We start from the raw sequence: 93290 nt of genomic DNA, 5'->3' as shown, positions 1-93290 counted from the left end.
AGTACTAAAAAGGCACTGTTGAACACATCGTTACGTGTTTCTGCGTCCATCGGACTTCCCATGACCATAAAGTCACGCGTCTGAAGCACCGGAGTGGTTACATCAACATTGATCGTACCGTTGTTACTGACGATGGCACTAGATTCTGATTGCACTACAGAGCCTGTATGTGCCACGTTTAGTGTTCCGTCGATATTGATATTATACTGAATATTCAAATAGTCATTCGGTCCCACAGTAAGCGTGTTTCCTGCTTCTACATCGCAGTCACAAGCATCAAGATTACCTTGTGCCGCAGTATCAAAATCATCTGAAATGATGGCACGAGTGGTACTGGTAGGCACCCCATTATTCCAGGCACCTCCTACGAATTGCGAAACGCTGTTTCCTAATACATTCACATCGAAAGAGCAACTTACGCTGCTTCCGGTACTACTATCAGTCGTTTCAAAGGTATTTGTAGTGAGCCCTAATGGGTAGGTTTCTCCGGTGGTGATTCCCGTGGTCTGTACCGTGGTTAAGAAATCACTTTCGGTTCCTTGTACAGCGATTAATACAGAGTTCGCTCCGAGGTCAAAATCAGACAGATCACTGTAGGGTAATCCGCTAATACAACTCGTATAACCGATGGATGTATCATTAGGGTTATTCAACACCCCGGAATCATTATAAGCAATCATAAAATTTTGCGATGCGGGAGAAATTACTTCGACCGTAAACGCAGTTCCTGCAGGCAAAAAGACATCAAACGGAACCGTTTGGGTAAATGCACTTCCCGCTGGTACAGCTGATGTTGCTGTTGCATAAGGAGTCACTGTGGATGAGATAGGTACGGTATACGTTGTAATCGCATTATCTAACGTATTGTTCAAATAGATATTCACGGTAATGTTTGCTCCCGTCGTATTGTTGATACCAACATCAATACCGGTAATAAGATAATCTCTAACGACTCCTTCGGTCGTTAAATTGAATTGGCGCAAGTGTCCCGAAAGTTCTCCGGTACAATCAATTCCTCCATTGTTGGTCTCCACCGTATTTTGCGTCACCCGATTGCTTGATCTTCCGAAGCAACCATCCGCTGGGCGAGGAAATTCAAAACTAATATCCGGATCACAAGTGGTAATATCTGCGGGACATACCAAGGCTAACGAACTATCTCCAACCGAAATCGTATCGGTATCATTTTCTACGGAACCAGAACACAAGTTGGTGATGGTATAGGTTACCGTTGTAGTTCCAACACCTGCTACGGCAGGATCAAAACTAAACGTTTGACCGTTGCCATCGTCGGTTACACCCGTACCACTGTACACACCGCCTTCCGGCAATCCGCCGCTCAATCCTGTTTGAACACCACTCGTAATACAAAGAGATTGTAACGATGAATTTAGATCTGGTGTTCCTAATCCCGGAGGCAAGTCGAAGGCCTCAGTATTATCATTTTTATTATTGGTAGAACCCTGATTCGCACTAAATCCTAATCCACGACGTGCAAATGCTTCCCAAATAATACAGTTGTAAGCACCGCCGTAAATTGCCTGATCTGCCGCAATGATAGCGTCCCGTCCGTCGATAAAGCCTGGACTACAGGCTTGTAATTTCATACCTTCTGTTACGAGGTTTAGGGCAATATTGTTTCCTCCCGTTCCATTGTAGATATCGGCATCAAATCCGTATTCATCGATCAAATCCCAGGTCATTTCCCACAACATGGCACACCACACCGAGCCAACTCCGTGAGGCGCTACTTCCGCAGCAGTATCGGCATAGGTATGAGGATTGACAGCAAAGTTAGTACTGTATGGATAGGTACGAATCCCAGGTCCGGTAGGTGCTTGTCCTACCAACCAGGTACCGATACCGCGACTATCATCTCTGGCATCACTGGCATCCATGGTAAGCATCAAGCCATAGTAATCACTCCATCCTTCACCCATTTGTTCCTGGTTTCCGAGACAACCCGCAGCAGCAGGCCCTCCGGTAAGTCGGTTTGAAATTCCGTGACCGTATTCATGAACAATCACGCCATTATCGAAGTCGCCATCACGAGTACCACATACATACATTTGCATCCGCGGACGGTTTCCATCTGAAGGCGTTGCAAAGTTGGCATTACAAGTACCGGAACCATCTTGTGCTTCGGCGCGAACAGAGTCGTTTCCTGAACCACCATTTCCGTAATTGTTTACTTGGAAATTTCCAGAAGCTTCGTCGAATCCATATTGATATACTACATCATGAATGATGTTTGTCCAATAAAACAAGTTGGTCACCGCAGCATCGATACTTCCGTCTCCTACCGTCACATTAGTATTAAACGGAAAGTTAAAGGTAAGTCCGGCACCTCCAAAGGCACGTTCATCATTGGTTCCAGAACCCGTTCCGGTAACCGTGCTCGAACTATCGTCATAGGCGTCACAGTTGTTTCCGATGGTATAATTTGATTCTGCTCCTGGAGACCCGTTGGTATCGTGCCATCCATATGGAGAGGCTACAGCATTGTCAGGATCAGAAACAGAAACACGAGATCCATGCCCAGGAGATTCAACAGGCATTGGAATTACATTATACGTACCTACCATCATAGATGCTTCTTCCGGTACGGTATAAAACAACGGTGTTTCGTAAGCGATTTCGCTCTTTTCATCTCCGTGCGCATGATCGTGCATCTCATCTAAACAGGATACGGTAAAGTTGTTTTTATCGATAATGTTTCCGGTAGTAGCATCAACGCGGAAATTCCACCAGTCGGCACTGTTGATTTCCTCTACGGAAAGTTCCCACACAAGTTGAACGCCAATACCTTCACGGTAGTAATACATTAATTTTACTGGAATATTGGAAGCGGAGATCCCTGCTCCATTATAAACCGCTTCTTGCGTTAAGGGATTCTTGGTTTCTAAAAGCTGTAGGTTTGAGAGATTGTAGCCCATTTGATTTGCTACCGAAGAAATTGCCGTGGCTGCATTAATACTAGCACGGTTACTTAGTACTTGCTCTTGAATATTAGAAACAAAGCGATTGTTGGTTCTAAATACAGAGCCAGCCGGTGTTTTATGAATGCTCGATTCGGTTCCATAGACCTCTATTCCATCGATGGCTTGTCGTAAATAAATATGGTGTACGCCACTTACCCGACTTACATGTTGGGCCGTAATTACAAAATCAGTTGTTTGGCCTTTTTCAACGAGGGTAGCTAATTCAATTTTTTTCGAGGGTTCATTGTCGTTCTTGTCCTGCTGCAATTGTGATTGCGAAAAAGAGGTGGACAAGACAGATACAAACAATGCCGTAGACAGTAATGCATGTCGTACAGCGTTCCGGTTTTTAAGGGTGTACATTTGATTCATAGTTAATTAGATGGATTAGTTCTCTCTATAGGCTACTAATTTAACATATTATTAAGACAATGCAACTACAAGTCTCATTTTCAATTTGTTAAAATTATATGGGTGTTAAGAGTGGATTTCCAACACCAACACATAGCTAAAATATTTCGAGTTTGTTATTTAATTAACCCAGGTGGGGACTGGTATAAGAGGTATTTGGATTTTGGTTACACAAAGATTTAGGGGCTAGTAAGTAGCTATTAACAGGTCAAAAATAACACTTAATCGATTTTATGCAACTATTTATCGGCATTTTTCTTAATTAAATCATAATATTTTTAAGCCTTACCATAAAAAAACGCTCCCAAGGGAGCGTTTATGATCGTTGTACGGTTTAGTGATTAGCCACCAAAATCATCAAATCGGATATTTTCATCTGGAATACCGAAGTCTTCTCCCATCTTCTGAACCGCCTGGTTCATCAAAGGAGGACCACAGAAATACAATTCTATATCTTCTGGAGCCTCGTGGTGGTTTAAATAGTTATCGATCACCACCTGGTGGATAAACCCAACAAAGCCATCCCCTTCCGCATCAATATCCTCTTTCACTTTCCAATTGTCTTCTTCCAACGGTTCTGAAAGTGCTAGATAAAACTTGAAATTCGGGAAATCACGTTCTAGCGCACGGAAATGCTCGATGTAGAATAGTTCACGTTTTGAACGCCCTCCGTACCAATAGGTTACTTTTCTTCCAGTTTTTAATGTTTTGAACAAATGATATAAATGCGATCGCATGGGCGCCATACCGGCACCACCCCCTACGTATAACATTTCGGCTTCACTTTCGTTAATGAAGAATTCTCCGTAGGGCCCGGAAATGGTTACTTTATCACCCTCTTTACAATTGAAGATATAAGAGGAAGCAATCCCAGGGTTTACACTCATCCATTGGTTTTTATCGCGATCCCATGGTGGTGTTGCAATACGAACATTTAGCATGATTTCGCGCCCTTCGGCAGGATACGAAGCCATAGAATAGGCGCGTTCTACCACTTCGGTATTCTTCATTACCAAAGGCCAAAGATTGAACTTATCCCACTCGGCTTGAAATTTATCCGGAGTATCATGCTCTTCGGGGTGCGCCGTGATGTCTATATCTTCGTATTTGATTTCGCAAGGCGGAATTTCAATTTGAATATATCCACCTGCCTTATAATTCATATCTTCTGGTATCTCTACTACGAATTCCTTAATAAAGGAAGCAACGTTATAATTACGAACCACGGTGGCTTCCCACTTTTTAATTCCGAAGACTTCTTCAGGAATATGAATATTCATATCCTGTTTCACCTTCACCTGACAGGAAAGTCGGGCTCCTTCTTTTAATTCTTTACGAGTGAAGTGAGGCGTCTCTGTAGGAAGGGCTTCTCCCCCTCCTTCGAGTACGTGACATTCACATTGAATACAAGTACCACCACCTCCACAAGCTGAGGGCAAAAAGATTTTTTTACTTCCCAAGGTAGAAAGCAGAGTTCCTCCTGAAGGAACTTCGATTTTCTTTTCTTCGTTAATGGTGATCGTAACGGGCCCAGACGGAGATAACTTTTGTTTGGTGAACAACAACAGTGATACCAATAAAAGGATAAGAACCAAAAAGGCCACTACAGTTGCTACGACGACCCCTAATGTGCTAGCTGCTAAGAACATACTATTGTGCTGTTATAGTTGATGAAACGGTTGCGGTTTCGGTTGTTTCTTCTGTATTTTCTTTCGGAAGCTCCATCCCGATATTTTCAGGCTGACTGTCTAAGGAGGGGGTTTCTTCGTCACCTCCGGTTAGCATTCCTCCGAAGCTCATAAACCCAATGGCCATGAGTCCGGTAATGATAAATGTAATTCCCAAACCACGTAGGGGTGCAGGAACATTGCTGTATCGTATTTTTTCACGAATGGCCGCAATGGCTAATATCGCTAAGAACCAACCAATACCACTACTAAACCCGTAGTTTAAGGCCAAACCAAAACTGGCGATCTCACGCGACTGCATGAAAAGCGATCCTCCCAAAATAGCACAGTTTACCGCGATAAGTGGCAAAAAAATACCGAGACTATTATATAAGGAAGGCGAAAATTTCTCTACAATGATCTCTACTAATTGTACCATGGTAGCGATAGTAGCAATGAAAAGAATAAACGACAAAAAGCTAAGGTCGTAAGTGGCGTATTCTGGCCCTAACCAAGTTAGCGCCCCTTCCTGCAATATATATTGATCTAACAACCAGTTAATAGGCACCGTTACTGTTAATACAAAGATTACAGCCGCCCCTAATCCTACGGCAGTGCTCACTTTCTTCGAAACGGCCAAATACGAGCACATTCCCAAGAAATAGGCGAATACCATGTTGTCTACAAAAACCGACTTAAAAAATAATTCTAAATGCTCCATGTCTTAGTTTTCTTCAATGAGGTCTTTATTCTTGCTACGCTGCACCCAGATGATAATTCCCACCACAATCAAGGCCATGGGAGGCAATACCATAAATCCGTTGTTCTCGTATCCAATGGCGTATAAGCCTGTTTTGGCTACAGGATCGCCCAGTACTTTGAATCCGAAAAGCGTTCCGCTTCCCAATAACTCGCGGAAAAACCCAACGATTATCAAGATGACACCGTATCCGGCGGCATTTCCGATACCATCCAGGAACGAGCGCCAAACACCGTTTCCTAAAGCGAAGGCTTCAAAACGCCCCATGATGATACAGTTTGTAATGATAAGTCCAATGAACACCGAAAGTTCCTTACTCAATTCATAGGCAAAGGCTTTCAGTACTTGATCCACAATAATTACCAGGGTCGCAACCACGACCAACTGAACAATGATTCGAATTTTTGACGGAATGATATTCCGCATCAAGGAGATCACAATATTCCCTACTCCCATTACGAACAATACTGAGATGGCCATCACAATGGAAGGCTTCAGCTGTGCCGTAATCGCCAGTGCAGAACAAATTCCCAATACCTGAATAGTAATCGGGTTGTTATCCGCTAAGGGATCTAATATGAGTTTGCTGTCTTTTTTTGAAAGTAATCCCATTTCTTATTGATTTAAGGATTGAAAATAGGGTACGTACATCTTGATATCTTTCCGAAGCATAGCCGTTACACCATCACCGGTAATCGTAGCACCTGCGAGGGCGTCTACTTCGTTATCGGAAGTATCTGTATTGTTTGGGTCGTTATTTCCTTTGGCAACATCAATTCCTTTAAAAGCGCCTCCATTTAAGAAACTTTCTCCTGTGAAGTCGTCCATAAAATAACGCTGTTTGATTTCTGCACCCAGTCCCGGCGTTTCTCCCTTGTGATCGAAATACACCCCAGTAATTGTCATGCTCTTGTCCACGGCAACAAAACCCCAGATCGCGTCCCAGAGTCCTTTTCCACGCACGGGCATTACATAGACCTCTTTTCCGTCTTTTTCACCCACCATCAGCGGTAGGCGGCGTTTGTATTCGGGATCTTTTGCTTTGGTTTCTTCTTTCTTAATATCGATCAGATAGGCCTGGTCATCTTCTGTGACTTCTCCATCTTGAATCACCAATTGTTTGGTGATATACTCTTTGAAGGTAGCCTCCACATCTTCCTGAATAAACGCCACACTGCTGTCGTCAGGATCATTATTGTTCACGCCCATGGCGTAGAGAATGTTCTGCTGTTTCTCGCGCTGTTCATTTTCTTTAATGGTAGGTTTTAGTCCGCTTGCAAAACCTGCCAAGAGCGATCCTACCACAACCACCATGATCACGGCGAAAATGATGGTATAACTATTTTTGTCCGTATCAATTGCCATGCTTACGCTGTTTTAACTTTTAGACGTTTCATTCTTTTTTTGATGTTTCCTTGCAGCACGTAGTGATCGATGGTTGGCGCAAATACATTCATCAACAAAATTGCCAAGAACACACCTTCAGGATAGGCTGGGTTGAACACCCTAATTAATATGGAAATCAATCCGATTAAGAACCCATAAATCCATTTTCCCTTGTTAGTTTGAGAAGCTGTTACGGGATCGGTTGCCATATAGACGGCACCAAACAAAATGCTACCAATAATTAAATGTTGCCAGAACGGTACGTTCATCAAGCCCCAAAATTTAGACGATTCTCCAATCCATCCGGCTTCTACCACTCCATTGAAGATCAAGCCCATGGTCAAGGCTCCTACAAGCGTACTAAAAATGATGCGCCAACTCCCGATCTTTGTAAAGATCAAGATAGCTGCTCCCAAGATGATTAATATTTTTGATGTTTCTCCTACCGAACCAGGAATAAACCCGTAGAACATGTCGCTTAGGCTGTACACCACATCCTGATTTTGTGCGTAACTTCCTAAAATCGTCTCTCCGGAAATGGCGTCTGGTGTCCCGGCACGCTCAACAGCTTGATGCACCCACACCTTATCACCACTCATCCAGGTTGGATATGCAAAGAACAGGAAGGCACGGATGGTCAGCGCCGGATTGAGAATATTCATTCCGGTACCTCCAAAAACTTCTTTTCCGATAACGACACCAAAAGCAACCGCCACGGCGAGCATCCAAAGCGGAAGGTCTACCGGCACGATCAAGGGAACTAACATGCCCGTAACCAAATACCCTTCTTCTACTTCATGCCCTTTGATCACGGCAAATAAGAATTCGATCGCCAATCCTACTCCGTAGGAAACGATGACCAGTGGAAGCACGGTCCAGCATCCCATGATGAAGTTGTCCCACGTAATGAAATTCGCCCAAGGATTAGCGCGAAGTGTTTCATCGATGGCTGCGTAATGCTGATATCCGGCATTGAATATTCCGAAGATCAAACAAGGCACTAACGCCAAGATCACCGTATTCATGGTTCGCTTTAGATCGTCTGCTACTTTAATATGAGTTCCCCCATGGGTAGTTTCATTGGGCAGGTATAAAAACGTGTGTAAGGCATTGAAAGCCGGAGCCATCTTTTTGCCTTTGTATTTTTCTTTAAGCGTATGTAATTTCTGTTTCAATCCCATAGCATTATCCTATTTCTTTGTACATAAGGTCCAAGCCGTTACGAATTATTTTCTGATGCGGTTGTTTGGAAATACAGATAAATTCTGTTAACGCGAAATCTTCCGGGGCTACTTCGTACATCCCCAAGGCTTCCATTTGATCCAAATCTTGTACCATACAAGCCTTGAGCAATTGTAGTGGATAGATGTCCAGCGGAAATACTTCTTCGTAATTTCCCGTCACCACAAAGGCGCGATGCTCTCCGTTGGTATTGGTATCTAATTCGTATTTCTTATTTGGATTCATCCAGGAGAACGTAAGGGCTCTCGTGGTAGATACTTTGTTGAATACCGGTTTGTTCCATCCAAAGAACTCATAATCGTCACCCTCCGGAATCACCGATACGGTATTGTGATAGAATCCTAAATGCCCCTTTGGAGAAATTTCATCTCCCGTAAGCACATCGCCACTGATGACGCGTACATTCTCTTCGGAAAGTCCCGAATCGTACATAAAGGTTGACACTTCCGATCCGATGCGCGTGGTGTAGTATTTTGGAGTCTTTACAGAAGATCCTACGAGCGCCACGACGCGTTCTGCATTGAATTTACCAGTGAGTAGCAACTCCCCAATAATCACTAAATCTTGCGCAGCAACCGTCCAAACCGTTTCTCCTTTATTCACCGGAGCGATCTTAGCGATTTGCGTTCCTACGTTTCCGGCGGGATGCGGCCCTGTAGCCTTGTGCAGTTCAATATCTTTTAATCCTTCAAAAGGAGAGGTTCCACTTTTTGCGATGGTTACATGTACGTTTCCATCTGTTAGTTTGCGAAGTGCCGTAACCGCTGCTTGCAACTCCATTTCCTTTCCGCGAAGCGAAAAATCTACATCGGCTGCCAAGGGCGCGGTGGTATAGGCTGAAATAAAAATATCTCGTGGACTGGTTTCCGGGTCGGCGATCACATCGTAGGGCCGTTGCTTGATAAAAGGCCAGCAACCGCTCTCTAACAAGCGCTCTTTGATCGCATCAGCAGTAGCCGAAGCGACATCTGTAGTTCCAAATTCCTTAAATGAATCTTGGGTGTCTGCCTCGATTTCCACAGCGGTAATGACTCGTTTTGCGCCACGTTCTATCTTGGCTAACGTGCCACTCACGGGAGAAGCGAATTTGATCGCTTCGTCATTTTTGGAATAAAAAAGCGTGTCTCCAGCTTGAATGCTAGTTCCTTCTTTAATGACCATTTTTGGAGTGACCAGATGAAAGTCGGAAGGTCGAATAACAAAAGTACGGGAGCGTGGTGCTTTGGAAAGTGTTTTATCCGCTTCGCCTTTTAATTTGATGTTAAGACCTTTTTTAATCTTAATGTCTTTGGACATAGGATACATGTGTTACTACTCAATAACTTTTTTCCCGAAGGGTCTACGCCCAATTTTCGGGTGTGCAAATTTATGAATTTTAGACAGCAACCCACAATAATTGTTTCATAAATTTTCTCAGTTGCGAGAAACATTTCACATCCTTGTACGGCACGAAAATTGTTTATCTTTAGCCCACAAACAAAATTACCATGCTTCGAACCTTTTTGGCATTTCTTGCGATATTCTTTTGCTTTCAACTACATGCGCAACTTATTGATAAGGTAGAACCCGAATATATAAGAACCATTCAGTTTCAAGGAGGTACCAATCAAAGTCAGTTGCCCATCATCAATCTTGGAGAGCGACTGCAATTGAGTTTTGATGATATCAATGGAGATGAAGCTGATTATTTTTACACCATTACCCACCACAATTTTGATTGGTCGCCAAGCGACTTGAGTAAAGGTGAATATTTACTGGGCTTTGATGATGTTCGGATAGAGACCTATGAGAACTCTTTGAACGCCCTTCAAATTTATTCGCATTACACCTTAACGATTCCCAACCGGGAAACGCGAGGTTTGACCAAAAGCGGTAATTACTTATTAAGCGTGTTCGATGATGATGGTGTATTAATGTTTACCCGGAAGTTCATGATCATGGAAAACTTGGTCGGCGTGGGCGTAGAGATCAAACGATCACGAAAATTAGAGTTTATAGAATCGAAGCAGGTGGTGCAGTTCACTATCAACTCTCCTAACCTGCTGTTGATTAATCCGAAGCAAACAGTAAAGACCCTGGTGCTGCAAAACAGCAACCTCAAAACGGCCATCACCGATTTAGTTCCGCAGTACACTCTAGGGAGCGAACTAATCTATCGCTACGATCAGGAAGCGGCTTTCTGGGGCGGGAATGAGTTTTTGAGTTATGACAACAAGGATGTTCGATCAGCCAGCAATGGCGTACGCCGAATAGAACTCACCGATGTTTATGAAAACTATCTCTATACCGATCGCACCCGAAGGGACCGAATATATACTTACAATCCTGATATCAACGGAAATTTTGTGGTGCGGAATATAGACGTCGCAAACCCAGCCATCGAAGCCGAATACGTACGCATGCACTTTAAACTTCAAAATTTTGATGATATTGGCGACAAGGAAATTCATCTCTACGGAAACTTCAACAATTGGAGTATCGACGCGTCTACCTGGATGCGCTATGATGAAGCCACCGATACCTACACAAATTTCCGTCTGTTTAAACAAGGCTTTTACAACTACAAGTATGTGCTAGTAGATCGCGATGGCACAATTGACGAAGGTTTTATCAGCGGAAACCACTGGCAAACTGAAAATGATTACACCGTACTCGTGTACTTCAGAGATTTGGGAGCCCGCTTTGACCGTATTGTTGGGATGGGCCGCGCGAATTCAGAAAACATTACGAATAATTAAAAAACTCCTTCCGAAGCAAGACTGATTAACAAAACGAAGTTTTCACTACTTTTACGAAGTGAGCGATGACAAACCAGTTGTAAGTAACAGTCGGAAGGCGAGTAAGTATCGGGGCACCGAATGCCTTAATTGCGGGCAGCCCTTAGAACTTACCAATCGCTACTGCCCGTATTGTTCTCAAATGAACACCACGAAGAACCTCTCGTTAAAAGACTTCTTCGGTGAGTTTCTGGGGAGCATCATTACCTACGATTCTCGCTTTCGATATACCTTAAAGGACTTGCTATTTCGTCCCGGAGTCATCACCCGAAACTATGTACACGGACAGCGCTTAAAGTACGCCAATCCGTTTCGGTTCTTTCTAAGCGTCTCGATCATTTATTTTATTCTACAAAGTCTCATCGCAACTTTTACCGGAAGCAATAATTTGATGGGAGATTTTAACGATCCCGATTCTGATGGCATTGTCAAGTTCACCGACCCTTCCAAGGCGTTGGACAATCTCTCGGAACGCGATTCAATCACGATCGATTCGGTGTTTCGAGCCAATAATATTCCCGCCGATTCGCTCTGGAATCAAAAAGCGAAATACTCGAATGAGGAAGCCGATTCTATACTTAAATCATATATCCCTTTTCTTCCGAAAGATAAAGAGAAAGATGAGGCCCACACCTACGAACGAATTTCGGAGGAACAACTTGATTCCATGCAGCGTGGGGATCGGGTTTTTTCGCGATTTGAGCTCTATTGGGATTTTTATAAAACCACGCAGATCAAAAGTTCAGAACGCGCATTAGACAGCTTACAACACAACAACTCTACCTATAATCGATGGGCGTATAATAAGGTTCAGGCGCTTGAACGAATCCAGGAAAATCCTTCGGCCTTTGTGTATTACCTCATCGAGAAGACACCTTTCTTTGTGTTCTTCTTCACCCCGGTCTATGCCCTGTTCTTTTGGTTGATCTATTCTAAAAAGAAGTATACCTATATGGAACATATGATCTTTATCTTCCATATTTTCAGTTTCGTTTTTCTGGCATCGATGATCTGCTTGATACCCGACACCATTCTTGACATGAATTTGTTCAGCGGGATCGTGTTTTCCATCATCGGGCCCTTCTATTTTTACAAAGCACTTCGGAATTTTTATCAGCAAAACCGCATCATAACAATTTTAAAATTTATATTTTTAAACATTGTATTCTGGATTAGTTCCACGCTGTTTGCCACCTTGTTTTTCCTGATAACAGCGGCCATGTATTAGAAAAATGACTCAAAAAATAACGAAAGGCATACGTATTTCAGTTACCAGTAACTTCGAAGGAGTTCTTCAGAAGCACTTATTGGAAAACTATGCGTTTTCGTACACCATCACCATTGAAAACACGGGTAAAAGCACGGTACAATTGATCTCGCGCCATTGGATCATTCAAGATGCGTTGAATCAAATGGAAGAAGTTACCGGTGATGGCGTGATTGGCCAACAACCGGTGATCGAACCTGGAGAACAGCACACCTACAGCAGCGGCTGTTTGTTGAGAGCGCCTGTAGGCAGTATGCGCGGATGGTATCACATGGTCAATTTGGAAAACAAAACCCTTTTTAAAGTTCGGATTCCTCCCTTCCAATTGAGCGCCCAATTCTGTTTGAATTAAGACAGCTTAGGCCGAAGAGCTTGCTAATTGCATTTCAAATCGCTCAAACGGCATCAATCCATGTAATTTAATACGTTTTTCTTGCTGAATCACATGACAGAAAGCGCAGTGTGAGTCGTAGGTAAACTGGAACGGCAATCCGGGATCAAAGTTTTCTGAAACATATACTCCATCGTAGTCTATCAATCCGTCTTCATTGTATTTCCGAATGCGATAGTGATGTGTTGGAAGCTGTTCCTCTTCCACCCATTCAAACACCGCTGAGCTGCCAATCCCTTCTAATCGACAACTATTTTCCGGAAATTGGGGCTCGCGAATTCGGGATACCTTCGTTCTGGTTCGGCTAAAATAGTTTGTCAGGTTTTCACGGAGGGCACTGCCTTTATAGCGCCGAACGGTTCCGGCCACGACTTCAAAAACACCTAGTGAAGACGCTGCTTTTTCGACATTCCCAACCGTACTTGGGGTAAATTTTTTGTTGAATCGAAGCGCCTTCTGAATCTCCTCATCGTGTGTAGCGGCCAAGATAGTATCTGCCACGAAGCGTGCGCAATTACTCCCCTTTTTATGAAATGCTCCGTAGGGAATACTACCCTTATACTGCATGTTTTGAACGTACTCCAGTGCCTTTTCGTACGATATTGAATTACAAACGGAAGCGACCAAGCGGCCTTCCCCATGGGTCTTATCGGGATGTGCTGATAACCATCTCAGGATATCGGAAAGATTTTCGATGATCCCGTCGTTGCAAATGTGCGCTTTCATCGGGATGGCGAGCTCAAAATCGGTCTGCGCTCCCCGTACGCGCCCCATTCCCGAAGGTGTAATGTAACGTCCAAAGTCGAAATACGCACAATTCCCGGTTTTATTTTCAATGAGCACCATGGCGGCATGGCCCGCTTTTATCGCGTTACGAGTACCTAGTCCGAACCACGGCAGCAAGGAACACAACCATTCATCACTGTGCGTGACAAAGGTATCGGGCCAAGCCAAGACGAGTATGTTACCGGTTGCCTTCAAAAAATAATTTCATTTTCGTTGCCTTTTGGTAGCGATTGATACCACATACTTACAACCTCCTCCCTTTTAATTTGTGTAATGCTCTTGGTGCGTACGAAGCCGCGATCCATGACAAGAGAATATTCTGGACACTCCTTTCCCGCTGTTTGGTGAAATCTACGTAATTCTTCACTCGATGGATTGGGATGTGTATTCAGAAAGGAAGCAAACCATGTTTCCCGTGCCATTTTCATTTCTGGAGTGTACAATAAAGAAGATGACCAGATGGCAGGATGCCAGGGCTTTGCTTCTACATGTGCCGTACGCCCATCCCAAACTACCTCCAATAATTCGGAATCGTGTTTCCACGAGACAGCAATCAACGTAAAGGGTTCAATTCCGTTAAAATCATAGGCACTAATCGTTTCCTTCAAGTGTTGTGTTTTCAGCAATTCCTTTACAATAAGTCCGCGACTCATACGGTAGGCCTCTTTGCGTTTGTGGGCGGTAAACCCTCCATTCAGCAAACAAATCATTCGCTTCTGATCACTAAGGCCAATCCAAGTACCTCCAGCCTGCTTATCCTTCGGAAACAAGACACGGGTGTCGTCGATCATCGAAACGGTAGGCGCCTCAGTTTCTCGTTGAGGCGCTTCATCCCGATTGGATGTTATTAGAAACCGACCATTGTTTTTCGGCACAAAAGTGAGCGTACACATAGCGCCAAATATAGCCTAATTTAACGAAACATTTAAAATCAGGGCATTGGCGCATTGGTAGTTAAATTCGTACCTTTGCACCCTACAAATCAATCTAAATAACAACAATCATGGGAAAAGGATTTTTTGACGTGCCACTAGCCGTAAACGAGCCTATTTTATCATACGCTCCGGGGAGTCCGGAACGCGAAGAAGTGTTGAATACCTATAAAAAAATGTATCAACAAACAGTAGATGTTCCTTTGTTCATAAACGGCAAAGAGATTGAAACTGGAAACACGGCAACCATGTCGCCTCCCCATGATCACAAACACGCCCTGGGAGTTTTTCACAAAGCTGAGAAAAAACATGTGAAACAAGCGATTGAAACGGCCTTGGAAGCTCGAAAAAAATGGGCAGCCATGCCGTGGGAACACCGTGCCGGTATTTTCTTAAAAGCAGCCGAATTGATTGCCGGACCCTACCGCGCTAAAATCAATGCGGCAACCATGTTGGCGCAATCCAAAACCATTCATCAGGCAGAAATTGATTCGGCTTGTGAGCTCATTGACTTTTTGCGGTTCAATGTACAGTTTATGACAGAGATCTATTCGGAACAGCCGGAATCGACCTCTGATGCCTGGAACCGATTGGAATACCGACCGCTAGAAGGTTTTGTGTATGCGATAACGCCTTTCAACTTTACGGCAATTGCCGGAAACCTCCCAGCCAGTGCCGCGCTAATGGGCAATGTGGTACTTTGGAAGCCAAGTGATAGTCAGGTGTACTCCGCTAAAGTCGTCTTGGACGTATTCCGTGAAGCAGGCGTTCCTGATGGTGTGATTAATATGGTAATGGGCGACCCGGTGATGATTACAGATACCGTGTTGGAGAGTCCGGATTTCAGCGGACTTCACTTTACCGGTTCCACCGACGTATTCAAGGATCTTTGGAAAAAGATTGGCAATAACATTCACACGTACAAAACCTATCCTCGTATTGTCGGGGAAACGGGTGGAAAGGACTTCATCGTAGCGCATAAATCATCGAATCCGGCACACGTGGCCACCGCTATCTCGAGAGGAGCCTTTGAATTTCAAGGACAAAAATGTAGTGCCGCGAGTCGCTGTTACATTTCCGAAAGCATTTGGGAAGACGTACGTGATCACGTTATTGGCGATGTCAATTCCTTCAAAATAGGTTCTCCTGAAAACATGGAAAACTTCGTTACCGCAGTGATCCATGAAGGCAGTTTCGATAAACTTGCAAGCTATATCGATCAAGCTCAAATCGACCAGAATGCAGAAATTGTAGTGGGTGGTACCTACGATAAATCGGAAGGATACTTTGTGCACCCAACGATCATCAAAACAGACGATCCTAAATATGCTACTATGTGTACCGAATTGTTTGGACCGGTAGTAACCATCTATGTGTTCAAAGACGATGCCTGGGAAGAAACGCTGGATCTGGTAGATAACACTAGCGAATACGCGCTTACCGGAGCGGTATTTAGTGGCGACCGATACGCATTGAATCAGGCGACCCAGCGACTGGAAAATGCGGCCGGTAATTTTTACCTAAATGATAAGCCTACCGGAGCTGTGGTTGGGCAACAACCCTTTGGAGGGGCCCGCGCCAGCGGAACCAATGACAAAGCCGGAAGCAAGCTAAACCTGTACCGTTGGGTATCGCCGCGAATGATTAAAGAGACCTTTGTATCGCCTAGTGATTACAAATATCCCTTCTTAGGATAGGGAAACGATTACCATAAAAAATCCCGCTCGAGAGCGGGATTTTTTATGGTATGATGATATGAATATTACTCATATCCAACAGTCGAGTCTACCGTTGCTTCCTGACCGTTGACAGCGGTATTATCGGGGCCGACCACCATCGCTACCAAGCGAAGTTTTTCAGGATTAAAGGCGCTATTCAATTCTATAGAATAATTGGCTGTGACATCAGTGAGCGCGGGGGTGGCTGAAATGGCATCCCCAAATATATCCGTCAAAGAGGCACGCAACACGTCTTTGTGCTCGTAATTGGGGATTGGGTTTCCGAGTCCAAAGAATGGACTCCCCTCGTCCTCGTTATAATAATTTACCTGATCGGCAATGATCCCATCTTCTACAAGATAGAGCACCAGCTTTTTATCACTAATGGCTACTTCTGAAGCTACCGTTACCTGTACCGCCAATGTGCTCCCATCGAGTTGGGAGGTAATCCCAATGGCCAAATCGGTATCTTAACCGGCGATATCTGTCACCTCTTCAACAGGATGTGGATTTCTCCAATTGATCGTTCTATTCAACCTTCCGGAAGGAAATCCAAACACTCCAAACTCTTCTCGAATATCGCCTTCATAAGGGAGTGCCATTTCATCATCATTGTGAATGGCTACCACAACGATATCTTCGGTGAGTGCATGCACCGCGTCAATCGCCGCCGTAATTCTTGGGCAGAAGCCACACTAAGTACCCGTATAATCCTCAATGACAATTTTTGCTTCGGAATGATAATAGAAAGGGGTTCGATTTCCGTTTCTACGGTCGTTCGTACTTCTTTTGGTACCGCCATCGCCAACCAATCGAATTTAGCAGGGTATCCAGCAGGAACCGTAAACTGACACGTTTTCCCGGGACAAGGTCAAAATGCTGGGAGTACGGCCATGAGCCGAAATCAATGGGTAAGCGCTTCCAATGAAATACTAGGAGAAGCTTCCTATGTAAATCTAGCGACAGAAGCCGAAATTGATGTACAAACCAAGGAAATAACCGTGCATGTTGAAGCTTATTACACGGGCGACAGCCCCTTAGGAACCAATAAATTGAATGTGGCGCTGCTTCAGAATAATACACTAGGGCCACAAGTTGGAGGTGGCAGTGGTAATGAATATGTACACCAACATCGTTTGGTTCATATGCTTACCGGACAGTGGGGAGAAGATATTACGACCACTACTAGTGGCTCTTTCGTCGATCGAACCTACACTTACACCATTCCTGATGATTACAACGGAATTCCAACCGAATTAATCGATATGGAAGTGGTTGTGTTCATGACTGAAACGACTCAGGAATTGATTAGTGGAAATGGTGCATTCCCAACTTTTACTAATTTTGAATTTCAAGATGATGTTTCTCTTCGTTTTGCAAAAGACATCCTAGATCAGTGTGCTTCTGAAATCGCACCGGTGGTTAGCACACAAAATTTAGGTGAGAACGTGGTCACTTCCCTGGATTTCGAATATTCTGTGAATGGGGGTGCTACCGAAACCTATACATGGACCGGCACCTTAGGACAAATGGAATATATAGATATTGAGTTACCGGCAATTCCATACACCATGCAGGCGACCAATAATGTGGAAATCTCCATTGTTTCAGACGATAATAATTCAAATAACGATGTTAGTGTTTCTTTTGATGAAGCCATTGAAGGTACAGGAACGTTCTATCTTACACTCAATACTGATAACTGGGGTTCTGAGTGTACCAGGAGGCTTGAGGACAGCAACGGAACTATTGTTGATGAAGGTGGACCTTACGGAAACAATATCACCATTGAAGAAACTTTCCAACTAGACGAGGGCTGCTATAGTTTCTATCTTATCGACTCTTACGGAGACGGTGGAGGAGCCGTGAGCTTACTCGATTCGGACGGCACGACCATCTTTGCTACGAGTGGAAATTACGGAACGGGAATCCAAACCAATTTTGGGTCCCAAGGAAACTTCGGAATCGAAGATAACACCCTTGCCAACATCGTGATGTACCCGAACCCGGCAAATGATCGCGTAACCATCACGAATTTAGAGAATGCTTCCGTAGCGATATTCGACATTGTTGGAAAATCTGTCATTACTACCACAGGAATTTCTGGAGACACTTCGCTGAACGTCTCTCAGTTGAGCGCCGGAACCTATTTTGTTCGCATTGAGAGTCAAGGCGACACGCAGGTTAAAAAACTAGTGATCAACAACTAACCAACCAATTTATATTTCAAAAACCCCGGCCTAGGTCGGGGTTTTTATTTTTATCTTTAGAGACTATGGAAAAAAACATGAGCTATAAGGTCAGCAAACAACAAGAAGTGTTTCATGATCATTACACCATGCTGAAGGCTACTATAACCCATGACACTTTTAGTGGAGCTCCTATTACGGTCGACCGATTGGCATTTCACCGCGGGGATTCTGTGGCCATTCTTCTCTACGAAAAAGATACCGATCAATTAATACTAACCCGTCAATTTCGCTATCCGACCACCCTTCATAAAATAGGCTGGATGTTTGAAATTCCAGCTGGATCTATGGAAGAAGAAGAACCTCCGGTTGCCTGTGTGATTCGCGAAACAAAAGAAGAAGTAGGCTATGTTATTGAGCACCCACAAAAGATCGCCCACTTCTACCCTTCTCCAGGAGCCTGCACCGAATTATGTCATTTGTTCTATGCTGAAGTGACACAAGCAGATCGTACGTTTGAAGGGGGCGGTGTGGCTTCCGAAGATGAAGATATTGAGATTCATAAGATTCCGGCCCAGAGCGTTTCTTCTTTTATTAAAGACACCGTTATAGATGGAAAAACCTTGATTGCCTTGCAGTGGTTCCTGCAGCGCCATGGGTAGCCTCCGCTAACCCTTATATTTCAGCGGAAGGTAGACCACACTTTTCGTCTCGAAAAAAGATTCCTCGAAATACTCAGTTAAGGGAATTACTTGCGCATTTTTGTACAACGCCAACTCTTCCGAAAGATCTCCTCCTTTTAGATACAAAATGCCGTTTTTTCGCTCATGCGTGCTGTTCTTCGCGATACGACCGCGCACCCAATGCACAAAGGTTTCCATTTTAGCTACTGCCCTACTCACGATGAAGTCGTATTGATCGGTGATGGTTTCCACACGATCATTGGTAAGTTGAACATTTTGGAGGCCCAATCCGGTGGCCACTTCCTGTACCACATTCATCTTTTTACCAATACTATCAACCAAATGAAAATGTGTTCCCGGAAAAAGGATGGCCAGGGGAATTCCGGGAAATCCTCCGCCTGTTCCTACGTCTAGTACCCGAGAACCCGAATGGAATGCCTGTACTTTGGCGATTCCCAACGAATGCAGCACATGACGCAAATACAATTCGTCTATATCCTTACGAGAAACCACATTGATCTTTAGATTCCAATCCTTATAAAGTCCTTCAAGGAGTAGGAATTGACGCTGTTGGGTATCGCTGAGATCGGGAAAATATTTTTGAATGAGTTCCATAGGCTGAATTCTCGACAAAGGTAGCGGATTCTTTATAAATTTTCAGGGCTGAAACCAAAGGTTTCAATTACAATGTGTACCTTAGCGACTTCCCCATAAAATGGGATTATTTATCAGCATACATCATGATTCGTACTCCTCAAGTCAAATTTTCAAGAGTCGATTCGGCTCAATTTTTTAGAACCCTCAACAAACGGGTTAATCAATACTTCAAAGAAAACAATATTCGGCGCACCGGTAACTGGAAATTACACCTAAAGACGGTGGTCATGTTATCGCTTTACATTGTACCCTTTATTCTAATCTTAACCTTACCCCTTCCGGGATGGACCTTGATCCTCTTTAGCGTTCTGATGGGCGTAGGCATGGCAGGTGTGGGTATGAACGTAATGCACGATGGCAATCACGGCTCCTATTCCTCTAAAAAATGGGTCAATAAACTCATGGGAGGAAGTATGTATTTACTTTCTGGGAATGTATATAATTGGCAAGTACAACACAATGTGCTTCACCACACCTACACAAACATCCACGGCCATGATGAAGATCTTGAAGCCGGACGTATTATTCGTTTTTCACAACATTCAAAATGGCGTAGATTTCATCGCTTCCAACATATTTACAGTGTGTTCTTATACGGATTATTAACCGTAAATTGGTTGATCACTGCTGATTTTATGCAGACGAAACGATACCTAAATAGAAAATTGTCATACGGAAAGTTACCCAATCCGGTGTGGCAATGGAGCACGCTAATTGCTACCAAACTACTTTATTTTGCCATTTGGATCTTACTGCCCATGCTTATCTTAGACGTTGCCTGGTGGCAAGTATTGATTGGCTTTTTTATTATGCATTACACCGCCGGACTTATCTTAAGCCTCGTGTTTCAATTGGCACATGTAGTAGAGGCCACCGATATGCCCCTTCCGGATGATTCAGGCTCTATGAAAAATACCTGGGCGATTCATCAGCTGTTTACGACGGTTAATTTCTCAACGAAGAACAAAGTAATGAATTGGTTTACGGGTGGTCTTAATCATCAGGTGGAACATCATATTTTTCCGCACATAAGCCATGTTCACTATACCAAAATTTCGGACATTGTTAAAAAGACAGCAGAAGAATTTAATCTTCCGTATCTCGAATATAAATCCACTCGCAGCGCTCTGATCGCACATTTTAGACACTTAAAACAAATGGGCGCTATGCCGCAACTAACCTCTTAGCGTTATGAACCAACATCTTTCAGATCGTGTCAACAACATGGCAACCTCTGCCACGCTTGCCATGGCCGCCAAAGCACGCGAATTACGTGAGGCCGGCAAAGACATCATCGGTCTTAGCCTTGGGGAACCCGATTTTACCGTTCCCGATTTTGTTAAGGCTGCAGCCATTAAAGCGATAGAAGATGATTATCACTCGTATACACCCGTGGATGGATACGGAGCGCTAAAACAAGCTATCATCACAAAATTCAAGCGAGACAACGGCCTCACCTATTCACCCAGGCAAATTGTAGTATCCACCGGTGCCAAGCAAACTTTGGCAAATCTAGCACAGGTGTTACTGAACGAAGGAGACGAAGTGCTGTTACCGGCACCCTACTGGGTTAGCTATAGCGATATCAGCAAAGTAGCGGGAGGAGTGCCTGTTGAAATTGAGACCGGCATTGAAAGCGATTTTAAAGTAACCCCTCAAGCGCTCGAGGCTGCCATTACGCCCAAAACAAAAATGATGATCTATAGTTCCCCCTGTAACCCGAGTGGATCGGTTTATAGTGAGGAAGAGCTAAGAGCCTTGGCCGATGTCTTGGTAAAGTATCCTAACATCATCGTAATTAGTGATGAGATCTATGAACATATTAACTTCACAGGGCAAGGTCATGCGAGCATGGCGGCTTTTGACGATATGTACGACAGAACGGTGACGGTAAACGGTATCTCGAAAGCCTATGCAATGACCGGTTGGCGTATCGGATATATGGGCGGCCCCGAATGGATCGCTAAAGCCTGTACTAAAATGCAAGGTCAGGTTACCAGTGGCGCCAATTGTATTGCGCAGCAAGCAACTATTACGGCCTTAGAAGCCTCTCCTAGCAAGATACACTATATGGTAGACGCGTTTCGTTCAAGACGCGCACTGATTCTTGATCTCTTACAGGAAATTCCGGGAATGAAAACCAACGAACCGGAAGGTGCTTTTTATGTATTTCCAGATGTGTCGTATTACTTCGGAAAAACGCTCAAAGGAATGATGATCAATAACGCTTCTGACTTTAGTCTGTTCTTGTTAGAACATGCGGCTGTAGCTACGGTTACAGGCGAAGCTTTTGGTGACCCAAATTGTATTCGTATTTCCTATGCAGCTTCCGAAGCAGACATCAAAGAAGCACTAAAACGAATGAAAAACGCCTTAACGACATAATCCATGGCGACAATCTTATTACTGGGAAGCGGCGAATTAGGAAAAGAATTCACGATCGCTGCGCAACGCGTTGGCCAAACCATCATAGCGGTTGATAGCTATGCCGGTGCACCGGCCATGCAGGTAGCCGATGGCAATGAAGTCATCAATATGTTAGACGGCGCTTCTCTGGATGCACTTGTAGAAAAATATCAACCCGATTATATTGTTCCAGAGATCGAAGCCATTAGAACCGAACGCTTCTACACCTACGAGGAGCAAGGTTATACCGTAGTACCATCGGCCAAAGCTGCCAATTATACCATGAACCGCAAAGCCATTCGCGATTTGGCTGCCAAGGAATTAGGACTCAAAACCGCAGCCTATGAGTATGCGAATTCGGTGGAAACGCTTCGAGCCGCGGTACAGCGTATTGGGACCCCATGTGTGGTGAAGCCTTTGATGTCTTCGAGCGGAAAAGGTCAAAGTACGATTCATTCGGAAGCCGATATTGAAACTGCCTGGACCTATTCTCAATCGGGTTCGCGAGGCGATGTGGCTGAAGTAATCGTGGAAGCTTTCATCAGCTTTGAATACGAAATTACCTTACTAACGGTCACTCAAAAAAACGGCCCCACCTTGTTCTGCCCTCCTATCGGACATCGACAAGAAGACGGCGACTATCGGGAAAGCTGGCAACCGGCACCCATGGAATCACATCATTTAAAAACCGCACAAGAGATGGCGGCAGCCGTAACCAAAGCCTTAGGCGGCGCCGGAATTTGGGGCGTAGAGTTTTTTGTAGGCGAAAATGGCGTGTATTTTTCAGAGCTTTCGCCGCGTCCGCACGACACCGGCATGGTCACTTTGGCTGGCACGCAAAACCTCAACGAATTCGAATTGCATCTACGGGCTATTTTAGGATGGCCCATACCTGCCATTACTCAAGAACGCATCGGGGCTTCAGCAGTAGTGTTGGCTTCCGAACATTCAGACCAACCCAAGGTAACCGGCATAGAAACGATTGCTTCCGAAGCAAAAAGTGATTTCAGGATTTTTGGAAAACCAAGCGCACAACCCCAGCGTAGAATGGGCGTAGTGGTTACATACGATTCGCTTTCCGAAGACCTGGTTTCTGTCACCGAACGCGCGAAAGAATTAGCCTCTAAACTGAAGGTTGAATCTTAACGGTTTCGCCAAAAGAACGGCGTGAAGATAATGAGTACGGTAAATAACTCGAGCCTTCCGATAAGCATCAGAAAGCTAGCCCACCACTTTGCAGCAACGGGCAGTTTGGCATAGGTTTCTACCGGACCAAGGTCTCCCAAGGCAGGCCCTACATTACCCAGCGTTGACGCCGCACCCCCCAAGGCCGTTTTATAGTCCAGCCCCAACCATGAGAACACCAGTACGCCCATGATAAAGGCAAGCATATAGAGTATAAAAAAGCCCAGAATATTATATACAATGGGCTGTTGTACGGCTTTATTGTTATAGCGTACCGGAAGAATCGCATTGGGATGAAGCGCTCGCTTAAACTCCAGAATTCCGTTTTTAATCATGATCAAGTGCCGTACAATTTTGATCCCCCCGGAAGTAGACCCAGAAGACCCACCCAAAAACATCATTCCGAAGAAAAATATCGTCAAAAAGGCGGTCCATTGTGTGAAATCGGCAGTTACAAAACCAGTAGTGGTAACCACCGCCAATACCTGGAAAACTGCATGGCGAAAGGAAGCCTCCAACCGTCCAAACGGCATGACATAGCCAGATACTTCAGCTCCTATATCGGTTTTAAAATAGATGATGAGTCCGGCCGCCAGACTCAACCCCAGAATACTTAGCGCATAAAATTTAAACTCGGTATCCAGTAGAATCCGTCGAAATTTCGTCTTGAACGCAAAATAACTCAAGACAAAGTTGGTTCCTGCCAGAAACATAAAGACGATGATAATATATTGTATGATGGGTTGACCGTTCCAGTGTGCGACACTGGCATTTTTGGTAGAGAACCCACCCGTACTTAAGGTACTAAGAGAATGGTTCAAGGCATCGAAAAAAGACATTCCGGCGACCTTTAATAATATGGTTTCAATAATGGTATATCCCACATAGATCAGCCATAATCTCTTAGCCGTATCGGTGATACGTGGATGCAGTTTATCGCCTCCAGGACCGGGTGCTTCCGCGGCAAATAACTGCATACCTCCAATCCCCAACAGTGGTAAAATAGCGATGGCAAGGACGATAATTCCCATGCCACCGATCCAATGGGTTATGCTTCTCCAAAATAAGACTCCCTTCGGAATGATCTCAACATCATTTAAAATGGTGGCCCCCGTAGTAGTATAGCCACTCATCGTCTCAAAAAAAGCATCCGCAAAGGTGGGAATGGCTTGCGTAAAAAGATAGGGTAAGGTTCCCGCCAGCGACATGACTACCCAACCGAAACTTACGATGATATACCCATCTCGCTTTTGAAGTTCTTTTTTATGGCGTTTGGTGCTTAGCATCAAAGCCCCACCTAGCGTTAGGGTGGTGAGACCAGCATACAACATCTCTAGTGCAACGCCGTCATGATACAGAACACTCACCAGGGCCGATAGCAGCATAAAGCCTCCGTTTACCAGCAACAGCAGGCCCATAAGGTGAAAAATAATTTTGTAGTTAAGCTTGGAAAAGGAACCCATTACATGAAGAGTTTTTCCACTTTCTTAATGGACTGTGGCAAGCAACACACCACAATTCGGTCTCCCGTTTTAATTTCAAAATCACCAAGAGCGATAATGCCTTCGCCGTTGCGAATGATCCCACCAATAATAGCTGATCTAGGAAAATCGATGTCTTTAATGAGTTTGTTAGCGACCTCTGCGGAAGGAGTGACCATAAATTCTAACAGCTCTGCGTTCATATTATTGAGCATGGTCATCGCCACTACCTCGCCTTTTCGTACGTGGCGAAAAATATTATTGGCCGCCAATAGTTTCTTGTTTATTAAGGTATCAATACCGATGGATTGCGATAGCTGAAAATAGTCCATATTCTCCACCAAAGCGATCGCCTTTTTCACACCTTTGCTTTTTGCCACCAGGCACGACATGATATTGGTTTCACTATTTCCGGTGACCGAAATAAACGCATCCATTTCGTTAATGGATTCTTCTTCAAGCAATTCTACATTGCGTCCGTCGCCATTGATTACCAAACAACTTGGGATGTCATCGGCAATCTCAAAAGCCTTCTCTTTGCTGTTCTCGATCAACTTCACGTTAAACCTGCTTTTGCATAGATCGGAAGCAGCCTTATAACCGATTTTACTTCCGCCCAAAATCATGACATTTTTGATCTCTTCTCGAACTTTTCCCGTGAGGGTGTAGATATGTTTTACTTCATCGGGACTGGTAATAAGGTAAATTTGATCGCCCTCCTTAAATAGGGTGTCTCCTCGAGGGATCAAGGTATATTGGGTTCCATAGCGCTGTATGGCTATCGGAATGTATGACAGCTCGGGATGATCTTCCGCCAGTTGTCGCACCGATTTCCCTACGAAAGCCGCCGTTCGTGAGAGGGTGAGCCCGATCATCATCAAGGCACCTTCATCAAACTCATAGGTATCGTTAAACCCACTTTGATTTAGCAGCAATTCAATTTCACGTGCCGCCAGCGATTCGGGAGAGATCAATTCGTCTATTCCGAATTTGGTAAACCCTACTTCGTCTTTATTCTCGATGAATTCGGTATTAGAAATTCGCGCAATGGTGCGCTCTGCCCCTAATTGTTTTGCCAATACGCATACGGTGATATTGGTTGTTTCGCTAGACGTTACCGCGATTACCAACTGTGTATTGGCTACTTGCGCGTCCTTCAAAACCGAAATCGAAGTAGCATCCCCTCGCACCACACGAATATCCAAATGGGTATCTGCATACGAAAGGGATTCACGATCCGTATCAATTAAAGTAATGTCTTGGGACTCGAAAGAAAGGAGTTTTGCTAAATGAAATCCTACTTCACCGGCTCCGGCAATGATAATTTTCATAAAAATCAGCTACACAATGCGATTGCAAATGTAGGCAAAATTCAAAAACACAAACGTTAAGAAGCAGTATTATTACAAGCCGCCTAGGGAGTGATATTCTAGTTTCCCTGCACAAAATCTATTCAAAATTTGGTATGTTTGCACCTTTCAGAATGCTATGGAAAAAAAGCCGGTCACCCCGTATAAAGATTCAGAAAAGAATAAGAAGGCGCAGGTTGAACAGATGTTCGATACCATCTCGGGCAATTACGATGGTTTGAATCGGGTGATCTCACTAGGAATAGATGTAAAATGGCGGAATAAGGTCATTCAAAAAGTCACGGCCACCCAGCCTGAATCTATTTTAGACATCGCTACCGGAACCGGAGATCTTGCCATACAGTTTGCGCAAGAATCGGAGGCCTCCAAGATTGTTGGATTGGATCTGTCGGAAGGAATGTTGGCCGTGGCTCGAAAAAAAGTGGCTGAATCTACCTGGGCTCAACGCATTGAATTTGTAAAAGGTGATTCGGAAGCCCTGCCTTTTGAAGCTAATTTGTTCGAAGCGATCACGGTTTCCTTCGGAATTCGAAATTTTGAACATCTGGAAGCGGGACTTTCAGAAATTCTTCGGGTGCTGAAGCCCGGCGGTATCTTTGTCATTTTAGAAACCTCGGTGCCCACGAGATTTCCCTGGAAACAAGGGTACTATCTCTATTCCAAAGGGGTGCTTCCCATTGTGGGAAGACTCTTTTCAAAGGATAAAGTGGCGTATCGCTATTTGAGCGAAAGCGCTTCGGTTTTTCCCTATGGCGAACAGCTCAACAATATTTTACGAAAAATAGGGTTTAAAGAGGTAGAAGACCTCCCCCAAACACTAGGGGTTGCAACCATTTATACGGCGACAAAATAACTATGAAGAAACTACTTGTTGTGTTGGCGATATTGCTGGGCGCGCAAAGCGCACAGGCACAGCTATTCAGTAAAGAACGATTGGCAAACCTCGAAACCTTCGATAAGCGATTTCTTACGTGGGGCTACTTTTTAGGCTTTAACAGCTACGATTTTGAATTTGATTACAACCAGGAAGACTTTGGTGAAAACACCGATATTCTGGTGAGCGCCGACGTAGGATTCAATGTAGGTTTGATTGGCGATATGCGCATCAACAACTACATCAATCTGCGGTTGGAACCGGGCTTATATTTTACGCAGCGAAATTTAATGTTTCCGGGCTTTACCGAAGATCGGGATGCCTTACGAGAGGTGAAATCAACCTACATCCATGTGCCGCTTCTGGTGAAGTTTTCTACCAAACGCCTCAATAATATAAAGCCTTTCGTAGTCGCCGGACTTTCCACTTCCTTAAACCTTTCCAGTAATGAAAGCAATCCGGAAGACAACAATGAAGGACAATTTAGAATGACCAATACCACCAACTATTACGAGTTAGGCTTCGGAATAGATATCTATTTGTATTTCTTCAAATTCACCCCCTCGATTCGAGGTGTCTTTGCGTTGTCTGATGAGTTGGTACCGGATGACGATCCTAATAGTCCGTGGACCGGAAACATCGCAAGCATGAAGACCCGCGGTATTTTTATCAACTTTACCTTTCAGTAGTACGCCTGAACTCGCTGAGCAAAATTGCGGTGGCAGTCGCTACATTGAGACTTTCCGTTTCTTGGTTGGCACCATATTGTGGAATGGAGATACGATGGGAAACAAGGCTAGAGAGCTGTTCTGAAATCCCATTGGCCTCATTTCCCATGACAAGCACCGCCCGATCGGGCAACTGACTTTTATACACTGTTTCTCCGTCCATGAAGGCCCCATACACGGGAAGGTCTATGGTTTCTATAAACGAAGCAACATCAGTATAAATAATGGGAATCCTAGCCAAAGACCCCATGGTAGCCTGTACCACCTTCGGATTGTAACAATCTACTGTGTCGACAGAGCACACCAACTGATGGACCCCAAACCAATCACAGAGTCGGATGATGGTCCCTAAATTCCCAGGGTCTCGTATCGAATCGAGCACCACGGTTAGGGAAGCATCGTTCTGTACCCTGTATTTTGGGATGCGAAAAGCAGCCAGCGCCGTGTGAGGCGTTTTCAAGGCGCTTATTTTTTTTAACTCGGAAGCAGAAACCTGTTGAAACACCGACTCAGGCACGCCTTCTGCGCGGTCTTCAGTAGTGAAATAATAGGCAGGAACCCAACCACTGGCCATTAGGTCTGCAATCAATTTTGGCCCTTCGGCTATAAAAAGTTGGTGCTGCTGACGGTACTTTTTTTGATGCAGTGCCGTTATGTATTTTATTTCACTCTTACTTATCAAAATAATGTATTTTTGAACGTGTAATTACATAGGATTGACCCAATACCTCACAAAAATATCACTATTTTTTGCAGTTGGCCTGCTTATCGTTTCCTGTAACGCTGTAAAAAATCTGGAAGAAGACGAATTACTGCTCACCGACAACTCCATAATTGTTGACAGCACTGAAATTAATGACAGCCGCGTTTACAGTCAGTTATACCAACGTCCAAACCCCCGAATCCTTGGTGTTCCGGTGGGATTACATATCTATAATTTAGCCGATCCCCAACCCGATTCGACCTTTCAACGCTGGTTGCATCGAAAGCCCCAACGAGAAGATCGACTGGTTCGTTTTTTATCGAAGAAGCAAGTCTATGGTTTAGGTCGCAGTTATGTAAGCTTCAATGAATGGATTCAAAATTCCGGATCGGCGCCGGTGATCATTCAAGAAACACGGGCCGAGAAATCGGTAGAACGCCTAAAACGCTATTATTTTACGAAAGGGTGGTTCAATGTAAAGGCATCCTATTCGGTTCAGAAGGACACCACCAAGGAAAAGCGAGGAGCCATTGTCTACGAGGTTGAACGCTACCGGCCGTATGTTGTTGACAGTATTTCTGAACGCATTAGTTCACCCATCGTAGATTCTCTTTTTCAATCCTCAAAAAACAAAACCTTTATCAAAGCGGGCGAACAGTACGATGTGGACAATTTTATCAACGAACGCGACCGACTGACCATTCAGTTTCGAAACTCTGGCTTGTATTACTTCGACCAGGACTACATCAATTTTGATGCAGACACAGTCAATACCGGACACAAAGTGAATGTGGACTATGTGATTCCCGATCGTTCTATAAAAGTAGGAGATACTTCTTACACCAAACCTTTTAAAGTGCACACCGTTAATGAAGTGCGTATTGTAACCGATTACACCTTCGAGAACCGAAATAAGACCTTTACCGATAGTATTAGCTACGCCGGTTATACGCTGTACGGTTATGATGAAATCGCGTACCGCCCAAAGGCCATTACTGATGCTATTTCCATTGCGCCCAATACTATTTTTAAAGATATCGACCGCACCCTTACCTACAATCAGTTGAGCAATCTACGGATCTTCAAATATCCCAACATCACCTATGAAGAAGACCCCGCAGACAGCACCGGGACCGGTCTGGTTACAACCATCTTGCTTTCGCCTCGGAAGAAATATAACTTCGGAATCGATCTAGATACCTACACCTCTACCATCCAACAATTCGGGATCGGGTTTAGCACCTCGTTTTTAACGCGGAATGTGTTCCGTGGGGCAGAAACCTTAGAATTATCGGCATCCGGAAGTGTGGGTTCTTCCAAGGATGCCTCCGACGGAGACAGCAGATTTTTTAATATTTGGGACCTGGGAGGAAATGTAAAGCTCTCCTTTCCAAGGATACTCTTTCCGCTGAATACCGAAAAGATCATCCCCAAATACATGTCGCCCTTCACCAATATCAGCGTAGGTTTTAACGCGCAAAATAATATTGGACTCGATCGACAAAACATTAATACCATCTTCAATTACAATTGGGAACCGTCTACCATTAAGACCTATAACCTGGGGTTGATCGACATTCAGTATGTTCGCAACCTCAATCCTCAAAATTATTTCAACGTTTACCAAAGCTCCTACGACCTTTTAAATCAAATAGCAAATGATATCGAAACGATAAACCCCGGTACTATCGATGTCGCAGATTACACGGTAAATGAACAGGGAGATGTGGTGCTTACAATTCCAAATGGAGCCAATAACTTCATCAATGATGTTGTCAATGACAGCATACCAAGCTCGGCGGTCACAGACCTGGGAAACATCCGAAGTATCAAACAACGAAAAGATCGATTGTCGGAAAACAACCTGATCTTCGCTACCAATTTTCAATGGCTACGAGACACGCGCTTGAATTTGAACGATCGGAATTTCAGCCGACTCCGTTGGAAGCTGGAAACAGCAGGAAATTTATTGTCATTAATTGGGAGCGCGGCAGGACTGGAAACCAACGCCAATGGAAAGCAAAAGATCCTGGGCGTGGCCTTCTCGCAATACGCCAAGGCCGAAATTGAATATATTAAACACTGGGAACTCTCTAATAATACCATTGTGGCCATCCGAACCTTCGGTGGGTTAGCCGCGCCTTACGGAAACAGTGATAACATTCCGTTTACCCGAAGTTACTTTGCTGGAGGCGCCAATGACAACCGAGGTTGGCGCGCCTATGAATTAGGTCCGGGTAGCAGCGGAAGCGTACTCGACTTTAACGAAGCCAATATGAAGCTGGCTTTTAATGCAGAATATCGCTACACCTTATTAGGGGCCTTCAAAGGAGCCTTTTTTGTTGATGTTGGAAACATCTGGAATATTTGGGACGATGTGGAAGACGAGGCGTTTACTTTCGATGGATTGGCCGATTTACAGGAGTTGGCCATTGCTTCGGGGCTCGGACTTAGATATGACTTTGGGTTCTTTGTGCTGCGATTCGATATTGGATTTAAAACTTATGACCCGGCAAGAAGTGAAGGAAATCGCTGGTTCAAAGACTATAATTTCAAAAATGCCGTCTATAATATCGGAGTGAACTACCCTTTTTAAACGCTTTATTTTTCTTATTTTTGTTGCTTAAACCTTTCCAACTATGAGTCATTCGATCACTCCCGGAGTTGCTACCGGAAAAGAAGTACAACACATCCATCAATACGCAAAAGAAAAAGGCTTTGCCATGCCCGCAGTAAACGTGGTGGGTTCAAATACTATGAATGCCGTAATGGAAACTGCAGCCGAGCTGAACGCTCCAGTGATCATTCAGTTTTCCAATGGCGGGGCCCACTTTAATGCGGGAAAAGGATTGTCGAATGATGGCCAACGCGCTGCGATTGCAGGAGCTGTGGCCGGCGCCAAGCACGTACACCAGATGGCCACGCTATATGGCGCCACGGTGATCATGCATACCGATCATTGCGCCAAGAAATTACTGCCTTGGGTCGATGGCATGCTCACTGCCGGAGAAGAACACTTCAAGAAAACAGGGAAGTCACTCTATAGTTCTCACATGCTGGATCTTTCGGAAGAACCAATAGAAGAGAATATCGAGATTTGCAAACGATACCTCGAGCGCATGAGCAAGATGGGCATGACCCTGGAAATTGAATTGGGAATTACCGGCGGGGAAGAAGACGGTGTTGACAATACCGATGTAGACAGTTCAAAACTCTACACACAGCCGGAAGAAGTAGCCTACGCCTATGAAGAATTAAGTAAGGTAAGTGATCAATTTACCGTGGCAGCGGCCTTCGGAAACGTACACGGCGTGTATAAGCCGGGGAACGTAAAGTTGACTCCAAAGATCTTGAAGAATTCGCAAGAATTTATTCAGAAAAAATACAACACAGATCACAATCCTATTGACTTTGTATTCCACGGCGGAAGCGGTTCTACGGTGGAAGAAATTCGAGAAGCAATTGGGTATGGCGTAATCAAGATGAACATTGATACCGACCTTCAGTTTGCGTTCAACGAAGGAATTCGCGATTATATGACCGGAAATATTGATTTCCTGAGAACACAAATCGGTAACCCCGATGGGGATGATGTTCCCAACAAAAAATATTATGATCCTAGAAAATGGCTTCGGGAAGGAGAACTCACCTTCAAAGCTCGCTTGAAAAAAGCATTCGAAGACCTTAACAACATTAACACGCTTTAATTAAAACCCCCCTTTTATGGCTTGGTTTAAACGAACTAAAAAAGGAATTCAAACCCCTACGGAAGAGAAAAAAGATGTGCCAAAAGGACTTTGGTACAAATCTCCTACCGGAAAGATTGTAGATGCCGAAGAACTGGAAAACAACTATTATGTGAGCCCGGAAGACGGCTATCACGTGCGTATTGGTAGTACCGAATATTTCCAGATCCTGTTTGACGACAACAAGTTTAAAGAACTGGATAAAAACCTGACGTCAAAAGATCCTTTGAAATTTGAAGACAAGAAGAAATATACAGACCGTCTTAAAACCGCGCAGGACAAAACCGGATTAAAAGATGCCGTGCGTACCGCCGTTGGAAAATCGATGGGGGAAGACCTTGTGGTTGCCTGTATGGACTTTAGTTTTATCGGCGGCTCTATGGGTAGTGTGGTAGGAGAAAAGATTGCCCGCGCAGCAGATCATTCCTTAAAGAACAACATTCCGTTTTTGATGATCTCTAAAAGTGGCGGCGCGCGTATGATGGAAGCCGCTTTATCACTCATGCAATTGGCAAAAACCAGTTCGAAGTTAGCGCAACTGGCCGAGGCAAAGATCCCTTATATTTCACTTTGTACCGATCCCACAACGGGTGGAACCACCGCATCGTTTGCGATGTTAGGTGACATCAACATCAGCGAACCTGGCGCCTTAATTGGGTTTGCAGGACCTCGTGTAGTGCGCGATACTACCGGAAAAGAATTGCCGGAAGGTTTTCAAACGGCTGAATTTGTACTGGATCACGGCTTCTTAGATTTTATCACACATCGAAAAGATCTCAAACGAAAAATAAATCTCTATTTGGATTTGGTATTGAACCGTCCCTTACGAGAAAAATCAGCTTAATTAAAAAAGCCGCTTCAAAAGCGGCTTTTTTTTTGGAATCAACTCAATTTCGTGAGTGGCCATCATTGAAGGATAATGGTGTAATCCACCCCATTAAAGGTAAATATGGCGATGTTATCGCACTCACCCGCTCCAAAATTAAGAGCTCCAGTAAGCGATTGCTGTGTAATGCTCAATTCTCCGCTTACTAAAAACGGACAATCCAATTCGCGCACTAAGGTTTCGGTCACTTCTCCCGTACGTTCAAAACCGTTTGACAAAGTGGTCGTCCAATTGCCTTCAATGTGATACACATTATCTTCCCAAGTACCACTGCCAACTCCTTCGACCCATTCGGCAATACGAAGGCCATTTCGTGTAGCGGTTACCTCGGTGTCGGGGAACGTCACAACTATAGAACCGTTCCAGGTAGATTGCGGATTTCCATCGGTATTGGCAATTTCACGCAAGATGGTTCCGCCACCAGTGACACCGTTACCATTGTAGGTGAAATTTTCGTAGGTGTACGTCAGGTTACGTTCTCCTTCAATAATGGGAGAAAACTCGATGAGGATTTGTCCGGAAACTTCTGCTCCATTGTTTAAGGTACAGCCCTCACCAAAATCAACTGTGATGGTTCCTCCATTTCCGTCGGTTACCAGAGTTACAATCGCACAGTTGGTAAATAAAGAGTTTTCTGCGGAACGCCCTTCGGCTTCTTCCGCGTAAGCGTTTTCAACAATATTGAAGCTTCCTTCTACTGCAATATCAGTTCGGGCAGCAATCGTAGCATTATCTGCGGAAAAATCTACTTGAGGATCATTGTCATTCACAACAGTGTCATCATCAGTATTACATGCTGTAAATGCAAACATGCTAATTACTAAAGACAAAGCGATGGTTTTTTGAATACGTTTCATACTATTAGTGTTTTGGGTTTGTTGTTATGACTTTAAAAACGGAAAAAAGTTTAACCTAGTACCTCATCCTCAAATAATAAAGCTTTTAAAGCACCTGTATTAAGTTATTTTTGTACTTTTGCCGCTCGAATCACACGAAGTGAGTCGGTACATAAAAATCATTTTAATAATATTGGCATGTATTTAGCACCAGAAAAGAAACAAGAAATTTTTGCAAAGCACGGGAAGTCGAAGACCGATACCGGTTCTACTGAAGGACAAATCGCGTTGTTCACCTACCGTATCGAGCACCTTACAAAACACCTAAAAAACAACCAAAAGGACTTCAACACAGAGCGTTCTTTGGTACGTTTGGTAGGGAAGCGCCGTTCGCTTCTTGATTATTTAATGAAGAAGGACATTATGCGTTACCGCGCCATCGTAAAAGAATTAGGATTGCGTAAGTAAGAATGTAAAGGGGCGTTATGCCCCTTTTTTGTATTGTTTCCGAAAGGAAAAAACAAAAAAGCTGCCTGTTAGTTTTTCATTGGTCTCCACAACAACACAACTTTTGTCTGAAATACAGACAACGACCAGTTAACAAACGTTTGCGTCTGCAAACAAAATTGAAAAACAAACATGATACCTAAAACATTTACAGAGGTCATTGATCTGGGAGATGGAAGAGAGATTTCCATTGAAACCGGAAAATTGGCCAAACAAGCCCACGGTTCGGTAGTGGTACGTATGGGAGACGCCATGCTGCTGTGTACCATCGTGAGCAACCGTGAAGCAAGCCCAGTTGACTTTTTGCCCCTTACCGTAGATTATCGCGAAAAATTCGCCGCTGCCGGTCGTTACCCTGGTGGTTTCTTTAAAAGAGAAGCACGCCCTAGCACCGAAGAGATCTTGGTGATGCGTCTGGTTGATCGCTGCTTACGTCCTTTATTCCCAAAAGATTATCACAACGAAGTACAGGTGATGATCCAGTTAATGTCGCACGACGAAAACGTAATGCCCGATGCCCTAGCCGGATTGGCTGCTTCAACGGCCATTCAACTAAGTGATATTCCTTTTGAATATCCTATTTCTGAAGTACGTGTCGCTCGTGTTGACGGAGAATTCATTATCAATCCTAGCTACGAACAATTAGCTGAGGCCGATATGGACCTCATGGTGGGTGCTTCCGAAGACAGCGTTGCCATGGTAGAAGGAGAAATGGACGAATGTAGCGAAGAAGACATGGCAGAAGCCATCAAATTTGCGCACGAAGCTATTAAAGAACAATGTCGCGCTCAGGTTCGTTTGGTAGAACAAACAGGCGGTAAAAAGGAAACACGCACCTATGAAGGAGAGCGTGAAGATGACGCCTTGGCCGCTAAAATAAAAGATGCCGTCTATCAAAAATGCTACGATGTAGCCAAACAAGGTCTTGGCAAAGGAGAGCGTAGCGAAGCATTTTCTGCAATTAAAGAAGAATTAGTAGCTACTTTTTCAGAAGAAGAAATTGAAGAACACGGAGACTTGATCTCTAAATACTTCAAAGCGGCGCATAAAGAAGCGGTACGTGATGTCGTGCTCAAAGAAGGGATGCGCCTAGACGGTCGAAAAAGCACCGACATTCGCCCCATTTGGTGTGAAGTAGATTACTTACCATCTACCCATGGTTCGTCTATCTTTACCCGTGGAGAAACACAAGCTCTGGCCACGGCTACCTTGGGAACTTCAAGAGAAGCCAACATCATTGATCTTCCTACCCAACAAGGGGAAGAGACGTTCTACCTACATTACAACTTCCCTCCTTTCTCAACGGGAGAGGCACGTCCTATTCGCGGAACGTCTCGTCGAGAGATCGGTCACGGAAACTTAGCACAACGCGCCTTGAAAGGAATGATCCCAGAGGATTGCCCCTACACGGTACGAGTGGTAAGTGAAGTATTGGAAAGTAACGGATCTTCTTCCATGGCAACCGTATGTAGCGGAACCATGGCGTTGATGGATGCCGGTATTCAATTGAAACGTCCCGTTAGTGGTATTGCCATGGGATTAATTACCGATGGTGAAAATTACGCGGTATTAAGCGATATCCTTGGTGACGAAGATCACTTAGGTGACATGGACTTCAAAGTAACCGGGACCGAAGAAGGAATCACAGCCTGCCAAATGGATATCAAGATCAAAGGATTGCCTTACGAGATCTTGATCAAAGCACTAAAGCAAGCTCGTGACGGTCGTTTGCATATTTTGAAAAAAATCACCGATACGATTGCGGCGCCGAATACAACCGTTAAAGCGCATGCGCCGAAAATCGTTACCACAACGATTCCGGAAGATTATATTGGAGCGTTAATAGGACCCGGTGGAAAGAACATTCAGGAGCTTCAGAAACGTACGGAAACAACTATCGTTATTAACGAAGAGGATGGAAAAGGGATTGTCGAAATTCTTGGAACCAACCAAGAGGGAATTGATGCGGTCATTAAAGCCGTTGAAGCCCTCACCTTCAAACCTGAAAAAGACAGCGTTTACGAAGTAAAAGTAATTAAGCTATTAGACTTTGGTGCGGTAGTAGAATACCTCGAGGCACCGGGGAATGAAACCTTGTTACACATTTCTGAACTCGACTGGAAACGTACCGACAATGTTACCGACGTGGTAAACCTTGGTGATGTCTTAGATGTGAAATACCTCGGAATCGATCCGCGTACGAAGAAAGATCGTGTATCCAGAAAGGTATTGATCCCAAAACCGGAAGGATACAAGGAACGCAGCGGAGGCGGCGGTGGAAACCGAAACCGCAAACGCGATGGAAACAGAGATGGAAATCGCAACCGCAATCGGGATAATAAAAGAGACTAATTTGTTTCTTAACACAAGAAAAAGCACCTCGTTTGAGGTGCTTTTTTTGTTTTGCCTATTTTTAAATCCGCTACGCTACCTGTTGGTGTGTCTTTTTTTACGAGCGTAATATGTTGATCAATACGGTAGGAATTTAATGGCTTTAGATGTTCTATTCACAAAAGATTCAACCGAATTCAATTAAGAAATCGAATGGATACAAGCAACCTTTTGTGCGATGAAAAGACTATTGAAAAAGAAACGAGAAACTCATTCTGTGGAATTGAACGAACTCATTGATAAATGCAAGAAAAAGGAGCGAACCGCTCAAAAAGAACTTTTTCTGCGCTATAAGGATGATTTGTATTTTTTGTCCCTAAAGTATTGCCGAAATCAAGAGCAGGCAGAAGATAACGTACACGACACCTTCATCGAGGTATTTCAAAAGATTCATACCTACAAAGGCACAGGCTCTTTTGAAGGTTGGATGAAACGCATGGCGATCTTCAAGGCAATCGATAAATTCAAAAAAGGCCTAAAGGATAATATAACGTATAATCCCGAATTGGGCAGCGATGCAGAAGTAGCAGAAGAAACGATTGAATGCTTATCATTATCTCGCATTCTATCGTGTATACAAAAATTACCCGATCAATACCGACTGGTCTTTAACCTATATCAATTGGACGGTTTTACGCACAAGGAGATCGCCAGGGAATTAGGCATATCGGAAGGCACCTCTAACTCCAATTACCATCGTGCTAAAAAACTACTAAAGAAAGAAATTAATCACCTACGCCAACAGGCGTCATAACCTGAAGCTTATGAAAGATTTTAAAGACATTGGATCCCTTTTTGAAGAACGCTTGCAGGGTGCACGGGTTACAGCTGACGCTCAAATTTGGAATCGTATTGAGGCCAGCATGGAACGAAAAAAGCGTTTATTTTGGCTTTGGACCGCCGGATTAGGGGTCATCATTCTTGGTGTGGGGATATGGTTGAGTGCTGAAAAAAGTACTTCAGGAGTACAGGCGCTCATCGCTGCGAACACGCTACATTCGGAAGGAATCACATCCATCTCTACTGAGTCTACTGCGGCTCCTTACCGTACGCCACGTGCTCGTGCCATCGCGCTAATTTTTCAACAGAAAAGCAAAACAACCGCCCAATCTTCTAACATTGCCCAAACGGTCACTGAAAAAAAGGGTACAGAAAAAGTTTCCGAAGCAAGTACCACCATACGCAAGAATCTAGCAGATGAGGAGACAGCGGCCATTAAAAACCCTGAGGACAACGTGCGGTCGGTTTCCAACATGACCCGTGGTTCTGAAGTAGACGACACCAAAGACACCCGCGATCTGGAAGGGTTTAAGAAGAAAACCATCTATCATTATTACAACAGTGCTACTGACAGTTTTTACAGCACAACAAACAGGAGAGAACTCGATAGTATTACGAAAGCGAATACACCCGGAACCATAATGCTCAAAGATTCGATAGCGCCATAAAGCAGCTACTTAACCGCTACTTTTTAAAAAAAGATAAAAGTTGTGTAACTTTTCGAAACCTTTTTACGTATAACCCTATGCACAGGATTATTTAACTTACTTTAGAAAGGATTATCGTTCATGAGACAACTTAAAATCACCAAGCAGGTTACCAACCGGGAAACTGCCTCCTTAGACAAGTACCTTCAGGAAATTGGAAAAGTTGACTTAATTACCGCAGATGAAGAAGTAGAGTTGGCACAACGCATAAAAGCGGGGGACCAACGCGCTTTGGAAAAATTGACTAAAGCGAATCTACGTTTTGTTGTTTCGGTAGCTAAGCAATACCAAAATCAAGGGCTAACGCTGCCCGACCTGATCAATGAAGGGAACCTGGGGCTTATTAAAGCTGCGCAGCGATTTGATGAAACCCGAGGGTTCAAATTCATCTCGTATGCCGTTTGGTGGATTCGCCAATCCATTCTTCAGGCATTGGCAGAGCAATCTCGTATTGTTCGCCTTCCGCTGAATAAGATTGGAAGTATTAACAAAATTAACAAGACCTTTGCACATCTAGAGCAAGCGCATGAGCGCCCACCGTCTGCGGAAGAAATCGCCAAAGAGTTGGACATGACCATCAACGATGTGAAAGAGTCGATGAAAAACTCAGGACGCCATGTCTCCATGGACGCTCCGTTGGTAGAAGGGGAAGATTCCAACTTGTATGATGTATTGCGAAGTGGTGAGTCTCCCAATCCAGACCGAACCTTATTACACGAATCGCTTAAAACGGAGATCGAACGTGCGCTAGAAACCTTAACGCCTCGTGAAGCGGATGTGATTCGGTTGTATTTTGGCCTTGGAGACCAACACCCAATGACCTTAGAAGAAATTGGAGAGACCTTTGACCTAACACGCGAGCGTGTTCGACAAATCAAGGAAAAGGCAATTCGCCGACTCAAACACACCTCGAGAAGTAAAATCTTGAAAACCTATTTGGGCTAGCCCCTTACAGCAACAACAGTTACTCCCAAATTCGATTTGGATTAAGATAACTGTTCGTTTTTTGATTGATGAATGACCTCCGGCTGATTACCGGAGGTTTTTTCTTTGAATACCAATCATTTTTGTAGGAATTGCAGCATCCAAACTAGGGTCATTTTCGTATCTTTCCAAGATACCTAACTATGAATTTATGTCTTATACCATTTGCTACGTAAGCAAAGCGCAAGAGCACTGTACCGAAGAAGATATTCAGAATATCTTTGACGAAACCCAGCAGCACAATCTTGCTAACAATATCCATGGAATTTTACTGTACGGATTTGGTAACTTCTTTCAGGTGTTGGAAGGAAATAAAGAAATTGTTGAACGCTTGTTTCAAAAAATCTGTGAGGATGAACGACATCAACGCGTGGAGGTTCTTATTCGTCATTACATAACAATTCCTATCTTTGCAACCTACAGTTCGAAATTCAATATTGTTAAAACCAATCGCGAACTGGAAGCGGTTCGAACGTATTTAGACACACATAAAGAGTCTAATCCGTTCTCCGATAAGGTTCATCGATTAATTCACCCATTTATCATACCATGACAACACCACGCATCGCCCCATCCCTACTAGCAGCCGATTTTGCCAACCTTCAACGCGACTGTGAATTAGTGAATGAGAGCGACGCAGACTGGTTTCATTTAGACGTGATGGATGGCGTCTTCGTTCCAAATATTTCCTTCGGAATGCCGGTTATCAAGGCTATCGCGCAGCACGCTACCAAAACCTTGGACGTCCATCTAATGATCGTGGACCCAGATCGGTATATTCAACATTTTGCCGATTTAGGCGCACACAATCTAACGGTGCACTACGAAGCCTGTACCCACCTTCACAGAACATTACAAGCCATTAAAGCAGCCGGAATGAAGGCTGGCGTAGCCCTCAATCCGCACACGCCTATTGCACAGCTTTCGGATATCATTAAGGACGTAGATCTGGTTTGTCTTATGAGTGTCAATCCAGGGTTTGGCGGACAAAGTTTTATAGAAAACACCTACGAAAAGGTCAAAGCGCTAAAAACGCTTATCAACGAAAACAAGGCCTCCACCTTGATCGAAATTGACGGTGGGGTTACTAGTAAAAATGCCGAAGCCCTCGTGGCTGCCGGTGCCGATGTTCTAGTAGCAGGAAGTTTTGTCTTTAAATCGAAGGACCCGAAGCATACCATCGCACAGTTGAAAGAACTAGTGCAATCCTAAAGATGTAGCATGGTGCAGCCGGGATTCGATACATGGATAATAGGATTTCTAGTGGTATCGCTCTTCGGAATCTACTTGAGCATCAAACTCATCCAATCTCGTAGCGGTAATCGTCTGAACCTTCCCATGATTTTCGTGTTATTGGGATTCTCCATCATATTGGTGCAGTACGTAGCCTTCTGGACCGGTTATAAGCAAAAATATCCTTGGTTGTACGGATACGACAGTACCTGGTACCTGCTCTTTGGCCCCTTACTCTATCAGTATGTCGTTCAATTTTATCATGCCGAATATCGCATTCGCTGGATGCACTATCTCCCGGCAGGAGTTTTAGCCGTACTTACCACAATCTACTTTGTAAAAACCGGAGGCCGCTTTTTCGACCCTGCTGTGACAGGCGAAACGCTACACTACTTTTTTCGTTCCTTACGTTCTCCTTGGGTGGGAGGTATTTCCCTGGGTATCTATATTTTTACGATTCAGAATTTTATCGCCTTTCATCGCACTGATGGGAACCAACAATACACGAAGCTTCGAGATCAATGGGCTCGGTGGTTGCTTCGGTGGTTTTCGGTATTTACGCTGGCATATCTCAGTTATTTTACGTTGGTTCGTTTTGAATTTTTCAATACTGCCTGGGATTATGCGATTTCTTTCACCATGACAATAGGCATCTATGGCTTGAGTTATTTTGTGATCAAAGAACCTTCGATCTTTAACGGGATGCTTTGGAAGCAGCTCTTTTTACCGGCTGAATCTAAAAATGGATCGGGCCTTACGGCGGAAACCGAAACGGAATTCTACCAATTACTACTCACCCATATGCAGACTAAGCAACCGTATTTAGACAATCAATTGCGGTTGGTGACCTTGGCCGATCAGATCGGGTTATCGGCACACACCGTATCGCACCTAATCAACCTTCGATCGGGCATGAATTTTAATCAATTTGTTAATAATTACCGATTGTCGCATGCAGAGACCTTACTGAAAGACAATTCCAATACGCCCATTAAACAAGTGTATTTCAATTCAGGATTTAACAACAAAGCGACCTTTTACAAGGTATTCCGAAGCAAACACAAATGCACGCCCTCTGAGTATCAAAACCGAAAAGGTAAAGGGTAAGAATACTTCAGAAAATCGTATCCATTTATAATTGTAAACACCTTTTTCATAGGTAAGTAGGACTTTAGGATCTATAAATTCTAAACAAAATACCCATGAAAAAACAACTAACACTCTTTTTATGGCTCTTGGCAGGTGCCATTATTACTGTATCTGCGCAGGGCTTAGAAATCTACGTAAGCGATGCCGGCAACTTTAACAACCCACCCTGGCAAATCCTTAAGTTTGATGCAGACGGTAGCAATGGTGAAGTATTCATCACCGAAGAACTGGGTTGGCCACAAGACATCCTTTTTCTGCCCGATCGCAATGAAGTGCTTATTTCCAATTTAACAACCGGACTCATTAACAGGCACGTAGGTCGCTCAGGGGACTATCAAAATGTATTTGCGGAAGTTGACGGAGGTCCTACCCGAATGAAAATTGGAAGTGATGGTCTTATTTATGTATTGCAGTGGCAAGGAAATGGTCGCGTGTTACGCTATCAACAAGACGGAACCTTTGTTGATGAATTTACGACCGTAGGCGTCCCCAATAGTATCGGTCTCGATTGGGATGCCGCGGGAAATCTCTACGTTTCCTCCTTTAACGGAGGCACTGTTCGGCAGTTTGATAGTAGTGGTAACGACCTCGGGTTGTTCATAGAAAATGACCTTACCGGACCGACAAATATTTGGTTCGAGGACAATGGTGATTTACTGGTGCTCGATTGGAGCGGTGGGAGTGTTGATAGATTTGATAGTAATGGCGACTTTCTTGAATCGTTCACGACTGATATTAGTCAGCCTGAAGGCATCGATCAGCTGCCTAATGGCGATTATATTGTAGGTAATGGTCAGGCTGGTGGCAATGGTAGTGTACGCGTTTTTGATGCGAGTGGTACCACAGTAGAAGATGTGGTGCCGGCGGGTGCGCTCGATTTATTGCAACCCAATGCCGTTGTTCTGTTTGATAGCAGCACCCTTCAAGTTAGTGACGTAACTCCAACCACACCGTGGATTCATCCAACCATCGGAGATACATTCCGATTGACACATTCCGTTGCCACCAGTTTTGACGAATGGATTGTATTTGACCTACGGGGTACCGTGGTGTCTCAACAGTCTACAGATCAGCTCACTTGGGATGCCTCAGCTATTGCTTCGGGCGTTTATTTTGTTCAATTGCGAAATAGCACATCATCGATAACTCAGAAGCTTGTGGTAAGGCATTGATGGTTGCCTACCCACCAAGACCACCCGCATTCCCTTGAATACGGGTGGTGGTTTAACATTTCGTATAGACTTAGAGAATGTTAAATTCACTATTTTAAGTAGGGTAATTATACATAAAACTGTTATACTCAAAACAACCTTATGATAGCAAGACTACTTCCCTTCATTGTTTGCATGCTGTTTACCGGCCTTTCCAGTTGGGCCCAGGACGATCCCAATTGGACCTATATCAAGAAAGATAATACAGGAATTGGAGGCCTTCTTCATTTTATGATACAAGGCGATCCCTTCGGAAATATTTGGACGGGAGGCTACACTTCCACCACCGAAGAGGGCAGTCTCGTTCGCATTAGTCCACAAGACACTGTATACACCAACTGGAGTACCTATGACGAGGATTACTTAACCAACGGACTTATTTACGATGTTGATTTTGACAGCACCGGAATTATTTGGGTGGCCACTGCATCGGGAGTAACCACTTCGGAAGATGGCTTTGAATGGACACATTACGATACTTCAAATTCCACATTGTTAGCTGATAACACCAAGGGGGTTGCTATCGATAGTGCCGATAAAGTATGGATGGTCGCCAATGATGATACTCCGTCATTATCGGGTGTGGGTACTTTTGATGACACGGTTTGGGTCTTTTCAACCTTTGTGGAAATGGGACTCACAAGTCCGGTTGAACTGAATGACATCGCGATAGACTCACAGGACAACAAATGGGTTGCCACCGATGGTGGATTGCTGCAGTACGATGGTAGTACCTGGAATCAGTTCACAACGACCAATAGTGCCCTGTCATCGAACGACGTACTGGAAGTTTCTGTTGATGATCAAGATAGAATCTTGGTGTTATCTTCGGGTGCCCTGGACATTTACGATGGAAGCGACTGGACACACGTAACGGCAGCCGATCTACCGGTAAGTACCCTCAATGCGAATTCGTTGGACGTACGCGGCGATCAAATTCTTATGACCGACGCCAGCAATTTTAGATTGATTTATTTTGATGGAACCGAGTGGTTTGCTGAATTCGTGAACTACCACATGTTTGATAGTTTCATTGACGAAGAAGGAAATTATTGGGCGTCTTGTTCCGAAGCCGTAATCCGTTACGATGGTTCCGAATGGACACGATTTACACAATACAATACAGGATTGCCCAGCGATTTCAATGAAGATATCTTTATTGATAGTCAGGGCCGAAGATGGTTTGCCAACGGAAACGGAGGTATTCAAGTTTTTGATTGCCCCGCCTGGGAAGTGTATGGCCCCGATAACGAGGGATTATTTCCGAATCCTCAGACTATTTTTGAAACGACGATTGGTACCTCCATAACGGAAGATGGAGACGGAGATATTTGGTTTACCTACGACGGAACCTCGGGATATGCCATTCAAATTCCTGATGGCAACTACAACGATTATAATTCATGGATCATCTGGGATAATACGAATTCGGTGCCCGAACTGCAATTCGTTGAACAAGTAGAAGCTACCGATGATGGCTTGGTTTTCCTGAGACAATTCTCAGCGAATACTCCAATGTACGATAAAAACACCGGTACCTGGACGGTTTGGAATATGTCTAACGGACTTACAAGTCCGCCAGACTGCCTAGCAGCGCGTCCCGGAGGCGGCATGTATGTGGGTAGATTTCAAGGAATCGATGTCTATGAAAATGGAAGTTGGAGCACCATAGACCTGAGCCCTCAAGGCATTGGCGGCATTCGTGATATTCTTTTCGACGGACTCGATAATATGTGGATTGCTGCTGAAAACGGTCTCTGGAAGTTTGATGGTACTACCTGGACAAACTGGAATATAGACAACAGCAATATAGCCGCAAATTATGTGACAGGCATTGCTACCGATGCCGATCACAATATCTACATTAGCGCGCATAACACACAAATTTTTCCCTATTACGGCGGATTCTCCTATTTTGATGGCGACAGCTCCAACACCACATTTACTACCTTTTTAGCAGAAGACAGTCCGCTTGGCCATAAACAGGTAGAAGACATAGAGGTTGATGAATTTGGAAATATCTGGGCACTTGCACAGAGCGAAGGGTTTAGTATATATAATCCGAATGGAATTTCCGGGTTTGAATGTATCGATCGATCGTTAGAGCGTACCACCTTTAGCATTACAGATGTTGATGGGAATAGCGAGACATCCTTCTGGGGCTACCCGAACCCATTCGACAATAGTGCCACTCTTGTGTTTACTACCAACAATACTGAAGATCATAGTTTGCGCGTTGTTAATATTCTTGGGCAGCAAATTTTTCAGAAAGACTTGAACAACGTACAACCTGGGCGAAATGAAATTCAATTGGAGCTTACCGATCAACCGGCCGGCGTGTATTTTTGTACCTTGGCTACCAATCGAACCGTCGCCACAGTAAAGCTTATTAAGAGATAAATTCTTTGTTCCGTTTTATTGATTTATTCGATACTTGCCCATTCTGTTTTCAGCATGGGCTTTGTACCTTTGTGCTATGACAAAAACGGATGTACTGATTATTGGAGCGGGTCCCATTGGCATCGCTTGTGGATTAGCGTGCCAAAAACGTGACATATCATACGTCGTGCTGGAACGCGGAACCCTCACGAACTCCCTCTACAATTATCCACTAAACATGCAGTTCTTTTCTACTTCGGAAAAATTGGAAATTGGTGGCATTCCGTTTATCAGCAACAGTCCAAAGCCTAACCGAGACGAGGCTTTAGAGTACTACCGAAGAGTAGCCACTTCAAATGCCCTGAACATACATCTCTATGAAGCTGTGACAGCGGTAATCAAGGAGGGAGACCAGTTTACAGTCCAATCATCGAAAAACACCTATCACGCTAGAAAAATAATTGTTGGAACCGGTTTTTACGATATTCCTAAACTCTTAGGAGTACCCGGGGAAGACCTTCCAAAAGTAAGTCACTATTTCAAGGAAGCCCACCCCTATGTCATGCAGAAAACCATTGTCGTGGGCGCCAGCAATTCTGCGGTAGACGCTGCTTTGGAAATTTGGCAGAAAGGAGGAGAGGTCACCATGGTGGTGCGCGGACCGCACATTGGAGAGCGCGTAAAGTATTGGGTGAAACCCAATATTGAAAATCGTATAAAAGAAGGCAGTATAAAGGCGTATTTTAGTGCCGAGATTTCAGAAATAACAGAAGATTCGGTAGAGATCACTACACCAGAGGGTCCTAAAACCTTACCCAATGATTTTGTGGTAGCCCTTACTGGATACCGACCCGACTTTAGTTTCTTGCAAACACTAGGCGTAACCCTTTCCGAAGACGACAAACATTTCCCCACCTACGATCCGGAGACGATGGAATCAAATGTGGAAGGACTTTACCTGGCCGGAGTCATCTGCGGCGGTATGGAAACGCACAAATGGTTTATTGAGAACAGCCGGGTACATGCCGATATTATCACCGACCATATTGCGGAGACGCTTAGTATCCCGCAAAGGTAAAATTGAGTAGTTTTTGAGTGTGTTGGTATAACTTCGGAAAATTGCCCTTGAAGTCACTGGGAGATTCTATAAAGTATTCGGCCAGTACTGCCATAAATTCAAACTGATTGGTAAAGGCATACGACCGAAAATATTGTGTCTGATCTAACTTTTCCCGCGTTTCGTCTTCAATTAACGTTTTTAGGATATTCTGAAATTGCTTTGCGAATCGGGTTGAATCTAGGTCTCGAGCATTCGTAGCCTCCAACTGCATGGCATGCATGAACTCATGAATTCCGAGATTCAAATTGTCATTATCGATCTGAAAACCTTCTTCAAAGTGGTGCCAGGATAACACCAACGCACGATCTCGGGGGTTGAATTCTCCACGATGCAACGAATCGTTCCGGGAGCTGTAGAACTCATTGGGAAAGATGAGAATATGTTCAATGAGCGCGTATTCGTAATTTCTTCTTCCGAAGCTAAGCATACAACCCACCGCAGCGATGAGAATTCGCATGCGCTCGGTGACCTCGAGACCTTCCCTACCTAGAAACTTCTTATCAACCAAAAAGGTAGCCACCCGGTGTCGAAATTGACGTTGTAATTGCGGTGTTAAGGCACGATAAAAAGAAAATTCTTCCTCTAAGATCTGAACTTGCGGAGGAGTTAATGTTTTATACACCCAATAGTGTCGAAAGAGGGGTTTGTCAAAACGAGCCGCGTACCAATTCTCGAAAATTCTGAATACAATGAATCCGAATCCCAACAATACAATGGCGTAGGCATAAGGTGCCATCCAGCTGATATCGTCATGGGGTTGAATCGTAACCATACCCTAAATTTGGGGAGTGAAATATAACGATTTATTCTGATTTTCAATTTTATAGCTAGCGGTAAAACGTTTGAACGGTAGTATTTCGTATCGATGCCGACCTAATTCTTACCCCCCTCTCCTTTAAAGTGTTGTGATTTATTTTTGAAAAGTACATTGAAGCTCGTTAAACTACCGTAACAACGCGTAATGTATTGCTGAAGATCTACTTTGTCTTGGTCGTCCAGATTTGAATTTGAGTTGATTTTTTGTTCCATGACACGAAGTCGGTCGCGAAGCATTACAATTTTATGAAAAAAGGTATCGATTGGAATTTCTTTCGAAGATAAATTGGTGTCGGAAGGATTCAGCACTAAAGTTCCGCCTTTATATTTATCGGCGATGGGTACAATTTCGCTGGCGTCGCTCCATTTTTTTAGGATACTACGCAAACTGCGTTCTACTTCATAAAAGCTCACGGTATCTAGATCGTCATCGGAAGCTTCGATCACTTCAAAATCATCTGAAAGATCAATCGTTTCGAGGCCGCTATCAATAAATGTCACCCAATACATTTTCGAATCTACATTGGTGACAACTCCTTTTCCGTATTCGGGGTGATTTATACGAGACCCGATTCCTAATATGCTGGTCATAGGTTTAATGTTATAGTTCGATTTGAAAATACATATATTTTTTAAGGCGGAAAAAGAAGAGGCACTATTTGATTCGCGATAGATTAATAGTTATCTTCGCAACCTATTACGATATGAGTCTACAGAACCAAATAATGGATGCCATGAAAGTGGCGATGAAAGCGAAAGACAGCACTTCGTTAGAAGCGTTGCGCGCTGTAAAATCTGCTTTATTACTAGCGCAGACAGAAGCTGGCGGGAAGGATGGAATGTCTGAAACGGAAGAAGTTAAGTTGTTGCAAAAGCTCGTCAAGCAACGCAAGGATAGTGCTGCTATTTATGAAGAGCAAGGTCGCAACGATTTGGCAGCGCCCGAACTAGCACAGGCAGAAGTTATTTCACGTTTCTTACCGGCGCAAGCTTCCGAAGCAGAGATTACCAAGGTTGTAGATGACGTAATCGCCAAAACCGGTGCTTCGTCCATGCAAGACATGGGGAAAGTCATGGGAATGGCAAATCAGGAATTGGCTGGAAAAGCCGATGGAAAAACGATTTCCACGATTGTCAAGCAGCGCTTGATGTCATAAGATACATATTGGCCGCGTAGTTCAACTGGATAGAATATCAGATTTCGGCTCTGAGGGTTGGGGGTTCGAATCCTCCCGCGGTCACAAAAACATCTAGTGCTATTTGAGAAGTAGCATATAACCGCTCATTGTGAGCAGTTTAACTAAAAGCTACTTCTCTATGATATCACCAATCACTGCCCAGGAGCAGATTTTTGACACAAGAGTTGACACAAACAAATGGCTTGTGTCAATACGTACTAAAATCACAATGCGATCGGAAGTTTCTAAAGATGGAACTTCCTTACTCTACTTATATGCTACGGGCGACTCTCAGAAGGTTCGAATTAACTTAGATATTCGTGTACCACCCAAGCTGTGGAACCCTAAGAAACAGCGCCTAGATAGCGCTGAATCACATCACAAGGACATCAACCTTATTCTCGATAACGTTGATTCAAAAATTACCGCCATTAAAACTACCTACAGACTCTCATCAAAGCATTTGACCCTCGAGACTTTCAAAGATGAGTTTATCAATGGCATTCCCAGAGTAGACTTTATCCCATTCGCCAAATATGAAATTAACTCCCGCTACAAGAGCAAAATCATTACCAAGTCCACTCGAGATAGATACCTGGCCGTTATACGCAAACTTGCAAAATTCCGTTCACGAATTTTATTCAGTGATATCAACCATGAATTATTTAGCAAAATTCGTGGCTGGATGAGCGACCAGGAAAATAAAAGCACAACAATAGAGGCTAATATTTCAGTCATAAAGAGCATTCTAATGTCGGCGGCCAAGTCAAACATTCCCTTACCAATTAATCCGGAAGATATCTCAGTAGGCGATACCAACGGCGACCGAACAGATCTCAAACCGAAAGAAGTAAAGCGTCTGATGAAATTCTATCAATCTGATTTCATAAATGACTCCTATCGCATCATTACGGGCTACTTTCTATTCGTTTGCTTTAACAACCTGCGAATTTCAGAGCTTCAGAATATTGATCGTGATCAATTTCATGACGACTATTATGAATACTACAACAAGAAATCAAAAAGAACCGAACGGAAAAAAATCAATCAAACCACTCGTGAAATTTTAGAGAGATCACCTGAACTATTTATTGAAAAGTATTCGGACAAGCACTTAAATAAAACACTCAAGAAGATCGTTGCGCTTTGCGGCATCACTAAAAAAGTCAGCTTTCACACCGGCAGGCACACCTTTGCCACCAATTTTTTGAGAATGGGTGGAGACGTTATTTCATTAATGCACTTAATGGGGCACAAGGACCTAAAAACCACAATGATATACGTACATATCGTTAACAGTGAAGCAAACGAAAAAATGGCATTAATGGACAAATTACTCGATTGAGTCCGTTTCTATCTCGGTCTCCATGGTGAACCTTCCTACCTTTGTAATCGAAAGCTTCTTAACAACATGATATTTCCCATAAGCGAAGAAATTTGATTCAGTAGTGAGATTCTTTATTTGCTCAGAATCACTTCTAAAGATCCATTTATAAGTGTTCGCATCGATCTGAAATAATAGCCACGTACTATAATTGTCATCGAATATCTTCTGTATTTCATACTCCATTGGCTCAAAAGTCAAATTCTTACCACCTATCAGTCCTGAGTACAAAACCACTTGGATCCTTGATTTATCATTTACGATATCAAGAGCTGTTCTATCTCCGGACCTCGTTTCATTTGGAAGATAAACACCAGGGATGCGAATCTGTTTTGTGTCCCTGTTTGTTACATAAGGCTTTGTGGCCACACCCGTATTATCAATTAGCAACCCTCCATAATCAAAATCCTCATTGCTTGGGTTATCATACACCAACTCAAAGCTTTTCCCTTTATTCAATGTTATTTCCGGAAATTCTTCTTCCGAAAATCTTCCATCGAATATTTCGCCCTGACCTACCTTGTCGGATATTTTATTTAGATAGACATCTGTCCCATCAACTGTTCCTCTATAATTGCTTAGTGTCCGGACGAACTCAACAAGATCACCAAATGTTACATCCGGGACACACTTAGTCAAATCAATCACATTTGGCGCAATTAACCGCGGTATTGCATCGCCATTAATATCAAATGCAACCAGCTGCGAAACTGTAATATCTAAGATTGTCGCATCCTCAATAACAGCACCTCCTTGGATTCCATAATTTAAATTTATTGAATTGAATGTTAATTCCATATTACTTTCCCCCACAGGCACTTCAAAGGTTCCATCCACAAAATAGTACTTCTCAGATTCCCATGAGCGCCATAACCACAATCGAACTCCGTTTAATCTTATTTCAGCATATGCAAATGGGGCAAACGGAGTTCCTAGCGCCCGTAAAAACAGATTTCCATTTACCAAATACCTTCCTGGATCCTCAATGATAATTGTTTCCTGATACCTTTTAAATGGACCGTCATAAGGCGCTATAAATTCATCAGTCTTTACTACCATTTCCTGACTCCCACTGTCTGTTATGCTGCCATAATACTCTGAGAATCTATACAAAAAAGCATTTTGAAACCTACTATCCTCCAATACATCACCTTTCAACTCAAATCCGCCCATCTCAAAACCTTTCTTGAGGACATACAATAGATGCGGTAAAGGTTGCATTATGTTATAATTCTTTTGAGTATCCGTAGCCAGATCATATTCGTTTACAACAAAAGAACCTCCCTGGTATAAATTCATTGAGCCTTCGAAAAACGCCCATTGTTCGTCTTCCGTATTTATCTCGTCGTTAAATATCCTTGGAAAATTATAGTCAACAACCGGGTAAGTAAGGTCTACCCGATCCTCTGCATGCTCATAGATACTTTCTCCTACCAACTCTTCTTTCAACAGCGGTAATTGTGAAAGCTTTAAATTAAAATTTGGAAATTCCTCGAAGCCATAGCGCAGCTCAAAATCAATAGTTCTACCTTTTACTTTTTTGATCTCCATAACGGCTTCATGCTCCCTGTCTCCCAAAATAAATATCACATCGAAGATTGTAAGATATCCAGTCGCGCCTCTCTGCCCAATATGCTTAAGTTTCACCAAAAGATCATCAGGCAATTCCATAACAATCGGATAAGTATACTTTGAAAGAAGATCCTCCTTATACCAATTGTTTTCCTCAATACGCGTGAATGAAGTATCAATCAAACTAATCTCAAAACTAGAATGTACTACTCGTATATTCATTTTCTAGATACACCTCAAATTTTATCTCATATTCGTAAAGTCCCCGTCGCGAATCAATATTCGAGACGTCTTGTGCTACCGCACGGCACATTATTGGAACACCTCCAGGGGCAAATATCCAACAAACATTAGATGCGCACAAAGCATCAATTCTTTCATCGTTTTCTTTCAAAACCCAACCAGTATTTGCCTGAAAAGCTACTCCCTTTTTATGCTCTAGCTTCCTGGTTATCTCAGTGAATCGTTCAAAACTTTTAGCAATCACATTATCATGAGCAGTTTTAAACACATAATCCCCCGTAAACTCAAAGCTTTCCAATAACTCATGCTCATTTACCCATACCAGATGATATGATTGTTGTCCCTCCGGAAACATTACATATTTCTGACCGTAGTATTTCCGATTGTCGCCTTCCAGAGTTACTCTAGGTGAATCGTAAATTCTTGCCTCTATAACATCACCAGGACTATAGGATGGGAAAGTCATAGCCCTTGCAAATATTTGAAATGATCCAGGCGTATTCACCAAGCTTTTTTCATAAATACCATTGCGATATACTTCGATCGTTTTATAGCTTCTTCTACTAAAAACATTGAGGTATACTTGTGATTTCTTGGTTACTCTAATCGCCGAATTTTTAACGTCCAATATTCCTAAATGATCATCAAACCTTACCGGTCTTCGTCCCTTTATAAAATATAGATCCTCAAATACTGCATCACTAATTACAACATCTCCAGTAATTCGATCGTTTATATTGAGCGTTAAATCTACTCTTGCGGGGTTGTAGTATTTCAAAAATGATGCAATCCCTAAATTTGAAAACACGTTGTAGAACGCAGCGTCTTCTAAGGTCAGAGTTTTATTCATCAGCATATGCATGGTTCGACCAATAAAAATCGAAACCATTGTGTCAAAAAAACTCTCTTTAAAATTGCTGTTAACCAAATCATATTCCAAGAATCCATGTCTATACACCTGACACTGTAAATTCCATGATAACTGATGGCTGTCTTCCCCGTAGACGTCACTAATAGTTGACTTGTCATACGTAAAATGATACCTACCTTCCTCTAAATTCATATCAAATCGGTCCACCACAGTGTGTAGCACTTCAATAATTATATCATCTTCAGGATTCTCAATACGAATTATCCCCTGATATTTACCAGCGGCTAAATTCCCTGATGCTATCGGCACTACATGAATGCTTGAATTACCGTTTCCCCCGGACGCCGACAATGACAACCAAGATGGACCACTAATTGTAAAATCTCCGGCTCCAATTAAATTTATGCTTTTGCTAGCTGCCTCATAAAATCCCTTCACGGCTTTAAAAGATAAAGCCAATGGATCAACAGTAAATCCTTCGGAATCATACTGAAAAACTCTTAAGGCCGAACTATCAATGTAATCTCCATCTTGAGCTGACATTGAAATATTTATTGCATGCATAGGCTCTGTCACCCCAAGATCCTCCACACTAACCAATAAAGCAGCTTGAATGGTTTGCTTACCACTCCCGGTATAAGTTTTGAAACCGCCTAACTCATATTGGAACTCTAAATTTCCTCCACTAAGCGCTGCGTGTTGGCCAATTGAAATCGTAAAATCCGTATTGCAATAAATATCAAGATCTACTGCTGCAGGTAAATCATTTCCAATTACATGTGTTATCTCATGATAAGACGGCTCTATTTGAACATCAAAATAACCAAGCCGGTATAAGGCAATCGTATAAACTTCCTGATCCACTTGTACTAGCTCACCCGTACTCAGTTTTCCAAAAACCTTATGGTGTACCAGAGCAAACCCGTTTCCTTCCGGAAGCAAACTCAAATTTTGAAAAGTAACAGTTGTTTCAACTGACAAATTTTCTTCAGTTAGAAGATAACCATTACCACTAGCGTCAGGCAATGGCCCTGAAAGAACAAACCACTGAGTACTAATACCTGGCCAATACCAACCAATAGATATTTGCACATAAAACTCATCATATATGTCTGTTCCCAGCGCATCAATGTAATTTTTGATACTAATAGGAATCACGATTGGATCAATTGACTCTCCAACAAAGCTTACAACGTTCAGTGGGCTTTCCGGAGAGAAAGACCAATTCTGTGCCGGAAGCTCCGCTCCATCAATAGATGAAAAATCCCTATTCTCTTTAACAATTAAGTTATACATCTCACTTTATATTTGCAGGAATGTCCGCTGGATCCTGAACCGCTATTCCCGTTACCACATTAACTGTTCCTATATCGTCTGTCTTCCAAACCTCGATCAACACATTTGGCAGGTTAATTTGTACTCGATCCTTAAAGCGAACTGCGCGCGCTTTATATAACAAAACAGGAAGTTTCTCATACGAATAGCTAAAAATGTTCTCGTTGTCTGTAATGAAAGGAACTACTTCAATTTCTTGCGCAGGATCTCCCTGGATTATTTTCGCTAATGTACCCGTTATACAGAGTTCATCATTCAAGGTAAGACCTGGAAAACTTTCTTCAAGTTCCTCATAAATACGATTCAATACAATGTTCACTCCCTCATCCAAAAACAATCGCTCATCGGAAAAATTACTATACGCCATTACTGCTTCGCTTTATTTTCAATTTCATTTAGACGATCAAATTCATCCCGAAACTTTTTGATATTTCTCATATCTCGAGACATCGTTGCTGTCACCCCTTCTGAGTACAATAGCTCGAGCAACATATTCTGTTTTGCCAGGAGCGCTTTCATCTCCTCATCACTTTGACGTGGAGTCGCATCCTGACTCATTGCGTTCGGACTTATATATCCACGCTCAAAACCTTTCACTCTGCGCAATTCGTTGGCAATACTATCTTTAAGGTTCGGGCTGAACTGCTTATAATCCGGTCCGCTGACAATAAGCTCCGGAAAATTTCTTCCGCTCTCTCCTGCTAGGAAAACCGTAGGTCTATCTACCATTCCGCTTCTAGATTCCCCTCCATATTCAGCATCAAAAACCTTCCCGTCCTGCTCTCTTCTTACTGGAATTCTATCGTAATATCCCTCTTCGAATCCTTTCGCGGGCAACGGCTGTCTAGCGATCGTCGCTAAATTAAGCGCACCCAGGGTACCAATAAGCACAGCTGCAATGGTCCCTCCAATCGGCCCTAATTGAGCATACGCCTGCATGATAGCGACAGAAGTATTGACTATAGTTTCTACAATAGCCATATCTTTCTGACGCTTTGCTTGTTTGTATTCAATCTCGGCTTTCATGCGAGCTACTTCCTTTTCACTCGCCTTTACAGCAGCGTCATGTTGCCGCTGATTGATCAAACCATTATCAAGTCGATTGTCTAATACTTCCCGTTTTCTGGCTTCGTTTTTTTCAAACTCAGCTAACCTTCTGTTTTCACCTGCAGATACATACTGATGATATTTAGCCCACGCATTTTGAAATGCATTGACGGCCATAACAGCTAGGTTGATTTTGTTTTTCGTAACATCAAGGTTCTCAAAAACCTGAGACCACTGCTCTGCAGAATAACCTAAAATATCAACATCCTCTTCAAGAATATTCAGACCTTCCTCCTCATCAGATCCTGATCCGGAACCCGATAATCCGCCTTTCTCCTTTGCAACTTCAGCCAACTTAAGTCTTAGATCCTCGAGCAGCTTTTTCATTTTTTCCGCCTCTTCCTCATCTAGCAGAGAAAGATCAAAACCACCAAAGTCACCCTGCTCGATGATTTGTTTCATCTCCCGAATAAGTTCCTTTAAGTGCTTTTCTTCACGATCTAACTCTTCCTTATCAAATTGCTTCTGAAGATCTGCTCTCGCCTTTTCATTGCCGGCCAGGGCAGCCATTTGATTATTATGCTCAGTAAGGCGGAGCGTTTTTTCTCGCTCATATTTTTCCTGGAGCTCAGATAATTGAGAATTATACCCTTCCTCAACCATCTTCCCGATCTCTAACTGATAAATTTCTTCTTCAAGGGTTAACTGCTCCTTCAAATTTTTGACAAGCTCTGCTTGATCATTTAGACGTTTTGGATCTGTCTCAGTTTTGAACATTTCATCTAGCACCTTTTGCTCTTCTTCAATGTTCGCCCGTAAAGAATCCATCTTTAAACGATGAGTAATCTCCATGTCGGCAAGCTCCTTGAGATAACTATCTTTGATCAACTGATTTCGCATCAACAGGGTTTCCTTCAATTGTGTATTTATCTCAGGATCCTGTTTCTGTGCTTTCTTTGTTCCTTCCGGTACAACTTTAGTCCACCTTCCATTTTTGAAAGTATAAAGCTCCCCTGCTATGAACCTAGTATCACCTTCTTTTGGCTTATCTCCTCCTGGTTCCCCATCAGGTTCAACTACGCCACCCGTGTCAATCAATCCCAAACGCTTCTTAAGGGCCTCTCTCTCCTCTAAAAGTTTATTTCCTTCAGACACGGCACCATTATAGAAACTCTCGGTTGCCTGAAGGTTTGTGATGGCCACACTCAACGCTCTACGATCTCTAAAACCCTGCTCGAATAATGTGCGCTCACCCTTGGTTCTATCCTGTACCAATGACAACAACGCTTTTGCGTTTTGAAGCTCTGTTTTATCGGCATCAAATTTAAAATCAGAATGTCGCTGAACTATGTCCGCTACCGTCTCGCGTAGCTTCTCCTCCCGTTTTAAATATTCCTCCTGCTTGTCTGCAGTATCTTCATTTTGCTCGTTGATCTCATCCTGCTTTCTAGCGAGTATTATTCGATTCACTAGCTCATCGTTTACCTTTTTCAAAGATTTTCTCAACTCCTCATTAGAGACAGTTTCCGCATCGATATCACCCAATAATTCCGGATATGAAGCCTTCAATTCGTTTATCAGCTTCAACCGATCCTCATTGCTAGTATTAACATTGAATATTCTACTTTGAAGCTTGAACAGCTCCAATCGCTGCTGTCTTACTGCATCCTCATTAGACTCTACAGCCCCTGTAATTCTTCCAATCAACTTTAAGAATGATTCTAGTCCTTTGGTTAATGCTCTAGACGCAAAAACGGCACGGAATCGGCGGCCAATCTTTTCGATAAGACCCGCGAGATTATCATTCTTCAGGTTATATTCATTAGTAAGAGAAATCGCTTCTTTTTGAGCATCGTTAGCGGTCTCTTGCCGCTTACGAAGAATATCAGTAGCACCAGATAGCGCTGCTAGCGCCTGGACACCTCTTGTACCTCCGGCATCCAGCTCCTCTATTTTTTGAGTCATGACCGAAAGTCCTTCATTGTTTCCATTGAGCCCCTCCAGGAACTTGATCATTGCTTCGTTACTATCCTCCTCGAGTAACTTGTTAAATTCCTTTATACTAACTCCTGCAATTTTCGCATATTCACCGGGATTTTGAAACATATCCAAAATCACCTTATTCATAGCAGTAGCTGCTACTTCAACGCTTTGTCCAATTTCATCAAATGTAGCCGCATAACCTATATTGTCCGCTGCTGATATCTTAGCCTGTGCTGCAATACCAGCCTGTCTTTTCAAATATTCAACTAAGAAGCCGGCCTGATTCGCTCCTGAAGCGGCTACCTCATTAATAGCAGATCCTAGAGAATCCATGGACCCGGCGAAATCTTTACCAGTCTCAGTCCCGACTTTATAAACATTAACCAACTTACCAACTTCGCGAATCTGTTCAGTAGATAAGTCATCACCCAAAGCAACTTTTAATTTATTGGCCTGCTCTACAAAAGCCATAATGTCCCGCTTCCCCTTGATGCCTAACCGACCGGCCTCTTCCGCAAGCTCGAGTAATTCAATTCGGGTAGTTCTTGTTGAAAATGCTCCAAAAGATTTGGTCATATCATCAACTTCCTTTTTTGTAAGACCAGTCGTTTTTTGCACGTTCGCCTGTGCATCACTTAGCTTCCCGGCGTAGTCAATAAACTTTTGGAAAGAAAATACAACTCCCGTTAATGTGGCCACCACCGCAGAACCCAAAGCCAAGTATTTATTGAAGCCATTAGCAAGCTTTGAGAGAGCGCCTTGTGAAGCACGAGCTCCATTTCTTAACTCCCACATTCTCTTATTAACTTGCTGCAGCTCATGTTGTAATTTTTTATACTGAACCGTATCAGGTACCATGTTATCCAACTGTGCCCTAAGACCCATGGCACGCTTTCGCAATTGCCCCATCGTAAGACCGGTCACCCCGACCGCTTTTTGCAGGGCGCTCATTTTTGAACGGTTTTGTTCAAGCTCATCCGAGTTTTTCTGTATCTCTGCAGAGAGCTTCTTATACTTCTCCGGATTTAATGACTTGTCTAGCTTTGAGCGCTCCGCACGAAGATCCTTATTTGCTTGAATAAGGGTGCGTTTACGCTTTTCTAAATCGTAGAGCTCTTTCTGCGCACTATTTCCATTGACAACAATGGAAAACCGCATCACTTCATCTACAATTCTTTTAGTCATAGGGGTTGAAAATTATACCCCAATGTTATTGAAGATCCTTTCAAAATTCTGTGACATGAAAAAAGCCCCGCAATGCAGGGCTTTGGTTAATCAAGATCAAATTCATCTGATCTATAAGCAGTGACATGCTGGTCCTCATCTTCAAGCACCAACACTTTCAATTTGGAATCCCATCTCCAAAGAGAGCCTGAGTCCACTTCAATACCTTCAATTGACTTTATATCACTTTTGTTTCGGTAATACTTCTCTTGATTTGACATGACTCAATTTAAGGTCGGGAAGGCGCTTGTCCAGCTCAAGAGTGTATTCACAAACTGCCACCGTAGTTACCACAGGTGGGCACCTTCCACGGTTTCCTTAAAATTCACACTCTTGATTCGACAACTCAAAAATAAAAAAAGCCGCCCAAACAGGCGGCTTAAAAATGAAGATCTCGCGATAACACGATCTATACTAAGTTGATAAACAAATATAATTATTTTCTCACAGTAAAATACGTGTCAATTTCAAAGCCTAATTCAGAAAAACTGCGAAACTGACTGACATCACATTTATCTTTTTGCTCTACTCGGCTTGAAGGCTGGATATCCATCACTTTTAAATTAACTGTAAATGAATTATCCCCAATAGATACTGTAATCCTTATTGTGGATGCAAACTTTCTATTTCCTCGTTTCAAATTATTGAAGAGAAAATCTCTCGTTATTTTGGTCCCGTAGGCATGTGTTTCCGCAATCGGAATACCACCTAAGAAAGTTTTCTCACTCAATTGTTTCAACATTCTTTTGTGGCTCTCTTCCTCTCCATTTACCAAATTCATGTACGTTCTAGATTTCGTAAAATCTCCCGCTTCATAACCAAATGGATTCAGGATCTCTTGATCATGAAAGTCTAACTTCTTTCTAAACAGATTCTTCAGCATGACTGATTTTTTGTTCCAACAAACTTTTCACCTCATTATACAATAACCTACATCGGACCCTATCCGATTTAATGTTAGCAGCTTCGCTTTCTAAAAATCCATCAAATAATATATCTAAGGTTTCCAGAATGTTTTTTGGTGAATCTATTGTGATTAAATTTTCGAACCATTCCAAAACAAATGCGTTCTGATCATGTTCTTGCCTCAACTTATTTTCTCCCATTTTTACTTTTCAATTGTATTCAAAACTTTCTCAGCAGCTTCGTAAATTGCGCGAGCCTTTGTTTTTAAAACAACTCTCCAGCTCGCTACATTATCCTTGTCTTTCATTTCATCAGCAATGGCCTCAATCATCTCTATTTCTCTCGACATTTCCACAGCTTGAATGGAAACCAAATCAAGTTTTTCATTAAACTTCTCGAGCTTCTTTTCCTCTTTGTTTACGTAGATCCTTCTTATCACATATATCACTCCTAACATTACAACCCAAATCACACAGATAAAAATGAAGGTTAGCAATAACATTGATCTATCAAAACCAATTACAAAGTCAATCACAACATTGGCAGCCAACCACAAATTAAAGAGCAGCAGTATTGTTCCAACAGCATAAAAAGCATACTTAAATCTTCTTGGTAATTTCTTGGCCGACCAATTATCAATAGCACTCAATAAAACCAATCCAGCCAGAATAAAAACAACAAACTCAAGTTTTTGAGCCAAACCCCACATCATGTCAACTGAACGATACCCCTCAATTATAGAGTATTCTTTCCCAAAAATTGTAAAGCCTCTAAATTCAGGGATTAACTCATCCAGATAATTTACCAAGACAGTACTGCAAAAAAGAAGCAGCGCAGTGTAAAATCTAATCATCTAATTCCTCAGATTCTTTTCCCTGGCTTGGTTTTACTTGTTTACCATCCTCTTCCGATTCTTTTCCTTGAGTTGGTTTTACTGGTTTTGGATCTTCATCGTCGCCTTCAGGCATGCAGTTAAATTCTATCATATCAATTATTTTGTTGGTTCGCAAAATAAGAAAAATCGTACGGTAAACCGTAATTTTCTCAAAACATCAGGAAAAAGCCCTTTTAAGACAGGAAAAACCCCTTTTTTTACTACGTATTTTCACGTAGTTCAGCTGCCAGCTCGTCCATCATCATTTTCTTCACTGCCGTTGTATATCCGACATTCAGCCGACGTACAACGTTATTGGCAAATCCATACATTACTTTGTTGTGTATAGGGTGGCTCTTTTTTCGTCGCTTCCCGGTTCCGGTATTTCTAGTCGACATGTCAGTAAAGCGATGCTCCGGAAGATGCTCGTACACCAATTCAGTATCCTGTACCGAATACTTTCTATCATTATACATCTTTCCGTCACCGAAGCCTCTTGAAGACATTATACGACGCTGCGCCTGGTCCATATCCTGAGACTCTTCTAAGAGTACTCTAGATATAAACCTTCTCTCTGATCTGTCACTTAGACTTAACATATAATCTACCACTATCATACAGCGCTTTGAGCTTTCTACTCAACGTCACCGACCGGGTTCCCGGGTTTTTTAAATCATGCCGTAGATATTTATCTAAGGCATCCATACTCTCCTCATCTTTGAGAAGGTTTTCAATTTCAGTATCAACTTCCTGTTGACCAATTATCTTTGTGTACATAGTTGTAATATACAACCTTTTTAAATGATATCAAAAGAAAATGTTACCGTCCAACCAATACACTGGTGTAAATTATACTCATCGACAATTCGGATCGTCTTAGGATCTAATTGCCTGAGCAGAACACACTGGCCACCTACCGAATCATTCAATAACTTATTGACAAACTTATTTGCTACTTCAAAAATTTCATCGTACCAATCAATAAAGTTTTGCTGCGTTAAGTTTCCAAAATCAACTTTCTTCAAAAAAGAAACCTCAGAGAAAGCTTTACGCTGGAACGTGCTTGCGTCTCGCGGTGAGTTGTTTCCAAAATTTGGTAACACTGATAGCAACACAATCCCGTCTTGCTTGGAAATGGAATCCAAATACTTCATGAGCTGCGACTTGTCCGTCACCATTTGATGGCGATTTACCTCGGCAAACTCATTTTTAATTCCTTCTAGGTATACACCATAATCTGCTATTAACCCCATTTTAATCGTTGTCTTTTGGTTTGTTGTCTAAATCCGATTTTCTCATATCGTACAATACAAGCATGACCTTCCATAAATTCGTTTGCCTGAGCGTATCATAATTTCCGAATATCCCTGTATTAGCTAACATGATACTTTGCGACTTTGTACCTAATGAATTGAACTCACTCTCTTTTGGTTTCTTTTCACCTGGCATCACATTGAAAATAATTGATAGATCAATAGTTCTACCCTCCCACCGAACGTTCGACGATGATAGATACAGATGAAAGGCAGCAAAAGTGAAATAGAAAGCAATGATACGTCTCATATCCATAGATTTTAGACGCTTTATCCTTTTATCTACATCTTCCTCATTGTAAATAATTCGCTTTCCAAAGCGTTTCGGCCTAAAAAAGATAGCAGCTAAACGAATGAGAAGTTCCGGATCCGGATTAAGCTCATGTTCAAAGAAAACGTTTAAACCATCTTCATATTCTCCCCAGGTAACATCAGTGAAAAAATCAGCTGGTCCATAATAGTTTCGAAATAAACTCGAAATTCTACCAACATGATTGCCAGTATAAAATCGTTTTACCAAGACCTTATCGCCTTCGACGTAAAAAAACTGCCCTAGATTTTCGCCTAACATCGCAATATTTCCCATCGCGTCTTCCTTCTCTTCTTCAGGCAATTCCATTTCACTTTTTTCCAAATTCAGAAGAGCATAAACCCCAAGATACTGAAACTCTTGGATGTTTATTTCTCTGCGCTCAAGGGCGTACAATACCGGTGTAATACGAATATACTCTTCCTCATTACAGGCGGCCAAATCCAACGGCATATCGTACCGATATCCAATCTCCGGAATTTCAATGTGAACATACCTGGTATCACTCATGACTTGAATAGATCATCAATTGTAACGCCAATATCCTCCATCTTGGTTCCAAACTTCGATTCCACAAAGGCCAATACCTTAGCCTTACTTTTAAATTGCGGTGGAATGTATTCTGATTTCGCGTTAATTCGGAAGAAATCAAATCCTAGTGCGTGATTAATCTCTATCCGAAGCTTTGCCATTGCCATCTTCTTTTTCTTCAGTTCCTCCTCAAGAACTAGAGCTGCCTTAGCTAAAAGCCAACGCCTTTTTATTCGCTTATAGAACGAAATCAAAATTTTAATAATTATCATGCCAATTAATTTATGTAGTTACACTTAAATCATCTTCGTCAAACGGAATCAGATGATCAGTATCAATTATTTCATCGCTCTCCTCAACCTGATCATCTTCCTTGTATTTTTTAATCACTTCCTCAAGATCAACTAACAGATCTTTTACATCCGTTTTAAATAGCTGCGACATCTGCTCGATTTGGTTGCCCTGATGGGGAAGTCTACCCTTAATAGTTGCTCTATCGCCGCGCACTGGTTGGAGCATTCCTTCGGGGAACAACGTTCCCTGCAGTCTAGGAATTCCCCATGACAACGAATAGAACACACAGACCCCTTGAATCAGTGGAAACAACTCTTTCTCTTGATCAGTGAAAGTATTGTCTGCAGCACCCTTGCGTTTCTCCTTTAGAGAATCAAATAGTTCGCGACCAATCCGGGGAAGGACCAATTGAATTTCCGCTTTTGCAATTCCTGGTCCCAATTTCTTTAATAACAAACGCGATCCAATTTCATAATAAGCCTCAAACTCAGCCATTGTTCTAACAAACAATTTATGAGACGCCTTATACTGATCGCTCTCCTTCCAGGTATTACTTTCCTTATCTAAATAACGAATTAGGTCGTCCATGGCTCTATGTGATCGACGCGCCAATTCATCATTCGATGCGATAAGCATGTGCTCGAAAGGTGTTTTGTTATCTTCAGAGCTCAACATGGTTCGGCCATTGTTTCCGTGCTGCAAATCATTCGCCGGTGCAAACAATCGGTACGCATCATTTGCAATAACAGAACGCGCTAATCGCAAGTATTCCTTATCATCAGCTGATGGATCATCATCACCCGCTACAGCAATCAACTCATTGTACACATCTTGACCAACAAACTCCAATAAACGGACAGTTGCAGATCTCAGATCTGATTGCATTTTAGAAAAGGTAAAGTCTGCATCAATGAAGCTCAGTGCCTCTTTTAAAGCGTCACACGCAGAATCATTCTGATTTTTTTTAAATAACAACTCCATAGCTTAATTATTTACCGCTCTCTTAGAGGGCGTGATATCCTGTTCCTTTTGCGGCTGCTGACGATAGAAGCCTAGTTTCAGATCCTTATTGGGCCAATTTACTTTTATGGCCATATTGATAGTCTTCAGCACAGCCATCTCCTCAATGTCAATACCACTGGCCAGATAGTTCTTAAATGCATAGATCTGCTCGCTTCCGGAATCACTCCTTCCCGACTCACCAGAACCGCCTAACGCCGGATGCATCCCTACAGCTGCCCCAACAGCTCTATTGGCCGCCTCACCAACCTTAACCTGTGCCCCAATAAAATCTTTTACTTTCTGATCAAGTGGCTTAATCTCCCAGCCCATTTCCTTGAGGTTCACACCATCCACATTTAGATACTTTATGGAGTGCCAAAACTTTCCAGTATTATCTACTCCGGACAGCACCTTTTCAACTTTCTTTAAATATCCCTGCATAAACTCTTTTAGCACGTTGTCTGTATAGGTTTTGTTCTTACTGGCATACAACTTTTGTAGTTCCTTCTCTTTTTCCTCCCAAAACATCGCAGGAGATTGTATATGATATTTTGGAGTGATGCTGTTTTTAGTGAAAGCCTTTAGGATCATTGGAACAGCAGTAGAACGTCTTATCCATTCCAGTGCTCCATAAATGTCTGGTACCGCATAATAATCGGAACAGAAAGAATAAAGATTACTGTAATGTACTGAGGTTGGGTACTTAAATGCGTTTCTATGATCAAATAACGGATAGATCCCGAACATTTTATTGTGTACCGCCTTCTCAGACTCATTATACTTGTAGACACAATGTGTAGCTTTTAGGGATCTGCTTGTCATGTAACGAGCTTTTCGAGCTCTATTAGGATTAATATGCTCCAGCTTTGTGATAAAACCATCAGCTCCTATTCGCGGACCACGATTTCTAAATACCTTTGTAGCTACAGCCTGAATGTATTGGTAATCGACACACGCCGCATATATATATGCTAGCGCATCCCAATCGTCCATCCATTGCTGGATATCAGCATCCCTTACCCAAATACGTTTTACCTGTCCGTCTTCCTGGTATTCCTCCCGGTACAACTTAGGACCATTTCCCCATAGCATACCAGTACCCTTCTTTAAATAGCCAGGTGCGATGTAGTTATTCTGAACAACATCCTTAATCTCTCTTGGCAAATCATCGCTGCTTCCAAATGGAAATACCTGTAATCCCTCGAGCATATATGAGGACCCTGTCCAGTCTAAACTGTGTCTTTCGACTTTATTCGAATTAAGATCTCTAGGGTTTTCAATCACTTCAAAGGTAAAGTCTACCGCACCTCCTGATACAATCGCAGCCCCGCCTTGAAATTCTACATCGATATCACTTCTCATAACTTCTTGTTGTTAAAGGAAATTAGTAAGGGTAAGTAGAACCAACGGTCCTGATTCGTGTCAAGATCTGTATACCCAATTAGACTTCTACTCTTTATGCCATGCTCAGCTGAGAATCCCGTTCTTAGTTTTGCACGTGCAACGTGCTTCACTCCGTTGCTATTCCTCTTACTTGTATCGCAAGTAACAAATGAAAAGGAAAAAGGAATGTTCTCATCACTCCTCTTTTTCATTGCTTTCAAAACGTCGTAAACTAAATGCTGTGCCATGCTACAATGATAGCTATAGCTAGTATTATAGTCTGTGACATGGTTAGGATTCACACAACCAATACCTATGGTACTGGTTGTATGAGCTATTACTGGTTGAGGGCGCCTACCGTCATATATCTCATTGATTCTTTTTTTTGCACGTACATTTTCAATTCTCAGCGTGACGGGGTGCGGAGCAAGACAAATAAACGCCTGCGTTTATTTTTTAAGGTTTCTTCCTTCATTTTCAGAAAGTTAGATTTTTGAGGTTTTGAAATTTAACCTTTTTCGAGCCTGTGCAAACTTTATTCTATTCTTATTTAGAATGATTTTAATTTAATTAAAAAACACCCTAAACCCCTGTTTTTACTGCCTTTGTGGTTGTATTTTACAACTTAATTCCGTATATTTATGTAAATAAATAACACATTAAAACCCATTATTATGGAAACAAAAACAAAGGAAAAAAACAGTAAAACCAACGGCAAGAAGCAAACCGCAACAGCCAAGAAGCCAACGCCAAAGGCAACCGAAAAAAAAGAGACAACGAGCGCCAAGGAAGCCGAAAAAACAGAAGCGGTTAAAAAGGTAGCCGAAATTTTAAACCCTACCGCAGAGCAACGCATTCAGCGCCTAGAGGTATTTCAACAACTTGGCGAAAGAAAAAAGCGCATCGACAGTAAGGCGGACGAACTCGCAAAATTCCGAGCAGGAAACGACAACGTATCCCAAAAAATGGAATTTACAACAGATTGCGGCTACCGCTTTACCATTTCTCACAATGGCACGATTGAAAAACTACTCAACGTAATTGAGGACGACCTACACACGCTCAAAGAGCGCACCGATGCAGAAGTACAAGAATTTCAAATCTAAAAGTAATCAAAAGCCCCTCAACCGTTGCAGGGAAGAGGGGCTATAAATAACACATTTTAAAAATGGAAAGTAATAAAATGCAAGGCAAAAATAACCCTTATTTGTTATCTGAACAAGTACAGAGGATTCTAAAAAATAACGGCTTTTCTGCTGTTTTCAACTTCACAGACTACCAACTTTTTAAGCGACAGACACGGCGAGCGTTCAACCAAGCGCAAGAAATCGCCCAAAAATTTATGGCAGAAGCAGAACCACAAGCGAACGATTTTCAAACCTACATTTTTTAAGCTATGGAAATTCCACAAATACAGGAAATCGAAATCGTGTACCGCAACCCCATTGCGAAAATTGACCGCCAAAAAATTACATCTTCACTGGATGCAAGCGAAATTTTCCGCAAGTACATAGGCAATAAATTAGACTATCAAGAAATTTTTTGCCTAATGCCTTTAAACAATTCCAACGAAGTATTAGGAATTATTGAAATATCAAGAGGCGGAGCCACCGGGACAATAGTTGACGTTAAACAAGTTTTTCAAAAACTACTAAAATGTAACGCCATTGGCTTTTTAATGGCGCACAATCACCCAAGCGGAAACACTCGCCCGAGCGAAGCAGACAAAAAACTAACTAAGAAAATTAAAGAAGCTGCAAATTTTCTCGATATAACATTATTAGACCACCTAATAATTACAACCGAAAGTTACTACAGCTTTGCGGATGAATGCATACTCTAAAATTCAAATTATGAAAGAAAGCACTAAACGAAAACGAGAACACCTAAAGCAACTTTCCAAAATTGCCAAAATGCAACAGAAGCAAGGCGATGAACGGAGCGTTAACGAAATTATCATCGATGATATGTACACAGATGATACGCACCAAGAATTTAACACATTCAAAGGATGGTTAAAAGAGAATAAGTGCGTGAAGCCAGGAGAAAAAGCCTTTGTTATTTGGGGGAAACCTCCAAAGAAAAAGAAGAAAGACAAGAAGCAGGAAGCCGAAAAAGAGAAAGAGAAGAACGGCAAAAAACGCAAATTCTTTCCCTTAGCACACATTTTTAGCAACGCCCAAGTAAAACCACTAGAACACAGAGAAAGTGCCTAAGACAGTAGATATACCCGCAGAATTGAGGGAGTTTAACTCCCTCTTCTCGTTTTTAGCGAGAAAATACGACCCGTCGCGCGTCTTCGACGATTTTCTAACTCTTGTCATTTGCTGCCTTGCCAGACAAACACAAGAGGACTGGTACCACAGCACCATAAGAAAATACGACGAAGACGAATTCGGAAAATTTTCGCAGCTGCTTGCACAGCTGCTAATTTACTACCGGGACCAAATCCCTATGCAGGGATGGTGCGACCCCTTGGGAGCTTATTACGAAGCCTTATCCGGCTCCTACAAGAAAAGTAGTTTCGGTCAATTCTTTACCCCTGCAGCGCTCTGCGAAATGACTGCTAGAATGACCGTTCCTAAAGGAACTTTTGGAAAAGATATTCTTGAGCCGGCCTGCGGCAGCGGCCGCATGATCCTGGCATTAAACAACTATTGCCCGGGCAATCATTATACCGCTCAAGATCTCGACCATATTTGCGTGAAAATGACCTGTATAAACTTAGCCTTTCATGGCGTAAAAGCTACCGTACATCACATGGATGCACTTGGCCAAAAAGCGCCTTTCAACTCCTACGAAATCAATACAGATTTTCACATCTCAAAAGCGCCTCTAGTCTTAAAATTCAAACGAAAATAAGATATTTGAATAAAGGCCGTGATGGCCTAAGGCTCAGATGAAATTTTCGATAGGTCGAGTTCTTCACCATTTAATAGAAAATATAGATTTTGGACTTGGTGTAAATACTCTACACGAGATGAAATATCTAGAATATTAGAATTTTCATCAAAATATGTGTCTAACACATAATAAAAACAACCTAAATCATCTTGAAAAATAAAGTTTTTTTCAAGGCGCTTTTCATCGGTCAAAATCCCCAGTTTATTTAACAACTCATTATCTAAATAAATAAATTTTCCATAAATAGCTCCAAGTCGCCAAGCTTCCAAATCCGCTACACTTACCTTGATATAACCACGATTGTGGTCGGTTGGTTTAAAAAAATTTCCGAGACGAAACTGCTTCGACAACTCTCTATTAATGTTCATTTTTTAGTTATTTATTATAGCACAAATATACTGTTTGTTACTTTTAACAATACTCTAATTTCAAAAAAGGTTCATTTGCCTGAACCTTTTACTTTCCGAAAAACCCACCTTAATCGGTGGGTTTTTTATTTGCAGAATTTTGCGACTCCCGAATTAAGGACCGCTTTTTTTCTTCGAAAAAATGCTCGATATCCTTTTCAAGCTTATCAATTATTTTGTTTGGATCTGAAGGGACATAAAACATGTTTTTATTGATATTTTTTTCTATCATTCTTAAGTGTTAAAAGCTCATCTCTAACTTTCTCAAAAAACTCCTGATGCGGCTTTCTGACATCATATCCTATTTCAGTCATGGCATGCGTAAAATACAAATTCATAGCCTCAATGAACTCTCTTGCAATATAATTGGCAGTTGGATATTCTATGAACCCTGCCTCAATTTCATCTCCCTCCGGAGTAACAATCATGTGCTCGATACCAATAAACTTTTCTTCTAGTGATTTAGCTAGATCCTTTGCTTTTCTACCATTTCCAAACATAATTCTTTTACAATTTTATAAATCACAAACCTTCATTGTGATTTTAATTCAACACAAAAATACAAATTAAAGCGTTTCGTATGAAGCTCCCAGGAGTCCTCCTCGTCCTTTTGCTACTTTTGCCCAGGCTTTCCGGTACAACAAATATTTAAAGGCATCACTAAAGTTAGTACTATTCATAGGCAGCTGAGAAAGCGGAAGCTTCTCGCTTGATTTATCCTTATAAATTTTTTTCTGACCTTTTGCATTTTTCTTCACTTCTATTTTTGCAAGCTCTAGACTACTTTTTAGTTCCCTGCAGAAAACCGCATCGATCAATACTTTTGGAAGCCCCTCAGTATTTTCTTCGAAAACCTTTTTCATAAAAAGATGTTCATCACTCTGTGTGATAGTGGCCTGCTCCCGATTCATCAAGCGAACTTTCCAGCCGGTCGCACCGTTTTTATCTCGTTCGATGCTTTTCTTAACATCACTGGCCCAATCACGACCAATCTTTTCATACTGATTTCCGGAGCGATCGTAATATAGATTCAGTACTTTATTCTTATGTGGCTTGAAGAAACGAATAAAGTGATCAGCCATTTCTCGAGTATTATTTTTCCCTAGCTTGTAAATGTTTTTCATACAGCGCAAATACTCCCCTTGCTCCTGAGCAACCACTAAAGAAATCATATTTCCGAAGTCTAGCCCCCCGTCCAGCTCTTGATCGCGGCGAAGATATTTCAGTACAAGACATGAAGGATCTCCTTTGAGTCCAAGATTTGTCGAGTATTCCTCATTTTCACCGTCACGATAAAAATGCTTCTCTTCCAAACCGCCATAGAAGCGCTGCCCTGCCTCGACTCCTGACCTTATAGACAAAACCCTCTCCTTGAATCCCTCAACCCCTAAAGAAGTCATCAACTTTTCAATAGGCTCAATTCCTAATGCATGAATATTAGCAAAAGATGAAACGTATAAAAAAAAAGAAAGCTTTTTGCGAACAATGAACCAACGCTCATATAGCCTCGCACGTTTTCTTACTAGTCTCTTAACCTTTGTTTGATCCCTAAATTTTAAAGCCTTGGCTATTTGGTATTCATTTTGGTAATAATGATAACCGCAATAAAACGCTAACCTGGCCATTTCGGTATCCGTGTTTTTCATTCTTTCCAAAATCCAAGCTTCGTCACCTTTACCTGCACTTGGATAATCAGTAGTAAATGTATGACCATAACAATATGCCGAAGTAGGAAATTTATTGTAACCCCTCAGGGCAGGCTCAATAGTATCCATAACATCTTTACTGATGTACTTCGCTTCATCAACTCCAAGATATTGATAGGAATTTCCTGCTAGACCGGAAATTTGTGCAGCAGATCCTACAACAATTGTAGCACCATTTCTATGCGTTATTAAGTTTTTATAGTTTTCTACTTCAGTCCAGGGTTTTTCAAAATACGATGGCGGAGGCTCTCCAACAACAAAGTCAATTCCTTTCTTCCAATCTCGAAACTCGGTCCAACCAGTAGTTAAACTAGGAACTAGGTTGGTCCTTGCGTTTTCATAGGTATTACACAGAAACATTTGAAGACTGCGCGGCATTTCAAGAACTGCTCCTTGAAATCTTTCTGCATGAATCTGTGTTGTCTTGCTCGTTCCACGACCACCAACAATCTCAAGATATTGCGGAGATATATATGCAACACTCTGGTTCAACCAAGTAGCATATCTAGCCTCTACCAAAGGATCATTAATATTCATTCTATTCGTTTCTTAATTCCTGAGGTTGAAAAATATCGATAGGTAATAAAGCAGCTTCTCCTTCTATAATTTTTCTCTGAGCTTCAGTAATTCCAGGTATTTTCGCCACTAATGCTGCAATTTCCTTTTCTCCCACATGCGCCAAACCAATATCTTCAGGTTTTAGACTATAAATTTTCAGTGGCTTTCTTTCCGCTAATTCCGCCCATTTATCATCTTCAGATCCTTTGGCCATCAAAACTTCCTTCAATTCCTTGAGCATACGACTAATTCTTGCGTTATCCGCGACATCGTGCGCTTTCAATATTGCCTCCTGAATATTATTTTGCATCATTTCAATAATCCAATTCAGCAAAGAATCTTTGCTGATCGAATCATTAGTGTTGAAGTACTCAAAGGAATTATTGTAGAGCTGATTTGCTAAATAACGACTGTAGCCAACCACATCAACTAAATAGTTTATGATGGTGCCCTTGCCCCCATACTTATCAAAACGCCGGGACATCGCTCGTACTTTGTCCATGGCGTCTAAATACTGAACTATTTCTTCAGGCATTTTTTTCGAATCAAGCCCTCGATCATGGTAGTCCCATATCTGCTCGATCGAAATATCTTTTATATCCGGAAATTCTGCTTTAGCCAAACCAAATTTTCTTTTTAATTTGAGCAAGTCCCTTTTTCTCCAGGTGCTTATCAAATTGTTGTACCGCAGTGATGTTTCCCATCTCAGCCAATCGCTTCAATGCGCCGGCGATCTTCACTTCACTTACAAGCTTTCCCTTCAAAATACTATGATAGACAATGCTTGTAGGATCCAACGCTTTTTCAACAAACTCAGCCTTATTGTAGCCTAATGCTATCGCCATTTCGGAATTCGTCATTCCGCATGCCGACATCAATTCGATTTCCTCTTCTTCAGTAAGCTCAATATGTTCGTCTTCAGTTTTCAAAATTGATTTTTTAGGACCAGTAAAAACAATCTGTCAATACATGGCCGTTCGCCATCGCACAGGCACACCCTAAAGGATTGCCGCAACTTGCATTTTCAGTTTTTTCCTTTAGAGGATAGTTTTCTCCTCTTGTAAGTTGATTATCTAAATTCATATCACTGATGTTTTTGATTAATTCCGTTTTTTGAGATCCATCGTATATCGGTTTCCGTGAAGAGCTTTTTTCTAAATTCAAAAGCTTTCGGGCTATTTGCAAAAATGTATTGCTCATACGCCGCATTTTCACTCCAATTTCCAGATCCTTCCAAAACAAACTTTCCAGATCCTGTGTCGATCAAGCTCACTTTTGCATGGCTCCAGGCAAAAAGAACTTGAATATTTCCATATTGTAGCGATTGCGCCGCGAGAAGATCGCAGGTCTGCGGATTTCTCTTAAGCATAGAATCGCTCACAAGTAGCGTAATTCGATCGATCTTTCCTTCAGCATGTAATTGCACCAGCGCACCAATAACACGCTTATTTATGCTGTATGTGGCTACATAGAGATGTTTGATTGCCGTTATCTCACAAATCCATGGAATAAATGTGAATGCATTAAAAGATTTATCACTCTGAAGAAAGAAGATTTCTTCTTTTTCGGGGAGGCGGCCCAGCTCCTTCTTCAGCTTTTCAATTTTCTGATAATGCGCATTAAGATACTTAGCCGAAAAACTTCCGGAAGCGGCGCCGACGGACTCCCCAATCTGGCCGGCACCTGTTACTTCCGAAATATTAAACATTCTACTCCTCTTCATCGGCAGACAGTCGCTTCTTTACTAGATCCAACTCTGCTTTCCATTCGTCGATTTTAGCCTGCAGCTTCTCTTGAGCTTCTGTTTCCTTAGATTCATCTAATTTTTTCGAATCACGGCGAATGTAATTTTTCAAATTGCTAAAGCGCGTCGCAAGTTCCCGCGGCTTGTATGCGACCACCTTTTTTTCAAGCATCATATCTGCGAATATCGGATGCTGCCCAAGCACCTTTTTGTTCTCCTTGTAATAATTCAGCTCGTCGTAAATCTCCTGATTCAACTCGAAATTCTTGACCGTTTTTTCGGCAAGCTCATAAATCTCTGCAGAAGACAATGAGTCGACCTTCTCTTTAAGTTCCTCTCGTCCCTCGAGAAACTTTTTCCATGCAGTCAACTTATCGGCCACAAGGACCTTAAGTTCGTCCGGACAATCTTCTTCTTCCAAAAATGGAAATTCCGATCGCAATTTTAATCCGGTACCGGCTTCTTCCGGAATCTCAATTCCTTCGCCGATCACAGTAAATTCAACTTCCTTCCCGTTGACCGCTTTTGATTGATATTCTACCAAAGCCTCGCGAACTTCCTGAAGCTGCTCTTCGTTAATATTCACTATTACTTCTGAGATAGCTTCATCCAGCTCTACGTTCGTTTTGGGAACTTCCTCTTGACCATTGCTTTTTAGCCACTCCTTGCGCTCTCTATTGCCGGCAATACCTTTGGAAAACTCAGGAGTTTTAACAAGATCTGGTTTCGGAAGACCCAAATATATAGCTGCATCGATCAAATCATCGTGTGTAGCTTTTTCAGCAGCAATTTCCATCAGCACTGCGTGAGGATCTGCATTTTGTGAAGCACCTTTCTGGTCCGGGGCCGATTGTTCGTTCAAATTCTTAACAACGGTATCATCTTTAAGATCTACATCTTTGATCCCGTAGAGTTTTTTCACATCATACTCCAGCTGCTTCAGCCGATCCTTCGAAAAACCTGCCTTATTGTAGAATCGCGCCTGGCTTTCAGGACGGTATTTGTGTGACATAAAATGACGTAGCAATTCATTAAATCGCTTCTTGTCATCCATCACACTGACTAACGTTTTTATTACTTGTTCCATGGTAAAAGTTTTGATTGCAATTAAACAGCCTAAATATCTAATGATCTGCTGCCAAAACTTGTGACAAAAAAAAGAGCCACCTCAATGGTGGCTCTTTCTGGCATGATTCAATCGCCTAAGTTCGACTTTGCTCGACCAGGTAAGTCGTTCCGTCATCCTTAAACACTTTAAATGTAATTACTGAGTTCTTTAACGCAGTCCAGTCAACCCCGTCAACTAACAATACTGTCGCAGCAGTTGCAGCTCCAGAGGATAACGTTGCAGGATCATCCCCACCATCACCAATGAAATCAATAAATGCTCCATGATCATGATCAATGGAAGCAATATCGACCGCGGCAGTTGCATCCAGCTCCTCAACTCGGTATTGATTACCATTTGCCTTGGTTACTTCAATCGTTACATCCGTATCTGTTGGTTCAGCAAATACCAGGTTACCGTCATAATGAGCAGGTACATACTTGCTTCCTACAGCTTGTTCAAACATCAATTTAACACCACGTCCGGAACTGTCGTCCGACTTTTCAGCACGAAGCTTCATTGGAGAACATTTGGTTCCGTAAACGCGTTTGCGTTCATCTACACAGTTATCTGCAATGATCTCGTATCCAACGCCAAGATTATTCTGAACAAACTCATTAAGGTCTAGGCTGTCGCCCGGAGTCCAAATCTCAAGCTTTTGCTTGATCGTTTCTTTGTCCTCGTCTCCCTCTGTAGTGTAATTTTTCACATGAGAAGTAGGCGTCCCATAGATCGTAAACATCCTGGCACCTTCCTTAAGAGTGTAACTTCCTTGAAGCAAAACTCCATTAGCATTTCGTTCTGGTCGTGATAAGATATCCTCGCTGCGAACAAAGACCATATTAGGATCATTGCTAGCAACTGCCCCGGCTCCAGCACCGGGGTTCAATATACTTTTAGGCATCCACATAGTTTTCTAATTTTTAAGATTAAACATTACGGCTTACGCTATTGAGCGGTCCGTTTCTTCCCAAACACCATCAACTAGTGTCAACTTCAGATAGTCACCATCTGCTATTGCAGCAGCAGCAGAAACGTTAACATTGCCGGCGATATCATCAACCGTCAAAGTTCCGCCTTCGCCACCATTGATAGTGATCGCTTGTCCTTCAATACCTCCGGTAATTCCAGTAAAGTTTGCATTACCTCCAGTATAGTTGAATGTGTAACCTTCATCTGCATCAATAGCAGTTCCATTGAATTCCACATCTTCTTCACCTGGATCTTGATCCGGCTCAGTAGTTCGCTTCAGCTCAGTGTATGTATTATCTCCGTTGCAAAGCAATGTGATAACACCGCCAGTATTTAGATTAAAGTCCGCATCACCGGTAAGAGAAATATTTCCATCGTCTACTACTTTGGCCGCACCTTGAATACTAGCGTTACCTTTAATTCTCACAATCTGCCCAGCGTATCCGTTTGATAGCGTCTCAATGTTAGAGGTCCAATCGTCGGTAATGGTAATATTGCTATATGGAAGCTTGATCTCTCCAGTTCCATCGTCGTACAAGCGTACAAAGAAGTCTTTTTTGAACATTGGCATACCGTTGGTCCATACCGTCTGAACTTTGAACGAGTTCGGATCCCCTTCTTTTACCTTCATTCCAATATGGAAGATTCGTGGTCCCCACTTATAATCACTGAAAATAAACACATCGCGCTTAAGGGTTTCCATTCGATACATTCCTCGCTCACCAGGAACATTTTCCATCAGACCAATGTTATTATCATAAGTGATAAACATAAAGTCAGATCCAGCTAAATCCACCAATGGACAAATCTTGATATTTGGATAGTTCTCAATTTCAAGAAGCTCCTCGTTTTTGAAGGTTGTATTTTCACCGTACTCGATTCGCTTGCGCGTCATACGAGCTCGCACCCAATCAGGACTCATATACAAAATTAATCCCGGAGCGTTTCTTTCTTCTTCTGGGATGTTCTTCTCAATAAGCTGAACCTCATGATCCAAAATATTTTGCTTTGTAGGCGCTTCAATTTGCGCTACCCGATATTTCTTGTCGTAGTAGAGTGCTCTCCACAGCTTAATCAAAATACCATCTCCTCGATGAATGGCCAGCCCAGGAATATTTGTGTTGTCTGGAGTAGCCACGTGCACACCCTTAATCGAGACGACACGATCTTCCTGCCCTCGTCGCTTGTCAAGCTCCATGTTTAAATACTCTACAAAACTCCATTTGTAAGCTTGAGATCCTTCTTTGTTGTAATCTGCGAGCCACGAAGTAAGCCATTTTTGCAATTCGTATCCCGCATGCTCAATATCCACTTGAGCTGGATATACTTGAGCTTCTTCTGGTTGAATAAGCTGCTGATTTTTGGGCAACCAACCTTTCTTTCTTGCCTGAGTAATTTCTGCAGTTACAATATTACCATCAGCTACTCGGTCATCAACGTTACTACGAAGCGTCCAAAAACTTGGTAGCTTAAGCGTATCACGGAAAAGCGAAGTAAGCTTTGAATTCGTCTGGCGGTTATACAAGTCCAGGTCATTGGCTAATTTCTGAACCTCTAAACTGCCTGCCTCAAATTTTGGCATCGAAACTCCTTGAACCCCCGCAGCAATCTGGTTCCATGCGCGACCTTCTAATTCATCATACACCTTATTACTACCGTAAAGGTGCGTATCTGAGTGTTTCATATCCGTTTTTCCATTTTCAAGTTGCGCCTGCGGAGTATCTTCTTCCGAAGACTTGATTAATTTTTGAAGCTTCTCATCTACAGAAGTGGAATACTTCTCAAGCATTGCTTTAATTTGAGCCGACACATCCTTATTGTCTTCTTGCCCTTCAGCAGCTTCTTCAACATCTTCTTCAGCCAATCCATGCTCCTTGAGCATTTTTTGGATTTCGTCCCTGGCATCAATAAGACGCTGGTCATTTTCAATGGCGCCTTCTTTCATTTCCGCCAATTCTTTGTTCACGGCATCAAGTGCTTTGTCAAGATCGATCGTGCCCCCAAAAGCAGTTCGCAGCTCTTCAAGCTGGTCTTCTGAGAAGTTGACCTTACCTTCCTCAATCGGCAACTCCTTAATTTTTAGAGCCACCATCATCAAAGCAACCGTTCTTTTCAGTTTTGTAAATTTCATTGTTTACGGTTTAGATTAATAATTGATTCAACTTAACTCTGCCAAGGCCAATCCCATTGACATCGCTTCTTCCATATTACCGATACTATCGATCATATTAATTCGTACTGCGTCTTCAGCACTAAATGTTCTACCGGTAAGCACTCCCTCCTCTTCAATTAAATTAGGATGAGCTGCTTTTACGGCCCCTTGAAACTTTTGTGCCATCGGCGCCAGGCGCATTTTGCGCAATAATGCTTTACCTTTTTCCGGATCCTCCTTGTAGAGTCTCCAGACTTCGTTTTTATGTTTGCTCTCCTCTGGATATACCTCTTCCATCACGATCTTCAGATCTTCATAGTATTTCCCTAAATACATCCAAGAGCTCATCACCCCGATACTTCCAAATCGCGATACAATATCATTGTCCGCCATTTGATGGTCCGCAATTGCATCGGGGATCCATCGGTGCAAACTAAGGCTCTGGTCCATTAAGGCCACAATAGGTTTTTTCTTTCTACGTGCGAAATCAATAAAGGGAGGGATCGCGGAAACCGCACCACCAGGACCATCAATAACAGCAATAATGCAGGCAATGTTTTGAAGGTCATTGGCAAAATCTAGTTGTGCCACTACTTCATCTGCCCCCTGAAACCACCAGCTCCAGTATTTCATCATAGGACCAACCATTTTCACGACGGCCACAGATCCTTCCGGGATATCGGAAATTCTTTCCGGACGGATTTTCTTCAGATCATCCGAATAAAAATCTAATGCGGTTACACCTTCCTGTTTTTTTCGCGACTGCTGGGCGCCGGAGGCTACCACCTTTTCCATGTAGTCCCGCAGCTGCAACCATGATGAGAAGTTCATTAACCACTCTTCATGCATAATTTCATGTAACACCTGTGAATTGGTAAGCATTGTTTTCAAGTTTCCACAAACTTGCTAAATGCCTTTCGTAATATCTGTGACAACGCCAATGATAGCCCGATTTCCTGCAACTTAATTCCGTAATTCTAACGCAGCTCTATTTTCGGATCACGATTTCGCCATGGTCATTCAGAGACACTTTAATCACACACACGTCTTTGGGTGAAGTGTATAATTAAAGTTTAACTCTAAATTCAAAATCATGACAACACGAAAATTCAACGCAGCAGTAGTAGTAAGAACTTACGAAGACAAAGAAGGAAATCAGAAAAAAGTCTACCATGAAATTGGCGCTGTCTTGGAAAACGAAGAAGGACACCTCGATCTTAATCTCGAAGTACTTCCGTTACCAAACCCTCAGGGCCAAGTGTGGATCAAATTATTTCCAGTAAAAGAAAAAGAGGAGTAATACCAAACTCCTCTTTCTCCAGGTGGCCGCCTTCGGGCGGCTACATTGTTGTGGGCGGGATCCTTCCCTTGATCCTACGCCAAACAAACCAAATGATCACAATGAACACAACAATGAATATCAGCCATGGACTTGTACGAACCGCCCAGCTCCACGTACTTCTATTATTTTCATCAATATTTTCAGATTCTTCAGTAGACTCCTTTTTCGCAAGATCAACTTTTTCTTGAGTTTCAATATTCTGAGAAAAAGTGTCTTGTTTTACTTCGTTCCTTTCAGAAACATCAACCTTCAAATTCTTCACTCCGCGCCCGGTCCATACCGTTTTATTTCCGACAATCTCTCGAGTAACTTCTACAGTGTCCGCATCTTCTTCGGCTTCAACAATTACAGATTCATTTGCATCTGTAATTAGTTGCGTAGATTTCCCCTGAAGAAGATCCTTCGATTTTTTTTCTTCAGATGAGATCTCACTTACCTCAGTCACTTTCTCCCGATCAATTTCTCTTGATTCGCGCTGAGAAATTTTCTTTTTTGCTCCGCAACTCGAGCACATGATCACTGCCGCAATCAATGCGAAATACAGTAATATTCGAAATAGTTTTTTCATATTAAGCCGTTATTAATGCATGATACATTCTTGTTAAATTATATCTATGAGAAAGGCCGTTGTACCCACCATTGATAAGCTTTGTCACCCTCTTTACATTGGGTAGAGATATTTGCCCACAATGTCGCCAAACATCATTGCGTTCAAAAAACCATAGCGCAGTTCTCCAGTAGTACTTAGTAGCAAGTAAGTTCGGATCTGTATCAGCCGGTAAATTTTCCCATTTAAAAAACAGCTCGTAATTGCTTCGCCCGGTGATCATAATTGCTCCCCTGCCTCTAAATTTCCAACCGTCGCCGGGATGAACATTTCCTAACTTGTAGCCTCTCCCACGATTCTCATCAGCATAAACCGTATTGGCTATATCTTCTTGTTTGGCCGATTGCCCTGGAGCTCTTCCGTGCAGTCTTGCCAAGTCTGGGTTCCTTCTATAAAACAAAAACGTTTTCATCAAACCAGATACAGAATAATTCAAACTCTCTTCGTTTCTAGTGAAACTAGCGGTTTCATGAGCTAACTGCCCCAAAAAATGAGCTAGTGCAATATTCTGCCCGATATTGAATACCTCTTTCATTTTACCTAATGTTGCCGGACCGATAATCCCGTCAGCAACCAACCTGTTGTTATGCTGAAATGCAATAATCCTATTCATAGTTCTCATTGGTTTTCTGTCCACAGTTGGGGCATTCGTCGTGATTCATGTTCGATTCAAAATAGTCCCCTCCTATATCCTTTTTCTTGTTGTAGTTGAAGAAATAATGCGCTAGGGCCGCCAATAATCCATAAAACAGGCCTGCTAAGAAAATAACCAGGTCCCTGTTCTTATCAGGGATTTCATGAAAGGTTAACAACAATAAGTAAGCGCCACAAAACACGATAACAATTACCGCTATCACATTAGCCGCCTTCATTTTTTCCCAACTTGCTTTTTTATCTTTACTACTCTCCATCATCGGTTTTTAAATAGTTACTGAAATAATCAATATCCATGTATCCAGCAACTCCAAGAGTGTGGCCGTTTACGATCCATGGATATTTAGTTACCTCTACGTTCTCTCTAGTGCCATCTGGCATGATTACCGTTTCCATAAAGGTTACCGGCTTTCCAATTTTAAGAACATAGCGGTCATGTTTTCTAAAATTGTCAGCTATATCTTTTGAAAATATGGCGTAATCATCATTCCCTATATAATCGCTCCTGGTATAATTAAGTGGACGAAGAAATAGATCTTCATAGGCTTTGTTTAGCCGGAGCATAATTCCATCAGTACTCTTAAGCCACTTAGGATTGGGGTACGTATCATCTGCTAGGGAAAGCAGAATCATGTTACTTTTTAATCGATCGTACTCACTTTCCTGATTACGGAGCTTCGCCTGCAGCAACGTGTTTTTTGACTTCAGATCCCCGATCTGAGTTTCGAGAGCTGCATTACTTGAATTTGTGTAAATAGCACTGATCGCCACCGGTATGGCAATCATCAACACTCTTATAATGTTTCTTTTTGATAAGTTCTCCAACCAGAAAAAAAGCCGAATCAATGGGCTTTTAAACTTCATGAAGAATCGCGCAACACTCATAAATCACAGAATACAATGGATTCGACATGGCGCCAAAGTATGAAACAGACTACACTATAAGTGTGACGTCAACGGCTAATTAATCCGCTGCCAACAGGGTTCTGAGTAACCCTAGCATTAAAGTATCCCGAGTTTAGTTTTCTGTAGTAATCTCTCCGGATCCTAAGTACGTTGTAATTGTACTCCTCGAGATCATATCGTTCACAAAATTTTACAATTCCGATATCGATACCTTCAGAACCTTTTTTTTCGTGCCATCCATTAATGTAGTTCATTAAACATGCCTCGAAGAGAAGCTCTAAATTTGCATTTATCAATTCAGATCCCTCGTCAGGCATAAAAACAAATTGACTTCTTCCATCTACTCGAGAATAAATATTCTCAAACTCAAGACGATAATTTGGAGCTTCAGCCACCGATAAAAAAATTTGCTGTTGTTTGTCACAGGTCGGTTTTTTTTGTGATGGCTTTAACAATAGGCTAACCATTCTGCCTATTACACTGTGATTTGTTACGTAGGCCGCAACGACTTTTCTACCTACATAAACAGCATCGATCTTATCAAATTCACGAAAAAGAAAAGGAACCAAATGACTTTTAATATGGATCGGTACCAGCTGTCTTGCCATTAACTGTTGTTTTTATAGATTTCATGGAAACGTTCTGCGGCCAATAGAGCAAGATCATTTGCCTCCTCTAAAGAAATATCTAACCAGGTGCCCCCGGAATCTAACCAATTAACTGTCGTCGCGCCTGAAGCGCTCCTTTCATTCTTATAAGAAATGAACTTCATTAGATTAGCTTCCGTAAAATGAAAATTTCGATTTCCTGCAACTGCCATTACTCCATTCTCTAACAAATTGTTCTTAGTAGCGCTGTTCTGATTCGATCTTCTTCTTTCAATTTCCTCACTAGTTGCCGATTCAACCCATCTCCCTTCTTCCCATCGAGGCGAGATCAATTGAGGGCTTGGCTTTTCGCTGATCAATTCCCAATCTTCCATTTCCTGACCATCACGCGGCACATACTTCCGCTGCTTTTTTTTCTCCAGCTGCTCTTGAGTGTATACACCAGCGAGCTTCCCCTCTAATATTCTGTAATAAATCATTCCGAAACTTTTTCAAAGGTCATACCCATTGTTATTGTTCTGTCGAGATTGAAAGACGCTGCTGCTTTAAAAAAAATATACACCGATTCTCCAGTCTCAATAACGTCTTGATCAATATCGGCTTCCCCTATGTTTAATGATCGAACCCTTTGGTTTGATCCCACAAAACTTTCTTCCATCAAAACGGTACCATTTGTTGCATCATCAGAATAAAAAGGAGACTCACTTTTTTTATTTTTCATCACTGCAATTGACGTTGTTGACCCATATGAGTAATGATTAATGAAATTAACATGTTTCAATTTACATGGAAATGGAGCTATAAATTCACCACTGATATCATTGTTTGACAAAAGAGCTGTCAAGTCAGAACCATAATTTTGAGAGTATTCCAAAGTATCAAAACCTGAGGACGAGACACCTTTACCAAACCAAATATTCGCATTCCCTGCTGAGTTAAAAAAAGCTCTGAAATTAAAGTTAAGAACCTGACCTCCGGATCCTCCGGAACCCGGATTTGCAATTTCAATCCCAATACCACCACCTTGGATCTGATTAATTCTAAAGTGGTTCGAGTCGAAACGGAAAAACAAGGAAGCCACTCCAACAAAAGGGAATCCCTGTACCTTCATTTGAGTTGCTCCTTGAGGTTCTGTGCTCTCTTCCTTTTGCCAGGCTTCCGTAACCTTATTCCATCGATACTCTGAAATAGTCGTCACACCTTCTACTTCCTCCAGGACAAATGCAAACTGATCAGGCTCACCAACTGGATGTGCTGCTATAAAAAGTGCGTAGGTGTCAAAGGTTCCTAGAAAATTTTGCTCATTAGCACCCGAATTATAAATGAAATTCAAAGCCGCAATGACCTTATTGAATTCCTCTGCAGTAATTTTCAATTCCTCCGGAACATTCAAAAGCAGCTGGAGCTTTTCCCAAGTATCATTCTTTACTGCTATGTTTAATGGAAATGGATTCTCTGCCATGGCTAAATTGTGAAAAAGTTTATTGGGAGATCTTCCGGAAACAAATGATCAAAGCTGCCGTTCGTTTGACCCATTGGGAACATACTCTCGCAGCTGTAGGAAACTGAAGTCATATTTTCATCAGACTCCGTCTTAAATTCAGGAAATTTATTTTGCAAGTAATCATTTCGTCCAAAATGCAACTGAACGCCTCCGGATAATTTAATGTAGATGGCCTTCGCCTTTCGGTACTCTTCAATTCTATTCGCGCTGAATAGATCCCCATTTGGGAACATTATTCTCAAGGAATGCTCATAAAGCATCCCGGCGCGCGTTTGCTTTCCTGCCTGGCCAATACGCACCGTTTTATTACCGAAGTAAACCGGCTTTGCATTATTACTAGCAATATGTGTATTAAAAAACGGCTGGAGAGATCCAACCGGTGCCGGTACCGGAACCGAAGATGCATCAATCTCGATCCCACAAATAACATTATGTACTCTACTTTTGGTAAGGTCCACTTTAATCAGGTTTGATCAAAGATAGAAAAAATAACCCTATATGATAATTACATTGTCTTTGAAGTCAATTTTATTATCTGAATCACCCGCACGAAACCATCACTAATGATGCTGTAGATCATTATCTCAAGTATTCGATTGTCTCTTTGGCACTAATAAAATTTTCATTAAAAAGTTCGTTTATCCTATATGTTAACTGGCATAACCTCATCACTACCTCAACTCACTACGTTCGTTTCGTGCGTTCTTCGCATACGAGAAACCAAACTACGTTTGACCTATTTCTCTAATGCCAGTTAACTCTCGCGGCTAACAAAAAGAAAGACCCAGCAAGCCTACGGCTTGACTTTGATTTTCCCACAGTCCAATAGTACAGCATCCTGAATACTGTCAGGTGTAAATTGTGGGTTGTCTACATGAAACCACGCACACTTAGCGGCAATTCTTGCGAGATGATTATTGTGGTATATCTCATAAACATTGCCGTTTTCTAAACAAATGCCGTGCAACTTGTCTTTCGATATTCGAACTTTCATAAACCCCTGAACCTTGTTCCATATCTTTTCAGGATCTATTTTGGATGGATCACCCTTGTAGGGGTAATCTTTGTGCTTTTCTTCAAAAGCCGTTAATTCTTGCGCTGTTTTTGGAAACTTCAGTGTTTTACTCATAATCTTACTTTTACGTTTGGTTCTCGTCTGACGTTACGCCAGTTAACAATGGCTATGAGCCATTGGGGTCTTTCTTTTTGTCCGTTCCCTTTCGTAGCTACTCTCACATTCGAGTAAACTCGATGTGATCGCTACACGGAAACGGCACATAGCCGCGAGAGTTGTAGATAATAGCTACATACTAAAACTTACCTTTTGCAAATCTTCGCTATCTCTTTTAAGGGCATCGTATTCTTGCTTACTTATTGTCACGCTACTATCAACAACACCGTATAAAAATAATTGCTTTTTCAGTTCTTCTCTTTCAAGTTGTAGTTTTTTAATTAGTTTTCTATTTTCCGTGTCCTGTTTTTGTAAAGCTCTGTAATGGCTTTTTTCGTTTAATTCTTTCCAATCTTCTTGTTTCATTATTTAGTTATTTAAGTTAATATTTCACGCAACTATTCTTATACGTGGCACGTTCGGGCTAATCGCCCTCCGAACCTCAACACTCAATCTAAAATTTTACCCAACGACAGTACATAATATGTTTTGCCTTTTTCAGCACCCCATTCAGGATTACCAGTACCATATTCTATACCTTTCAGTTCAATATCGAAAGTTGGTGCATCTTTAGCATATCCGTTACGAAATCGAATACAGTCGAAATCCTTGAATCTTATAACAAATGGCGCTGTTCTAGGTTTTTCAAGTCTATTTTGCCAATAGTCTTTTACTTCTCTGTATTCTTCTTTCTTCACGCCTGACTTAATCAGGTCAAACCATTTCTTTTTTAATGTGAGGTTTAGAATATTACTCATAGTTTAAAATTTTAGATTATCGTGTTGTTAACGGTTCTACGGTACAGGGCAGGAAACTGCGTTTCCCCTCTGCCCTTCTATTAGCCCGAACGGTCACGGTGTAAAACTCCCCATTCAAAGGCCAGTGCATTTTATTTATATCGCCCTGCACTAAAGGCGACTGAGCCAGAACATGATATAAAGCTAATGGGGCGTTTTAAAAGCTACCCGTGTGGCATACGCCCCACTCGCTTTATACCGTGACCGTTGTGGGGAATGACCACAAGGGTCGCATTGCTACGCTATAATAAATCATTATTTAAGTCATTAATTACTTCACGTAAAATATTAGCAATGCCTTTGTGATAGGCTTGTAATTCCCTGTTATTGTCTTTACTACATTCATCGATTACTTGGTTAGAATATTTTACTAACTTCTCGTACATTTCGATAAGATTTTTAACTCTATGTTGTTCTGGCATAATGATTTATTAAGACTCCCGCAACGCTCATTCCCCACAACGGTCTGGGTATGCTACGCCTTCAGGGAAGGTTATTACTATTTATTTATTTCTCGCCTGCCTTGTGGTATCTGATAAATGAATACCTGTAGAAGTTCCTCCAGCTCCACAAAAAAGGTCTATTACAAATTCTCTCATCAATATTAAAATTTGATTCCTAATGATATGTAACCACTCAATGCATCTCTAAAAGAAGGCATTGCATCGGCTCCCCAAAAATGACGTATGTCGCTGCGATATCTCCAGTTCAGCTTACCCTCAATGAAAATAGGAGAACCAAAAAGCGCTTCAAACCGATTCCGAAGATTCACACCGTAGTTAATTGTTTTCTGATCATTGCTCCGGTACGTAGGAATATCTTCAAGCCCATTTCGAGAAACAACTTCAGCGTGTATACCACCTAGTAAGATCCAGGTTCTCGTTATAGGTACAGCTCGATTAAAATCCATTCCCCAGGAATAATATTGAATTTCATCGAAGATCTCTGCATATACTCCAATCTCCCAATTATCCCATCCGGCCATAACGCGAATTACCACATCCAGAGCTTCATCGTTTCTTCTTTCTCCGGTACCAAGAGTTGTACCTCCAACTAGAGCATTCTTAGGATCAAGCCCAATACTAAGCCCTAGATACTTTCTCTCTTTTCCAATATCATTTGTTGGGTTACTCTTTGGAATTCGTTCCAGAGCTTTCGGCTGTCCGTATAAGGCAACCACATTCAGTAATAGCACGATGACTACTACAATTTTCAAAAATGTTACATTTGTTTTCATAATTGCTTTTGTTAAGTGATTATTAGTTGAAGGGCGCGACATCTCTCCAGGACAAGCGCCTTTCTTTATTTAAATAAACTGCAGATCCTTTCATTTGCCATTCGGCCGGTTTCCAACATGACCCAATCAAACAATGAAAGCTTTGATACTCTTTTTAATTTTCTTGTTAAATCAAATACAGATTCAACATTTTCGCAGATAGAGAATAGTATTCTTATCGCTAAAATTTCTTCAGCTCTGTTTTTACAACCGATTAGTATTCTGCCTATATCAGTTGGATCATAGCTACTCGTACATAGACTAACTCTCTCCATCTTGCTTATTTTTTTCATCTTCTTGCCAATTCACCGCGACATAAATCATTTCGTTATCAAGCTGAAACTTTAGATAATATGTATCTGTCTCTGGTGATAGAAAATATGTTCGTTGATCAAACTCCCCAGTCTGTACCGATCGTTGCCAATACGGGTATCCTATCTTGAGATTCTCATCGTTGGTTTTCAAATCACTTGGTAATGCCTTACGTAACTTGACATTAGCGAAGAATGTTTCCTCCATCTCTGGATCTTTTCTAATTGTTGCTACCTCACTCATAAAAAAAATTTTTCTCGCGTTATACTTAAATCAATAGGTCAGATTCAACACATCTACACCTCTAATTTTCAATTATTTAACAATTTATTTGTGTTGAAACGGTTAGAAACTAAATACTAACTTCTAACACCTTCTTACACAATCAACACACTTTCAACATACTATAAAACCTGTAATTTTGTCATACTCAATTAATTAAAACATGTGTTGAAGTGTATGAAACTCAAAAGGGCAACCCGCCCTGCTTCTTATCATTTTTTTCTTTTTCAGGGGTTGCAGGGGACGACGAATCAAATAGTCCATTTTCATTTATTTGAAAATCTACAGCATGTTTGATCTCTTCCTGAACCGGTATTTCATTCAAGTTGACAACATAGGCACTCGTACTCTTACTATCTCTACCAGGAGAAAACCGGCACGCCGCGACCGTCTCTAACCAAGATGAATCCTTTTTCAAAGCATCCATCATAACCCCTTTAGCCGGTGCCGCGTCACGATATTGCACGTACCACTGCCTTGAAACTTTGTTGTAGCAATTCGTAAAATTGAAATACAGCCGATCTCCGTCCACTTTAAGATCGCGCCCGTGCTGAATCTGATCCGACAACGTTCCCCTCATAGAAGCCAGGAAACAATCCCACCATCTATTGATCGTGCTGGCAGAGCTCAATTTGTTCATCTGCATATCGATAGTCTTATCGAAATGTTCCATCATATCATTAAAACTGAACGGAAAGGTTATTTCCGGAGAATTCTGAAACATCTGATAGAATGTTCCTAGAACAGCTAAGTTTGAAATCATTCTGGCCATGGCATCAGGACGGCGCTGCTGCAGTGTGTTCTTAAACTCACGATATTTAAACTTGAAATTATTCTTTACTGCCTCCCGATACTTCAGAAATACATTAGTATAACCACTAATGCCTTTCTTCACCATATCGCTTAACTGTTCATATTCCTTCGTTTCCTGATCTGAAAACGTTGTCTTATCCATAAATTCCCATATGAATCTCGAAATAAGCGCTTCCTGATCTGGAGCATAGTTACCAGTCATTAATACTGCCGATAAAATTGGAATGCTTTCGGTTCCCACATGACTATCAATATTTCCCCGTTTATATCCTCTACGGTCCCACAATCCTTTTAGAACCCCATCCAACTTTGGATCTCCGTTCTTATATTCTGATAGCTGCGATATCATATTACAGAATTGAGCGAACTCTCTCACTTGTGCTTTTATCGTACTAACGCCTCCCTCTAAATTTATAGCGGTCTGTGGCTGGCCAAAAAAACTTTGACAGGCATCAGCCAACTGATCCTTTCCGGAAGATGCAGGACCAAACAAGAAAAGCATCGGGAAAAAATTAAGATCACTAACCACCACATCTTGAAAAATACTCGCAACTGAGAATAAGATCCCCATCATTCCATGCTGTCTGTGTACTTTTAAAACCTGTGCCGTAAAATTTTGGAAGTTCAATTTTGGTTCTATGGCCATCACCTTTTTTTGTGCTTCATATTTATAGGCATTCGTTCTATAAATTTGATTCGCTGAAGGCACGTAATAGGAAACTCCGTCCTTTTCAAAAACTCCATTGTCGTCCAGGACAATGTTTTCACCATTTGGAACACTTATCTTATTATTCCAAACCCAGAAACCTTCCGGCTGCCATCCTAAAACATCAATTTTTCTACCGGTACCCATTCCATCAAAGAGAAATGTTTTTAAAAGCTCGTGATCCGGCCGGCTTCCCTTCCATCTAAAATTACCATGAGCTGTAACAGCATTCTCAAATGCTTGCGGACTATTCATGTCTGAAGACTGCATATCGAATATTCTCTCCAGCCCATGAATATTTCGGATCCTCACAAGCTTCATTGGAAATTTTTCATCCTGCATATGCTGGATGATCTCAATCTGAAAGTTTGAGACAGAACGAAACGTAAATGGCGGACCATTCTTTTCCTGGATCCAAATTTGATTATTTGCTTGAAAAAGTTGGTACCTATCAATTACTGGCCGTAACTGCTCTAATGGTACCTTTACCTCCGTAGGTAATTCATAGTAGACACCATCCCAATCATTCAAGCTTCGCTCGACTTTTACATCAAGTTTTTCCTTTAGCTGTTTTTTCAGTTCGACTTTGCCTATTCCGCTTTCTTTCTGCAACCATAACATGTAAATGTTCCGCAGCGCTTCATCTGATATCTGAGCAATGATTTCAATTAATTCTGAAGAAGCTTGGTATATTTCTACTTCATCTTTGTTCTCAAATGAATTTTTCATTAGAAACTCAAATCCATCTTTTCTAAACGCCCTCATCTTAGAAATTCTGTATAACAGACCTTCCATACGATCCTTAATATCCCAATGACGCACAAAGTCATCCGGATCCAATTGCGGTTTTGTGAAAACCGTGAAAACACGAAATCCTTCTTTCAGGAAAAGTGGTATGTGCTTCAACATTGCCTTTTTCCCAGGCGCATCAGGATCAAAACAAAACACCACCTGATCACAAAGTTTCTTGAGCATCCGAATTTGATGAAGAGAAATAGCAGTTCCGGAAGAAGCTACTGTATTCAAAATACCGTAACGCTGCCAAGCAATTACATCATTATAGCCTTCAACTAGCCACGCCTCTCCTTCCTTAACAATCGATTGACGAGCTTTATCTAGACCGTACCAAAACTTGTCCTTCTTATAAAGATCACTATCAACAGAATTCATCCATTTAGCATACTTCTTTTCCTCAGACAACCTACGACCAGCAATTCCCACTGGAAGCAGTGATCCTCCTTTAAGCTCAACTAGCGGATAGATTAATCGATCTACCCACTTGTCGTGCATATCACCAACTAATCCTAACTTCTTTGCCTCATCTACTTTTCCCGCTTCCTTACAGAGATTGTACACAAAGCCATTACCAGGCGCATAACCAATCCGATAATCATCAATAACCTCTTGTGTGTACTCTCGTTTTTTAAACGCTTCAATCTTTGCCGGGTGATCTTCCGGAAGCTCTTGAAATGCTTCCTCATATTTTCTAATCACTGCCTCTAGGACAGGACGCAGCTCTTCTTTTTTCTCCTGAAGCTCAGCATACTTTTTAGCGTTATCGCTATCATCATATTCAATCTCAATAGCATATTTTTTCGCTAACGTTTCAATCGCTTCCGGAAACGAAATTCCTTTGTGCTGCATTAAAAATGACACAGCATCATTTCCGCCTTTACCAGAAGCAAAGTCCTTCCAAATGCTCTTAGCCGGCGAAACCATAAAACTTGGTGTTTTCTCCTCTACAAATGGACTTAATCCTTTAAATGTTGCTCCCGCTTTTTTCAGCGCGACATAATCGCCAATCACTTCTACGAGGTCCGCAGTATCAAAAACTTTATCAATCGTTATTTTCTTTATATACGGCATTAAAAATCTCTAATTCGAATTCATAATTGCGTTTTCCATCTTATCAATGGGCCCTTGTAGCAAGGCTATCAAATGGCTCGATTCAGCTCCGCTGAATAATCCACACTCTTGAAATTCCTTTTGCTTTATTCTTAAAAAATTTATGCGTTTCTCTAGATCACACTCCAGGTCATCCGGTCTCAATATTATTTCGCAAGTTGATCCAGGATAAAAAACAATTTCCGCATCCAGAGTAGGAATGAAACAATTGACAGAGGTGACAATACCTTCATGTAGTTTGCCATTTAATTCTGTTCCCTTTCTTATGATTGTACCATCAGTACCCCAAATATTCTCACTTGTTCTTATTACAACATTTTTCATTTCAAAATTTCTTAATGCATTCTGCTTCCGGAAATTCTTTCTCTACTTCTTCAAAACAGAATGCGCGTGTTAATTTTTTTATCGGCCGACATGGGTGATCACCGCGCAGCCGAACCTCAAACAAATATTTCTTACCGGTGCCAAATAGATTCATTTCTATGCATCCTGTAGATATTGAAGAACCATAACAGCAATAAACCATATCGCAAATACTAAACGCACATCAGCATTCCACTCCGATGGTTTCCACTGATTTAAAACAAAGGCTACCAGTAGATAAGAGGATCCCACTGCAATCATGCCGCGTATAAATCCATGAATAATTCGCGCTTTATACATGATTACAACTCAATTTTTCAATCTGGACTTTGTTAAACTCCCATTGACGAGCCTCTAGCCTGATCAACCCTGTGATTCGCAAACCACAGCTCCCATCTAGCAGCTTACACATACCTCCATATAAAACCATACGCTCGGTAATGTCATCAAGATCAGTCTCCTCTTGTTGTTCCGTTGCGATCATAATACATTCCATGCCTAAATGCCTTAGACACTTTTCCAAGAGATTATCATCTGGACCATACTCCCAATTGTATTGCTCCATAACCTCTTCCGCATGTTTGCTGCTAAATTCTTTTGGATTCACCTCAAAAACAGCCATGGCCTCGTGGAATTTTATTTCGTATATATCAGTATTCATAATTCTCAATTTTGGTTTAAATATGGCGGGCGGTGATTATTAACTATTCCTTTCAAATTTATTTATGAAAAAAACCACCCGCCATTTCGGGTACTACCCTTTAAATGTTAGCTTAACGCCCTTTCCGGAGCGAGCCAAAGTGTATCTGTAGGGAAAAGGAGTGACCATTTCAGCCAATTTGTTTCCATCCAGAACTCCGTTAATTACTCCTTTGATCGATTCTGCTCTTCCCTCATCATCCTTCTTTTCGGCAATTGCTTTCACTCCAAACTTTTCTTGAAATGCATCGGTGATCTTTGTAACATTTAATGCGCTGATCATATTTATAGATTTAGAATTAGTACTCATTTAAAAAACCGCTGCTGGTGAAGAAAGGTCTTCGGAATACGCAGCGGTTACCATCTAGTGCTATTTGAGAAATAGCGTTATCAGAACGTATCGCCTGGATCTCAACTCAGACAATGTTCAGGTCTCGTGCAATGTGCACGACTTCCTGCTTCGTTTGTATTCCGCCTAATGCTTCATACAGTTTCTTTTTGAGTAAATGAAATGACCCCATGGCCATATCCATTTTCTCTGCAATAACTTCGTTTGTATCTGTTCCTGAAAGATGCTGCATCAACACCACCATTTTCCCGGTAAGTCTTCTTCCGCCAAACACAGGAAGCTTACAGAGAATTCCTTCTCCCTTGCATTTACCCCTATTTGGGCAACTATGAAATTCTCCTTCCTGAAATTCGCCGTCCTTTATATCGGGTTTAAAATCTAGCCCTCCATAGCGACACCAAGCAAATTGCTCAATCCTGTTACTCGCATCCCAAGGGTGCATTTCCCGAAGCACATTCTGCGCTTCAATATCTAGTGAAATTTGCGATCGCAATTTTTCTATGACTGAAATAGGCGCTTGCGAAAATGGTTTTACTCGGCCTCTATCGATAATACTTAACCCACCATCAGGGCCTTTGAAGATTTCCGTACCTGTGCAGGTCATTCCTGCATAAGGTCTAAATGATTGACTATTACTTTCCATGTGTTATTAATTATGATTTCAAACTTTCAAGAGTATTTACAGCTGCAACCTGTACTCTATCTTTTTCAGCTACGTACTGAACAATCAAATTGAAAATTTTAAGATCGTTCAAGCGGCCATGTCTGACACTTCTCACTTGTGCTTCAGAAACCTCCAGCTTATTCTCTTTCGCAAGCGCTACGATCTCTGAGGAATAACCTCGAGAACAATACTTATCCATGAACTCCGTAGCTGTTTCAGCTTCTTTTTCACTTAGTTTATACCACTTTTTAAAGATGATAACCCGGTTATTATGCAGACGCATATCCGGATTCTCCTCTTTGTTTCTTACTTTTGTGTTGGTATGTGTCATTATGTGTAGTTGTGTGTACAAATATATTGACATAGATGACAATTTTCCAAATATAAATTGTCTTATACGTTAATTTATACTGGTTCTAAATATGGGAATAGGTAGCAAAATGAAACAAGTCCTCAAGGAAAAAGGACTAAAGCAAAAAGAATTCGCCGAGCAAAATGAGATCAGCACTATTCAGTTGAACAAGGTGCTCAACGACGTAAGGGATCCATCGTTTGATCTACTTATGAAATTCGTACATCACTTTCCGGACGTAGATCTTAACTGGTTATTTGACACAGATTCCTCCAGGTCACCTGAAGATCATCACAAAATTATCGCTACAAACAAGGCAGCGCTTCGCGAGATACTTAAAAGTCTAGATGATAATTCCCAAAAACTCAAACGCATATTGACACAATAATGCCACAACAATTCTAATCATATACTCAATATCAATATGTTAACTCTTCAGTTCGAATCCTCCCGCGGTCACGAATAAACAAAAAACCTGTATCGAAAAGTCAAGCTTGCTTGAACTTAGAGATGCGGGTTTTTTGTTTTCAACGCGGAGCGTTGTGAGGATGCGCAGCCATCCGTACGTAGAACGCGGAGCGTTGTGAGGATGCGCAGCCATCCGTATGTAAAACGCAAAGCGTTGTGAGGATGCGAAGCCATCAATATGTAGAACACGGAGCGTTGTGAGGATGCGAAGCCATCCGTATGTAAAACGCGGAGCGTTGTGAGGATGCGAAGCCATCCGTATGTAAAACGCGGAGCGTTGTGAGAATTCAAAACGTATTCAATGGTACCTAAAAGTCAAGCTTGCGAGAACCTAGCGATGCGGGATTTTTATATTCAATCCGCTTAGTTTCGCTTTATCAGGGGGTCTTAAAAAGGAAAGTCCGCTCTTCATAACAAAAAGCGGACTCGTCCAGTAGATGAATTAGCCATTAATCTACATTATCATGCAAGAATGAGTTATTGGATCGCAAATCTATATCATCATCATCCGTATTTACAGATGTTCGTGACATATTTGTCTCTTGATCACTATCTTCTAATTCGATGCCCATCCGTTTGTACGCCGGTTGTTTTTCGATATCATCGATCTTCGACGCACTGTTTCGAAACTTATAATTAAATTCTTTCATCTTGCGCTTTCGCTCTTCTGTTCGTTCTGCCAATAACTTTGAAATTGGCGTATTGAGCGGGTCGATAGGGGCATCATCGTCCACAGGAGCTTCTTCTTCCGCAGGTGCTACAACGCGTTTTTCAAAGACGATTTCCTCCTCCCCGTCCTTGTCTGTTTTCGGCTTTGCGGAAAGCAATTCCTGTTCCTTCTCCTCGTAATCGTCAAGGCTGTACCGCTTCATGCCTTCGTTACTGTACTCGTTTACGGGAACGATTTCTACCGCGTCACGAACTTCAATATCTTCTACACGATCGGTCAATACATCCTCTTGCGCTTCCTGTTCCTGAAGCGACTCTTTGCTATTCGAACTCGGATGCACGGGGAGGTCGAACATAAGCATCTGATCTTCTTCTACGGCCTTTGAATTAACTTCCGGCATTTCCGCCTCTTTCTTTGCTTCTTTCACTTTGGGCTGCACGATGGTGAAGGTATTCACATCGATCTCATTGATCATCAACTGTTCAAATTCTGCGATGTGATG

Annotated in this window: 98 protein-coding genes, 1 tRNA gene and 1 pseudogene (1 of these 100 cut by a window edge); 36 read left to right on the top strand and 64 right to left on the bottom strand. The window is 42.1% G+C overall.

All coding sequences use genetic code 11. The features are described 5' to 3' along the window. The 7 genes from PO830_RS05330 to PO830_RS05300 all read right to left on the bottom strand — a co-directional run. Positions 1–3344: M36 family metallopeptidase (locus tag PO830_RS05330; RefSeq protein WP_272852495.1), on the bottom strand; the 3344-nt coding region annotated here is incomplete at its 3' end. A gap of 389 nt (positions 3345–3733) precedes the next feature. Further along, the gene (nqrF, locus tag PO830_RS05325) at positions 3734–5041 is read right to left on the bottom strand and encodes an NADH:ubiquinone reductase (Na(+)-transporting) subunit F (protein WP_272852494.1); all 1308 of its coding nucleotides are present in this window, start codon (positions 5039–5041) and stop codon (positions 3734–3736) included. 1 nt (position 5042) lies between these two features. Further along, positions 5043–5780, bottom strand: a complete 738-nt coding sequence (nqrE, locus tag PO830_RS05320; protein WP_272852493.1) for an NADH:ubiquinone reductase (Na(+)-transporting) subunit E — start codon at positions 5778–5780, stop codon at positions 5043–5045. 3 nt (positions 5781–5783) lie between these two features. After that, the gene (locus PO830_RS05315; protein ID WP_272852492.1) at positions 5784–6431 is read right to left on the bottom strand and encodes an NADH:ubiquinone reductase (Na(+)-transporting) subunit D; all 648 of its coding nucleotides are present in this window, start codon (positions 6429–6431) and stop codon (positions 5784–5786) included. Between the two features lie 3 nt (positions 6432–6434). Continuing rightward, positions 6435–7184 carry a Na(+)-translocating NADH-quinone reductase subunit C gene (locus PO830_RS05310; protein WP_272852491.1) on the bottom strand — a complete coding sequence of 250 codons (750 nt, stop codon included), beginning with the start codon at positions 7182–7184 and terminating at the stop codon, positions 6435–6437. A gap of 2 nt (positions 7185–7186) precedes the next feature. Then, the gene (locus PO830_RS05305; protein WP_272852490.1) at positions 7187–8386 is read right to left on the bottom strand and encodes an NADH:ubiquinone reductase (Na(+)-transporting) subunit B; all 1200 of its coding nucleotides are present in this window, start codon (positions 8384–8386) and stop codon (positions 7187–7189) included. 4 nt (positions 8387–8390) lie between these two features. After that, the gene (locus PO830_RS05300) at positions 8391–9743 is read right to left on the bottom strand and encodes a Na(+)-translocating NADH-quinone reductase subunit A (protein ID WP_272852489.1); all 1353 of its coding nucleotides are present in this window, start codon (positions 9741–9743) and stop codon (positions 8391–8393) included. Positions 9744–9934: 191 nt separating this feature from the next. On the opposite strand from PO830_RS05300, the gene PO830_RS05295 reads away from it, so the two are divergent. The 3 genes from PO830_RS05295 to apaG are packed head-to-tail and all read left to right on the top strand — an operon-like array spanning position 9935 to position 12843. After that, positions 9935–11185 carry a type IX secretion system plug protein gene (locus PO830_RS05295; RefSeq protein WP_272852488.1) on the top strand — a complete coding sequence of 417 codons (1251 nt, stop codon included), beginning with the start codon at positions 9935–9937 and terminating at the stop codon, positions 11183–11185. A 58-nt stretch (positions 11186–11243) separates the two neighbouring features. Then, positions 11244–12452: a DUF3667 domain-containing protein gene (locus PO830_RS05290; RefSeq protein ID WP_272852487.1), complete on the top strand. Its 1209-nt coding sequence runs from the start codon at positions 11244–11246 to the stop codon at positions 12450–12452. A 4-nt stretch (positions 12453–12456) separates the two neighbouring features. Then, entirely contained in the window at positions 12457–12843 is a 387-nt protein-coding gene (gene apaG / locus PO830_RS05285; RefSeq protein ID WP_272852486.1) for a Co2+/Mg2+ efflux protein ApaG, read from the top strand. A 6-nt stretch (positions 12844–12849) separates the two neighbouring features. Here the strand turns inward: apaG and PO830_RS05280 are convergent, their stop codons facing one another. Together PO830_RS05280 and PO830_RS05275 are read right to left on the bottom strand one after the other, a co-directional pair. Next, on the bottom strand, positions 12850–13863 hold the full coding sequence (locus tag PO830_RS05280) for a DUF6695 family protein (RefSeq protein WP_272852485.1): 1014 nt from the start codon (positions 13861–13863) through the stop codon (positions 12850–12852). Continuing rightward, positions 13860–14561 (bottom strand): NRDE family protein, encoded by a 702-nt coding sequence (locus PO830_RS05275; protein ID WP_272852484.1) that lies wholly within the window; start codon positions 14559–14561, stop codon positions 13860–13862. Before PO830_RS05275 ends, PO830_RS05280 begins: the two co-directional genes overlap by 4 nt. Positions 14562–14671: 110 nt before the next feature. Here PO830_RS05275 and pruA point away from each other — a divergent pair, with 110 nt between their 5' ends. Beyond that, positions 14672–16297, top strand: a complete 1626-nt coding sequence (pruA, locus tag PO830_RS05270) for an L-glutamate gamma-semialdehyde dehydrogenase (RefSeq protein ID WP_272852483.1) — start codon at positions 14672–14674, stop codon at positions 16295–16297. A 65-nt stretch (positions 16298–16362) separates the two neighbouring features. On the opposite strand, the gene PO830_RS05265 is transcribed toward pruA, so the two are convergent. Next, a complete protein-coding gene (locus PO830_RS05265; protein ID WP_272852482.1) occupies positions 16363–16779 on the bottom strand; it encodes an Omp28-related outer membrane protein in 417 nt (138 codons plus the stop codon). A gap of 9 nt (positions 16780–16788) precedes the next feature. Next, the gene (locus PO830_RS05260) at positions 16789–16974 is read right to left on the bottom strand and encodes a hypothetical protein (protein WP_272852481.1); all 186 of its coding nucleotides are present in this window, start codon (positions 16972–16974) and stop codon (positions 16789–16791) included. Positions 16975–17205: 231 nt separating this feature from the next. On the opposite strand from PO830_RS05260, the pseudogene PO830_RS05255 reads away from it, so the two are divergent. The 3 genes and pseudogenes from PO830_RS05255 to PO830_RS05245 form a co-directional block, all read left to right on the top strand. Next, a pseudogene (locus PO830_RS05255) lies at positions 17206–17610 on the top strand (Omp28-related outer membrane protein); the annotation flags it as partial. Next, on the top strand, positions 17584–18528 hold the full coding sequence (locus PO830_RS14820) for a T9SS type A sorting domain-containing protein (RefSeq protein WP_336375862.1): 945 nt from the start codon (positions 17584–17586) through the stop codon (positions 18526–18528). The pseudogene PO830_RS05255 and the gene PO830_RS14820, both read left to right, overlap by 27 nt. A 77-nt stretch (positions 18529–18605) precedes the next feature. Continuing rightward, positions 18606–19169: an NUDIX domain-containing protein gene (locus PO830_RS05245; RefSeq protein WP_272852480.1), complete on the top strand. Its 564-nt coding sequence runs from the start codon at positions 18606–18608 to the stop codon at positions 19167–19169. Positions 19170–19175: 6 nt separating this feature from the next. Here the strand turns inward: PO830_RS05245 and rsmG are convergent, their stop codons facing one another. Beyond that, positions 19176–19805, bottom strand: a complete 630-nt coding sequence (rsmG, locus tag PO830_RS05240; protein WP_272852479.1) for a 16S rRNA (guanine(527)-N(7))-methyltransferase RsmG — start codon at positions 19803–19805, stop codon at positions 19176–19178. A 125-nt stretch (positions 19806–19930) separates the two neighbouring features. On the opposite strand from rsmG, the gene PO830_RS05235 reads away from it, so the two are divergent. From PO830_RS05235 to purT, 3 genes are read left to right on the top strand one after another with little or no spacing between them, the layout of a single operon-like run. Continuing rightward, on the top strand, positions 19931–21034 hold the full coding sequence (locus tag PO830_RS05235) for a fatty acid desaturase family protein (protein WP_272852478.1): 1104 nt from the start codon (positions 19931–19933) through the stop codon (positions 21032–21034). A 4-nt stretch (positions 21035–21038) separates the two neighbouring features. Next, positions 21039–22232 carry a pyridoxal phosphate-dependent aminotransferase gene (locus tag PO830_RS05230; protein ID WP_272852477.1) on the top strand — a complete coding sequence of 398 codons (1194 nt, stop codon included), beginning with the start codon at positions 21039–21041 and terminating at the stop codon, positions 22230–22232. Positions 22233–22235: 3 nt separating this feature from the next. Then, positions 22236–23399: a formate-dependent phosphoribosylglycinamide formyltransferase gene (purT, locus tag PO830_RS05225; RefSeq protein WP_272852476.1), complete on the top strand. Its 1164-nt coding sequence runs from the start codon at positions 22236–22238 to the stop codon at positions 23397–23399. Here purT and PO830_RS05220 read toward each other — a convergent pair. Both PO830_RS05220 and trkA read right to left on the bottom strand, forming a co-directional pair. After that, a complete protein-coding gene (locus PO830_RS05220; protein WP_272852475.1) occupies positions 23396–24856 on the bottom strand; it encodes a TrkH family potassium uptake protein in 1461 nt (486 codons plus the stop codon). The genes purT and PO830_RS05220 overlap by 4 nt on opposite strands. Before the next feature lie 44 nt (positions 24857–24900). Then, the gene (gene trkA / locus PO830_RS05215; RefSeq protein ID WP_272852474.1) at positions 24901–26250 is read right to left on the bottom strand and encodes a Trk system potassium transporter TrkA; all 1350 of its coding nucleotides are present in this window, start codon (positions 26248–26250) and stop codon (positions 24901–24903) included. Between the two features lie 157 nt (positions 26251–26407). Here trkA and ubiE point away from each other — a divergent pair, with 157 nt between their 5' ends. Together ubiE and porT are read left to right on the top strand one after the other, a co-directional pair. Next, on the top strand, positions 26408–27142 hold the full coding sequence (gene ubiE / locus PO830_RS05210; protein WP_272852473.1) for a bifunctional demethylmenaquinone methyltransferase/2-methoxy-6-polyprenyl-1,4-benzoquinol methylase UbiE: 735 nt from the start codon (positions 26408–26410) through the stop codon (positions 27140–27142). Positions 27143–27144: 2 nt separating this feature from the next. Beyond that, positions 27145–27852 carry a type IX secretion/gliding motility protein PorT/SprT gene (gene porT, locus PO830_RS05205; protein ID WP_272852472.1) on the top strand — a complete coding sequence of 236 codons (708 nt, stop codon included), beginning with the start codon at positions 27145–27147 and terminating at the stop codon, positions 27850–27852. Here porT and PO830_RS05200 read toward each other — a convergent pair. Then, positions 27839–28573, bottom strand: coding sequence for a TrmH family RNA methyltransferase (locus tag PO830_RS05200; RefSeq protein WP_272852471.1), 735 nt, complete (start codon positions 28571–28573; stop codon positions 27839–27841). The two genes, porT and PO830_RS05200, sit on opposite strands and share 14 nt — an antisense overlap. 34 nt (positions 28574–28607) lie before the next feature. Here PO830_RS05200 and tamL point away from each other — a divergent pair, with 34 nt between their 5' ends. From tamL to accD, 3 genes are read left to right on the top strand one after another with little or no spacing between them, the layout of a single operon-like run. Beyond that, the gene (gene tamL / locus PO830_RS05195) at positions 28608–31190 is read left to right on the top strand and encodes a translocation and assembly module lipoprotein TamL (RefSeq protein WP_272852470.1); all 2583 of its coding nucleotides are present in this window, start codon (positions 28608–28610) and stop codon (positions 31188–31190) included. 43 nt (positions 31191–31233) lie between these two features. Then, positions 31234–32301, top strand: a complete 1068-nt coding sequence (gene fbaA, locus PO830_RS05190; protein ID WP_272852469.1) for a class II fructose-bisphosphate aldolase — start codon at positions 31234–31236, stop codon at positions 32299–32301. A gap of 16 nt (positions 32302–32317) precedes the next feature. Beyond that, positions 32318–33184 (top strand): acetyl-CoA carboxylase, carboxyltransferase subunit beta, encoded by an 867-nt coding sequence (gene accD, locus PO830_RS05185; RefSeq protein WP_272852468.1) that lies wholly within the window; start codon positions 32318–32320, stop codon positions 33182–33184. A 62-nt stretch (positions 33185–33246) separates the two neighbouring features. Here the strand turns inward: accD and PO830_RS05180 are convergent, their stop codons facing one another. Continuing rightward, entirely contained in the window at positions 33247–34083 is an 837-nt protein-coding gene (locus tag PO830_RS05180; protein ID WP_272852467.1) for a hypothetical protein, read from the bottom strand. Between the two features lie 177 nt (positions 34084–34260). Between PO830_RS05180 and rpsO the strand changes: the two genes are divergently transcribed. From rpsO to PO830_RS05125, 11 genes are all read left to right on the top strand, one after another. Then, positions 34261–34530, top strand: coding sequence for a 30S ribosomal protein S15 (gene rpsO / locus PO830_RS05175; protein ID WP_272852466.1), 270 nt, complete (start codon positions 34261–34263; stop codon positions 34528–34530). A gap of 171 nt (positions 34531–34701) precedes the next feature. Next, positions 34702–36921 (top strand): polyribonucleotide nucleotidyltransferase, encoded by a 2220-nt coding sequence (locus PO830_RS05170; RefSeq protein ID WP_272852465.1) that lies wholly within the window; start codon positions 34702–34704, stop codon positions 36919–36921. A 217-nt stretch (positions 36922–37138) separates the two neighbouring features. Next, a complete protein-coding gene (locus PO830_RS05165) occupies positions 37139–37714 on the top strand; it encodes an RNA polymerase sigma factor (RefSeq protein WP_272852464.1) in 576 nt (191 codons plus the stop codon). A gap of 10 nt (positions 37715–37724) precedes the next feature. Beyond that, positions 37725–38408 carry a hypothetical protein gene (locus PO830_RS05160; RefSeq protein ID WP_272852463.1) on the top strand — a complete coding sequence of 228 codons (684 nt, stop codon included), beginning with the start codon at positions 37725–37727 and terminating at the stop codon, positions 38406–38408. A gap of 120 nt (positions 38409–38528) precedes the next feature. Further along, positions 38529–39392 (top strand): sigma-70 family RNA polymerase sigma factor, encoded by an 864-nt coding sequence (locus PO830_RS05155; RefSeq protein WP_272852462.1) that lies wholly within the window; start codon positions 38529–38531, stop codon positions 39390–39392. Positions 39393–39582: 190 nt separating this feature from the next. After that, positions 39583–39984, top strand: a complete 402-nt coding sequence (locus tag PO830_RS05150; protein ID WP_272852461.1) for a BLUF domain-containing protein — start codon at positions 39583–39585, stop codon at positions 39982–39984. After that, positions 39981–40643, top strand: coding sequence for a ribulose-phosphate 3-epimerase (rpe, locus tag PO830_RS05145; RefSeq protein ID WP_272852460.1), 663 nt, complete (start codon positions 39981–39983; stop codon positions 40641–40643). Before PO830_RS05150 ends, rpe begins: the two co-directional genes overlap by 4 nt. Positions 40644–40652: 9 nt before the next feature. After that, positions 40653–41771 (top strand): AraC family transcriptional regulator, encoded by a 1119-nt coding sequence (locus PO830_RS05140; RefSeq protein WP_272852459.1) that lies wholly within the window; start codon positions 40653–40655, stop codon positions 41769–41771. A gap of 95 nt (positions 41772–41866) precedes the next feature. Further along, positions 41867–42985 (top strand): T9SS type A sorting domain-containing protein, encoded by a 1119-nt coding sequence (locus tag PO830_RS05135; RefSeq protein ID WP_272852458.1) that lies wholly within the window; start codon positions 41867–41869, stop codon positions 42983–42985. A 141-nt stretch (positions 42986–43126) separates the two neighbouring features. Next, the gene (locus PO830_RS05130; protein WP_272852457.1) at positions 43127–45424 is read left to right on the top strand and encodes a Periplasmic ligand-binding sensor domain-containing protein; all 2298 of its coding nucleotides are present in this window, start codon (positions 43127–43129) and stop codon (positions 45422–45424) included. A gap of 76 nt (positions 45425–45500) precedes the next feature. Then, positions 45501–46481 (top strand): YpdA family putative bacillithiol disulfide reductase, encoded by a 981-nt coding sequence (locus PO830_RS05125; RefSeq protein ID WP_272852456.1) that lies wholly within the window; start codon positions 45501–45503, stop codon positions 46479–46481. On the opposite strand, the gene PO830_RS05120 is transcribed toward PO830_RS05125, so the two are convergent. Next, positions 46462–47295 (bottom strand): zinc-dependent peptidase, encoded by an 834-nt coding sequence (locus PO830_RS05120; RefSeq protein ID WP_272852455.1) that lies wholly within the window; start codon positions 47293–47295, stop codon positions 46462–46464. The two genes, PO830_RS05125 and PO830_RS05120, sit on opposite strands and share 20 nt — an antisense overlap. Positions 47296–47396: 101 nt before the next feature. Beyond that, positions 47397–47930 carry a hypothetical protein gene (locus PO830_RS05115; RefSeq protein WP_272852454.1) on the bottom strand — a complete coding sequence of 178 codons (534 nt, stop codon included), beginning with the start codon at positions 47928–47930 and terminating at the stop codon, positions 47397–47399. Between the two features lie 113 nt (positions 47931–48043). Here PO830_RS05115 and PO830_RS05110 point away from each other — a divergent pair, with 113 nt between their 5' ends. From PO830_RS05110 to PO830_RS05100, 3 genes are all read left to right on the top strand, one after another. Then, positions 48044–48496, top strand: coding sequence for a GatB/YqeY domain-containing protein (locus PO830_RS05110; RefSeq protein WP_272852453.1), 453 nt, complete (start codon positions 48044–48046; stop codon positions 48494–48496). A 10-nt stretch (positions 48497–48506) separates the two neighbouring features. Beyond that, positions 48507–48580 (top strand) — tRNA-Arg (locus PO830_RS05105). Positions 48581–48656: 76 nt separating this feature from the next. Continuing rightward, positions 48657–49862: a site-specific integrase gene (locus PO830_RS05100; RefSeq protein WP_272852452.1), complete on the top strand. Its 1206-nt coding sequence runs from the start codon at positions 48657–48659 to the stop codon at positions 49860–49862. On the opposite strand, the gene PO830_RS05095 is transcribed toward PO830_RS05100, so the two are convergent. The 15 genes from PO830_RS05095 to PO830_RS05025 all read right to left on the bottom strand — a co-directional run bounded on the left by PO830_RS05095 (position 49851) and on the right by PO830_RS05025 (position 64615). Further along, the gene (locus tag PO830_RS05095) at positions 49851–51695 is read right to left on the bottom strand and encodes a hypothetical protein (protein ID WP_272852451.1); all 1845 of its coding nucleotides are present in this window, start codon (positions 51693–51695) and stop codon (positions 49851–49853) included. The genes PO830_RS05100 and PO830_RS05095 overlap by 12 nt on opposite strands. Next, the gene (locus tag PO830_RS05090; RefSeq protein WP_272852450.1) at positions 51670–53883 is read right to left on the bottom strand and encodes a hypothetical protein; all 2214 of its coding nucleotides are present in this window, start codon (positions 53881–53883) and stop codon (positions 51670–51672) included. The genes PO830_RS05095 and PO830_RS05090 overlap by 26 nt, the downstream gene beginning before the upstream one ends. A 1-nt stretch (position 53884) precedes the next feature. Further along, entirely contained in the window at positions 53885–54289 is a 405-nt protein-coding gene (locus PO830_RS05085) for a hypothetical protein (protein ID WP_272852449.1), read from the bottom strand. Further along, complete coding sequence (locus PO830_RS05080; protein ID WP_272852448.1) at positions 54289–58137, bottom strand: phage tail tape measure protein; 3849 nt, start codon at positions 58135–58137, stop codon at positions 54289–54291. The genes PO830_RS05085 and PO830_RS05080 overlap by 1 nt, the downstream gene beginning before the upstream one ends. 86 nt (positions 58138–58223) lie before the next feature. Continuing rightward, positions 58224–58397, bottom strand: coding sequence for a hypothetical protein (locus PO830_RS05075; protein WP_272852447.1), 174 nt, complete (start codon positions 58395–58397; stop codon positions 58224–58226). 215 nt (positions 58398–58612) lie between these two features. Beyond that, positions 58613–59059 carry a hypothetical protein gene (locus PO830_RS05070; RefSeq protein WP_272852446.1) on the bottom strand — a complete coding sequence of 149 codons (447 nt, stop codon included), beginning with the start codon at positions 59057–59059 and terminating at the stop codon, positions 58613–58615. Positions 59060–59284: 225 nt separating this feature from the next. After that, positions 59285–59935 (bottom strand): hypothetical protein, encoded by a 651-nt coding sequence (locus PO830_RS05065; protein ID WP_272852445.1) that lies wholly within the window; start codon positions 59933–59935, stop codon positions 59285–59287. After that, entirely contained in the window at positions 59928–60068 is a 141-nt protein-coding gene (locus PO830_RS05060) for a hypothetical protein (RefSeq protein WP_272852444.1), read from the bottom strand. The genes PO830_RS05065 and PO830_RS05060 overlap by 8 nt, the downstream gene beginning before the upstream one ends. Before the next feature lie 109 nt (positions 60069–60177). Next, the gene (locus tag PO830_RS05055) at positions 60178–60573 is read right to left on the bottom strand and encodes a hypothetical protein (RefSeq protein ID WP_272852443.1); all 396 of its coding nucleotides are present in this window, start codon (positions 60571–60573) and stop codon (positions 60178–60180) included. Continuing rightward, entirely contained in the window at positions 60539–60733 is a 195-nt protein-coding gene (locus tag PO830_RS05050) for a hypothetical protein (RefSeq protein ID WP_272852442.1), read from the bottom strand. Before PO830_RS05050 ends, PO830_RS05055 begins: the two co-directional genes overlap by 35 nt. Positions 60734–60753: 20 nt before the next feature. After that, positions 60754–61209 carry a hypothetical protein gene (locus tag PO830_RS05045; protein ID WP_272852441.1) on the bottom strand — a complete coding sequence of 152 codons (456 nt, stop codon included), beginning with the start codon at positions 61207–61209 and terminating at the stop codon, positions 60754–60756. 1 nt (position 61210) lies between these two features. Next, entirely contained in the window at positions 61211–62089 is an 879-nt protein-coding gene (locus tag PO830_RS05040; protein ID WP_272852440.1) for a hypothetical protein, read from the bottom strand. Then, on the bottom strand, positions 62086–62271 hold the full coding sequence (locus PO830_RS05035; protein WP_272852439.1) for a hypothetical protein: 186 nt from the start codon (positions 62269–62271) through the stop codon (positions 62086–62088). Before PO830_RS05035 ends, PO830_RS05040 begins: the two co-directional genes overlap by 4 nt. A 121-nt stretch (positions 62272–62392) precedes the next feature. Then, positions 62393–63385, bottom strand: coding sequence for a DUF6712 family protein (locus PO830_RS05030; RefSeq protein ID WP_272852438.1), 993 nt, complete (start codon positions 63383–63385; stop codon positions 62393–62395). A 3-nt stretch (positions 63386–63388) separates the two neighbouring features. Then, positions 63389–64615, bottom strand: coding sequence for a hypothetical protein (locus PO830_RS05025; protein ID WP_272852437.1), 1227 nt, complete (start codon positions 64613–64615; stop codon positions 63389–63391). A gap of 848 nt (positions 64616–65463) precedes the next feature. Here PO830_RS05025 and PO830_RS05020 point away from each other — a divergent pair. The 5 genes from PO830_RS05020 to PO830_RS05000 all read left to right on the top strand — a co-directional run bounded on the left by PO830_RS05020 (position 65464) and on the right by PO830_RS05000 (position 67651). Continuing rightward, complete coding sequence (locus PO830_RS05020) at positions 65464–65895, top strand: hypothetical protein (protein WP_272852436.1); 432 nt, start codon at positions 65464–65466, stop codon at positions 65893–65895. A gap of 62 nt (positions 65896–65957) precedes the next feature. After that, positions 65958–66182, top strand: a complete 225-nt coding sequence (locus PO830_RS05015) for a hypothetical protein (protein ID WP_272852435.1) — start codon at positions 65958–65960, stop codon at positions 66180–66182. A gap of 3 nt (positions 66183–66185) precedes the next feature. Continuing rightward, positions 66186–66632 carry a JAB domain-containing protein gene (locus PO830_RS05010; RefSeq protein ID WP_272852434.1) on the top strand — a complete coding sequence of 149 codons (447 nt, stop codon included), beginning with the start codon at positions 66186–66188 and terminating at the stop codon, positions 66630–66632. 10 nt (positions 66633–66642) lie between these two features. Beyond that, positions 66643–67005 (top strand): ArdC-like ssDNA-binding domain-containing protein, encoded by a 363-nt coding sequence (locus tag PO830_RS05005; protein WP_272852433.1) that lies wholly within the window; start codon positions 66643–66645, stop codon positions 67003–67005. Then, on the top strand, positions 66998–67651 hold the full coding sequence (locus PO830_RS05000; RefSeq protein WP_272852432.1) for an N-6 DNA methylase: 654 nt from the start codon (positions 66998–67000) through the stop codon (positions 67649–67651). Before PO830_RS05005 ends, PO830_RS05000 begins: the two co-directional genes overlap by 8 nt. Before the next feature lie 26 nt (positions 67652–67677). On the opposite strand, the gene PO830_RS04995 is transcribed toward PO830_RS05000, so the two are convergent. The 10 genes from PO830_RS04995 to PO830_RS04950 all read right to left on the bottom strand — a co-directional run bounded on the left by PO830_RS04995 (position 67678) and on the right by PO830_RS04950 (position 77222). After that, the gene (locus PO830_RS04995; RefSeq protein WP_272852431.1) at positions 67678–68061 is read right to left on the bottom strand and encodes a hypothetical protein; all 384 of its coding nucleotides are present in this window, start codon (positions 68059–68061) and stop codon (positions 67678–67680) included. Between the two features lie 248 nt (positions 68062–68309). Beyond that, on the bottom strand, positions 68310–68600 hold the full coding sequence (locus tag PO830_RS04990; RefSeq protein WP_272852430.1) for a hypothetical protein: 291 nt from the start codon (positions 68598–68600) through the stop codon (positions 68310–68312). Positions 68601–68666: 66 nt separating this feature from the next. After that, on the bottom strand, positions 68667–70343 hold the full coding sequence (locus tag PO830_RS04985) for a hypothetical protein (RefSeq protein WP_272852429.1): 1677 nt from the start codon (positions 70341–70343) through the stop codon (positions 68667–68669). A 1-nt stretch (position 70344) separates the two neighbouring features. Beyond that, a complete protein-coding gene (locus PO830_RS04980) occupies positions 70345–70986 on the bottom strand; it encodes a hypothetical protein (RefSeq protein WP_272852428.1) in 642 nt (213 codons plus the stop codon). After that, complete coding sequence (locus tag PO830_RS04975; protein WP_272852427.1) at positions 70979–71293, bottom strand: hypothetical protein; 315 nt, start codon at positions 71291–71293, stop codon at positions 70979–70981. Before PO830_RS04975 ends, PO830_RS04980 begins: the two co-directional genes overlap by 8 nt. Positions 71294–71448: 155 nt before the next feature. Continuing rightward, positions 71449–72087 (bottom strand): phospholipase D-like domain-containing protein, encoded by a 639-nt coding sequence (locus tag PO830_RS04970; RefSeq protein WP_272852426.1) that lies wholly within the window; start codon positions 72085–72087, stop codon positions 71449–71451. Continuing rightward, positions 72074–73195 (bottom strand): hypothetical protein, encoded by a 1122-nt coding sequence (locus tag PO830_RS04965; protein WP_272852425.1) that lies wholly within the window; start codon positions 73193–73195, stop codon positions 72074–72076. The genes PO830_RS04970 and PO830_RS04965 overlap by 14 nt, the downstream gene beginning before the upstream one ends. A 115-nt stretch (positions 73196–73310) precedes the next feature. Next, the gene (locus PO830_RS04960) at positions 73311–74120 is read right to left on the bottom strand and encodes a hypothetical protein (RefSeq protein ID WP_272852424.1); all 810 of its coding nucleotides are present in this window, start codon (positions 74118–74120) and stop codon (positions 73311–73313) included. 39 nt (positions 74121–74159) lie between these two features. Beyond that, positions 74160–76319, bottom strand: coding sequence for a hypothetical protein (locus PO830_RS04955; RefSeq protein WP_272852423.1), 2160 nt, complete (start codon positions 76317–76319; stop codon positions 74160–74162). 27 nt (positions 76320–76346) lie between these two features. Further along, on the bottom strand, positions 76347–77222 hold the full coding sequence (locus PO830_RS04950; protein ID WP_272852422.1) for a S49 family peptidase: 876 nt from the start codon (positions 77220–77222) through the stop codon (positions 76347–76349). 211 nt (positions 77223–77433) lie between these two features. On the opposite strand from PO830_RS04950, the gene PO830_RS04945 reads away from it, so the two are divergent. Next, on the top strand, positions 77434–77640 hold the full coding sequence (locus PO830_RS04945) for a hypothetical protein (protein WP_272852421.1): 207 nt from the start codon (positions 77434–77436) through the stop codon (positions 77638–77640). 40 nt (positions 77641–77680) lie between these two features. Here PO830_RS04945 and PO830_RS04940 read toward each other — a convergent pair whose 3' ends face one another. The 20 genes from PO830_RS04940 to PO830_RS04845 all read right to left on the bottom strand — a co-directional run bounded on the left by PO830_RS04940 (position 77681) and on the right by PO830_RS04845 (position 91629). After that, the gene (locus PO830_RS04940) at positions 77681–78250 is read right to left on the bottom strand and encodes a hypothetical protein (protein WP_272852420.1); all 570 of its coding nucleotides are present in this window, start codon (positions 78248–78250) and stop codon (positions 77681–77683) included. A gap of 1 nt (position 78251) precedes the next feature. Then, a complete protein-coding gene (locus tag PO830_RS04935) occupies positions 78252–78902 on the bottom strand; it encodes a peptidoglycan-binding protein (RefSeq protein ID WP_272852419.1) in 651 nt (216 codons plus the stop codon). Further along, entirely contained in the window at positions 78895–79200 is a 306-nt protein-coding gene (locus tag PO830_RS04930) for a hypothetical protein (RefSeq protein ID WP_272852418.1), read from the bottom strand. The genes PO830_RS04935 and PO830_RS04930 overlap by 8 nt, the downstream gene beginning before the upstream one ends. Next, entirely contained in the window at positions 79190–79789 is a 600-nt protein-coding gene (locus PO830_RS04925) for a PAS domain-containing protein (RefSeq protein WP_272852417.1), read from the bottom strand. The genes PO830_RS04930 and PO830_RS04925 overlap by 11 nt, the downstream gene beginning before the upstream one ends. A gap of 107 nt (positions 79790–79896) precedes the next feature. After that, a complete protein-coding gene (locus PO830_RS04920) occupies positions 79897–80457 on the bottom strand; it encodes a hypothetical protein (RefSeq protein WP_272852416.1) in 561 nt (186 codons plus the stop codon). Further along, complete coding sequence (locus PO830_RS04915; RefSeq protein ID WP_272852415.1) at positions 80457–80936, bottom strand: hypothetical protein; 480 nt, start codon at positions 80934–80936, stop codon at positions 80457–80459. The genes PO830_RS04920 and PO830_RS04915 overlap by 1 nt, the downstream gene beginning before the upstream one ends. After that, on the bottom strand, positions 80933–81919 hold the full coding sequence (locus tag PO830_RS04910) for a hypothetical protein (RefSeq protein WP_272852414.1): 987 nt from the start codon (positions 81917–81919) through the stop codon (positions 80933–80935). Before PO830_RS04910 ends, PO830_RS04915 begins: the two co-directional genes overlap by 4 nt. Positions 81920–81921: 2 nt before the next feature. Next, positions 81922–82419 carry a hypothetical protein gene (locus PO830_RS04905; RefSeq protein ID WP_272852413.1) on the bottom strand — a complete coding sequence of 166 codons (498 nt, stop codon included), beginning with the start codon at positions 82417–82419 and terminating at the stop codon, positions 81922–81924. Positions 82420–82754: 335 nt separating this feature from the next. Next, a complete protein-coding gene (locus PO830_RS04900) occupies positions 82755–83090 on the bottom strand; it encodes a hypothetical protein (protein WP_272852412.1) in 336 nt (111 codons plus the stop codon). A 174-nt stretch (positions 83091–83264) separates the two neighbouring features. Beyond that, positions 83265–83498 (bottom strand): hypothetical protein, encoded by a 234-nt coding sequence (locus tag PO830_RS04895; protein ID WP_272852411.1) that lies wholly within the window; start codon positions 83496–83498, stop codon positions 83265–83267. Positions 83499–83581: 83 nt separating this feature from the next. Further along, complete coding sequence (locus PO830_RS04890) at positions 83582–83890, bottom strand: ASCH domain-containing protein (protein WP_272852410.1); 309 nt, start codon at positions 83888–83890, stop codon at positions 83582–83584. Between the two features lie 281 nt (positions 83891–84171). After that, entirely contained in the window at positions 84172–84351 is a 180-nt protein-coding gene (locus PO830_RS04885; protein ID WP_272852409.1) for a hypothetical protein, read from the bottom strand. A 182-nt stretch (positions 84352–84533) separates the two neighbouring features. Beyond that, positions 84534–85166 carry a hypothetical protein gene (locus PO830_RS04880; protein ID WP_272852408.1) on the bottom strand — a complete coding sequence of 211 codons (633 nt, stop codon included), beginning with the start codon at positions 85164–85166 and terminating at the stop codon, positions 84534–84536. A 300-nt stretch (positions 85167–85466) separates the two neighbouring features. Further along, a complete protein-coding gene (locus tag PO830_RS04875) occupies positions 85467–85760 on the bottom strand; it encodes a hypothetical protein (protein ID WP_272852407.1) in 294 nt (97 codons plus the stop codon). Positions 85761–85983: 223 nt separating this feature from the next. Beyond that, on the bottom strand, positions 85984–89184 hold the full coding sequence (gene dnaG, locus PO830_RS04870; RefSeq protein ID WP_272852406.1) for a DNA primase: 3201 nt from the start codon (positions 89182–89184) through the stop codon (positions 85984–85986). Positions 89185–89193: 9 nt separating this feature from the next. Further along, positions 89194–89547, bottom strand: a complete 354-nt coding sequence (locus tag PO830_RS04865; RefSeq protein WP_272852405.1) for a hypothetical protein — start codon at positions 89545–89547, stop codon at positions 89194–89196. Positions 89548–89878: 331 nt separating this feature from the next. Continuing rightward, positions 89879–90247: a hypothetical protein gene (locus PO830_RS04860; RefSeq protein WP_272852404.1), complete on the bottom strand. Its 369-nt coding sequence runs from the start codon at positions 90245–90247 to the stop codon at positions 89879–89881. Between the two features lie 93 nt (positions 90248–90340). Next, a complete protein-coding gene (locus PO830_RS04855) occupies positions 90341–90568 on the bottom strand; it encodes a hypothetical protein (RefSeq protein ID WP_272852403.1) in 228 nt (75 codons plus the stop codon). 133 nt (positions 90569–90701) lie between these two features. Next, entirely contained in the window at positions 90702–91277 is a 576-nt protein-coding gene (locus PO830_RS04850; RefSeq protein WP_272852402.1) for a hypothetical protein, read from the bottom strand. Positions 91278–91287: 10 nt separating this feature from the next. Beyond that, positions 91288–91629, bottom strand: coding sequence for a hypothetical protein (locus tag PO830_RS04845; RefSeq protein WP_272852401.1), 342 nt, complete (start codon positions 91627–91629; stop codon positions 91288–91290). 109 nt (positions 91630–91738) lie between these two features. Here PO830_RS04845 and PO830_RS04840 point away from each other — a divergent pair, with 109 nt between their 5' ends. Then, positions 91739–92038: a helix-turn-helix domain-containing protein gene (locus PO830_RS04840; RefSeq protein ID WP_272852400.1), complete on the top strand. Its 300-nt coding sequence runs from the start codon at positions 91739–91741 to the stop codon at positions 92036–92038. A gap of 529 nt (positions 92039–92567) precedes the next feature. Here PO830_RS04840 and ftsZ read toward each other — a convergent pair. Beyond that, positions 92568–93290, bottom strand: partial view of a cell division protein FtsZ gene (gene ftsZ / locus PO830_RS04835; protein ID WP_272852399.1) — the end only. The gene runs 1296 nt beyond the window's last position; 723 of the gene's 2019 nt are visible here — the last part of the coding sequence; its start codon lies beyond the right edge, outside the window — the gene reads right to left on this strand; the stop codon is at positions 92568–92570.

The organism is Altibacter sp. HG106 (assembly GCF_028561755.1).
Taxonomy (GTDB): Bacteria; Bacteroidota; Bacteroidia; order Flavobacteriales; family Flavobacteriaceae; genus DFVG01.
Note: the sequence above shows the minus strand (reverse complement) of the source record. Positions and strands in the feature narration are given on the sequence as shown.

What these genes read in the sequence shown, in the direction of transcription:
- PO830_RS05100 (WP_272852452.1), top strand. Translation starts at nt 48,657, where the DNA reads ATGATATCACCAATCACTGCCCAGGAGCAGATTTTTGACACAAGAGTT.
- PO830_RS04920 (WP_272852416.1), bottom strand. Translation starts at nt 80,457, where the DNA reads ATGGCAAGACAGCTGGTACCGATCCATATTAAAAGTCATTTGGTTCCT.
- rsmG (WP_272852479.1), bottom strand. Translation starts at nt 19,805, where the DNA reads ATGGAACTCATTCAAAAATATTTTCCCGATCTCAGCGATACCCAACAG.
- nqrE (WP_272852493.1), bottom strand. Translation starts at nt 5,780, where the DNA reads ATGGAGCATTTAGAATTATTTTTTAAGTCGGTTTTTGTAGACAACATG.
- PO830_RS05025 (WP_272852437.1), bottom strand. Translation starts at nt 64,615, where the DNA reads ATGCTCGAGGGATTACAGGTATTTCCATTTGGAAGCAGCGATGATTTG.
- apaG (WP_272852486.1), top strand. Translation starts at nt 12,457, where the DNA reads ATGACTCAAAAAATAACGAAAGGCATACGTATTTCAGTTACCAGTAAC.
- PO830_RS05170 (WP_272852465.1), top strand. Translation starts at nt 34,702, where the DNA reads ATGATACCTAAAACATTTACAGAGGTCATTGATCTGGGAGATGGAAGA.
- PO830_RS05155 (WP_272852462.1), top strand. Translation starts at nt 38,529, where the DNA reads ATGAGACAACTTAAAATCACCAAGCAGGTTACCAACCGGGAAACTGCC.
- PO830_RS05315 (WP_272852492.1), bottom strand. Translation starts at nt 6,431, where the DNA reads ATGGGATTACTTTCAAAAAAAGACAGCAAACTCATATTAGATCCCTTA.
- PO830_RS05035 (WP_272852439.1), bottom strand. Translation starts at nt 62,271, where the DNA reads ATGGCAAAGCTTCGGATAGAGATTAATCACGCACTAGGATTTGATTTC.
- PO830_RS05160 (WP_272852463.1), top strand. Translation starts at nt 37,725, where the DNA reads ATGAAAGATTTTAAAGACATTGGATCCCTTTTTGAAGAACGCTTGCAG.
- rpsO (WP_272852466.1), top strand. Translation starts at nt 34,261, where the DNA reads ATGTATTTAGCACCAGAAAAGAAACAAGAAATTTTTGCAAAGCACGGG.
- PO830_RS04850 (WP_272852402.1), bottom strand. Translation starts at nt 91,277, where the DNA reads ATGGAAAGTAATAGTCAATCATTTAGACCTTATGCAGGAATGACCTGC.
- PO830_RS04885 (WP_272852409.1), bottom strand. Translation starts at nt 84,351, where the DNA reads ATGCCAGAACAACATAGAGTTAAAAATCTTATCGAAATGTACGAGAAG.
- PO830_RS05070 (WP_272852446.1), bottom strand. Translation starts at nt 59,059, where the DNA reads ATGCTGAAGAATCTGTTTAGAAAGAAGTTAGACTTTCATGATCAAGAG.
- PO830_RS05165 (WP_272852464.1), top strand. Translation starts at nt 37,139, where the DNA reads ATGAAAAGACTATTGAAAAAGAAACGAGAAACTCATTCTGTGGAATTG.
- purT (WP_272852476.1), top strand. Translation starts at nt 22,236, where the DNA reads ATGGCGACAATCTTATTACTGGGAAGCGGCGAATTAGGAAAAGAATTC.
- PO830_RS05180 (WP_272852467.1), bottom strand. Translation starts at nt 34,083, where the DNA reads ATGAAACGTATTCAAAAAACCATCGCTTTGTCTTTAGTAATTAGCATG.
- PO830_RS04895 (WP_272852411.1), bottom strand. Translation starts at nt 83,498, where the DNA reads ATGAAACAAGAAGATTGGAAAGAATTAAACGAAAAAAGCCATTACAGA.
- PO830_RS05300 (WP_272852489.1), bottom strand. Translation starts at nt 9,743, where the DNA reads ATGTCCAAAGACATTAAGATTAAAAAAGGTCTTAACATCAAATTAAAA.
- PO830_RS04945 (WP_272852421.1), top strand. Translation starts at nt 77,434, where the DNA reads ATGACAACACGAAAATTCAACGCAGCAGTAGTAGTAAGAACTTACGAA.
- PO830_RS05095 (WP_272852451.1), bottom strand. Translation starts at nt 51,695, where the DNA reads ATGAATATACGAGTAGTACATTCTAGTTTTGAGATTAGTTTGATTGAT.
- PO830_RS05065 (WP_272852445.1), bottom strand. Translation starts at nt 59,935, where the DNA reads ATGATTAGATTTTACACTGCGCTGCTTCTTTTTTGCAGTACTGTCTTG.
- PO830_RS04940 (WP_272852420.1), bottom strand. Translation starts at nt 78,250, where the DNA reads ATGAAAAAACTATTTCGAATATTACTGTATTTCGCATTGATTGCGGCA.
- PO830_RS05005 (WP_272852433.1), top strand. Translation starts at nt 66,643, where the DNA reads ATGAAAGAAAGCACTAAACGAAAACGAGAACACCTAAAGCAACTTTCC.
- PO830_RS04840 (WP_272852400.1), top strand. Translation starts at nt 91,739, where the DNA reads ATGAAACAAGTCCTCAAGGAAAAAGGACTAAAGCAAAAAGAATTCGCC.
- PO830_RS05110 (WP_272852453.1), top strand. Translation starts at nt 48,044, where the DNA reads ATGAGTCTACAGAACCAAATAATGGATGCCATGAAAGTGGCGATGAAA.
- PO830_RS05040 (WP_272852440.1), bottom strand. Translation starts at nt 62,089, where the DNA reads ATGAGTGATACCAGGTATGTTCACATTGAAATTCCGGAGATTGGATAT.
- nqrF (WP_272852494.1), bottom strand. Translation starts at nt 5,041, where the DNA reads ATGTTCTTAGCAGCTAGCACATTAGGGGTCGTCGTAGCAACTGTAGTG.
- PO830_RS05220 (WP_272852475.1), bottom strand. Translation starts at nt 24,856, where the DNA reads ATGGGCCTGCTGTTGCTGGTAAACGGAGGCTTTATGCTGCTATCGGCC.
- PO830_RS05080 (WP_272852448.1), bottom strand. Translation starts at nt 58,137, where the DNA reads ATGACTAAAAGAATTGTAGATGAAGTGATGCGGTTTTCCATTGTTGTC.
- PO830_RS05130 (WP_272852457.1), top strand. Translation starts at nt 43,127, where the DNA reads ATGATAGCAAGACTACTTCCCTTCATTGTTTGCATGCTGTTTACCGGC.
- PO830_RS05075 (WP_272852447.1), bottom strand. Translation starts at nt 58,397, where the DNA reads ATGTCAAATCAAGAGAAGTATTACCGAAACAAAAGTGATATAAAGTCA.
- PO830_RS04995 (WP_272852431.1), bottom strand. Translation starts at nt 68,061, where the DNA reads ATGAACATTAATAGAGAGTTGTCGAAGCAGTTTCGTCTCGGAAATTTT.
- PO830_RS05055 (WP_272852443.1), bottom strand. Translation starts at nt 60,573, where the DNA reads ATGATAGTGGTAGATTATATGTTAAGTCTAAGTGACAGATCAGAGAGA.
- PO830_RS04930 (WP_272852418.1), bottom strand. Translation starts at nt 79,200, where the DNA reads ATGGAGAGTAGTAAAGATAAAAAAGCAAGTTGGGAAAAAATGAAGGCG.
- PO830_RS05140 (WP_272852459.1), top strand. Translation starts at nt 40,653, where the DNA reads ATGGTGCAGCCGGGATTCGATACATGGATAATAGGATTTCTAGTGGTA.
- accD (WP_272852468.1), top strand. Translation starts at nt 32,318, where the DNA reads ATGGCTTGGTTTAAACGAACTAAAAAAGGAATTCAAACCCCTACGGAA.
- PO830_RS05125 (WP_272852456.1), top strand. Translation starts at nt 45,501, where the DNA reads ATGACAAAAACGGATGTACTGATTATTGGAGCGGGTCCCATTGGCATC.
- PO830_RS05115 (WP_272852454.1), bottom strand. Translation starts at nt 47,930, where the DNA reads ATGACCAGCATATTAGGAATCGGGTCTCGTATAAATCACCCCGAATAC.
- PO830_RS05305 (WP_272852490.1), bottom strand. Translation starts at nt 8,386, where the DNA reads ATGGGATTGAAACAGAAATTACATACGCTTAAAGAAAAATACAAAGGC.
- pruA (WP_272852483.1), top strand. Translation starts at nt 14,672, where the DNA reads ATGGGAAAAGGATTTTTTGACGTGCCACTAGCCGTAAACGAGCCTATT.
- PO830_RS05275 (WP_272852484.1), bottom strand. Translation starts at nt 14,561, where the DNA reads ATGTGTACGCTCACTTTTGTGCCGAAAAACAATGGTCGGTTTCTAATA.
- PO830_RS05045 (WP_272852441.1), bottom strand. Translation starts at nt 61,209, where the DNA reads ATGGGGTTAATAGCAGATTATGGTGTATACCTAGAAGGAATTAAAAAT.
- PO830_RS04970 (WP_272852426.1), bottom strand. Translation starts at nt 72,087, where the DNA reads ATGAAGAGGAGTAGAATGTTTAATATTTCGGAAGTAACAGGTGCCGGC.
- PO830_RS04960 (WP_272852424.1), bottom strand. Translation starts at nt 74,120, where the DNA reads ATGCCTAAAAGTATATTGAACCCCGGTGCTGGAGCCGGGGCAGTTGCT.
- PO830_RS05015 (WP_272852435.1), top strand. Translation starts at nt 65,958, where the DNA reads ATGGAAAGTAATAAAATGCAAGGCAAAAATAACCCTTATTTGTTATCT.
- PO830_RS05050 (WP_272852442.1), bottom strand. Translation starts at nt 60,733, where the DNA reads ATGTACACAAAGATAATTGGTCAACAGGAAGTTGATACTGAAATTGAA.
- PO830_RS05010 (WP_272852434.1), top strand. Translation starts at nt 66,186, where the DNA reads ATGGAAATTCCACAAATACAGGAAATCGAAATCGTGTACCGCAACCCC.
- PO830_RS04990 (WP_272852430.1), bottom strand. Translation starts at nt 68,600, where the DNA reads ATGTTTGGAAATGGTAGAAAAGCAAAGGATCTAGCTAAATCACTAGAA.
- PO830_RS04860 (WP_272852404.1), bottom strand. Translation starts at nt 90,247, where the DNA reads ATGAATACTGATATATACGAAATAAAATTCCACGAGGCCATGGCTGTT.
- PO830_RS05230 (WP_272852477.1), top strand. Translation starts at nt 21,039, where the DNA reads ATGAACCAACATCTTTCAGATCGTGTCAACAACATGGCAACCTCTGCC.
- PO830_RS04900 (WP_272852412.1), bottom strand. Translation starts at nt 83,090, where the DNA reads ATGAGTAAAACACTGAAGTTTCCAAAAACAGCGCAAGAATTAACGGCT.
- PO830_RS05310 (WP_272852491.1), bottom strand. Translation starts at nt 7,184, where the DNA reads ATGGCAATTGATACGGACAAAAATAGTTATACCATCATTTTCGCCGTG.
- PO830_RS14820 (WP_336375862.1), top strand. Translation starts at nt 17,584, where the DNA reads ATGGAAGTGGTTGTGTTCATGACTGAAACGACTCAGGAATTGATTAGT.
- PO830_RS04865 (WP_272852405.1), bottom strand. Translation starts at nt 89,547, where the DNA reads ATGAAAAATGTTGTAATAAGAACAAGTGAGAATATTTGGGGTACTGAT.
- PO830_RS05295 (WP_272852488.1), top strand. Translation starts at nt 9,935, where the DNA reads ATGCTTCGAACCTTTTTGGCATTTCTTGCGATATTCTTTTGCTTTCAA.
- PO830_RS05060 (WP_272852444.1), bottom strand. Translation starts at nt 60,068, where the DNA reads ATGATAGAATTTAACTGCATGCCTGAAGGCGACGATGAAGATCCAAAA.
- ubiE (WP_272852473.1), top strand. Translation starts at nt 26,408, where the DNA reads ATGGAAAAAAAGCCGGTCACCCCGTATAAAGATTCAGAAAAGAATAAG.
- PO830_RS04985 (WP_272852429.1), bottom strand. Translation starts at nt 70,343, where the DNA reads ATGAATATTAATGATCCTTTGGTAGAGGCTAGATATGCTACTTGGTTG.
- PO830_RS04955 (WP_272852423.1), bottom strand. Translation starts at nt 76,319, where the DNA reads ATGAAATTTACAAAACTGAAAAGAACGGTTGCTTTGATGATGGTGGCT.
- porT (WP_272852472.1), top strand. Translation starts at nt 27,145, where the DNA reads ATGAAGAAACTACTTGTTGTGTTGGCGATATTGCTGGGCGCGCAAAGC.
- PO830_RS05085 (WP_272852449.1), bottom strand. Translation starts at nt 54,289, where the DNA reads ATGGCGTATAGTAATTTTTCCGATGAGCGATTGTTTTTGGATGAGGGA.
- PO830_RS04875 (WP_272852407.1), bottom strand. Translation starts at nt 85,760, where the DNA reads ATGAGTGAGGTAGCAACAATTAGAAAAGATCCAGAGATGGAGGAAACA.
- PO830_RS04855 (WP_272852403.1), bottom strand. Translation starts at nt 90,568, where the DNA reads ATGATCAGCGCATTAAATGTTACAAAGATCACCGATGCATTTCAAGAA.
- PO830_RS04845 (WP_272852401.1), bottom strand. Translation starts at nt 91,629, where the DNA reads ATGACACATACCAACACAAAAGTAAGAAACAAAGAGGAGAATCCGGAT.
- PO830_RS04935 (WP_272852419.1), bottom strand. Translation starts at nt 78,902, where the DNA reads ATGAATAGGATTATTGCATTTCAGCATAACAACAGGTTGGTTGCTGAC.
- PO830_RS04915 (WP_272852415.1), bottom strand. Translation starts at nt 80,936, where the DNA reads ATGATTTATTACAGAATATTAGAGGGGAAGCTCGCTGGTGTATACACT.
- fbaA (WP_272852469.1), top strand. Translation starts at nt 31,234, where the DNA reads ATGAGTCATTCGATCACTCCCGGAGTTGCTACCGGAAAAGAAGTACAA.
- PO830_RS04910 (WP_272852414.1), bottom strand. Translation starts at nt 81,919, where the DNA reads ATGGCAGAGAATCCATTTCCATTAAACATAGCAGTAAAGAATGATACT.
- PO830_RS05245 (WP_272852480.1), top strand. Translation starts at nt 18,606, where the DNA reads ATGAGCTATAAGGTCAGCAAACAACAAGAAGTGTTTCATGATCATTAC.
- PO830_RS04965 (WP_272852425.1), bottom strand. Translation starts at nt 73,195, where the DNA reads ATGGAACAAGTAATAAAAACGTTAGTCAGTGTGATGGATGACAAGAAG.
- PO830_RS05235 (WP_272852478.1), top strand. Translation starts at nt 19,931, where the DNA reads ATGATTCGTACTCCTCAAGTCAAATTTTCAAGAGTCGATTCGGCTCAA.
- PO830_RS05120 (WP_272852455.1), bottom strand. Translation starts at nt 47,295, where the DNA reads ATGGTTACGATTCAACCCCATGACGATATCAGCTGGATGGCACCTTAT.
- dnaG (WP_272852406.1), bottom strand. Translation starts at nt 89,184, where the DNA reads ATGCCGTATATAAAGAAAATAACGATTGATAAAGTTTTTGATACTGCG.
- PO830_RS05030 (WP_272852438.1), bottom strand. Translation starts at nt 63,385, where the DNA reads ATGGAGTTGTTATTTAAAAAAAATCAGAATGATTCTGCGTGTGACGCT.
- PO830_RS05135 (WP_272852458.1), top strand. Translation starts at nt 41,867, where the DNA reads ATGAAAAAACAACTAACACTCTTTTTATGGCTCTTGGCAGGTGCCATT.
- PO830_RS05090 (WP_272852450.1), bottom strand. Translation starts at nt 53,883, where the DNA reads ATGTATAACTTAATTGTTAAAGAGAATAGGGATTTTTCATCTATTGAT.
- rpe (WP_272852460.1), top strand. Translation starts at nt 39,981, where the DNA reads ATGACAACACCACGCATCGCCCCATCCCTACTAGCAGCCGATTTTGCC.
- PO830_RS05020 (WP_272852436.1), top strand. Translation starts at nt 65,464, where the DNA reads ATGGAAACAAAAACAAAGGAAAAAAACAGTAAAACCAACGGCAAGAAG.
- PO830_RS04880 (WP_272852408.1), bottom strand. Translation starts at nt 85,166, where the DNA reads ATGAAAACAAATGTAACATTTTTGAAAATTGTAGTAGTCATCGTGCTA.
- PO830_RS05150 (WP_272852461.1), top strand. Translation starts at nt 39,583, where the DNA reads ATGTCTTATACCATTTGCTACGTAAGCAAAGCGCAAGAGCACTGTACC.
- PO830_RS04890 (WP_272852410.1), bottom strand. Translation starts at nt 83,890, where the DNA reads ATGAGTAATATTCTAAACCTCACATTAAAAAAGAAATGGTTTGACCTG.
- trkA (WP_272852474.1), bottom strand. Translation starts at nt 26,250, where the DNA reads ATGAAAATTATCATTGCCGGAGCCGGTGAAGTAGGATTTCATTTAGCA.
- PO830_RS04950 (WP_272852422.1), bottom strand. Translation starts at nt 77,222, where the DNA reads ATGCTTACCAATTCACAGGTGTTACATGAAATTATGCATGAAGAGTGG.